107 protein-coding genes, 2 tRNA genes, 1 pseudogene and 1 riboswitch (2 of these 111 only partly in view) are annotated in these 114,408 nt (G+C 57.2%); of the genes and pseudogenes, 66 read left to right on the top strand and 44 right to left on the bottom strand.

What is annotated here, in order from left to right; genetic code table 11:
- The 6 genes from HFP51_RS01635 to HFP51_RS01610 all read left to right on the top strand — a co-directional run.
- Positions 1 to 196 carry the 3' end of a COX15/CtaA family protein gene (locus HFP51_RS01635; RefSeq protein ID WP_176874021.1) on the top strand. The gene continues 851 nt to the left of window position 1, outside the view, so only the last 196 of its 1,047 coding nucleotides appear in the window; the start codon falls outside the window, past its left edge; it ends in the stop codon at positions 194 to 196.
- Positions 193 to 510: a divalent-cation tolerance protein CutA gene (cutA, locus tag HFP51_RS01630; RefSeq protein ID WP_176874020.1), complete on the top strand. Its 318-nt coding sequence runs from the start codon at positions 193 to 195 to the stop codon at positions 508 to 510. The genes HFP51_RS01635 and cutA overlap by 4 nt, the downstream gene beginning before the upstream one ends.
- Before the next feature lie 170 nt (positions 511 to 680).
- Entirely contained in the window at positions 681 to 1,160 is a 480-nt protein-coding gene (gene rplM, locus HFP51_RS01625; RefSeq protein ID WP_176874019.1) for a 50S ribosomal protein L13, read from the top strand.
- Complete coding sequence (gene rpsI / locus HFP51_RS01620) at positions 1,160 to 1,756, top strand: 30S ribosomal protein S9 (protein WP_176874018.1); 597 nt, start codon at positions 1,160 to 1,162, stop codon at positions 1,754 to 1,756. The genes rplM and rpsI overlap by 1 nt, the downstream gene beginning before the upstream one ends.
- Before the next feature lie 104 nt (positions 1,757 to 1,860).
- Complete coding sequence (locus HFP51_RS01615) at positions 1,861 to 2,691, top strand: SDR family oxidoreductase (RefSeq protein ID WP_176874017.1); 831 nt, start codon at positions 1,861 to 1,863, stop codon at positions 2,689 to 2,691.
- Positions 2,681 to 3,892, top strand: a complete 1,212-nt coding sequence (locus HFP51_RS01610; protein ID WP_176876483.1) for a threonine synthase — start codon at positions 2,681 to 2,683, stop codon at positions 3,890 to 3,892. Before HFP51_RS01615 ends, HFP51_RS01610 begins: the two co-directional genes overlap by 11 nt.
- Positions 3,893 to 3,930: 38 nt before the next feature.
- Here the strand turns inward: HFP51_RS01610 and HFP51_RS01605 are convergent, their stop codons facing one another.
- On the bottom strand, positions 3,931 to 4,545 hold the full coding sequence (locus HFP51_RS01605; RefSeq protein WP_255454761.1) for a murein L,D-transpeptidase catalytic domain family protein: 615 nt from the start codon (positions 4,543 to 4,545) through the stop codon (positions 3,931 to 3,933).
- A 98-nt stretch (positions 4,546 to 4,643) separates the two neighbouring features.
- Here HFP51_RS01605 and HFP51_RS01600 point away from each other — a divergent pair, with 98 nt between their 5' ends.
- Positions 4,644 to 5,567 (top strand): L,D-transpeptidase family protein, encoded by a 924-nt coding sequence (locus tag HFP51_RS01600; RefSeq protein WP_176874016.1) that lies wholly within the window; start codon positions 4,644 to 4,646, stop codon positions 5,565 to 5,567.
- Positions 5,568 to 5,626: 59 nt separating this feature from the next.
- Here HFP51_RS01600 and HFP51_RS01595 read toward each other — a convergent pair whose 3' ends face one another.
- Positions 5,627 to 7,633 carry a TonB-dependent siderophore receptor gene (locus HFP51_RS01595; protein WP_176874015.1) on the bottom strand — a complete coding sequence of 669 codons (2,007 nt, stop codon included), beginning with the start codon at positions 7,631 to 7,633 and terminating at the stop codon, positions 5,627 to 5,629.
- A gap of 278 nt (positions 7,634 to 7,911) precedes the next feature.
- On the opposite strand from HFP51_RS01595, the gene HFP51_RS01590 reads away from it, so the two are divergent.
- A complete protein-coding gene (locus HFP51_RS01590) occupies positions 7,912 to 9,558 on the top strand; it encodes a methyl-accepting chemotaxis protein (RefSeq protein WP_176874014.1) in 1,647 nt (548 codons plus the stop codon).
- Between the two features lie 12 nt (positions 9,559 to 9,570).
- Here HFP51_RS01590 and HFP51_RS01585 read toward each other — a convergent pair whose 3' ends face one another.
- The gene (locus HFP51_RS01585; protein ID WP_176874013.1) at positions 9,571 to 10,386 is read right to left on the bottom strand and encodes a DUF1499 domain-containing protein; all 816 of its coding nucleotides are present in this window, start codon (positions 10,384 to 10,386) and stop codon (positions 9,571 to 9,573) included.
- Positions 10,387 to 10,483: 97 nt separating this feature from the next.
- On the opposite strand from HFP51_RS01585, the gene HFP51_RS01580 reads away from it, so the two are divergent.
- Positions 10,484 to 10,557 (top strand) — tRNA-Gly (locus HFP51_RS01580).
- A 181-nt stretch (positions 10,558 to 10,738) separates the two neighbouring features.
- Here HFP51_RS01580 and HFP51_RS01575 read toward each other — a convergent pair.
- A complete protein-coding gene (locus HFP51_RS01575) occupies positions 10,739 to 11,767 on the bottom strand; it encodes a M23 family metallopeptidase (RefSeq protein ID WP_176874012.1) in 1,029 nt (342 codons plus the stop codon).
- Positions 11,768 to 12,040: 273 nt separating this feature from the next.
- Positions 12,041 to 13,060 (bottom strand): AraC family transcriptional regulator, encoded by a 1,020-nt coding sequence (locus HFP51_RS01570; protein ID WP_176874011.1) that lies wholly within the window; start codon positions 13,058 to 13,060, stop codon positions 12,041 to 12,043.
- Positions 13,061 to 13,348: 288 nt separating this feature from the next.
- Between HFP51_RS01570 and HFP51_RS01565 the strand changes: the two genes are divergently transcribed.
- Both HFP51_RS01565 and HFP51_RS01560 read left to right on the top strand, forming a co-directional pair.
- Positions 13,349 to 14,116, top strand: coding sequence for a hypothetical protein (locus tag HFP51_RS01565; protein ID WP_176874010.1), 768 nt, complete (start codon positions 13,349 to 13,351; stop codon positions 14,114 to 14,116).
- A gap of 347 nt (positions 14,117 to 14,463) precedes the next feature.
- Positions 14,464 to 15,579, top strand: a complete 1,116-nt coding sequence (locus HFP51_RS01560) for a DUF3500 domain-containing protein (protein WP_218135317.1) — start codon at positions 14,464 to 14,466, stop codon at positions 15,577 to 15,579.
- A 202-nt stretch (positions 15,580 to 15,781) separates the two neighbouring features.
- On the opposite strand, the gene HFP51_RS01555 is transcribed toward HFP51_RS01560, so the two are convergent.
- A complete protein-coding gene (locus tag HFP51_RS01555; RefSeq protein WP_176874008.1) occupies positions 15,782 to 16,555 on the bottom strand; it encodes a VOC family protein in 774 nt (257 codons plus the stop codon).
- A gap of 200 nt (positions 16,556 to 16,755) precedes the next feature.
- Here HFP51_RS01555 and HFP51_RS01550 point away from each other — a divergent pair, with 200 nt between their 5' ends.
- Entirely contained in the window at positions 16,756 to 17,367 is a 612-nt protein-coding gene (locus HFP51_RS01550; RefSeq protein WP_176874007.1) for a glutathione S-transferase family protein, read from the top strand.
- A gap of 46 nt (positions 17,368 to 17,413) precedes the next feature.
- Positions 17,414 to 18,679 (top strand): TCR/Tet family MFS transporter, encoded by a 1,266-nt coding sequence (locus HFP51_RS01545; RefSeq protein WP_255454759.1) that lies wholly within the window; start codon positions 17,414 to 17,416, stop codon positions 18,677 to 18,679.
- Here HFP51_RS01545 and HFP51_RS01540 read toward each other — a convergent pair.
- A complete protein-coding gene (locus HFP51_RS01540) occupies positions 18,676 to 19,434 on the bottom strand; it encodes a molybdopterin-binding protein (RefSeq protein WP_176874006.1) in 759 nt (252 codons plus the stop codon). The genes HFP51_RS01545 and HFP51_RS01540 overlap by 4 nt on opposite strands.
- A 226-nt stretch (positions 19,435 to 19,660) precedes the next feature.
- On the opposite strand from HFP51_RS01540, the gene HFP51_RS01535 reads away from it, so the two are divergent.
- The 4 genes from HFP51_RS01535 to HFP51_RS01520 all read left to right on the top strand — a co-directional run bounded on the left by HFP51_RS01535 (position 19,661) and on the right by HFP51_RS01520 (position 27,502).
- Positions 19,661 to 23,095: a carboxypeptidase regulatory-like domain-containing protein gene (locus HFP51_RS01535; RefSeq protein WP_176874005.1), complete on the top strand. Its 3,435-nt coding sequence runs from the start codon at positions 19,661 to 19,663 to the stop codon at positions 23,093 to 23,095.
- An 87-nt stretch (positions 23,096 to 23,182) separates the two neighbouring features.
- Complete coding sequence (locus tag HFP51_RS01530) at positions 23,183 to 24,343, top strand: alkaline phosphatase D family protein (RefSeq protein ID WP_176874004.1); 1,161 nt, start codon at positions 23,183 to 23,185, stop codon at positions 24,341 to 24,343.
- A 55-nt stretch (positions 24,344 to 24,398) separates the two neighbouring features.
- Positions 24,399 to 25,226: a type I methionyl aminopeptidase gene (gene map / locus HFP51_RS01525; protein WP_176874003.1), complete on the top strand. Its 828-nt coding sequence runs from the start codon at positions 24,399 to 24,401 to the stop codon at positions 25,224 to 25,226.
- 92 nt (positions 25,227 to 25,318) lie between these two features.
- Entirely contained in the window at positions 25,319 to 27,502 is a 2,184-nt protein-coding gene (locus tag HFP51_RS01520; protein ID WP_176874002.1) for a PQQ-dependent dehydrogenase, methanol/ethanol family, read from the top strand.
- Positions 27,503 to 27,562: 60 nt separating this feature from the next.
- On the opposite strand, the gene HFP51_RS01515 is transcribed toward HFP51_RS01520, so the two are convergent.
- Positions 27,563 to 27,832, bottom strand: a complete 270-nt coding sequence (locus HFP51_RS01515) for a hypothetical protein (RefSeq protein ID WP_176874001.1) — start codon at positions 27,830 to 27,832, stop codon at positions 27,563 to 27,565.
- A gap of 294 nt (positions 27,833 to 28,126) precedes the next feature.
- Here HFP51_RS01515 and HFP51_RS01510 point away from each other — a divergent pair, with 294 nt between their 5' ends.
- The 3 genes from HFP51_RS01510 to HFP51_RS01500 all read left to right on the top strand — a co-directional run bounded on the left by HFP51_RS01510 (position 28,127) and on the right by HFP51_RS01500 (position 31,673).
- Positions 28,127 to 28,465, top strand: coding sequence for a P-II family nitrogen regulator (locus HFP51_RS01510; protein WP_176874000.1), 339 nt, complete (start codon positions 28,127 to 28,129; stop codon positions 28,463 to 28,465).
- 171 nt (positions 28,466 to 28,636) lie between these two features.
- Positions 28,637 to 30,049 carry a type I glutamate--ammonia ligase gene (gene glnA, locus HFP51_RS01505; RefSeq protein ID WP_176873999.1) on the top strand — a complete coding sequence of 471 codons (1,413 nt, stop codon included), beginning with the start codon at positions 28,637 to 28,639 and terminating at the stop codon, positions 30,047 to 30,049.
- 199 nt (positions 30,050 to 30,248) lie between these two features.
- On the top strand, positions 30,249 to 31,673 hold the full coding sequence (locus tag HFP51_RS01500; RefSeq protein ID WP_176873998.1) for an aldehyde dehydrogenase family protein: 1,425 nt from the start codon (positions 30,249 to 30,251) through the stop codon (positions 31,671 to 31,673).
- A gap of 34 nt (positions 31,674 to 31,707) precedes the next feature.
- Here the strand turns inward: HFP51_RS01500 and HFP51_RS01495 are convergent, their stop codons facing one another.
- From HFP51_RS01495 to HFP51_RS01480, 4 genes are all read right to left on the bottom strand, one after another.
- On the bottom strand, positions 31,708 to 32,400 hold the full coding sequence (locus HFP51_RS01495) for a DJ-1/PfpI family protein (protein ID WP_176873997.1): 693 nt from the start codon (positions 32,398 to 32,400) through the stop codon (positions 31,708 to 31,710).
- 19 nt (positions 32,401 to 32,419) lie between these two features.
- Positions 32,420 to 32,501: riboswitch (ZMP/ZTP riboswitch) on the bottom strand.
- Between the two features lie 20 nt (positions 32,502 to 32,521).
- Positions 32,522 to 36,793: a translocation/assembly module TamB domain-containing protein gene (locus tag HFP51_RS01490; protein WP_176873996.1), complete on the bottom strand. Its 4,272-nt coding sequence runs from the start codon at positions 36,791 to 36,793 to the stop codon at positions 32,522 to 32,524.
- Positions 36,793 to 38,820, bottom strand: coding sequence for an autotransporter assembly complex family protein (locus HFP51_RS01485; protein WP_176873995.1), 2,028 nt, complete (start codon positions 38,818 to 38,820; stop codon positions 36,793 to 36,795). The genes HFP51_RS01490 and HFP51_RS01485 overlap by 1 nt, the downstream gene beginning before the upstream one ends.
- Positions 38,821 to 38,903: 83 nt before the next feature.
- Positions 38,904 to 39,116 carry a hypothetical protein gene (locus HFP51_RS01480; RefSeq protein ID WP_176873994.1) on the bottom strand — a complete coding sequence of 71 codons (213 nt, stop codon included), beginning with the start codon at positions 39,114 to 39,116 and terminating at the stop codon, positions 38,904 to 38,906.
- Between the two features lie 158 nt (positions 39,117 to 39,274).
- Between HFP51_RS01480 and HFP51_RS01475 the strand changes: the two genes are divergently transcribed.
- Positions 39,275 to 39,460: a hypothetical protein gene (locus tag HFP51_RS01475; RefSeq protein WP_176873993.1), complete on the top strand. Its 186-nt coding sequence runs from the start codon at positions 39,275 to 39,277 to the stop codon at positions 39,458 to 39,460.
- Here HFP51_RS01475 and HFP51_RS01470 read toward each other — a convergent pair.
- Complete coding sequence (locus HFP51_RS01470; RefSeq protein WP_176873992.1) at positions 39,457 to 40,134, bottom strand: helix-turn-helix transcriptional regulator; 678 nt, start codon at positions 40,132 to 40,134, stop codon at positions 39,457 to 39,459. The genes HFP51_RS01475 and HFP51_RS01470 overlap by 4 nt on opposite strands.
- Positions 40,135 to 40,249: 115 nt before the next feature.
- On the opposite strand from HFP51_RS01470, the gene HFP51_RS01465 reads away from it, so the two are divergent.
- Complete coding sequence (locus HFP51_RS01465; RefSeq protein ID WP_176873991.1) at positions 40,250 to 40,444, top strand: hypothetical protein; 195 nt, start codon at positions 40,250 to 40,252, stop codon at positions 40,442 to 40,444.
- On the top strand, positions 40,437 to 40,760 hold the full coding sequence (locus HFP51_RS01460; RefSeq protein WP_176873990.1) for a hypothetical protein: 324 nt from the start codon (positions 40,437 to 40,439) through the stop codon (positions 40,758 to 40,760). The genes HFP51_RS01465 and HFP51_RS01460 overlap by 8 nt, the downstream gene beginning before the upstream one ends.
- A gap of 5 nt (positions 40,761 to 40,765) precedes the next feature.
- Here the strand turns inward: HFP51_RS01460 and HFP51_RS01455 are convergent, their stop codons facing one another.
- Positions 40,766 to 41,668 carry a hypothetical protein gene (locus HFP51_RS01455; protein WP_176873989.1) on the bottom strand — a complete coding sequence of 301 codons (903 nt, stop codon included), beginning with the start codon at positions 41,666 to 41,668 and terminating at the stop codon, positions 40,766 to 40,768.
- 3 nt (positions 41,669 to 41,671) lie between these two features.
- Positions 41,672 to 42,838, bottom strand: a complete 1,167-nt coding sequence (locus HFP51_RS01450; RefSeq protein ID WP_370462928.1) for a TIGR04063 family PEP-CTERM/XrtA system glycosyltransferase — start codon at positions 42,836 to 42,838, stop codon at positions 41,672 to 41,674.
- Between the two features lie 122 nt (positions 42,839 to 42,960).
- On the opposite strand from HFP51_RS01450, the gene HFP51_RS01445 reads away from it, so the two are divergent.
- Positions 42,961 to 43,890, top strand: coding sequence for a right-handed parallel beta-helix repeat-containing protein (locus HFP51_RS01445; RefSeq protein ID WP_176873987.1), 930 nt, complete (start codon positions 42,961 to 42,963; stop codon positions 43,888 to 43,890).
- Here the strand turns inward: HFP51_RS01445 and HFP51_RS01440 are convergent.
- Positions 43,887 to 45,638 (bottom strand): asparagine synthase-related protein, encoded by a 1,752-nt coding sequence (locus tag HFP51_RS01440; protein ID WP_176873986.1) that lies wholly within the window; start codon positions 45,636 to 45,638, stop codon positions 43,887 to 43,889. The genes HFP51_RS01445 and HFP51_RS01440 overlap by 4 nt on opposite strands.
- Positions 45,639 to 45,747: 109 nt before the next feature.
- On the opposite strand from HFP51_RS01440, the gene HFP51_RS01435 reads away from it, so the two are divergent.
- From HFP51_RS01435 to HFP51_RS01420, 4 genes are read left to right on the top strand one after another with little or no spacing between them, the layout of a single operon-like run.
- Positions 45,748 to 45,888, top strand: coding sequence for a hypothetical protein (locus HFP51_RS01435; protein WP_176873985.1), 141 nt, complete (start codon positions 45,748 to 45,750; stop codon positions 45,886 to 45,888).
- 2 nt (positions 45,889 to 45,890) lie between these two features.
- Positions 45,891 to 47,282, top strand: a complete 1,392-nt coding sequence (locus HFP51_RS01430; RefSeq protein ID WP_176873984.1) for a putative O-glycosylation ligase, exosortase A system-associated — start codon at positions 45,891 to 45,893, stop codon at positions 47,280 to 47,282.
- Positions 47,279 to 48,370, top strand: coding sequence for an acyltransferase (locus HFP51_RS01425; protein WP_176873983.1), 1,092 nt, complete (start codon positions 47,279 to 47,281; stop codon positions 48,368 to 48,370). The genes HFP51_RS01430 and HFP51_RS01425 overlap by 4 nt, the downstream gene beginning before the upstream one ends.
- Positions 48,371 to 48,420: 50 nt before the next feature.
- Positions 48,421 to 49,590, top strand: a complete 1,170-nt coding sequence (locus tag HFP51_RS01420) for a mechanosensitive ion channel family protein (RefSeq protein WP_255454757.1) — start codon at positions 48,421 to 48,423, stop codon at positions 49,588 to 49,590.
- On the opposite strand, the gene HFP51_RS01415 is transcribed toward HFP51_RS01420, so the two are convergent.
- Positions 49,587 to 52,607: an L-glutamate gamma-semialdehyde dehydrogenase gene (locus HFP51_RS01415; RefSeq protein WP_370462927.1), complete on the bottom strand. Its 3,021-nt coding sequence runs from the start codon at positions 52,605 to 52,607 to the stop codon at positions 49,587 to 49,589. The genes HFP51_RS01420 and HFP51_RS01415 overlap by 4 nt on opposite strands.
- A gap of 100 nt (positions 52,608 to 52,707) precedes the next feature.
- Here HFP51_RS01415 and HFP51_RS01410 point away from each other — a divergent pair, with 100 nt between their 5' ends.
- Genes HFP51_RS01410 through HFP51_RS01395 form a run of 4 tightly spaced genes read left to right on the top strand, consistent with a single transcriptional unit; the run spans position 52,708 to position 55,537 of the window.
- Positions 52,708 to 53,166 (top strand): MaoC family dehydratase, encoded by a 459-nt coding sequence (locus tag HFP51_RS01410; RefSeq protein WP_176873982.1) that lies wholly within the window; start codon positions 52,708 to 52,710, stop codon positions 53,164 to 53,166.
- Entirely contained in the window at positions 53,163 to 53,705 is a 543-nt protein-coding gene (locus HFP51_RS01405; protein ID WP_176873981.1) for a carboxymuconolactone decarboxylase family protein, read from the top strand. The genes HFP51_RS01410 and HFP51_RS01405 overlap by 4 nt, the downstream gene beginning before the upstream one ends.
- Before the next feature lie 32 nt (positions 53,706 to 53,737).
- Entirely contained in the window at positions 53,738 to 54,916 is a 1,179-nt protein-coding gene (locus HFP51_RS01400) for an acetyl-CoA C-acyltransferase (protein WP_176873980.1), read from the top strand.
- An 18-nt stretch (positions 54,917 to 54,934) separates the two neighbouring features.
- On the top strand, positions 54,935 to 55,537 hold the full coding sequence (locus HFP51_RS01395) for a DUF805 domain-containing protein (protein ID WP_176873979.1): 603 nt from the start codon (positions 54,935 to 54,937) through the stop codon (positions 55,535 to 55,537).
- Between the two features lie 16 nt (positions 55,538 to 55,553).
- Here HFP51_RS01395 and HFP51_RS01390 read toward each other — a convergent pair whose 3' ends face one another.
- Entirely contained in the window at positions 55,554 to 56,771 is a 1,218-nt protein-coding gene (locus tag HFP51_RS01390; RefSeq protein ID WP_176873978.1) for a polyhydroxyalkanoate depolymerase, read from the bottom strand.
- 132 nt (positions 56,772 to 56,903) lie between these two features.
- On the opposite strand from HFP51_RS01390, the gene HFP51_RS01385 reads away from it, so the two are divergent.
- Positions 56,904 to 58,682, top strand: coding sequence for an ABC transporter transmembrane domain-containing protein (locus HFP51_RS01385; RefSeq protein WP_176873977.1), 1,779 nt, complete (start codon positions 56,904 to 56,906; stop codon positions 58,680 to 58,682).
- Positions 58,683 to 58,891: 209 nt separating this feature from the next.
- Here the strand turns inward: HFP51_RS01385 and HFP51_RS01380 are convergent, their stop codons facing one another.
- From HFP51_RS01380 to HFP51_RS01365, 4 genes are all read right to left on the bottom strand, one after another.
- Positions 58,892 to 59,326 (bottom strand): biopolymer transporter ExbD, encoded by a 435-nt coding sequence (locus tag HFP51_RS01380; RefSeq protein WP_176873976.1) that lies wholly within the window; start codon positions 59,324 to 59,326, stop codon positions 58,892 to 58,894.
- Between the two features lie 27 nt (positions 59,327 to 59,353).
- Positions 59,354 to 59,845, bottom strand: coding sequence for a biopolymer transporter ExbD (locus tag HFP51_RS01375; RefSeq protein ID WP_176873975.1), 492 nt, complete (start codon positions 59,843 to 59,845; stop codon positions 59,354 to 59,356).
- A 105-nt stretch (positions 59,846 to 59,950) separates the two neighbouring features.
- Positions 59,951 to 60,697, bottom strand: a complete 747-nt coding sequence (locus HFP51_RS01370; protein WP_176873974.1) for a MotA/TolQ/ExbB proton channel family protein — start codon at positions 60,695 to 60,697, stop codon at positions 59,951 to 59,953.
- A 71-nt stretch (positions 60,698 to 60,768) separates the two neighbouring features.
- On the bottom strand, positions 60,769 to 61,407 hold the full coding sequence (locus HFP51_RS01365; protein WP_176873973.1) for a TonB family protein: 639 nt from the start codon (positions 61,405 to 61,407) through the stop codon (positions 60,769 to 60,771).
- Positions 61,408 to 61,614: 207 nt separating this feature from the next.
- On the opposite strand from HFP51_RS01365, the gene HFP51_RS01360 reads away from it, so the two are divergent.
- Positions 61,615 to 62,448, top strand: coding sequence for a hypothetical protein (locus HFP51_RS01360; RefSeq protein ID WP_176873972.1), 834 nt, complete (start codon positions 61,615 to 61,617; stop codon positions 62,446 to 62,448).
- Here HFP51_RS01360 and HFP51_RS01355 read toward each other — a convergent pair.
- Together HFP51_RS01355 and HFP51_RS01350 are read right to left on the bottom strand one after the other, a co-directional pair.
- Positions 62,445 to 63,203: an SDR family oxidoreductase gene (locus HFP51_RS01355; protein ID WP_176873971.1), complete on the bottom strand. Its 759-nt coding sequence runs from the start codon at positions 63,201 to 63,203 to the stop codon at positions 62,445 to 62,447. The genes HFP51_RS01360 and HFP51_RS01355 overlap by 4 nt on opposite strands.
- Positions 63,200 to 63,595 (bottom strand): dihydroneopterin aldolase, encoded by a 396-nt coding sequence (locus HFP51_RS01350; protein ID WP_176873970.1) that lies wholly within the window; start codon positions 63,593 to 63,595, stop codon positions 63,200 to 63,202. Before HFP51_RS01350 ends, HFP51_RS01355 begins: the two co-directional genes overlap by 4 nt.
- A gap of 76 nt (positions 63,596 to 63,671) precedes the next feature.
- Here HFP51_RS01350 and HFP51_RS01345 point away from each other — a divergent pair, with 76 nt between their 5' ends.
- From HFP51_RS01345 to HFP51_RS01320, 6 genes are all read left to right on the top strand, one after another.
- Positions 63,672 to 64,184, top strand: coding sequence for a GNAT family N-acetyltransferase (locus HFP51_RS01345; RefSeq protein ID WP_255454755.1), 513 nt, complete (start codon positions 63,672 to 63,674; stop codon positions 64,182 to 64,184).
- Between the two features lie 17 nt (positions 64,185 to 64,201).
- Complete coding sequence (locus HFP51_RS01340; protein ID WP_176873968.1) at positions 64,202 to 64,783, top strand: DUF1285 domain-containing protein; 582 nt, start codon at positions 64,202 to 64,204, stop codon at positions 64,781 to 64,783.
- Positions 64,780 to 65,385: a CoA pyrophosphatase gene (locus tag HFP51_RS01335; RefSeq protein WP_176873967.1), complete on the top strand. Its 606-nt coding sequence runs from the start codon at positions 64,780 to 64,782 to the stop codon at positions 65,383 to 65,385. Before HFP51_RS01340 ends, HFP51_RS01335 begins: the two co-directional genes overlap by 4 nt.
- Positions 65,382 to 66,581, top strand: coding sequence for a CCA tRNA nucleotidyltransferase (locus HFP51_RS01330; RefSeq protein WP_176876478.1), 1,200 nt, complete (start codon positions 65,382 to 65,384; stop codon positions 66,579 to 66,581). Before HFP51_RS01335 ends, HFP51_RS01330 begins: the two co-directional genes overlap by 4 nt.
- Before the next feature lie 67 nt (positions 66,582 to 66,648).
- Entirely contained in the window at positions 66,649 to 67,185 is a 537-nt protein-coding gene (locus HFP51_RS01325) for an RNA polymerase sigma factor (RefSeq protein ID WP_176873966.1), read from the top strand.
- On the top strand, positions 67,185 to 67,556 hold the full coding sequence (locus HFP51_RS01320; RefSeq protein WP_176873965.1) for a DUF6768 family protein: 372 nt from the start codon (positions 67,185 to 67,187) through the stop codon (positions 67,554 to 67,556). The genes HFP51_RS01325 and HFP51_RS01320 overlap by 1 nt, the downstream gene beginning before the upstream one ends.
- 25 nt (positions 67,557 to 67,581) lie before the next feature.
- On the opposite strand, the gene parC is transcribed toward HFP51_RS01320, so the two are convergent.
- Positions 67,582 to 69,846 carry a DNA topoisomerase IV subunit A gene (parC, locus tag HFP51_RS01315; RefSeq protein WP_370462926.1) on the bottom strand — a complete coding sequence of 755 codons (2,265 nt, stop codon included), beginning with the start codon at positions 69,844 to 69,846 and terminating at the stop codon, positions 67,582 to 67,584.
- 108 nt (positions 69,847 to 69,954) lie between these two features.
- On the opposite strand from parC, the gene HFP51_RS01310 reads away from it, so the two are divergent.
- Entirely contained in the window at positions 69,955 to 70,584 is a 630-nt protein-coding gene (locus HFP51_RS01310; protein ID WP_176873964.1) for a chromophore lyase CpcT/CpeT, read from the top strand.
- A gap of 201 nt (positions 70,585 to 70,785) precedes the next feature.
- Here the strand turns inward: HFP51_RS01310 and purU are convergent, their stop codons facing one another.
- Positions 70,786 to 71,643, bottom strand: coding sequence for a formyltetrahydrofolate deformylase (gene purU / locus HFP51_RS01305; RefSeq protein ID WP_176873963.1), 858 nt, complete (start codon positions 71,641 to 71,643; stop codon positions 70,786 to 70,788).
- A gap of 397 nt (positions 71,644 to 72,040) precedes the next feature.
- Between purU and HFP51_RS01300 the strand changes: the two genes are divergently transcribed.
- The 3 genes from HFP51_RS01300 (at position 72,041) to HFP51_RS01290 (ending at position 74,921) form a co-directional block, all read left to right on the top strand.
- On the top strand, positions 72,041 to 73,066 hold the full coding sequence (locus tag HFP51_RS01300; protein WP_176873962.1) for a hypothetical protein: 1,026 nt from the start codon (positions 72,041 to 72,043) through the stop codon (positions 73,064 to 73,066).
- 293 nt (positions 73,067 to 73,359) lie between these two features.
- Positions 73,360 to 74,064, top strand: coding sequence for a hypothetical protein (locus tag HFP51_RS01295; RefSeq protein ID WP_176873961.1), 705 nt, complete (start codon positions 73,360 to 73,362; stop codon positions 74,062 to 74,064).
- 275 nt (positions 74,065 to 74,339) lie between these two features.
- Positions 74,340 to 74,921, top strand: coding sequence for a toll/interleukin-1 receptor domain-containing protein (locus HFP51_RS01290; RefSeq protein ID WP_370462925.1), 582 nt, complete (start codon positions 74,340 to 74,342; stop codon positions 74,919 to 74,921).
- A gap of 147 nt (positions 74,922 to 75,068) precedes the next feature.
- Here the strand turns inward: HFP51_RS01290 and HFP51_RS01285 are convergent, their stop codons facing one another.
- Both HFP51_RS01285 and HFP51_RS01280 read right to left on the bottom strand, forming a co-directional pair.
- The gene (locus HFP51_RS01285) at positions 75,069 to 75,515 is read right to left on the bottom strand and encodes a hypothetical protein (RefSeq protein WP_176873959.1); all 447 of its coding nucleotides are present in this window, start codon (positions 75,513 to 75,515) and stop codon (positions 75,069 to 75,071) included.
- Between the two features lie 27 nt (positions 75,516 to 75,542).
- A complete protein-coding gene (locus tag HFP51_RS01280; protein ID WP_176873958.1) occupies positions 75,543 to 76,481 on the bottom strand; it encodes a LysR substrate-binding domain-containing protein in 939 nt (312 codons plus the stop codon).
- A 110-nt stretch (positions 76,482 to 76,591) separates the two neighbouring features.
- On the opposite strand from HFP51_RS01280, the gene HFP51_RS01275 reads away from it, so the two are divergent.
- Together HFP51_RS01275 and purC are read left to right on the top strand one after the other, a co-directional pair.
- Positions 76,592 to 76,816 (top strand): hypothetical protein, encoded by a 225-nt coding sequence (locus tag HFP51_RS01275; protein ID WP_176873957.1) that lies wholly within the window; start codon positions 76,592 to 76,594, stop codon positions 76,814 to 76,816.
- Between the two features lie 150 nt (positions 76,817 to 76,966).
- Positions 76,967 to 77,746, top strand: a complete 780-nt coding sequence (gene purC / locus HFP51_RS01270; protein ID WP_176873956.1) for a phosphoribosylaminoimidazolesuccinocarboxamide synthase — start codon at positions 76,967 to 76,969, stop codon at positions 77,744 to 77,746.
- A gap of 3 nt (positions 77,747 to 77,749) precedes the next feature.
- On the opposite strand, the gene HFP51_RS14690 is transcribed toward purC, so the two are convergent.
- Positions 77,750 to 77,878 carry a hypothetical protein gene (locus HFP51_RS14690; protein WP_255454754.1) on the bottom strand — a complete coding sequence of 43 codons (129 nt, stop codon included), beginning with the start codon at positions 77,876 to 77,878 and terminating at the stop codon, positions 77,750 to 77,752.
- A 286-nt stretch (positions 77,879 to 78,164) separates the two neighbouring features.
- Here HFP51_RS14690 and purS point away from each other — a divergent pair, with 286 nt between their 5' ends.
- Together purS and purQ are read left to right on the top strand one after the other, a co-directional pair.
- Positions 78,165 to 78,401, top strand: a complete 237-nt coding sequence (gene purS / locus HFP51_RS01265; protein ID WP_176873955.1) for a phosphoribosylformylglycinamidine synthase subunit PurS — start codon at positions 78,165 to 78,167, stop codon at positions 78,399 to 78,401.
- Positions 78,401 to 79,066, top strand: coding sequence for a phosphoribosylformylglycinamidine synthase subunit PurQ (gene purQ / locus HFP51_RS01260; RefSeq protein WP_176873954.1), 666 nt, complete (start codon positions 78,401 to 78,403; stop codon positions 79,064 to 79,066). The genes purS and purQ overlap by 1 nt, the downstream gene beginning before the upstream one ends.
- Here purQ and HFP51_RS01255 read toward each other — a convergent pair.
- From HFP51_RS01255 to HFP51_RS01245, 3 genes are all read right to left on the bottom strand, one after another.
- Positions 79,063 to 79,377, bottom strand: coding sequence for a hypothetical protein (locus tag HFP51_RS01255; protein WP_176873953.1), 315 nt, complete (start codon positions 79,375 to 79,377; stop codon positions 79,063 to 79,065). The genes purQ and HFP51_RS01255 overlap by 4 nt on opposite strands.
- Complete coding sequence (locus tag HFP51_RS01250) at positions 79,377 to 80,126, bottom strand: queuosine precursor transporter (protein ID WP_176873952.1); 750 nt, start codon at positions 80,124 to 80,126, stop codon at positions 79,377 to 79,379. The genes HFP51_RS01255 and HFP51_RS01250 overlap by 1 nt, the downstream gene beginning before the upstream one ends.
- Positions 80,127 to 80,187: 61 nt before the next feature.
- Positions 80,188 to 80,502: a hypothetical protein gene (locus HFP51_RS01245; RefSeq protein ID WP_176873951.1), complete on the bottom strand. Its 315-nt coding sequence runs from the start codon at positions 80,500 to 80,502 to the stop codon at positions 80,188 to 80,190.
- A gap of 208 nt (positions 80,503 to 80,710) precedes the next feature.
- On the opposite strand from HFP51_RS01245, the gene HFP51_RS01240 reads away from it, so the two are divergent.
- From HFP51_RS01240 to HFP51_RS01215, 6 genes are all read left to right on the top strand, one after another.
- A complete protein-coding gene (locus tag HFP51_RS01240; RefSeq protein ID WP_176873950.1) occupies positions 80,711 to 81,034 on the top strand; it encodes a helix-turn-helix transcriptional regulator in 324 nt (107 codons plus the stop codon).
- A complete protein-coding gene (locus HFP51_RS01235) occupies positions 81,031 to 81,897 on the top strand; it encodes an MBL fold metallo-hydrolase (RefSeq protein WP_176873949.1) in 867 nt (288 codons plus the stop codon). The genes HFP51_RS01240 and HFP51_RS01235 overlap by 4 nt, the downstream gene beginning before the upstream one ends.
- Before the next feature lie 23 nt (positions 81,898 to 81,920).
- Complete coding sequence (locus tag HFP51_RS01230; RefSeq protein WP_176873948.1) at positions 81,921 to 82,340, top strand: YeeE/YedE family protein; 420 nt, start codon at positions 81,921 to 81,923, stop codon at positions 82,338 to 82,340.
- A complete protein-coding gene (locus HFP51_RS01225; protein ID WP_176873947.1) occupies positions 82,340 to 82,765 on the top strand; it encodes a DUF6691 family protein in 426 nt (141 codons plus the stop codon). Before HFP51_RS01230 ends, HFP51_RS01225 begins: the two co-directional genes overlap by 1 nt.
- 22 nt (positions 82,766 to 82,787) lie before the next feature.
- Positions 82,788 to 84,578, top strand: coding sequence for a SulP family inorganic anion transporter (locus HFP51_RS01220; RefSeq protein ID WP_176873946.1), 1,791 nt, complete (start codon positions 82,788 to 82,790; stop codon positions 84,576 to 84,578).
- Between the two features lie 156 nt (positions 84,579 to 84,734).
- Positions 84,735 to 85,625: a phytanoyl-CoA dioxygenase family protein gene (locus HFP51_RS01215; RefSeq protein ID WP_176873945.1), complete on the top strand. Its 891-nt coding sequence runs from the start codon at positions 84,735 to 84,737 to the stop codon at positions 85,623 to 85,625.
- 10 nt (positions 85,626 to 85,635) lie between these two features.
- On the opposite strand, the gene HFP51_RS01210 is transcribed toward HFP51_RS01215, so the two are convergent.
- Positions 85,636 to 87,153, bottom strand: a complete 1,518-nt coding sequence (locus HFP51_RS01210) for an MFS transporter (RefSeq protein ID WP_255454753.1) — start codon at positions 87,151 to 87,153, stop codon at positions 85,636 to 85,638.
- Positions 87,154 to 87,322: 169 nt separating this feature from the next.
- Between HFP51_RS01210 and HFP51_RS01205 the strand changes: the two genes are divergently transcribed.
- From HFP51_RS01205 to HFP51_RS01195, 3 genes are all read left to right on the top strand, one after another.
- A tRNA-Arg gene (locus tag HFP51_RS01205) sits at positions 87,323 to 87,399 on the top strand.
- 270 nt (positions 87,400 to 87,669) lie between these two features.
- Entirely contained in the window at positions 87,670 to 88,827 is a 1,158-nt protein-coding gene (locus HFP51_RS01200) for an NAD-dependent epimerase/dehydratase family protein (protein ID WP_176873943.1), read from the top strand.
- A gap of 15 nt (positions 88,828 to 88,842) precedes the next feature.
- Positions 88,843 to 89,583 carry a phosphoadenylyl-sulfate reductase gene (locus HFP51_RS01195; RefSeq protein WP_176873942.1) on the top strand — a complete coding sequence of 247 codons (741 nt, stop codon included), beginning with the start codon at positions 88,843 to 88,845 and terminating at the stop codon, positions 89,581 to 89,583.
- A gap of 26 nt (positions 89,584 to 89,609) precedes the next feature.
- Here the strand turns inward: HFP51_RS01195 and HFP51_RS01190 are convergent, their stop codons facing one another.
- The 5 genes and pseudogenes from HFP51_RS01190 to HFP51_RS14775 form a co-directional block, all read right to left on the bottom strand.
- Positions 89,610 to 90,917, bottom strand: a complete 1,308-nt coding sequence (locus HFP51_RS01190) for a hypothetical protein (RefSeq protein WP_176873941.1) — start codon at positions 90,915 to 90,917, stop codon at positions 89,610 to 89,612.
- A gap of 395 nt (positions 90,918 to 91,312) precedes the next feature.
- Positions 91,313 to 92,182 carry a hypothetical protein gene (locus HFP51_RS01185; RefSeq protein WP_176873940.1) on the bottom strand — a complete coding sequence of 290 codons (870 nt, stop codon included), beginning with the start codon at positions 92,180 to 92,182 and terminating at the stop codon, positions 91,313 to 91,315.
- A gap of 96 nt (positions 92,183 to 92,278) precedes the next feature.
- Positions 92,279 to 93,400 carry a GDP-mannose 4,6-dehydratase gene (gene gmd / locus HFP51_RS01180; RefSeq protein ID WP_176873939.1) on the bottom strand — a complete coding sequence of 374 codons (1,122 nt, stop codon included), beginning with the start codon at positions 93,398 to 93,400 and terminating at the stop codon, positions 92,279 to 92,281.
- Positions 93,401 to 93,662: 262 nt separating this feature from the next.
- Complete coding sequence (locus HFP51_RS01175; RefSeq protein WP_255454752.1) at positions 93,663 to 97,277, bottom strand: glycosyltransferase; 3,615 nt, start codon at positions 97,275 to 97,277, stop codon at positions 93,663 to 93,665.
- Between the two features lie 228 nt (positions 97,278 to 97,505).
- Positions 97,506 to 97,778, bottom strand: a pseudogene (locus HFP51_RS14775) (glycosyltransferase); the annotation flags it as partial.
- Between HFP51_RS14775 and HFP51_RS14685 the strand changes: the two are divergent.
- The 5 genes from HFP51_RS14685 (at position 97,683) to wecC (ending at position 104,111) form a co-directional block, all read left to right on the top strand.
- Entirely contained in the window at positions 97,683 to 98,330 is a 648-nt protein-coding gene (locus HFP51_RS14685; protein ID WP_255454751.1) for a hypothetical protein, read from the top strand. The pseudogene HFP51_RS14775 and the gene HFP51_RS14685 overlap by 96 nt on opposite strands.
- 39 nt (positions 98,331 to 98,369) lie before the next feature.
- Positions 98,370 to 99,332, top strand: a complete 963-nt coding sequence (locus HFP51_RS01170) for a GDP-L-fucose synthase (RefSeq protein ID WP_176873937.1) — start codon at positions 98,370 to 98,372, stop codon at positions 99,330 to 99,332.
- A gap of 514 nt (positions 99,333 to 99,846) precedes the next feature.
- Positions 99,847 to 101,487, top strand: a complete 1,641-nt coding sequence (locus tag HFP51_RS01165; RefSeq protein ID WP_176873936.1) for a glycosyltransferase — start codon at positions 99,847 to 99,849, stop codon at positions 101,485 to 101,487.
- A 259-nt stretch (positions 101,488 to 101,746) separates the two neighbouring features.
- Complete coding sequence (wecB, locus tag HFP51_RS01160; protein WP_176873935.1) at positions 101,747 to 102,868, top strand: non-hydrolyzing UDP-N-acetylglucosamine 2-epimerase; 1,122 nt, start codon at positions 101,747 to 101,749, stop codon at positions 102,866 to 102,868.
- Positions 102,858 to 104,111: a UDP-N-acetyl-D-mannosamine dehydrogenase gene (gene wecC / locus HFP51_RS01155; RefSeq protein WP_176873934.1), complete on the top strand. Its 1,254-nt coding sequence runs from the start codon at positions 102,858 to 102,860 to the stop codon at positions 104,109 to 104,111. The genes wecB and wecC overlap by 11 nt, the downstream gene beginning before the upstream one ends.
- 47 nt (positions 104,112 to 104,158) lie before the next feature.
- On the opposite strand, the gene HFP51_RS01150 is transcribed toward wecC, so the two are convergent.
- Entirely contained in the window at positions 104,159 to 105,814 is a 1,656-nt protein-coding gene (locus HFP51_RS01150; RefSeq protein WP_176873933.1) for a GSCFA domain-containing protein, read from the bottom strand.
- A gap of 136 nt (positions 105,815 to 105,950) precedes the next feature.
- Here HFP51_RS01150 and HFP51_RS01145 point away from each other — a divergent pair, with 136 nt between their 5' ends.
- Both HFP51_RS01145 and HFP51_RS01140 read left to right on the top strand, forming a co-directional pair.
- Entirely contained in the window at positions 105,951 to 106,424 is a 474-nt protein-coding gene (locus HFP51_RS01145) for a PaaI family thioesterase (RefSeq protein WP_255454750.1), read from the top strand.
- Positions 106,421 to 106,813 (top strand): PaaI family thioesterase, encoded by a 393-nt coding sequence (locus HFP51_RS01140; protein ID WP_176873932.1) that lies wholly within the window; start codon positions 106,421 to 106,423, stop codon positions 106,811 to 106,813. The genes HFP51_RS01145 and HFP51_RS01140 overlap by 4 nt, the downstream gene beginning before the upstream one ends.
- A gap of 16 nt (positions 106,814 to 106,829) precedes the next feature.
- Here HFP51_RS01140 and HFP51_RS01135 read toward each other — a convergent pair whose 3' ends face one another.
- The 5 genes from HFP51_RS01135 to HFP51_RS01115 form a co-directional block, all read right to left on the bottom strand.
- Positions 106,830 to 108,089, bottom strand: a complete 1,260-nt coding sequence (locus HFP51_RS01135) for a nucleotide sugar dehydrogenase (protein WP_176873931.1) — start codon at positions 108,087 to 108,089, stop codon at positions 106,830 to 106,832.
- A gap of 187 nt (positions 108,090 to 108,276) precedes the next feature.
- Positions 108,277 to 109,068, bottom strand: coding sequence for an SDR family oxidoreductase (locus HFP51_RS01130; protein WP_176873930.1), 792 nt, complete (start codon positions 109,066 to 109,068; stop codon positions 108,277 to 108,279).
- A 25-nt stretch (positions 109,069 to 109,093) separates the two neighbouring features.
- Positions 109,094 to 110,239 carry an acyl-CoA dehydrogenase family protein gene (locus HFP51_RS01125; protein WP_176873929.1) on the bottom strand — a complete coding sequence of 382 codons (1,146 nt, stop codon included), beginning with the start codon at positions 110,237 to 110,239 and terminating at the stop codon, positions 109,094 to 109,096.
- Positions 110,240 to 110,346: 107 nt separating this feature from the next.
- Positions 110,347 to 111,483 (bottom strand): acyl-CoA dehydrogenase family protein, encoded by a 1,137-nt coding sequence (locus HFP51_RS01120; protein WP_176873928.1) that lies wholly within the window; start codon positions 111,481 to 111,483, stop codon positions 110,347 to 110,349.
- Positions 111,484 to 111,534: 51 nt separating this feature from the next.
- The gene (locus tag HFP51_RS01115) at positions 111,535 to 112,716 is read right to left on the bottom strand and encodes an acyl-CoA dehydrogenase family protein (protein WP_176873927.1); all 1,182 of its coding nucleotides are present in this window, start codon (positions 112,714 to 112,716) and stop codon (positions 111,535 to 111,537) included.
- Between the two features lie 194 nt (positions 112,717 to 112,910).
- On the opposite strand from HFP51_RS01115, the gene HFP51_RS01110 reads away from it, so the two are divergent.
- A complete protein-coding gene (locus tag HFP51_RS01110; RefSeq protein ID WP_176873926.1) occupies positions 112,911 to 113,756 on the top strand; it encodes an SDR family NAD(P)-dependent oxidoreductase in 846 nt (281 codons plus the stop codon).
- Between the two features lie 7 nt (positions 113,757 to 113,763).
- Positions 113,764 to 114,408, top strand: partial view of an MFS transporter gene (locus tag HFP51_RS01105; protein WP_176873925.1) — the 5' end (the start) only. 825 nt of this gene lie beyond the right edge of the window; the window shows 645 of its 1,470 coding nt (coding positions 1-645); the start codon lies at positions 113,764 to 113,766; its stop codon lies off the right edge, out of view.

The following is a 114,408-nucleotide window of genomic DNA, read 5'->3' as shown; positions in this document are numbered from 1 at the left end:
CAAAGTCCGGCAGGATCACCGCATGGCTTCGGTGGCCATCCATAGCGCCTTTGGCACCCAGTTCCTGCTCGGCATTGCGACCCTACTCACTGGCATGAACATTATCGTCGCCACATCGCATCAGGCAGTCGGTGCGCTGGTCGTGATCACGACGGCCTGGGGCGCGCATATCATCGGACGGCAGCAAAAGGCATGAGCGACATCGCAACCGTCTATGCCGTGTTCGGATCCGAAGACGAAGCGAAGCAGATCGGCGAGGCCATGGTCGAGCAACGCCTCGCCGCGTGCGTCAATATCCTCGGGCCCGCACACTCCATCTACCGCTGGGATGGGAAAATCGAGCGTGCCGAGGAAGTCCCGGCCCTATTTAAGACGACGCGGGATGCGGCCAATCAGCTGATAGCTGCGATTGCCGAAGCCCATAGCTATGACCTGCCTGCAATCTGCCTTTGGCCGATCGACAGGACGCTCGCCCCCTATGCCGAATGGGTGAATGTGCAGATCGATTAGCGTCGCAAAAACTCGCTATGGTATCATGATACCCGTCAGGAAAGCCGCACTCTGCTTGACGTAGCGCAAATTTCCCGCCATCAGGCCGCCCGAAACGCTGCTCCTATGGAGTGGCGTATCTGTTTTTTTACGCAAGCCGGGGCGCAGAGCCCCTTATGGAGGTTGAGGCCATGAAGGCGCTCACGAAATCAACCCGCTCGGCCAATAAGTCCGAAGTGGAGAAAAAATGGGTGTTGATCGACGTCGACGGTCTCGTCGTTGGTCGCGCCGCTGCGGAGGTCGCCAAGATCCTGCGCGGCAAGCACAAGCCGACTTTCACGCGGCACGTCGATTGCGGTGATAATGTCATCATCATCAATGCCGCCAAAGCCCGCTTCACGGGCAACAAGACCACCGACAAGATTTACTACAAGCATACCGGTTATCCGGGTGGCTTGAAGGAAACCACGCCGGAACGGATCCTTGAAGGCAAGAACCCGGAACGCGTGTTCCAAAAAGCCGTTGAGCGGATGATCCCGCGCGGCCCGCTTGGTCGCCAGCAGATGCGCAACCTGCGCGTCTTCGCCGGCGCCGAGCATCCGCACGAGGCTCTGAAGCCCGAGGTAATCGATCTCGGATCCCGCAATCGCAAGAATAAGGTGGGCGCATAATGGCCGACAAGAAATCGCTTTCCGATCTGAAAGAGATCACCGAGGCTGCTGAAGCCGATACCAAGACCGAAGAAACAGCTGCACCTGCTGCTGAAGCTGAAGCAGAGGCCACCGCCGACGCTCCAGCCGAAGAAGCCGCTGCTGAAACGGTTGAAGAAGCCGCTCCCCCGGTCGAAGAAACCCCGCTCCGCGAGCAGGAAATCGACGATCTGGGCCGTGCCTATGCAACTGGCCGTCGAAAAGACGCCGTTGCTCGTGTCTGGTTGAAGCCGGGCAAGGGCACGATCACGGTCAATGGCCGCGATCAGTCCACATATTTCGCACGTCCGTCGCTGCGTCTCGTCATCAACCAGCCGTTCGATATCTCGGATCGCCGGGGTCAGTATGACATCATCGCAACCGTCAAGGGCGGCGGACTGTCCGGCCAGGCCGGTGCGGTCAAGCACGGTATCAGCCAGGCGCTTTCGCGCTATGAGCCGGCGCTGCGCGGCACGATGAAGGCAGCCGGGTTCCTGACCCGCGACAGCCGTGTTGTCGAGCGTAAGAAATATGGTCGGGCCAAGGCGCGTAAGAGCTTCCAGTTCTCGAAACGCTAAATCCCAACAGCCACTATTCTTCGAAAAGGCGGTCGCGCGAGCGGCCGCCTTTTTTCGATCCTGCTTTGCGCCCGGCTCGCAAGGCGGCTATCGCCTAGGGCCTTATGAAATATGCAGATCTCAAAGATAGCTGGGCGCTGGTAACCGGCGCCGCCGATGGCATCGGCCTCGCCCTTGCCGACTCCTTTGCCGCCGCCGGTGCCAATATGGTCCTCGTCGATATCCGAGACGAAGCGCTTGAAAGCGCCACTGCACAGCTCTCCAAACATGGTGTCGAGATACGCGCCGAGATGGCCGATGTCAGCGATCGCGAGGCGATGATCGATCTTGCCGCGCGCTTGGCTGCCGGTGGCATCGTGCCGCGCATGCTTTGGATTAATGCCGGCGTCGGCGCCGCTGCGCGTCTCTCGGACGGCAAGGAGAAAGCCATCCGCTGGGTCTATGATGTCAATCTTTTCGGCACGATCTGGACAGCCCAGGCCTTTATTCCGGCTATGCGCGAACTTGATGCGTCAGCGCATATCGGCGTTACGGCATCCAGTGCGACATTGGTGCCGGTCGATGGCCCCTTCCCGCTCTATGCGGCATCCAAATATGCCACCGCCGCTGTCGGCGAAGGCTTGATGAGCGAGCTGGCTGATAGCGAAATCGGCGTCACCATCCTCTGCCCGGGCCTTCTCAACACCGGCATCTGGAACAGCGGCCGGGCGCGGCCAGATCGTTTTGGCGGTGCGCGGGAACTGGACGACAGCGCAGGCGAATATTGGCATCAGGCGAAAACACCGGACATTCTGGCAGCGCCGGTCAAAGAAACTGTCGAGAGCGGTGGTGGCTGGTGTGTCGTACAGACCGAGCCAGGAACCCGGGACGCATTCGATGGCCGGAACTCTGCCCGAGCGGCTCAATGGACGGATTTATCGAACAATGCTGAGTGAAACTGACATCGAAGCGACCAGCTATTTCACCCATCTCGAATGCACGCGCACAGGCGAACGCGTCGAGGCTGGCCAGCTCCATAATCTCTCTCCAGCCGGCGCGCCGCTCTTCGCCCGCTACGATCTGGAAGCGCTGGCCAAGAACCTGACCCGCAAGACTTTTGCCGAGCGACCGGCAAGCTTCTGGCGCTATCGCGAATTACTGCCGGTGAGAGATGCGGCGCACATCCCGGCGCTGGGCGAGAGCTTCACCCCGCTTGTCCGCCTTAACCGATTTTCGGATGGCAATGTGATCGTCAAAGATGAAGGGCGTTTACCGACCGGCTCCTTCAAGGCGCGCGGGCTCGGCATGGCGATTGCCGTTGCGAGTGAGCTTGGCGTGAAGCGCGTTGCTATGCCGACGAATGGTAATGCGGGTGCGGCGATGAGTGCCTATGCCAGTCGTGCGGGCATGGAGAGCTATATTTTCTGTTCCAATGACACGCCCGATCTCAACATTGCCGAGACGGCACTGCAGGGCGGCAAGGTCTGGCGGACCAATGGGCAAATCGATGAGTGTGGCAAGTTCGTCCACGCAGGCGAAGAACCGATGGGATGGTTCAATATGTCCACCTTGCGCGAGCCCTATCGTGTCGAAGGCAAGAAAACGATGGGCATCGAGTTGTTAGAACAGCTCGATTGGGAAATGCCCGACATCATCTTCTATCCGACCGGCGGCGGCACCGGCCTGATCGGCATGTGGAAGGTCTTTGCCGAACTGGAAGCGACCGGTCTGATCGGTTCGGAGCGACCCCGCATGGTCGCAGTCCAGGCAAGCGGTTGCGCGCCAATTGTGAAAGCCTGGAATGACGGCGCGGAATCGGCCGAGCGCTGGGAGAATGCCAAAACCGGCGCTGCGGGTATCCGGGTTCCTTCCGCATTGGGCGATTTCCTGATCCTGCGCGCGGTGCGAGAATCTGGCGGTTTTGCGATGGCGGTAGAGGAAGAGGAAATATTCGATGCCCGCGCTCAGATTGCGGCGGATGACGGGCTATTGCTCTGTCCCGAAGGCGCAGCCACCGCCGCAGCCTATAGCAAGGCCCGCGCCGCTGGTTTGATCGATGCGACGGACCGCGCAATCCTGTTCAACTGTGGAAATGGTCTCAAATATTCCATGCCCGGAGATGCGCCCTTAATGGACGTGCGCGGCGCGGTCGACTAGGATGAAATTGCCAAGGTGTGACCGGCTAGATCGCAGCCTTACACCTTGTCGACATAGATCATCCGCCCTGCGCCAAGCTGATCGAGGATCGTCTCGATCTCGGTCGGCGCAAAGGCGAAACAGCCTTCGCTGCGTCCGACGCGTCCCTGCTGGCGGACAATATCCTCGCCAACATACCAGGCGGGGTGGATGACGATCGCGCGGGCTTCGGCATTGCTGTTCTGGGGATCGAGACCCTGCAATCGGCGCGAAGCACCATGCGTACCCTCATAGCGCCGTGCAGTCAGATAGGTGCCGGCAGACGAGGCCAGCGATCCCGGACGATTGGAAAAGCGCTGGACATAGCCGCTATGGCTCGGGTCGGACCCGCGCCCATGCGAAACAAGAAATGCTCGGCTGCGCCCAGTGGCACGATCGATAACGAAGAAGCGCGCATCGCCGGAATGCGCGGCATAATCTACCACACCGATCCGATCATCGTGCGTGAATTGAGCGCGATGACGATCAAATGCTGCCCTTGCCCGCTGCATCAACAGTTCGGGGGGACCGGAATTGTCCGGAGAATTATTTGAGCGATTGGCGTGTAACCCGGTGGCGCCGATGGCTGCCACGGCCCCGCCAATCAACAGATTGCGACGCGAAATATGATCCATATCAATTTCAATTTGGGGATTTGCGTCCATATTCGCAAGACTATGGAGAGGCATTTGCACTGGAATTCTGCGCTATTCGCCGCAAAAAACGAAAGCATATGGGTATGAAAGCAGCCTCGCTGATCCGCGCTTTTCTCGCGGTTCTCCTGATTTTCAGCACGTCATCTCTGCACGCCGAATCTGACGGAACGACGCGCTCACCGGCTCAGCCCTTCCTGGACCTCGTGCTCGATTTCCAGCGCCATCCGCATTATTGGGCACTGCACGCTGCCCATGCGGTCGAGGAGGATCCCCTCCGCCGTCGAGCACTGGCCGTGAACATGGCACGCTGGCTGGAGATGCCGAATGACCTCGGTTCCCGCTATCTGCTCGTCAATATTCCGGCATTTGAACTGACCTATTGGGAGAATGGCGAGGTTATCGACCGCCGCCCGGTCATAGTCGGTACGACGCGCACACCAACCCCGCCGCTATCAGCGACCGTCAGTGGCGTCGTCCTCAATCCCTGGTGGGAGATCCCAACCAGCATCGTTCGGGAAAGCGTCGGGGCATTAGTCCGCAATCGACCAGCCGTCGCCAGAGCGCGCGGTTATGTCGTCCAAAATGGCCGCTATCGCCAGCGCCCCGGGCCGGGAAATGCGCTCGGGCAGATGAAGCTGGTAATGCCCAATCCGCAGAGCATCGGCCTGCACGACACGCCGAACCAGGATCTCTTCACCCGGCCTGTCCGCGCCTTTAGCCATGGCTGTATTCGCGTCAGCGACGCCCTCGGCTTCGCCACGCTGGTGCTTGAACGCGATGCGGGATGGGATCGGGACAGGGTCGATCAGGTGATCGCCACCGGACGAACTCAAACCATCGACCTCATCCACCCAATGCCGGTCTACATCATTTATCACACGGTTGATCTGGATGCTGCCGGCGCCATCCGTTTCCATCCTGACACCTATAATCGCGACCAGAGCGCGACGGTCGCCAGGTTAGATGTCGCTGGATCGGAATGTGAATTGGGATTGGGGTAGCGTGATCAGGACCCCGGGATTGTCAGATATCGTGGACTGACCAAAGCGCCGCACTCCGCCTAGAAACTGCCCTCGACGGTCAAGGTGAAGATCGTGCCGAAGTTTCGGAAGCGATTTTGGCGGAAGGCGACATCGTTGGTCAGGCGGTCATTGAAGATTGTGCGGAACGTATCATTGTCGCGGTCCAGGACATTGGAGACGGATGTCCGGACAGTGAGGTCGAAAACATCCTTATGCTCGACAAATATCGACGCGAAGGCAAAACTTTCGCGACCGACGCTGGTTTCGTCAAGCCGCACGTCTGCCGATTCCTCATCATAGAAAAAATCGAAACCGGCGGCCCAGTCAGATCCTGGAAAGTCCTGGCGGAAATCGACATTGAGACTGAAGGTTTCGGTGTCCGAAATCTGACGCGGCGTGCCGAGCAACGGATCAAGCACCTCGGATTCCACCAATGCGATCGCGAGATCCAGCCGTGCACCTGGCCAACCGATAGGATCGGACAGCAAGGTCAGATCAGCCGACACACCGAACCGTTGCGCTGAATCGATATTGCCGGGTGCCTGACCGCCGCCGACAATCGGAATCTGATCGACAATATCTTCAAAATCCTCGGCGGATCCCCGCACAGTGATTGAACCAAAATCACCCAGGGACTGGTTGACTTCGACTTCGAGTAGCCAGCTTTGCGGGGGCACGAGATTGACATTGCTGACATCAACCTGCCCCTCATTGACGTTAATCGACGCCACAAAGTCCGAAAAGCTCAGCTGACCAACCACACGCTCCAACCGAGTCGAGACAGTCAGGTTGTCATTGGCGTCCCAATCGAGCGCGACAAATCCCTTTGGCCGCACAAAACTGCGGGTAAGGCCAACATCGCCGCTTTGCGTAATTCTCGAATATTCCGCGCCCAATGAGGTTTGCAGATGCAGGTCCGAGCCAAGCTCGCGCGCATAACTGAGCGTTAGTTCCCCGCGATCTTCTTCAACCCGTGAAGATGAACCCAGAAAATCGACCGGTTGTAGATCACCATCCGCGTCGCGCTGCTCGAGATCCGCTTCGATATCAAGACTGTTGCGCGCGCCTTCCAACGAAAACTGCCAATTCCCGCCGAGCGCAGCAAAGGCATATTCAGACCGGAGAATTGTCTCGGCCTCATCCGCTTCTTGTGTAAAGACCGAGCCTGCCATCGGTCGGCCATCGGCAAATTCGACATCGACCCGATCGACCGACGGGCTATTTTCAAATCGCCGCAAGCCGATGACCTTGAGCCGGCCGCCGCCAAGGGCAAACTCATAATCGGCGCCAATCTCATAGCTGAACTCATCTTCGGTCTCGCGAAGGAGGCGAAGGCGATCGACGTCAATCGCCCCACTGCGCTCAGAAACTTCGTTTCGGCGGACGAAGAATAGCTGTGCTTCGCCGTTTACATTCAGGACATTCCCGTTTGCAGCGGTACGCGAAAAGGAACCGGAAATAGATGGCCGATCGGTATTCTGGTTATTCTGCTCCTGCCGCGTATCGAGCAGCGCACCAGCGCCATCGAACAGGAATTCCGGTCCAGCATCACCGCGGCGATTTTGGTCATTGGCGAGGCTCAACGTCCATTCGCTATTTTCGCCACCACCCGACACAGTGATTTCCGCTTCACCCCAGCGAAAGGGTGTACCGGATGACCGAAACTGCGGTGAGACCCGAAACTGTCCGCTAATGCCGCCGCTGTTGGCGGTGATGACATTGAGCACCTGGCCAGACAGTCCGCCGATATCAAGGCCGGCGCCATCGACAATCTCCAAGCGCACGACATCCGCAGCGGAGATACGCGACAAGGCTTCGACAGGGCCATTGGACTTACCCGATACCCGCCGCCCATTGATCAGGACATTGGTGTCTGCCTGGCCTAATCCGCGATCATCGCCACCTTCGCGGACGGAAAAGCCTGGGATCTGATTGACCATGTCGAGCGCATTGCGCGGAGCAAATTGCGCAAAATCCGCCGGGACAAATGATCTCCGGGCAGTCGTCTCGGATCCAATATCGGTCTCATCCTGAACAGTCGCCAAACTCGGTTGATGGAGAGCAATTAGGGCGCCGAAACATACGAACCCACTAGGTCGGTAATACATCTGAAAGCCTTGGATTCGCGTTTGGGTCTGTTGGAGGGAGGGTCGGAAGAAATTAGGCAGGCGGATCGCATCGATTTCAACCGACTAGGGCCGAATAAAGGGCGCTACCATGAATTCCGATATGTACCAATGGCCATCCGCCACCCCCATTTGGTTAACGGCATTTTTACCCGTGGCCCGCTAGGGTCGAGCTCTATTGTTACGGGGCACGACTCTTGCGGAACGAAGGCAAACAGACGGCTCAGAATTATTGGTCCGGTGATCCGCGTTTTTACTGGCGCGAACTGGTGCGTGTCAGCGCACGTCCGAACACCTATCGTTTCCGCGCCCTCCAGAACCAGATCCGCTCGGCAACCCGCTCCTATTATGGCCTTTTGCCGGCCGCGCTCGTTTTCGTGCCGCTGCTGATTTATCTCTATTCCGACATTACCCAGCTGACGATGCTTATTGTAGGCGGAGCGCTTGTCGCTGCCAGCTCGATTTTCGGGCTGATGACCATGTCGAAGGGCAAGGTCGAAACCGGGGTCGAAGCGCCTCGCAAGCTCATCCTCACGCTCTGCGTAAACGGCTTTATTGCCGCGATCGGCTGGTGCCTGATGCTCAGCGCACTCTATTTTGGCGGCAATGAGGAAACTCGGGTCTTCGTCCTAACGATGCAGGTCGGGCTGATCTGCACCGGAGCACTGATGTTCATCAGCCTGCCCTCGGCCTTTGCCTGTTTCTCCATTCCGCTTGCGATCAACCTGATCGTCAATGTGGTTCTGCGCGATGCGACGGCACAATGGATCATGTTTCCGCTGCTCACTATCTTGCTCGTCATGCTGATCCGTACGGTAGTCGATCAGTCGAGTCAGCTCGTTGCAAACAGCATGGCGATGGAAAAGCTCACCCGATCAGAGTCCGAACGTCGCTCGCTGCTCGAAGCGGAACGCAGCCGGGCCGAAGAAGAGAAAAAACGCGAAGTCGATAGCGCCCAATCCCTGCTCGCCGAACGCGAACGGATGGCAGAACAGCGCCACAAGGAATTGCTCGAACTGGGTGAACGTTTCAAACAATCAGTCGTCCGTGTGGCGAGCAGCCTTGGCGATGCGATCGCCAAACTCGATACGTCCTCGACTGATCTCGCTCGTCTTTCTGCTGAAACCAGCCAGGATGCAGGCAAGGTGTCCGACCGGGCGTCTGGCGCCAACAGCGCGGTGCAGACTGTCGCCAGCGCCGTGCAGCAACTCGATGCATCGGTCAGCGAGATATCCGAACAGATCGGCAATGGCCTGTCACTCAACACCACCGTGTCGCAAGCTGCTGACGAAAGCGATGCCGCGATGAAGCTGCTCATCGAGCGCACCCAGGGCATCGGCAAAATCGTTGCGCTGATCTCCGAGATTGCCGGGCAGACAAATCTGCTGGCCCTCAACGCGACGATCGAAGCCGCACGCGCCGGTGAAGCCGGTCGCGGATTTAGCGTGGTCGCCCAAGAGGTGAAATCATTGGCGCAGCAGACAACCGAGGCGACTGATAATGTCGATCGCCAGCTGCGCGAAATCGAAGATGCCGTCCAGCAAGCTGTTGGCGCGATGTCCAAGGCGACCGGAGAGATTAGCGGTATTACCGAGATTTCAAACTCGATCGCCGCAGCCGTGATGCAGCAGCGCGAGGCGACCCGGAACATTGGCGACAACAGTATCCAGGCAGCGCAAGACACAGACGATGTGCAGCAGAATATTCAGCGTGTCGCGGGCGCGGCTCGCAACAGCGGTGAATTGAGCGCAGATGTCAGCCGGACGGCGGAAAGCCTCGCCGAACAGGCTGATGCACTGCGCGAGGCAACCACCGCATTTCTGGACGAATTGCGCGCCGCCTGAGGCGCCGTCCGACTATCCCGCCGTTGCTGCTTCCAGGTCCGCAAGGAACGCGCGGATCCGATCACCGTTCACACCAAGATCGCTGATACCCACCCGGCTCACCGAGCGCATATGGACAATGCTGCCCTCGCCATTGGGATTGGGCGTAATGCGCAACACGACATCATCCTTGAAACGATAGATGGATACTGTTTCGGTGGCTTCGACGCGGCCAGTCGCCGGATCGGCAACGGCCAGTTCCCAGCCCCGCTCGGTTACCAGCTGCTCGGCAGCGGCTACCGCGTCTGGCACGGACACCGGCACGATAATCGGCTGAATGTCGGCATAGCCTTCCTCATGCCACATCCGCCACCGCGCCGCATTGTCGAGATCGGACATATCCGCGCGATCGCCATCCGGCACGACTTCGCGATTATCGGATCGCAGGGTCAGTGTATCAAAGGCTGGCGGGTTGGAGAGATCGGTTGTGATGTCATGGATTGGCGGAACCGTCGCCGCTTTGCCGAAGCTGTAGGAGGTATAGCCGACAAAGCCCACCGCCACGAGAATGGCGATGAGCGGCCACAGCATGGCCCGGAAATTCTTGGAGAATAGGGCAATGATCACGGCCACCAGCGAGAGTGCACCTCCGCCCATCGCCGCATAGGTCAGGTTACGCAGCGATCCGAGGCTCGTTACCCAGCCGATGATGCCAGCGCCAGTTGCCAGCGCCATGACAACAGCAAGCACGGGCGCGCCAATACCAAGGATCACGCCGATCCGCCTTATCCATTTCGAAATCGGGCCGAGTTTTGGCTCATCCGCTGCTGCGGCTGTCGTATCCGTCATGACATCACTCCCCTGTTTCGCTGTTCTCTAGCAGCGCCGCGGCGGCACGCAAAGCATGGACAAAGCCCGGCACCTTTGCCACAGACGCGCCCCGGACGCGGGTGTAGCTCAATGGTAGAGCAGCAGCTTCCCAAGCTGACGACGAGGGTTCGATTCCCTTCACCCGCTCCAATTTTTTCAATAGCGTCGGCACGAAACGTCCGCTTCTGGCCGAAAGCGGACATTCATTGGCGCGGCTAGTTGTCCAATCGAGACAGATAGTCCCGTTGTAAGCGATAAGCGATTCTTATTGTCGACGTTTGCAGATTTGATCCAGAAATGCCGGTTCTTGAACCCGGATTGTGACAGGATATCACTCCTGCCGGCGAACAAAGATCCCGGCGTCCTGGCCACCAAAGGTTTCGCGCATATTGCCGAACCTAAGAGGGAGGCTACGGCTGTAGAAGGGATCGGGGCCGTCATTGGCCTGGACATGGAGATGGACAACCGAGCTGTCACCGGTATCGCCGACCGCGCCGATGACATCGCCCTGGTTGACCCGGTCGCCGACCTGCACCGTAACACTGTCGGCGGCGAGGTGGCCGTAGGTGGTATATTCGGTGCGGCCGTCAGGGAGATAATGGCGCAGGGTCACATAATTACCGGCGAAGGCACGGCGGAAGTTGATCTGGATCTCTCGCATACGTGCACTCTGGATTCGCCGCATCGCCTCCTCCCGGGCTTCGTCCTCGCGGACCGTGTGAAAAACGCGATCTTGGATTGCATCCGATACTACTGTGATTACCTCACCGTCGGCTGCCGCGAGCACATCCTCGCCATACCCGAAACTATTGTCGGCGACCGTGTCGTCACCCTCATGTAACGCACCGTCAGCCCCAAGCTTGAAGAAATCGAGCGCAAATTCGTTGCTTGGGATACGGCGATGGTGACTGCGCTGGCCAGGTAGGCCGCGCATATTCCAGACCCCCCTCAGCGGGAAGGCATAGTGTTCGCCCGCTTGAAGAATGACTCTTCCAGTGGCGGCTGCTGAGCGGTCGCCATAGCCAACCGTCACGCTGACGCTGTCGGGCACCGTCGAGGATACGATATAGTTTGACATTGCGAGCAGTATCTCGCCAGGCTCAAGCACGGCATCGGTAGACAATGTTGGCGTAGTCTCGTCGAAGCGGTCGAGGCCTGCTTGGTCAAGCAACTGGAGTGCAAGGAAAAGACCCATACCGTTCGCCGCCATCCCTGCCATCTCGGCGGTGCCGTCCACTGCACCTGTCAGATCCACCCAGTTACTCGACGTAACTACGCCATCGCTCGAGAGGTCGATCCGGATTGAACTAACCTCCGCAGGTTCGTCACCGCGGTTGATGATTGCGATATTCTGAATCATCAGGTCGACTCCGCGCTGCCCGTCAAGCGCGAGGGCGTATACCGGATCTGACGGAACCAATTCGACCCTTAGATCGGCTTCAGCGAGGGCGGGATGAGCGACTGAGGCAAGTACAGCGATGATGGAAGTGCGCGACAAGCAGTTCATTGATTTACCTTTCGATCAAAATCTGACCGGAAAGTATCGGTGTGTTGGATTAGCCGTCGTCCTGATGCGCGTATCAGGACTCAAATCCGTGTCCGGAAACACACATCAGGCCTCCCAAAACTGGAATTACCGACGATACTCTGTTGGCGATGTCCCGGTCTGGCGCTTGAAGGCGGCGTTGAATGCCGATTTCGACCCGAAGCCGGAATCGAGCGCGATACTGAGCACCCGCGCTTGCTTGTCTGCGACCAGCAGTGCTTGTGCGTGTTCGATCCGCTTGCGGTTGACGAACTCGAAGAAATTAACCCCGCCCTGGCCGTTAATCGCTTCCGACAGCTCGCGCGGCAATACGGCGAGCCGGTCAGCGAGTTCCGCCAGCGTTAAGTCTGGATCACGATATAGCGCCTCCTCTGCCATCAGCTCTTTGGCTCGGGCGAAGAGATCGACGCGATCTTCCTCCGACAACGTCGAATCCTTGTAGCGAACCGGGGCCATTGTGGAGCGTTGGCGCAGAAAGTCGGCGAGCGCGAGGACAGCAAGGAAGGTCACGAACAAGAAATGAGCGCCGTTGAGAATTAGGAAGCCGACCGGGCGCAATGCCGCCGGTCCGATGGTCAGGAACAGATGGAGGAGAAACACTGCCGCCCAACCGGCCATCAGATTACCGAGCCACGCGAGATTGCGTCCCTCGATCCTCGAATACCAGTCGCGCAGCGCGATGCCATGGTTCTTCAGCAGCACAAAGACGGCAACTATATAGCCGAGTTGCAGCACATCACCGAGAATCGGGATCACCAGGCGGTTTGCAGGTCTTGCCAACCCGTCGCTCAAAAACACGGCGCGCTCGACGGGGCCGGCCGCGTAGACATTGATCGTAAGATAGAGTGCATAGGCAGCAAAGGGCAGCAAGTGGAACCAATCGCTCCGACGAAGCGCGAAATCAGGCTGGACCCGCGAGCGGACATAGAAGTAAAGCGCCGGTGTCACGAGCACTTGAAAGGGCGCGAGGACAAATGCGAAGTTCGGCAGCATTTCGAGCCCGCCAAGCATTTGGAACAGCTGATCGGCCTTGGTCGCAGCAAGCAGAAGCAAAACAACGGCGAGATAGAGATTCGTGCGATTGGCGCGAAAGCGAGCCGAAAACATTACAGAGCTGAAACATAGTGCCTGCAGCAAGGTCGCCCCAGCCAAAACCAACGCAACAAGGAAGATAGGGGGCGTACCAGCCATCGCTAGATGGATTGCCGAGCAAAGCTCTACATGTCAAAGGCTCGAGACCAGCCCTTTGCTGAAATCGGCCAATGTCCGCTATGGGTGGAAAGCGGACATTGCTGTGTTGGTCGGAATTTCCGGATAGACAGGCAACGGCTTTTCGCGCGCTGTGCTTGCGCAGCCGCGACTTAGCTGCATCATGGGCGAAGGAGGTTGGAGGAGATGAAAACCAATCAGAGGTTCGTTCGGCTGGTCACGCTCATCAGCGCGGTGATCTTAACCGCCTGCGAGCGAGGCAGTTATAGCGCATGTGTCGGTGAGGCTTGTAATGAAGGCACAGCATCTGAAAACACTGCATCGAGTGGACCGGACGAACATCCTGCGACTTCAGCTTACCAGGAAGGTGATCCAACCCTTTCCTATCAAAGTGACCGCAGCAAGATAGAATCAGCAGCAGAACTGGCAGATTTCGTCGACATCAGCTTTGAGTATCCAGCATCTTGGGAAGTCCGGCAGGCTGGCCCCTTAGGCCGTGAGAATATTGTGATCGCTACCACAGCTTCCGACGGGGCTGATGGTCAGGTCGCTAGATTATCGAGTTGGCGGGCATTTTCACCAGCCGGGCAAGAAGTCACGCGAGAGGCGGTTTCCTATTTGGTTGAAAGAGACGCGCAAGGAATTGCACGCGACTTGCGTGAAGAACTCGACAATTTTGAGATTGTTGATGTTGGATTCAAGAACTCTGAAAATCAGACAATCTTCGGCTTTGCCTATCGTGGAGTTCAACGTCAGGAGCAAGGTGAATCTGAGTATCCCGTGCCGATCATCGGTCTGTTGGACATCATCGTACCAAATAACACCGACCACGGCGTGGTAGTGCAAATTGAATCTGTTCCCAGCGTGGCACGCCATGTTTCGTCGCACGAAGAACTGCGCGCAGACCCCGCGTACGGTCTTGTGTGGAGCACGTTACAGATCGGTGGACGCTAAATGAGTTGATCGCGTCAACGGAGAGTAAGAATATAGTGCTTGGCACCCCATCAAATGTCCGCAATGGGCGCAAAGCGGACATTGGTTCGATGTCACTCGAATGTCCTGTTCTGGGCCGATAGCTGACCGCAGCCTTTCAGGCCAGAATCTGTGAATACATGATCTTGGATGGTTCTTTTAATCAGGTGTACGGATTGCTTGCTGCTGAGCGAACACCAAGTTCCGGATCCTACTTGAGATAGGGAGATACTAAGATGCGACGTGCAATCTTGCTGAGGGGAATTGTCGCTGCTGGACTGGTAGCCATCGCCGGCGCTGCGACAAGTCAGGGCTTTCCGCCCGGCCTGATGGATCTAAAGGAAAGATTTCAGACCGCAGAAGACGATGCGGTCGCTGAGCCCTTTGTCGGCGTCCACACATCCGAAGGGATACGGACCGGGTTGTTCCCCCTGCAGGCATCAGGCGTCTCGACCGAGCCGGTGAGAGTGGCCGCAAGCACATTCCTCGCATCCCTCACGCCGACCCAGCTCATGCGCACACAGTTTGCTGCACAAGACCTCGAATGGAGGCGTTGGCTTAACGTCGATAATGGGATCTATTCGCGACGCGGTACTCCACTTGCGGAAATGAATGACGAACAGCGCGATGCAGCAATGGCGCTATTGACCGCTTCGCTTAGCGCGCGTGGAGTCGAACAGAGTTTGGCAATCATGTTGACCGACCAGGCATTGAAGGAACTTAATCCGGAAAATGCGGCGTTCCTCGACCCGGATCTCTATTATTTCACCGTCATGGGCTCGCCGTCCGCAACTCAGCCGTGGGGATGGCAGCTCGACGGGCACCATTTGGTTATCAACTATTTTGTCCTCGGCGACCAAGTGGTAATGACACCGACTTTTTGGGGCGGCGAGCCTGCGATCTCTCGGCAGGGTAGCACCGCGGGAAACGCAGTGCTGCAAAGCCAGCAGGACTTGGGCCTAGTGCTGATGCAGTCCCTTTCGGCGGAGCAAAGATCTATTGCGATACTCGAGCCGGAAAAGACTCATGACAACATGGTCGCAGGCGCATCCCAGGATAATCGAGAACTTGATTATGCGGGGCTGGCTGCAATCGATATGTCCGCCGCTCAGCGAAAGATGTTGATTGATGTGATCGAGAGCTATGTCGGCGCTCTGCGCGAACCACATGCTGCTGTGCGTATGGAAGAGGTCTTTGCGCATCTCGATGAGACATGGTTCTCATGGGTTGGCGCGACCGAAGACAATTCCATCTTCTACTATCGCGTCCACAGCCCGGTCATCTTGATCGAGTTCGACCACCAGATCCCGATCGGCACCAGGATGCTAAACACGCCCGGCCAACCAACACGGGACCACATCCACACAGTAGTGCGCACCCCAAATGGGAATGATTACGGGCGCGACCTGTTGGCGCAACATCTCGCGGCGGCGCATTCCAACTAGTAAGTGACATGGGCTGGCTCCTTTTACCGTTACTAGCGCGTCGGAGTGGCGGTCGACGATATGGTCGTTTTTTGTGTCGGCAACTGCCGTTCGCTTCAATGCCGAACGGAGGACCGTTTTCAGGCGCAAAAAAACCGGGGCTCTTGATGTCGATCTATGTCCGCATTGGGAGCAAAGCGGGCACTTTCTGCTTCGCTGTGTATCAATCCACCAGCCGGAAATGCACGCCGCCGATCGTCACGCTGTCTGCAGTGGTAGCGAGGCCGCGTGCTTTTGCGCGGTCGATGATTCCATCCCGGTCGAAGGCTTGGAGATCGATGCCGCTGAGGCCCGGGCGGCGCCCGTCAGTGTCGGGAACGAAGCGCAGGCGGTTATTCGCCAGTTCGACGATAGGACTGCCATCGGCCTCCCCGACAGAAACGCCGGCAACATCTGCCCAATGCTGTGCCAATGCCTGCGGGTCAGGCCCTTGCAGCTCGATCCCGACAATTGCGCTCACCACATCGGTTGAGATCGTATCTTGCCAACCATCGCCGCCAGCCGGCAACCAGAAGCCTTCAGGATCGAAGCGCTCCTGCCAATCGACTTCGAAAAAGGCCGCCCGCATGTCGCCAGGATGGAGCTGCATGATCTTCCATTCGTCGCCATCCGTCTCCCAGGCAACGCGAACCCCATTGTCCGATGCCCGTGCGCGGCACGCATCCTGCTCCTTTTTGGTTTCGACCTGGCCGATGACCATATATCCGCCGTCACCGTCGCGTCGCTCGAGATACCGGCCGGCGGCCGTATTCTCTTCGATCGGCGCGACGACCTCAATAAAGTCGGTGCCGATGGCGAGCAGCGTATTTTCCAGTCCGAAACTGCGGACGTGCGGATCGACATAGGCGGTCTTCAGCGAGAAGACGGCCTTTAGATCGGCGATGACAGGTTCGAGCGTGTCCGCGACGAGGCACACCTGCCTGAAGTAAATGCTCATATGTCCCTCCGCGCAGTTGAGCCGGGAACAACGGGCCCCGATCTGCTGAATTCTTACGTAACGCCATGCACCCGCCGGAAAATCCTGGCAATGGCGCCAAATTTGCGTCTTCGGTTAGACGGCGGCACAGTTGATATCCCGACTGTATTCTGTCGACCGATCTTTGGCGCTTGCAGGGCCAAAAATGTGAAAGGACGAAAATGCTGAAACTTCACTTTGCTCCAAACTCACGCGCGGGACGGATCGTATGGCTACTGGAAGAATTGGAGCTGCCCTATGAAATCAACAAAATGGCGTTTCATCCCAAGGATCTGAAGTCGGACGAGCATCGCGCGCGCCATCCGCTCGGTCGTATACCGGTGTTGGAGGATGGCGATGTCACCATTTTCGAGTCCGGGGCAATCGTCGATTACATTCTGGAACGCCACAAGAATGGCGGCCTGAAACCCGCAGTCGATGACCCACGCTTTCCCGACTATCTCCAATGGTTCCATTATTGCGAAGGGATGGTCATGCCGCCGGTGAACACCGTTGTCGTGCACACATTATTGCTGCCCGAAGAGCGCCGCGATGCGACCGTTTTGGGCCAGGCGCAGCGGCTGCTGACCAAGGCGCTGGGGCCGGTTGATGAAGCGCTGCAAGGCAAGGACTATTTGATTGGCGATTTTTCCGGTGCAGACATCATGCTCGGCCATGCCTGTTTCATGTCCAACCGGCTTGGGTCGGTCAGCGATGAGATGACAAACCTGAAAGCCTATGTGGACCGGATCGCGGCGCGCCCCGCCTTCCAAACCGCGATCACAATGGCGTAAGGCGGGCTGCACCGCAGTGTAGTTCACATATGGCTGAGCGCCATAGATGGCGTCTGACGCGTCTGCCGCCTATGGATCGCCGATGGAAGAGCGCAAATCCAAGGCGGCGACCCGTTTCGTCCTTGGGACCATCTTCGTCTATGCGATCGGCTTTGGCATCATCATGCCGGTGCTGCCCGATCTTGTAGTCGAGCTGGCCGATGTTTCACTGCCAGAGGCAACGTCGATCGGCGGCTGGCTGATCCTCACCTATGCTCTGTTTCAGTTTACATTCGGACCGCTGGTTGGAAGCATCAGCGATCGGTTTGGCCGCCGGCCGGTGCTGCTCCTCTCCCTGGCCGGGTTCAGCATCGATTATGCAGTTATGGGATTGGCGCCGACCCTTGCCTGGCTGTTCCTGGGACGCGCGCTGGCCGGTACTTTCGGTGCGGCATTCTCAACCGCCTATGCGACGATGGCCGACATCACTGACGAGGAGAACCGCGCGCGCGGTTTCGGCTTGATCGGCGCGGCGTTTGGAACTGGTTTCATCGTTGGCCCAGCAATTGGCGGGGTGATTGGCGAATTCGGCACCCGCCTCCCCTTCTTTGTGGCCGCCGGGCTGGGCGCGGCAAATCTGATCTATGGCTATTTCGCCTTTCCCGAGACACTAGCGCATGAAAACCGGCGGCCATTCAGTCTCATACGTGCCAATCCACTCGGCGCCTTGCTGAAGCTGCGGATGATGCCGGGCGTGTTGCCGGTCGCCCTGGTCTATCTGTTCTGGATGAGCGCCCAGAATATCTATCCCGCGACCTGGGCCTATTTCACGCAGATCCGGTTCGACTGGACGAGCGGTATGGTCGGGATCTCGCTCGCATGGACCGGAGCGATGATGGCCGTTGTTCAGGCGTTCGCGGTTGGCCCTATGGTGAAACGCTATGGCGAACGGCGCAACGCGATACTCGGGATCGCGATCAGCGCGGCCGCCTATATCCTATACGCCATTAGCCCCTATGGCTGGGCTGTGTTCGTGATCATGGCGGTGACAGCGCTCGCGGCCCTGGCAGGCCCGGCAATCAGCTCGATGATGAGCCGACGCGTCCCGGCCCATATGCAAGGAGAGTTGCAAGGCTTTATCGCAAGTTTGACCGCCCTCTCCGCGATTATTGCACCGCTGACTTTCAATCCGACGCTGGCGCATTTCTCAAGTGATGACGCGAGTATCTATTTCCCCGGCGCGGCTTTCGCTATCGCAGCGGCCATGGCCTTAACTGCGATGGTGATCCTGCTGTTCACGCGTCGAAGCCAGCCCAAGCAGGCGGACGGCTAGATACCGCCCGGCGTAACCTCTTGGCCGTTGGCAACCAGCGCCTCAGACAAAGCGTTCATGCACGCCACAAGCTGATCGGCATCGGTCGAGCGCACCACAAAGTTCGCACCGACCCGCCCTTCGCGGAAAAAAGGATAGCTGCCGATCTGGCTGTCAGGGTGCGCATCTTCGACCGCGCCCAATATGTCAGCCACTTCGCTTTCGGCCGTCCAACAGCCGATCGTATCCGACAGCACTGGGTCGCCGCCTTCAAGCTGACCGGTCAGCGCATCCATCATCTGTTCTGCGATATGCGGGATGCCTGCCATGATGAAGATATTGCCATGGCGAATGCCGGGCGCGCCCGACATCCGATTCTCGATCAGCTCGCCGCCATCGGGAACCCGTGCCATCCGCAGACGTGCATCAGTGAGGCCACCTTTGTCCTTATAATAGCCTTCGAGCATCGCCCGAGCGCGCGGATGCACGATCACCTCGACACCGAGCGCCGCCGACACCGCATCGACGGTGATATCATCATGGGTCGGGCCGATGCCGCCGGTGGTGAAGAGATAGTCCGTCTCCGCGCGCACGGCATTTACGGCTTCGGCAATCCGCTCAAGAATATCTGGCACAATTCGTACCTCAACGAGCCGGATTCCTTGCACATTTAGCCATTTCGCAAGTGCAGCAACGTTCTTGTCCTGTGTCCGGCCTGACAAAATCTCATCGCCGATCACAACCAAGCCGGCGGTCCAGGTTCTTTTCTGATTCATGCGGCATGCCTTAGCGCCGGCTTGGCTGGGGCGCAAAGATTAGAAGCGTGTCATGATTCACACAGGTGAGTCAGAACCGTAAGTTACCCCCACCTCCAGACTCCGCAAAACTGCGGATTTGTCACATAAGTGACACGACGACTCGTTAGACGGCGGGTCATCGGACCGGAGGTGCAAAGGGGCACGAGACCGGTCAGGGGTAATCAAAGATCCATCGGGGATAATCATGCGCTATTTCAAGGTTTTTCTGGCTGCTACCGCAGCTTCGGCGTCGGTTGCAGGCGTCATCGCCACTCCTGCTGCGGCGCAGCAAATTACATCAGGTGTTCAGGGCCGAGTCGTTGATGATGCGGGTAACGCCGTCGCCAACGCTTCGGTTGCCGTAACCGATACGCGAACGGGCTCGACCCGACAGCTGGTGACTGGTTCTGACGGTAGCTTCCGCGCAGGCAACCTTGTTACGGGCGGACCATACACGGTCACCGCAACGGCATCGGGCTTCGAAGGCCAGACGGTCGAAAACATCCGGATCAACCTGTCAGGCGATACATCGCTCGCTTTTGAACTGACCCGTAGCGCCGGCGAAGCAACGATCGTTGTTACCGCAGCCCGCGCCAACCTGGTCCAGCTCGCACTTGGCCCGGGCAACTCCTTCAACGAGGAGATCCTCGAAAGCTTCCCGTCTATCTCACGCGACGTTCGCGACCTTATTCGTATCGATCCGCGCGTCAGCCTTGACCGTTCGAATGAAGTTGACCGCATCTCCTGCCTCGGCGGTAATGACCGGTCGAACACCTTCACGGTTGACGGCATTGTGCAAGCCGACGTGTTCGGTCTGAACGGCACCCCGTTTGCTGCACGTAACGCACTGCCGCTTCCGTTCGACGCCATCCGCGAAACCTCGATCGAGTTCGCACCGTTCGACGTCGAGTATTCGGGCTTCACCGGCTGCGCCGTCAACGTGGTGACCCAGGCAGGTACGAACCGTTTCTCGGGTTCGGCCTTCTACACCTTCCGCAACGAAGACCTGCGCGGCGACACTGTCGACGGTCAAGACTTCACGCCGGCTGCATTTGAAGAGAAGCGCTGGGGTGTCACCCTTGGCGGACCGATCATTCCCGATCGACTGTTCTTCTTCGGCGCCTATGAAGAAACCGATCTCGGCGATTCCAATGATACGGGGCCTGCGGGCGGGGGCTTCGCAAACGATGCCGACTTCGTAACCCAGGCCCAGTTCGATCAATTCTCGAACATTGCTCAGAATGTCTATGGCATCGATATTGGCGGCTACCCGCGGTCTCTGCCGGAAGCGAGCATTCGCTATTTTGGTCGTCTCGACTGGTATGTAGATGACGATCACCGCATCGAAGCCACCTATCAGCGTCTTGAAGAAACCAATGTCGAAAGCGACACGGGCGATCAGGAACTGACTGGCCTCAACAGTTTTGAAGATGAAGGCACCGTCTCCGACTATTACTCGCTGCGTGTCTACTCGGACTGGAGCGAGAATTTCTCAACTGAGCTTCGCCTGTCGCGCTCTGACGTTACTGACGTTCAGGGACCGGTTGGCGGCGGTGAGGCGCAGGACGGCAATCCGATCCCGCGCTTGTCGGTTGGTGTTATCGGTCCATCGCAAAATGGTGTGTTGAGCACCGGTCCTGGTATCTTCCGGTCCGCCAACGCGCTGGAAACTCAAACCGATCTTGCCCGCATTACCGCAAACTGGACGATTGGCGATCATGACATCAAGTTTGGCGCAGAGGTCAATGACCTTTCCGTATTCAACCTGTTTGCCATCAACGCAACAGGCACGATCTTCTTCCGTAACCTGACCGATTTCCAGAACGGCGATGTTGCCCCAGGCTTTTTCTCTACCGTCTTTAGTGACACGGCCGACAATATTGCTGCTGGCACACTCGGTGGTGCTACGATCCGTGCAACTCCATCGGGTGACATCAACGAGGCTTCGGCAACGTTCAATCGGCGCATCTACGCAATTTATGCGCAGGATGATTGGCAGGTAACGGACCAGTTGAGCGTGATCGGCGGTGTTCGCGTCGAATGGTTTGATGGCAGCGCGCCGCGCACCAATCCGGCCTTCAATACCCGCTATGGCTTCGGCAACAATTTCGGCTTCAGTCAGCTGGATCCGATCATTCTGCCGCGGCTCGGCTTCACCTACACCTTTGATGACTTCGAAGGCCTGATCCGCAACAGCCGGCTTACCGGCGGTGTTGGCGTGTTCTCAGGCGGTGATCCGATCGTCTACTTCTCGAACGCATTCTCCAACAACGGTTTCTCGACCGGTGAAGGCGATACGTTCGATCCGACCTGTGCGGGCTTCACCAATCCGGATGGCAGCTTCAACGTGCTGGATGCAGGCGGCAACTTCACCGGCTTCCCGGGCTGTGCCACTCAGTTTGCATCCGGTCAGGCAGCAGCCGGCCTAGCTGATACACAGTCAACCGATCCGAATTTCGATGTTCCGACGGTAGTCCGTGCGAATATCGGCTTTTCCACCGAATTTGGCTGGGGCGAAGGCTTTTTCGATAACTGGCAGCTGCAGCTCGACTATATCTACAGCCACTTCCAGGATCCGATTAACTTCGTCGACCTCTCACAGGTCGTCGATCCAACCCAGGGCCTGAATGGCTTCACCGTTGATGGCCGTCCAATTTATGTCGCAATCGATCCGTCCAATGCGGGTTGCGCATTGACGCTGAACGGCACAGGCGGCACGGGCCTCACATATTCGGGAACTTTCTCGAATGCGTGTCGCACGCGGCGCGATGATGAGATTCAGCTGACCAATGGCCGATCCTATGACAGCCACGTCTTCTCGTTCAGCATGTCGAAGAATTTCGATCGCGGCGTGTTCACCGAGAATGGCAGCGTGTTCGTCAACTTTGGCTACGCATTCACAGACTCGAACAACTCCCGGAACAACAACAGCTCGACAGCAACGTCCAGCTTTGATGAATCGGCAGCATTTGACCGGCAGAACCCGGTCAACTCGACGTCAAACTATGAAACGCGGCACCAGTTTACTTTCGCTGTGAACTTCACCGAAGAATTCATCGACGGCTATGACACGCAGCTCGGCATGTTCTTCAGCGCCCGTTCGGGCCGTCCGTACAGCCTGACCTTTGATGGCGGCGGGGTGTTCAACGACAGCTCCTCGGGTAACGACAACGCGCTCATCTACATCCCAACCGGAGTGAATGATCCGAATGTGTCTCCGCTCTCCGTGGCTTCGGAAGTCGCCGAGCTCGTCAACTTCGCTCAGCAGTGGGACTGCGCCAGCGAAGCAGCGGGTACGACGATTCGTCGGAATACCTGCCGGGAAGACTGGACCTATGATATGGATATCCGCATCAGCCAGGAACTTCCGGGACCGGGTAGCTGGTTCGGCATCACTCAGGATCGGTTCGAGCTGTTTGCCGATATCGATAACTTCCTGAACATGCTCGACAGCAGCTGGAACACGTTCAAGACGCGCGGTTCCTTCGGCGATGGTCAAGTGGTTGACCTTGTCGACCTTGATGGTGTCGATGCCCAGGGACGCTACATCATCTCGGGCTTCAATCCGGATATCGACCAGAATATCTCAAGCTCCGCATCGGTATGGCGGATCCAGATCGGCGCGCGTTACGAGTTCTAGGATGACAACGCATAACCGCTAAAAAATGGGGGCCGGAGACGATCATGTCGCCGGCCCCTTTTTTGTGAGGAAGGGACGCACACTGCCATGACACGATCGACAATTGCACTTCTGGCCGGCCTGGGATCATTGGTTCTAAGCAGTTGCGCAAATGTGGCCGCGGCACCGCAAGCTGCGCCTCCGCAAAGTGCCGAAGAAGCGCTGCGGCCCTATTACGCCACGCTCGACACCAATGTCCCTCAGGCCAATGCCGGCGCGCAGCTCGACATCAGCCGCGCGATCAGCCGGATCGCATTTGGCAGTTGCAACCACCAAAACCGTCACCAAACCATCTGGTCGACAATCGCGGCCCACAATCCGGAGCTGTTCCTGATGATTGGCGACAATGTCTATGGTGATTTCGGTTATCGCGGCGAGGCAGATCTCGGCACGTTCGCACATGCCTATCAACTCCAGGCTTCGCATCCCGAGTTCATCGCCTTTCGCAACCAGGTCCCGATGCTGGCGAGCTGGGACGACCATGATTTCGGGCCCAATGATTCCGGCGGAGCCTTTTCCTTTCGCGAGCGATCCGAGCAGCTGTTCGAAAGTTTCTGGCGCTCGAGCGATGCCGTGCGCGCACGACCGGGCATCTATGACAGCGTGATGATTGGGCCCGAGGGCGAGCGGGTACAGCTTATCATTCTCGACACTCGCTTCTTTCGCGATCCGCTGGTCTCCCTGCCCTATTCGGCCGAACGCAGACCGCTCGGCCATTACGGAATCACCGACAGTCCCGACGCGACGATGCTCGGTGCTGCCCAATGGGCGTGGCTGGCTGGCGAGCTGGAAAAGCCCGCTGATCTTCGTATCATCGTTTCATCGATACAGCTGCTAACCGACGCGCATAATTACGAAAAATGGGGAAATATGCCGCTCGAAAGAGAGCGATTCTATCGCGCGCTCGCAGCGCGCAATGGCGGCGGCATGGTCGTCCTGTCGGGCGATCGCCATAGCGGTGCCTTCTATCAGGCCACGCCCGAAGCATTGGGTGAAGAACTGTGGGAGCTCACCGCCTCCTCGCTCAACCTCTCGTTCGGAGAAGGCGATACCGGAGCCCGCGAACCCGACCCGATCCGCCGTTCCGGTTTCTATTCGGATGAGAATTTCGGCATGCTCGAGATTGACTGGGCCGCTGGCGAAGTAGCGCTGAACCTCAGGCGATCGGACGGTGAAAGCCTGCACGCCGAGCGCATCCGTTTCCGCTAGCCGGGTTCCGCGATGATGGTAGCGAAACCATGACGGTGTCGCTATATAGCCGCTCATGAACCAGTATCAGACCATAACCGCAGCCGACCCGGTTGCGCGCGACGGCACAATCAAGCTCCACGACGCAAGTGGGTTTGAGGGCATGCGCGCGGCTGGTCGATTGGCCGCCGAGGTGCTCGATGCGCTGGTTCCGCTGGTCGAGCCTGGCGTTACGACCGAGGAGATTGACGATTTTGCCCTTGAGCGGATGAAAGCCGGTGGCGGCATTCCCGCAACGCTTGGCTATCGGGGCTATACGAAGAGCTGCTGCACCTCGATCAATCATGTGGTGTGTCACGGAATTCCGGGCACCAAGTCCCTCAAAAAAGGCGATATCGTCAATATCGACGTAACGCCAATCCTTGATGGCTGGCATGGCGATACCAGCCGGATGTTCACCGTCGGCAAGATCCCGATCAAGGCGCAGCGGCTTATCGATGTCACCTATGAAGCGATGATGCTGGGTATTGCCGAAGTGAAGCCCGGCGCATTTCTCGGCGATATTTCGCACGCCATCCAAAGCCATGCCGAAGCCCATCGCTATGGCGTCGTTCGTGATTTTTGCGGTCATGGCCTGGGTCGATTGTTCCATGACGCACCCGAAGTGATCCATGCGGGCAATCCCGGCACCGGCCCCGAGCTCAAACCCGGCATGTTCTTCACGATCGAGCCGATGATCAATATCGGCAAGCCGAGCGTAAAAGTGCTCGACGATGGCTGGACGGCCGTGACGCGCGATCGATCGCTCTCGGCCCAGTTCGAGCATTCGGTGGGTGTGACCGAAGATAGCGTTGAAATCTTCACCAAGAGCCCAACCGGCCTGGATAATCCGCCTTACACCTAGTCGGACAAGTTTCGCCGAAGTCATTCTGCATACAAGAATTTGCAACGCTCATCCTGCTGGGCCAATAAGGAGACTCAGGAGGGACGTCTGTTATGCGCAAATGGATCGGATTGGCTTTGGCAATGAGCCTGGCGGCATGTTCGGCAGGTACCGGTGGATCGGAAGGATCTACAAGTTCGGCTGAAGGCACGGCAAAAGTCGATGGTGAGTTTCTAACGACTGGCGGAGACGGCAGCGATTGGGCTGCGGCCAGCTTTAATTATGACGAACAGCGCTTCAGCCCCCTCGATCAGATCACGACGGAAAATGTCGAAAATCTCGGCATCGCCTGGACAGCCGAACTGCCCGATGCGCGCGCGCAGGAAGCCACGCCGATCGTTGTGGACGGCATCATGTATATCACCGGGCCATGGTCCAAGGTATTTGCATTCGATGCCCGCAATGGCGAACCGCTTTGGACCTTCGATCCCGAAGTTCCGCGCTCCGTTCTCCAGAACACCTGTTGTGACGCAGTCAATCGCGGTGTCGCGGTTTGGCGCGGCAAGCTTTATCTCGGCACCCTTGATGGCCGGTTGATCGCGCTCGACGCCGGCACGGGTGCGCAGCTCTGGTCCGAACAGACGACCGACCAGGACCGACCCTATACAATCACCGGCGTTCCGCGCGTCGTGAACAATCGGGTCATTATCGGTAATGGCGGCGCCGAATTCGGTGTGCGTGGATATGTTTCGGCGTACAATGCCAATACCGGCGCGCTCGAGTGGCGCTTCTATACCGTTCCCAATCCCGATGGTGAGCCTGATGGCGCAGCCTCGGACGAAGTGCTGCAAACTGCATCGCGGACCTGGTCCGAAGGTGGTTCATGGCGCGAGTCCGGCGGTGGCGGAACCGTGTGGGATTCAATTGTTTACGATCATGAACTGAATCAGCTTTACATCGGCGTCGGCAACGGCAGTCCGTGGAACCACGGCGTCCGGTCAGACGGACAGGGCGACAATCTGTTCCTGTCTTCGATCGTCGCGCTCAATCCGGATACCGGCGAATATCTCTGGCACTATCAGGAAACCCCGGGCGAGACATGGGACTTCACGGCAACCCAATCGATGATCCTCACGGATCTCGAGATTGATGGCGAAACCCGTCAGGTAATCCTCCATGCGCCAAAGAATGGCTTCTTCTTCGTAGTTGACCGCGAGACGGGTTCGCTGATTTCCGCCGAAGCCTTTGTCGACGGTGTGAACTGGGCGACTGGCTATAATCTGGAAACTGGACGGCCAATCGAAAATCCGGCGGCGCGCTTTTATCGGACGGGCGAGATGTTCATCGCCAATCCCGGACCGATCGGTGCGCATAACTGGCAGCCCATGGCGTTTAATCCCATGACAGGCCTTGCCTATATTCCAGCCAATATTGCGCCGCAGCTCCTGCTGCCCGCGACGGAAGATGCTCATTCCGAGCTCAGTCCGATCGGTTTCAATACCGGGACTAACATTGCGGACACCGCCCTTCCCCGTGACGAAGCGACAATGCGCGCACTGATCGCGACAGTGAGCGGCCAGCTGGTGGCTTGGGATCCAGTTGCGCAAGAAGCGCGCTGGACAGTGGATTACACCACTCCCTGGAATGGCGGAATTCTGACAACCGCCGGCAACCTTGTCTTCCAAGGCACGGCAACCGGCCAGTTCAAGGCCTATACTGCCGACACCGGCGAAGAGCTTTGGTCGATGGACACACAGACGGGCGTATTGGCTGGTGCCTCGACGTTCCTGATCGATGGGGTCCAGCATATCGCTTTCACCACCGGCCGTGGTGGTGCGTTCCAGATCACGGCTGGTGCCGCCGACATAACAGCAGGCCAGGTGCCGAATATTCCACGCCTGATCGTGCTGCGACTGGATGGCAGCGGGGTCCTGCCTGATGCACCAGATATGGAGCAGCAATTGCTCGATCCGCCTGAATCAACCGGTACAGCAGAACAAATTGCACAGGGTGAAGGACTCTTCATGCGCTACTGCATGGTCTGCCATGGCGAGGGAGCAGTCGGCGGCGGCATCAACCCTGACGTTCGCTTCTCCGGCTATCTAACCGATGCCGAAGCCTGGCTGAGTGTCGTCCGCGGTGGTTCACTGGCCGAAAACGGCATGCCTAGCTTCACCAGCGTATTGCCAGCTGAACTCGCTGAAACCATCCGGCTCTATGTCATCGACAAGGCCAATGAGGATATCGCCCGGCTCAGGGCGCGCCGCGAAGATGCGGAAGGCGCTGACGAAGGCTAACGGGATAATCCGCGCACAAAGGATGCGCCGCCAGGCTTCGGCCCGGCGGCGCATTTTTCGCTATTGGGGTTCGTCCGGCTCGCCGTCCCCGTCGCGATCGAAGACGTCGGGACGACCATCGCCATCGGTATCCCAACTGTCGGGACGGCCATCACCACGCTGGTCCCAGGCATCCGGTGCGCCATCACCATCGGTATCGATAGTTGGAACAGGCACCGTCCGGTCTTCCGAAGGTGGTGATGCATTACCATCAGCGTCCTGAGCTAGTGCCGGCATTGCCATAGCCGAGGCTGCAAGAAGGGAGGCGCCGAACAGAATAGGTTTTCGCATGATCTAATCCTTAGTTTACGCCCACCACTCGCCGCCAGCATCGTGACTTTTCGACAACGGAACAGGGAGTTGGCGACGGATAGACCCGAAAACAGGACGGTTTTGCAAAAGTGCACGGACCATCTCTCGGGCGCATCGGCTTGCCGGATGCGTAATGGATTATCTTATGTTGACTGAAGCGCGGCGCAGTAAATGATGTTGCCCCGGCCGCGCAACCGACTTGCGAGTCGGGGCCCTGCCCGCTTATGAGTTCAGGGGAGCATTCCGCATCGCAGCCACAGGAAGGGCGCGCATATGAAAAAGATCGAAGCGATCATCAAACCGTTCAAGCTCGATGAAGTGAAAGAGGCGCTGCATGATGTGGGCGTCACCGGAATGACAGTGACAGAAGCAAAAGGCTTTGGTCGCCAGAAAGGCCATACCGAGCTGTATCGCGGTGCCGAATATGTCGTGGATTTCTTGCCCAAGGTTAAGCTCGAAGCCGTGGTGGATGATGGTCTCGCCGATCGCGTCGTCGAAGCCATCCAGAATGCGGCTCAGACCGGACGGATTGGCGATGGCAAGATCTTCGTCTCAACGGTTGATCGTGCGGTTCGGATCCGTACCGGCGAACAGAATTCCGACGCGGTCTGATGCACCGACCGATCAGCAGCTTGTAATATCAGGGAGTTGCGAGACCTGACCCGCGGCAAGGCCGTGATAGCCAAAATCATTCATGCTGCAGTGCAAAAATAAATTGTGCGTGTGCGAATTATTGGGTAACAAAAGGTCTGGGTGATTCCTTAAAGAGGAAGGTAATATTTCATGACGACTACCGCCAAAGACATAATCAAACGTATCGAGGAAGATGAGATCGAATGGGTCGACCTTCGCTTCACCGATCCCAAGGGCAAATGGCAGCACCTTCAGATGTGCTCAGGCGTCATGGATGAGGACGCTCTTGAAGATGGCCTGATGTTCGACGGGTCTTCGATCGCCGGTTGGAAAGCGATCAATGAATCCGACATGATCCTGCGGCCGGACCTCGACGCCGTCTATGAAGACCCCTTCTCTGCCACGCCGATGCTCGCTGTTTGCTGCGACATTGTCGAACCGGGCACGGGCGAACTATATGGCCGCGATCCGCGCTCGACTGCGAAACGCGCCGAAGCCTTTGTGAAGGCATCGGGTGTTGGTGACACCGTCTATGTCGGACCGGAAGCTGAATTCTTCATGTTCGACGATGTGCGCTTCGAAGACGGATATGATCGCAGCTATTTCAAGATTGACGATATCGAGCTGCCGACCAATTCAGGCCGCGAATATGAGATGGGCAATATGGCTCATCGCCCACGCGCCAAGGGTGGTTATTTCCCGGTTGCTCCAGTCGACAGCGCCATGGATATCCGCGCCGAAATGGTTTCGACGATGCTCGAGATGGGCTTGCCGATGGACAAGCATCACCATGAAGTGGGCGCCGCCCAGCATGAGCTTGGCCTCACCTTCGGTTCGCTGGTTGAAACGGCCGACCGGATGCAGGTCTATAAATATGTCGTGCACATGGTGGCCCAGGCCTATGGCAAGACGGCCACCTTCATGCCGAAGCCGATCAAGGAAGATAATGGCTCGGGCATGCACACCCATATGTCGATCTGGAACGAAGGCAAACCGCTCTTCGCTGGCGACGGCTATGCGGGCCTAAGCGATACCTGCCTCTATTATATCGGCGGCGTTATCAAACATGCGCGCGCCCTGAACGCATTCACCAACCCGACGACGAACAGCTATAAGCGCCTCGTACCGGGTTACGAAGCGCCTGTTTTGCTGGCCTATTCGAGCCGTAACCGCTCTGCGTCCTGCCGTATTCCATATGGTACTGGTGACAAAGCCAAGCGCGTCGAATTCCGATTCCCTGATGCGATGGCCAATCCATATCTTTGCTATTCGGCCCTGCTGATGGCGGGTCTGGACGGCATCGAGAACCGGATCCATCCGGGCGATGCGATGGACAAGAACCTGTACGACCTGCCGCCGGCAGAGCTTGAGGGCGTCCCGACAGTATGTGGTTCGCTCCGCGAAGCACTCGAAGCGCTCGAAGATGATTTCGACTTCCTGACCAAGGGCGATGTATTCTCCCAGGATCAGATTGAAGCTTATGCCGAGCTTAAATGGGAAGAAAATGACCGCTGGGAAACGACCCCCGGCCCGGTCGAATTCGACATGTATTATTCGGCCTAATCGCTGGACGATTGAAGAAACCCCCGTCGCCGCAACCCGGCTGCGGGGGTTTTCTTATGCGCCAACAAGGGACGCACAGATACACGGCTGATAGCGCCCAAACCCCAAAGCAACGACAGTCGATTGAACCATCGGCCTGCATCCCCTATCTTGGTTTCAAATCAGAACCTAAATCCCCGAATCACAGGAGCGGAATGTCATGCACAGCTATTTGAAGCACTATATCAACGGCCAATGGGTCGATAGCGATGGCGGCTCACGCCATGAGGTCATCAACCCGGCGACCGAAGAGCCGTGCACGGAAATCATGCTTGGTAGCCAGGCTGACACCGACAATGCCGTTGCGGCTGCCAAAGAAGCGTTCAAGAGCTTCTCGCAGACCAGCGTCGAAGAGCGGATCGAGATGCTCGATCGGATCGCTGAAGAATATAAGAAGCGCATGCCCGATATCGCCAATGTGATGGCCGATGAAATGGGCTGCCCGGTTGCAATTGGTAATGCCGCCCAAGGCCCAGCCGGCCTCGGCCACATCCTCAAAGCCTCTGAAGTGCTTAAGGAATTTGAATTTGAAGAGCAGCTTGGCCCGGCACGCGTCGTGCATGAGCCGATCGGTGTGGTCGCCATGATTACCCCATGGAACTGGCCGCTTAATCAGATCACTGCAAAAGTCGCGCCTGCGCTGGCTGCCGGGAACACTATGGTTCTCAAACCGTCGGAAGAAACGCCGGGTTCAGCCGCGATCTTCGCTGAAATCATGGATGCTGCTGGTGTTCCGGCTGGTGTGTTCAATCTCGTCCAGGGCGATGGCCCGGGCGTTGGCACGATGCTGACCAAGCATGACGATGTCGACATGGTGAGTTTCACCGGTTCGACCCGCGCTGGCATCATCATCGCCAAGAATGCTGCGGACACCGTCAAGCGCGTGCATCAGGAACTGGGCGGCAAGACGCCGAACATCGTTCTTGAAGGCGCTGATCTCAGCGAAGCTGTGCCAAACGGCCTGCAGGGCGTGATCATCAATTCAGGCCAGAGCTGCATCGCACCGACCCGCATGCTCGTCCATGAATCGCAATATGACGAAGCCGTCCAGATCGCCAAAGGCGTGATGGAGAGCGTGCCCGTCGGCGATCCAACCGAAATGGGTCAGCATATCGGTCCGGTCGTGAACTCGGCGCAATATGAGAAGATCCAGGGACTGATCCAGACGGGCATCGACGAAGGCGGCAAGGTGGAAACCGGCGGCACGGGTCGTCCAGATGGGGTGAACCAGGGTTTCTACGTGAAGCCGACGGTTTTTTCCGACATCACCAGCGACATGACGATTGCGCGCGAAGAGATTTTCGGTCCGGTCGTTACGCTCATCAAATATGAAAATGATGATGAAGCGCTCGAGATCGCCAATGACACGGATTACGGCCTTTCCGCCTGCGTCTACGGCCCAGCTGAAGAAGCTGCGAAATTTACCGGCAAGCTGCGTGCTGGCTTGGTCGGCGTGAACAATTGGGGCCCGATCCCCGACGCGCCGTTCGGTGGCTATAAACAGTCCGGAAATGGCCGCGAAATGGGCAAATATGGCCTGCGCGAGTTTATGGAAGTGAAGACGATCCTCGGCGAACCTGCCTAGTTTCTCCCTTCCAATGCAACGCTAGGAAAGGCGGTCAGCTTGCTGGCCGCCTTTCTTTTAACCGAGCCGCCGCCTTTTCGGCGACCTCCCAGCGCGCTTCCTCGATCGTCGACAGTCGCGCAGAAAGCATGGCGACAATCTCTTCGGATTCGCGGCTTGGATGTCCGCCATCAAAGGGCGGGCTCGGGTCATATTCGATGCCCAGTTGTATCGTCCGGGCCATGGCCTCGCCGTAGAGCTCGGCCACCAGTGACAGCGCCATATCGATCCCGGCCGAAACCCCTGCCCCTGTGATACGATTGCGATCAATGACGACGCGCTCACTCACTGGCTCTGCGCCAAACAGCTTAAGCTGATCAATCCAATACCAATGGCTTGTGGCCTGATACCCTTCGAGCAAGCCAGCCGCAGCAAGGATCAGCGATCCCGTACAGACCGACGTGACGTATTTCGCGCCGTCTGCCTGGCTTTGCAGCCAGTCCAGCACCTCATCATCTTCTATCAGTGCGGCCTGACCAAAGCCGCCTGGCACAAACAGAAGATCGGCCTGTGGCGCATCGGCCAGGCTGGCACTGGGTACGATTGTCAGGCCGTTGATGTCCGAAACCGGCTCGGTGCTCTTCCACACAAGATCAATTTTGGCGTCGGGAATCGCGGCAAAGACTTCGAACGGCCCGGTGAAATCGAGCTGGGTCATATTCGGGTAGAGGAGGATTACAATCTGCATAAGGCGTCTCCTGTTGGTTGCGGGATGCCCAGGCGCACGGCAGATGACGCCCGCACTCCCCGATGGTCCACCATCTCGAATCGCCAGTTATGCAGGCGCGACACCAGTAGCAGCAACGCGGCTAATAATCCCGGCTGATCTGTAGGTTCGCGTCGACACGGCCGAGCGTCGATATGCTCGAGAGCAAGGAAAGCCAGCGCGTGACGCGGAATTCTGTCTCAGTAGCCGAATAGCCTTGCCCGTCCGTAATCACCTCAACGAACAGGTTCCGCGATACATAAAAGCCAGCCGCGACCGCCGTACCGCGACCAACGGCTGGATCCGCTGGCAGGATACGGAGCCGATCAAGGCCAATGGCATCACGGACTGCATTGATTGGGTTGAGACCATTGCCGCCAGCTTGCAACGATGCGAGCGCCGCACCGAGCTGGATCGCTTCAGGTGCAGAAAGATCGGTGATTGATGTACCGAACAAAAGCCGGCTCAACAGCTCGCTCTGTTCAAGTGCCGGAACGCTCGTAAAACTGATCTCTGGGCTGTTGCCGCTACCACCGATATTGATTGTCGCATCCAGCCCTTCGACGTCGGCTTCCGCAACAATATCAAGGCCCGGATCAACAGGCTGATTGCCGTAAAACTCAATCCGACCGCGATCGAGCTCGAACTGCCGTCCGGCAAATTGATAATCGCCGCGAACCAGGTTCATCTCGCCCAGTATCTGAAATGCGTCCAGCGGACCGCGCACCTGGAGATCAGCACCCCATTCGCTGTTCAGGCCAAGACCGCGAACCATGAAGCGGTTGCGCGCGGTTACATCGACATCAAGCGTCCAGTTAACGGGCGCAACAGGCGGACCACGATCGTCAATTCGCCTGTTGATCTCCGTCACGTTGAGCTGGGGAACGACAAGCTCTGGAGCCGCCTGGCCCAGCATGAATTCACCCCGTGCCATAGTGAAATCGCCAGCAATGGTCCCGACAGGCCGAGCGTCAGCGGAGCCGGCCACGCTGCCTTCGGGAGTCCGCAACCTGATTGAGAGGGGTCCGCTGACCTGAGCAGAGATATCGTCGCGACGGATCAGCCAGGCCCGCTCGGCCAGCAACTCGATCTCCATACCGAGCCCGGTCGCCAAATCGAGATCAAATTCAGCGCGGCCCGATACTGAGCCGCCACCAGGTGTCGTGCCAGCTAGCTCCGAGAATTCCAGACGGGATTGGCGCACAATGCCGCTCGTGGTCGTGCGCTCATTGATCAGGAAGATCCCGTCCGTCGAAACGCCTTCGATCACCGTACCGGTCAACGCGCTTTCGAGACGGCCATCGCGAACCTGCAGGACGCCGTCTACATCCGCGTGGTCGAGTGTTCCGCCAATATCGAGATCAGCATAGAGCGGGCCTGATAGGCTCAAAACTTCATTGCCCGTCAGCTGCCAGAGAGTTTCTGCAGGGCCGCGATATTGCAGCTCAGCGAACAATGGCGCGCGGGCAAGAATATCTCCGAAATTCCCGCTACCCGCCATATCGTCGAAGCGCGACTGGAACCGCATGATTTGCTCGCCGTCGCTCTCCATGACGGCACGCGTATCGAAGCGACCATTGGCGAGACGCGAGTTAATACCAAGATTTACAGGACGCGGACGCAGCGCAAAGCCCTCACGGGTCAGGTCGCGCAGGCGCAATTCCGCGTCGATAGTTGGAATCGTTTCTCCGGCAAATTGCAGATAGCCCAGTGAACCGGTGGCCGTGCCAGCAAGACCCGTATCGGGATAGAATATGTCGACCACCGCCAGAGGCACACTGGACAGGGAGGCATCAACCGACGTGCTCGTGTTCATGAAGCGACCGGCGATATTCGCTTGCCCTCCCCGATAGCTGATCGTGCTTTCTTCCAGGACCCAACCCTCTTCCTCCTTGCGAAGCAGGAGCGGCGTCACTTCAATGGGCTCTCCCCGGAATTGTCCCTCGCCTTCGACCGAAATGGAGACTGGACTGATCTCGGCGCGAGCTTCGAAATCGAAATTGCGACTGCGGCCGCCGTCAACCGTTGTGTCGGCTGCGCCAACTCCGTCGACCAGCGCCAGATCGCCACCAAAACGGGGTAGCGACAGGCCGCGACGTTCAAATCCATTCAATTCAAGACTGGCCTGCAAGGTTGGTGCTTCGGCAAGCGGGCGCCAACGCAGATCGAACAGGGCTTGGCGCATCGTCGCATCAATCTCTCCGCCCAATTGCCCGTTCTCGGCATCAATATCCACCACCACCAGCTGCTCGCCGCCATCCATGCTCAGCTCGATATCGCCGGACACCCCATCGCCTTCGAGGTCCAGAGCGCCGACCATTCCGCCATCCCGAAATGCGAACCGACCCTCTGTCACGGTATCAGCGACGCGAAACTCTCCCACACTAACGGCGGCCGGCGCATCATCTGGCAATTGCAGCTGTCCTACAGATGTGAAAGGTCCGGCCATCGACTGGCCGCTGGCCAAATAGCTAAAGCCGGCTTCATTGGGATCCAGCAGAGCCTCTACATTAACGACACCCGCATTTGGGACCGGACTGGCGAGCGCCAATTCTACCCGCGGACGCGATGGCTCGCCCTGTGCCGTGAGCGTGACCGGACCATATTGCGCTTGCTCGCCCGAACCAGCCACAAACAGGTTGCCCTCGCTATCGAGATAGCCGTCGCCAGCAAAATTGAGCGCCGGAGCACTCACCTCAAAATCGGAAAAGATGAAACGCCCATCGGGGCCATAAGAGATGCCGGCATTGGCTGTGGTCTGCCCAGCGGCGAGCGACTGGAAAAACTCATTATCGAGTTGCGGTGTGACCGCACGCGCGCGGCCAGCAATCTGAAAACCGCCGTTAGGCGCAGGCACGATCTCAATCTGCGAGTTGATAGCGAACACGCCAAGGCCCGGCAGTTCGAAGCGATCAACATCGCCATCGAGGCCGACTGCATAATTGCCGGTAGCAAAATCATAGAGCACGGCGAGATCGCCAGTCAGGCGATCGGAGCGCAATGCCAGATTATCGCCAACCAATTGATCGCTGGTAATCAGCAAATCGCCGTCGAGCGCCACATTGCTCAATATTTGATCGATCGTGCCGTTGATCCCGGTTATTCGATTTGCGGTTGCCGAGACCGGCAGGGCGAACGGCGTGTCGCCCCATTGCCCGCGGCCCGCGATGCGCAGAGCATCGAAGCTCGCGCCGCTGATCACCGCACTTGGCGCGGTCAGCTCATACCGGAAATCGGCATTCGAAAATGGACCGTCCAATGCAATCCGCATGCGAACATTCTGCCCGCGCATATCGCTCAGCAAGGCCGAGGGGTCGAGCAAACGGATATCGCTGGTGAAATCTTCGAAGCCGCTTGCGGCAAGATCGAAAACACCGCGCCCTTCAATGATCGCAGCCGGAGATCGGATATCGAAATCGCCGGCAAGGCGCCGATCCTCGAAAACCGCGCGCGCACTCAGCGTCATTTCCGGAGCAGTCAGGCGTCGCGCTACACCTGGGTCAAGCAAGTCCGTGGACCGGACCACACCGCCGAGAACGAAATTCCCGTCGGCAGCTTCCAGATTGAGATCAATCACCCGCGCATCGCCGCTATCCACCTGCGCCCGTCCGTCCCAGGACTGCCAGGTACCACTGCCTGCAATATCGATGACCAGCGAGCGCTCAATCCCCGTAAACCCCGCCAGGATTCCATCATTCGGAGCAATAAGTTCGACATCGAGATCGAAGACATCGCCATCCGGTTCGGCATCAAGCAACAGCGCCAGTCGCTCGCCGCTGTCCAGCCCTTGGGCATTAAGCTCGATCTGCGCGCGTCCGGTATGGATCTCCACAGTCCCGCCAATCGCCGCATGTTGGCGTTCCCCTGCAATCGCCTCTTCAAATCGGAACCGTTCAAAGTCGATCCGGTCAATCGAGATATCAAAACTCGGAAGGATCGGCTGATCTTCCTCTTCGGATGGAAGGAGTGACGGCACGCGATGCAGGATCACGAGATCGGAGGTTAGACTGCCAATCTCCAGCTGATTGTCGAACACGTACATGAGCGGCTGCCAGTCAAGGTTCAGCTCAGGGGCTTCGAAGAACAGACCGTCTGGATCATAGAGCCTCAGATCTGAGATCGTCATTGCGCCATAAATCGAACCATCAATACGACCGATACGAATGCGCAGTCCGTTGGCAGGCTCCAAACCCTCAATCCGATCGATCAGGAAGCGGCGACCGGGCGGCGTATCCAACGCAAATAGTGTGACGAAGAGCAGTGCGAGCAATCCGACAAAGCCAAACAGGGTGTAGCGGGTTAGACGCCGTCGCCGCGACGTAGCGGAGACAAAATCGACATCTACCGCCTCCGGATTGGTTGCTGTTGCGGCCATCAGAAGGCCTGTCCGAGCGAAACATAGATCGCGATGACAGGGTCACCGGGTTGCGGATTGATTGGCGTCCCGACATCGAGCCGGATCGGCCCGAAGCTGCTATAGTAGCGGACGCCCAACCCCGCTCCGAAGCGCAAATTGGTGAAATCGGGATAGAGATCGGTGTAGATCGCACCTGCATCGATAAAGGGCACCACGCCAAAATCGCCAAAACGATATCGGGCTTCGAGGGCAAATTCGACAAGACTGCGACCGCCTACCGGATCATTATTTGCATCGCGCGGACCGATCGACTGATAGCTGTAACCGCGCACAGAGCCACCGCCGCCTGCATAGAAACGCCGGGACGGCGCAATATTATTGGTCGACGCGCCGGGGATCGCACCAAGCCGAACGCGCCCAGCCAGGGTCAGAGCGTCCAACAATGCGTAATAAGCGCTGCCATCAATCTGAACTCGTGCATAGCCGAATGTACCATCCTGGAAGGAGAGTTCAGGTGAGATAAACGCCGAAAGGCGCGCGCCCTCATTCGGGTTCAGGAGATCGCCCGTACCGTCATAGGCAATGCTGAGCGGCAATGCTCCAATCAAGAAGGTTTCGCGAGCTCGCAATCCGGTCGCTCCGACTACGTCACGCTCATCTGACGCCAGCAGCTCCACTCCGACAGACCAGATCCATTGTTTCTGCCACAATTGGTTTGAAATTCGCTCGAAGCTCGCGGTGACGCCTGCAGTGCGTGCGTCAAATGCGTCCCGGTTCGTATTCCCGGCAAAAAGCTGGGCAGTGAGCAATTGGTCGCGGTTCAGGAAGTTGCTGCGCCTGATGCTGACGCTGGCAAATTGATCATCCGTTCCGATAATGCCGCGCAGCGCCAGCGCGCCTTCGGGCCGGAAAAAGTTGCGATGTTCCCAACCCACTTCGACACGCGCGCCCTCACCCGTGCTGTAGCCAATCTCCCCGGAGATAGTTCGCGGCGGTGCGGGTTCCATTTCCACTGCGAGGTCGACCAGCCCCGGATCGTTCGATTCAACTGGGGTCAGCTGCACGCGCGACACAAGACCTGTCTGAACCAGCGCACGGCGCAGATCATCGACCATAGCTGTCGAATACAGATCGCCGGGTTCAAAACGGGCAATTTCGGCAACATGATCGGCGCCAAATATCTCGTTTTCACCCTGTAAAACGCGAATCGAACCGAAATCACGCTCACCGCCTGTGTCCACCGGTACTGTGAGTGTCGCCGTTCGGTCGGAATGATCGATGACCACTTCTTCTTCGCCGACGACGGCAAATGGATAGCCGCGATTGCCGAGTTCGGCCGTTAAGTTGGCTTCCGCCGTGTTTACGTCCGCCGCATCGACAGGATCATCGGCTTCCACCGGATACTCCGCACGCAGTTCGTCGGTCCGTTCACCGGCGCCCGCGAGCCCGGGCAAGCGCACACTATCGAAACGATAGAGAGGCCCAGCATCGATCTCGAATACGACTTCGATCTCGTCGCTTCCCGTTTCACCGGACAAAACCGACGCGACCTCAGCGTCATAATAGCCTTGCGACCGCAAAAGCTCATCCAGCAGATCGCGATCGAGATCAGCACGCCGATTGATCTGCGCCACCACAGCGCGATCATCTTCATTTTCGCGCAGGACAGACAAAGCATTAAACTGTGATCGAATCTCGGCCTGCTCTTCTAGACCATCGAGGCCGCGCAAAGAGACCGAATAGCGTTGTTGCGTACTGATCGAACCAGAATCGACGCCACCTGTTACCGCATCGGATCCATCGACCATGTCAGGCCAAGCAACGCTAAAGTCCGAGATCTCGGTCATCGGCGCCGATTCATCAAAACCATTTGCCGTGCTCACCGCACTGCGATCCCGAATCTCGAGCAAATCCACGCCGGTTGCGCTCTCATCGGTTGCCCGTTCGGGAACCAGCTGCGCGTGCGCCACAAATGGCACAGTCGCTATGCTCAAAATAAACAGGGAACCGACAAATGCCCGGCCCGGTAGTATCGCGGCGGTCATGTGCGGCTGGTAGCGTGAAACCGCCGCCACCGCCAATCAATTTACCGTGATTTGAGACCTGCTGTCCCTAAGCCGGACAGCCCTCAGTGAACAGTCCGTTCGGCCTCAGCGTCTTCCATCCATTCGACCAGCCGCACAATCTGCCGCCAACGACAGAAATGGATGATGTTCCCCTTGTCGCGACTGCGATTGGCACGCGCGGAGGCTTCCGCGGCTGCCATCACGCCATATTCGGCCATCAGTTCGGCCGCGTCGTTTACCGCGTCTGGGTCATCAAGATAGAAAGGGGTGCGCATAAAGGAGTATCACCTGCCAGAGTTCTGCTGATCATCGACGATCAAGTTCAGTGGGTAATACAGACAAAGCGTTTCAGTTCTCCCGGCGAACTTGGTGAAAAAAATGTTAGCCATTGAGCCGGGTGACAGAAGCGATCACCGCTGCCATAGCGGCCTTCATGGCTGAGACTTCACGAGACAATGGAATAGGTGGCGGCGTCTTCATCGCCTTTGGTCCGTTCATCGGACTGGCTTTGGGGTGGATCCTTGGTCAGCCCACTATTGGCCTGCTGGTCGGCCTTGCTGTTGGCATTTTTCTGGCAATTGCCATCTGGCTGGCAACGCGATCAAGGCATAACGACTAGGCTAGTCGACGGCCGGCCCAAACTACCCGGCCCACGATCTCCAATGAAGCCAGGTCACAGTCGAGCCAGTCGGGATACCCCTCATTGTCGCTCTTGATTGTAAAGCGCCGGTTTGCCGGATTCATCGCGACCCGTTTCACGATCAGCGCATTATCGACCCGCAAGACATATATCCCGTCGCGCAATTGATCAGCACCGTCATCTGCGCTGACAAGGATCTCATCGCCGTCCGAGAGGGTCGGCTCCATGGAATCGCCAGATACCGTGATTATCGACAACCGAGCCGGATCACCTCCGGACAAGCGCCTCAACCAGCGTTCTGGAAACGCGATATGTGACAATTCTCCCTCGTCGGCTGTCAACGCCCCCGGCCCGGCTGACGCCTGAACCGAATATTGGCTGATCGCGATCATATCCTTGCCAATTGATTGTAGCTGATGAGGATTTTTCCTAGTCACCCGAGGTGCCGGCGCGCCGAGAAGTGATTCGTCGATGCCGAAATATTCCGCTAGTGTGTGACGATCCTCTTCGGAAAGACGTTTTGGAGTACCGCGCCTTATAAACTGTTGAATATAGGCTGCATTTCTTCCAATCAGTCGCGAAAGCGCCGAAAAATCGTCGCCTCGCTCCCGCGCTAGGCGCTGCAAAACCATGCGGGGATCACCGTCATCCATAGCCAGGAATCTAGCGCTAGGAATATTCCTAGACAAGTAGGAAATTACCTTTGAGATAGGAAAACGCCTAGCGACGATGATTCGCTTGTCAGGCAGTAGCTTGAAGGAGAATGGAATGAGCCTGCTGATCGAGATTGACCGTTATTTGCGACATACAGACACGGCGCCGACCCGTTTTGGCCGAGATGCCGCCAACGATCCCCGTTTCGTTTTTGATTTGAGGCGTGGCCGGGAGTGCGGGCCGAAGCTGCGCGCACGGGTGGAGGCCTATATGGCAAGGGCTGATAGTCGACCTACGCGCAATGGCTAATACTGCCTTCCCCTGGGTCGCATTTGAGAGATTGGTGGGCGCACTAGCGTGTCGCATCGGCAGTCAGCCGACGGTTGAACGTATCCGCATGACGCCTTGGTCTAGCATGTCTTTTAGCGGTCACCGCATTTGCTTTGCACTTTGGCTTGATGGGGCGCAGGGCCGCGATCGAGCAACTGCCCTGACCGACGATCTGGACTATACGGAATTCGATCTGGGAGATCGCATCCTTGCGGATATTCTCGTGATGAACCAATCCATCAATCGGGCCGGGGCAAGGATCGAAATCGAAGCCCTCCTGCTCGCCAATGAATGACGATTCTAGCTGGCCTTGCCGCTCACTTGCTGAAGCGCATCTAGTGCTTCTTTCAGCGCTTCATCCTGCGCTTCTGCTGGGCGCGCTTGCGGATGTGTCGCTACATTCTCCGGAATATCCTGAACTAGCGTCCGTTTTGCGCGCTTGCGCTTGAGCCCAGCTTCCAACCGTCCAACCAGTTCTGCAAGATCGCCACGGATTTCCGGTTCTGCCGCGGTCGGCGACGGCTGGACGACCGCTTCATCACGGCGCGGGAGCGGAACCTCGAATATCGTCTCGCTCGATGCGTCATCAGCAATTGGCGCGCTGTCCATATCGACTGTCTCTGCGACGAATCCAGCTTCTTCCGTCGCACCTTCGGCTTCGGCCTCCGGCGCGTCGCCTAAGATCTCAGCCACCGCACCAAGGTCCAGTGCATCGCCATCGGCTTCCTCGTCCATAGCAGCCTCGACATCCACATCATCGAGTGCCGTACCAAGATCATCCGTGGCCATAATCGGACGGCGATAAGGCGCATCGGGATGCGCGTCGCCGCGGCGCAATGCGCGGGCGCGGACATCCGGATCAAATTCTGTATTTTCGGCTTCGCGTCGTGCTTCGGCTCTCTGGCGCATCTTGCGTCCAACAGTCGCCGAGAGCGCGCCCCATGCAATGAGCGTCACCATCAGTGCAGCAGCGAGCGCGAAAACAATGCGGGCCCGCGCGCCCAATGGAGGTTCAGCGGCACTGATCAGTCCTGGCAGGCCAGATTCCGTGACAAATGCCTCGAACCAGCTATTCGGTGTCATTAGGATGAGCGCAGCCACAATCAGGCCCGAAACGGCCGATGCGACCGGAATTTTCGGTAGATTTCCAAGAAGATCGGGCACGGTCGCACCGTCTCTGATGGCTTCCAGTGAGAATTTCATAGCCTAGACCGCCTTGCCGGTAAGTTTTTGGTAAACAGGGGCATAACGCGAAATGTTTGACGACCAGTTACGATCGCGTTCGACAAATGTACGGGCCGCGCGGCGCCGTTCTTCCCAAACACCGCGATTTGCAAACATATCTGCGAGTGCAGCGGCCAAGGCGTCTGGATCATCTGGCGGGAATAAAGTGCCGGTCACCCCGTCTTCGATCAACTCGCGGTGACCACCCACATCGGACGCGGCAACCAATCGCTTCTGCGCCATCGCTTCCAATGGCTTGAGTGGTGTTACCAGATCCGTGAGACGCATTTTCTTGCGCGGATAGGCCAGAATATCGATCAGGCCGTAATAGCGTTCCACCTCATCATGCGGGACACGGCCAGTGAAATGGATATGGTCGGCAACATCCGATGCTTCGGCCTGGGCGCGCAACTCAGCGTCCATTGGACCGCCGCCGACAAGCAGCAGATGTGAATCCGGACGCGCCATGATGAGCCGCGGCATCGCCGCGATCAGATCGTCCAAGCCCTCATAATCATAGAAGCTGCCGACAAAGCCAGTTACCTCTTTGCCTTTGAGACCCAGCGACTGCGCAAGACCAGGATCAACCGGCGGTGGATTGCCGAAAAGCCCCATGTCCACGCCATTAGGCGACACCATGATCTTGTCGCCATCCACGCCGCGGCGGATAAGGTCCTGTCTTAATCCCTCGCAAATTACGGCTACCGCATCAGCTTGATGCGCCGCGTGTGTCTCAAACATGCGCGTGAGCCAGTAGCGTGCCGAGTTTCTCGTACCGGTGCCATTTCCAACAGCCGCATCTTCCCAAAAAGCCCGGATTTCATAAATCAACGGCAATTCGCGGCGGCGGGCAACGCGCAAGGCAGCCAGCGCATTGAGCACTGGGGAATGGACATGCAACTGATCAGGCTTCCACTCGGCGACCACATCGTCGATCCGATCCGCCAGCAATGCAATTTCGCGCCATTCCCGGATCGGTGTCGTCATCGTTTCCGGGGCCCGGGTGCGGTAGAATGTGAGCCCATCGACCGTTTCTACATCCGGCCCTTCCGCAGTGTGGCGTGCACCGGTAACCCCGGCAACGTCCCATCCGCGAGCGATTTGAGCCTTCAATATGGCACGCGTGCGGAAGCTATAACCGCTGTGCATCGGCATGGAATGGTCAAGGATGTGCAGTATCCGCATGCTCTGCGATTGCCACAAACTGCTTAACGCGGCGTCAACTGCTCCTGTTCTAATGCAAAAAACCATTTTCTGGTGGAGTGCGAAAAATGAAGCGAATTGCCCTGTTAACGGCCTGTGTCGCACTGGCAGCAACTGCGGGTGCTCAGCGCCCCGCCCCTTTTGTGATTGCCGAGACCGGCGAAGCGTTCGGCGATCTTGACGATGCGGTCCGCGCGATTGGGAACCGCCAAGGTACAATTCGGATAGCACCAGGCCGGTATGGCGACTGCGCGGTTCAGGAAGCCGGCATTATCGCTTTTGTCGCCGATCAGCCTGGAACGGCTATTTTTGACGGTGGCACATGCGAGGGTAAAGCGACCTTGGTGCTGCGCGGTCGCGCCGCGTCTGTTGAGGGCCTCACCTTTACCAATATCAGTGTCTCTGACGGCAATGGCGCTGGTATCCGTATTGAAGAAGGCGATCTCGACGTTGTCGATAGCCTGTTTACGGATTCACAGAGTGGCATCCTCTCCGCTGCCGATCCGTCATCGGCGATCCGCATTGATCGTTCGACTTTCCGTCGCCTTGGCAAACGACCGGACGGCAACGGCGCCCACCCGGTCTATATCGGTTATTATGGCAGCCTGACGGTCACCAATTCACGGTTTGAGCAAGGGACCGGCGCCCATTATCTGAAGAGTCGAGCCCCGATAGTTCAGATCCTCAACAACAGCTTTGACGATAGTCGCGGAGAACAGACCAACTATCATATCGATCTCTCGGTCGGAGCAAGCGGCCGGATCGCCGGAAACACATTTGTCCAAGGTACGGATAAAGAGAATTATGCAACCATGATCGCGGTTGCACCCGAAGGGCGTGAGCATAGCAGCAACGGATTGGTGGTTGAGAATAACCGCGCCTGGGTATCGCCCGGATTTCGTTGGAGCACCGTTTTCGTCGGCGATTGGAGTGGAGAAAACCCGGTCGTGCGCAACAATGAATTGGGCGACCAGATCAGCAGTTATGACCGGCGTTAGGCTTTTAGCTTAGAGCCAAGTTTTTCAGCGAAATATTCTAGATTAGCGACCCGCCGCATAATGGCGCTGTCGCCGATATTCTCAACGCGGAAAAAGCGCCGCATGATCGGATATTCAAGATCAATTACCCGGCTGAGATAGTCTTCAGTCGCCAGCCCACCATGCTCGTCCGCGCGGTCCGCGAGACGACGTTGGATCGCATAGCTTTTGTGGCGCAGCGCAATGGGCCGAATTCGGGTGGACCATTCACTAATCCGGTGGCGAAGCCCGGGCTCTCCGAGAAAATCATGTCCGTAACAGGATGGCATCCCGGCCAGCTCGGGATCGATCGTTGCTAGCAATCGAGCCTCAAAGCGGCCGGCATTTTTCTGTTTAATCGGAAGCGATTGCGCCTGGGCAACGACCGCATGATCGAGAAACGGCATCAGATAGGCACCGTATCGTGCCTCGAGGCTAATCTCATGCCCGAACATCGCGCGGCAGCGTGCGGCCGGATAAACCCACTCCAATGCGTTGCGTGGCAGCGGCCCGCGTTCACCGGCCCGTCCGATGGAAGACAAGATCTTGTCTTCAATGCCGCGCAAAAATTCCTGTTCGTCAAATGCATCCGTCACATCGCCAAGGGCGAAACGAGCGAAAAAGGCGCGTGTTACATCCGCTGCGCTATAGGGACGGTCGCTTAGGAAGAAGAAATTTCGGAATATCTCGCCACAACCGCCGGACACCGAGAGGGCACCATCCGCATGCCGTTTTGATCGGGCATATGCCCCAGCTCCATTATCGAAGATCATCCCGAAATTGGGCAGTCCGTCATGATCATGGAAATTGCGTTCCACCTGATCGGGATAATCATCGATCGCGATCTCGCGATAGACTTCCTTGTCCATCACATCGATGGGGATACCGAGTGCCTCGCAAATCTGCCGCGCGACGATGATATCGCACTCATCCTCTTCGCCATAGCTGTACATCGACGGCTGACTGGCTTGATTGCGCAACAGTGCAAAAACCAGCCGGGAATCCAATCCGCCGGATAGCGGGCAGAATATCTGGTTTCCGAACTGATCTACCCAGGGCTGAACCGTCTTACCCAACAGTTCATGCTGCGCTGCCAACTGGGATGCCAGATCGCGTTCGATCCGGCCCTCCGGCATGGGTTTGTCCTGATGATGGCGTTTCGATCCGTCTTCACACAGCTCGATAACGGCGAACGGGCCGAGTTTTTTCAGCTCGCTGAAAACCGTGTCATCGCCGATCGACACGATATTGAATGCGTGTTCGTACACCGCCTGCGAATGGAAATGCAGTTCTGGAAGACAGGAAGTCGCGGCCAATAGCGACGTCGAGAAAAAACTCTGTTCACGATCATGATAGATCTCGAATGCAGCAAACCAGTCGGTGAACAGAAATGACCGCCCCTGCTTGCGGATCACCATCACAAACTGGCCGCTAGTTCGACTCCAATCCGGTGACAACGGGTCAAGCTCTGTCAGCGCAGCATTCAGCGCCGCTCGTCCAACCTTCCCGTCAAAAGCAAAACTCCCCGCAAAGCCAATAAAACTATTGCCTTTTTTTACAAAATTGCTCGGCCCGCCTTCGACATAGGGCGCGTGCAATAGCCGCCAGCCCGGAAAGAGGCACTCTTCCATCTCGCTGAACCCATGACCTGCAAATTCTGCACGGACGGCATCCATCGTATGAGCGGCAAATCGCCCAGGATCGTCTCGAGATAGAAAAAGCGCAGTCATTAGGTGCTCTTAGCCTCGGAAATTTAACAAATCACGCATTAGGCTTAATAGATCCTCAACTCCGTGTCGCTAAGCCGTAACCCGCTAATTTGGAGGGCTTACGCCTGGAATGATCGACAAGTTCGCCCTGTTGGTAACGCACGGGCTCATGCTGCTCACAGCATGGCGCCTTTTGTCACGCCCGGATCTGCACCAGACCGAAGCCGATGAGCCGAGCAATTCAGCCGATCTTGAGCCCAAGGCGCCCTAACGATGACCGATCTCGCCTTTGCCGGATTTGTCGCTGCTCTGCTCATCCTGGGGCTACGTCAGCCATTCTTATGGGTTCTCGCCTATGCCTATGTCGATGTGGTCTCTCCGCACGAGCTTTCCTATCGATTGCTGAGCGATATTCCGCTTTCGATGATTGTTGCGCCGTTGGCGATCGGCGGATGGTTCGTTTTCGACAAGAACAAATCCTTTCAGACCAGCCCCAGCCAATGGCTAATTGCAATGTTCGGACTGTGGTGCGGATTTACGACGCTATACGCTGAGTTCCCGGTCGAGGCGGAATTCAAATGGGACTGGGTCTGGAAGGGAATGCTCTGGGCCTTGTTCGTGCCATTTGCGCTGCGGAACCGGGTACGGATTGAATCCTATATCCTCTTCATGGTGCTGGGCGCAGCAACGATCATGATCGCTGGCGCCATCAAGACGCTTTTGTCAGGCGGCGGCTATGGCACGCTGAACATGATGGTCGATTCCAATAGCGGAATCTACGAGAGCAGCACGGCTTCGACGATAGCGATCACAATCATTCCATTGATCCTCTGGCTTGCCCGTCACGGGACAATCTTTCCCAAAGACTGGCGGGTCACAACATTTGCCACGTGCCTTATCTTTGCATGCCTCCTCATCCCAATCGGCACGGAGGCGCGGACAGGCCTGGTTTGTATTGCGGTGCTCGGTATCTTGATTCTGCGGGACAATCAGCGACGCTTCATGTTCATTGGATTGGCAGGGTTCGGCGCGATCATCTCCCTACCCTTTCTGCCACAAAGCTTTTCAGACCGGATGGGTACAATCTCGACCTACCAGGCAGATTTTTCGGCCATGACCCGGATCGCGGTATGGCGCTGGACGCTCGAATATGTATCGGAAAATCCGGCGGGTGGTGGCTTCGGCATCTACCATGGCAACAACATCTCTTATGAAACCAGCGAGCGGATCGAATCCGCTGGATCGACGTCGATCCAGCGACGCGTCGTTGTAGATCGCGGGCGTGCCTATCACTCGGCCTATTTCGAGGTCCTGGCCGAACAAGGGTGGCTGGGTCTCGGTCTTTGGCTGACAATCCATGGCCTCGGCGTTTTGCGAATGGAAATGCTGCGGCGGCGCTACCGCGGTTCGCGCGCACCACCGGGCTATGAGTGGGTCTCCCCACTGGCAACGGCACTCCAGCATGCACAGCTTATTTATCTTGTCGGCGCATTGTTCATTGCGATCGCGTTCCAATCCTTCATCCTGATGCTGCTTGCCGTGCAGATCAGCCTCGACCTGCATATGTCGCGGGTAAGGAAGCAGAGTCTCGCAAAACCATTGCGCGAAACGCTCAGGGAACCGGGTATCGCGAAACTGTCCCCTGTCCTGCGCAGCGGATCATGAAAGATCGGGTCAATCTCGGCGCGCTCACAGCTTTGCGCGGCATCGCGGCATGGTATGTCGTCCTATACCATGTGCGCCTGTCATCGTCCGACCTGTTTCCTGAGTCCATCGTTGCGATATTCAGCAAGGGCTATCTTGCGGTCGATTTCTTCTTCTTGCTGTCCGGATTTGTGATCTGGCTGAGCTATCGCGACCGGCTTTCGGAAAATGGTGTGGCTGCAATACCCCATTTTCTGGCGCGGCGGTTCGCGCGAATTTACCCGCTCCATTTCGTGATTCTGTGCGGCGCGGTTGTCTTCGCGCTCCTCCATATAGCGGTGGATCGCTCGAGCCCGGAAGCCTTTCCCCTGCATGAGCTTCCGCTGCATTTTCTTCTGGTCCAGAACTGGGGTTTCACGGACGCACTGAGCTGGAATGACCCTGCCTGGTCGATCAGCACGGAGATGGCTGCCTATCTGCTGTTCCCGATTATTGCACTCGGTACAGACTGGCGCGCCGTGTCGACCCCAATCTTACTCGCTCTGATCGCATCGCTCGCATTGGCCCTGCACATCTTTTTCGTCACAATGGACGCGCCGCTTCTCGGCACAAATATTCCGCAAACCGGCCTGATGCGGTGTTTGGTGCAGTTTACGATGGGCACGTTGCTGTGCGCGCTCTGGTTACGCTGGCGGGACAATGCGGGTCGCATGGCGATTGTTGCGATAACCGGGGCAGCGATCGCAGTTGGCCTTGTGCTATCGGGATCGGTCCCAGAAACCTTGGTCGTACCGCTCGCCCTCGCCAGCCTGTTACTGGCGGCAGCGCTGACCGCCGAACGGCGCTACAATCCACTCTCAAGCAGGCCGCTCATCTATTTGGGTGAGATCAGCTATGCGACCTATCTGTGTCACTTCCTGCTGTTTGACGCCTTCAAGATCCCCTTTGTCGATGATAGCGGTCAGATTACAATGATCGCCCTAGGCGGTTTCCTGGCTCTAACGCTGATTGCCTCAATGCTCTTGTACCACCTCGTCGAACGTCCGGCCCAAAGCGCTCTGAACGAGAGATTTGATCAGTTGCTGAAAAGAAAAACGCAGCCCGCATAGCCACCGCGCTCGACAACACGGGGCATCACGCCTTAAGAGCCGATCGCATTATGACACAGCCTAGCGAACAACCCGATATCGTCACCGAAATAGTCGGTGCGACCGTGATGGAGCGTATGCACACGCTTGCCACTGATGCAGTCAGCTGGGTTGAAACCCATACGGCCGAAATCCTCATCAGCCTTGGCGTCGCTTTTGTAATCGTGCTCATCCTCGCCGGTATGCGTCGATATGGCCGGCGTCTGTTCGAGCAGAATACCAGCCTGGAGACCTGGCAGTCCGTAGTCGGTCGGACGATGGCAAAGACGCGCACCTGGTTCATGATAGCGCTGGCGCTCGAGATTGTTTCCATACTGTCGAGCGCGCCAGGCCTGATCCACCGCTCGATCAGCTTCTTGTTCTCGCTGGCAATGGTAATCCAGTCGGCTATCTGGGCGCGGTCGATAATCCTTGGATTTGTCGAGCACCGAACCCGCACCGATGAAAGTTCCAGCGAGGCACTGGGCAGTGCGATGAAGCTGATCCGGGTGCTGGTAACCTTTGGTGTTGTCGCAATCGCCGGGATTGTCGTGCTCGATAACCTCAATGTCGATGTAACCGGCCTAGTTGCCGGTCTCGGCATTGGTGGCATCGCAATCGGCCTCGCCGCCCAGGGTATCTTCTCGGACCTATTCGCAGCCCTTTCGATCATCTTCGACAAGCCATTCAAGGTCGGCGATTCTGTTCATTATGACGGGACCTATGCGACGGTCGAACAGATCGGCCTCAAATCGACGCGTCTCCGGGCGGTTACCGGCGAGGAAGTGATCATCTCAAACACCAATCTCCTCGACAAGGAGATCATGAACCTGACGCGCCTTAACCGCCGCCGGGTAACCTTCGGCATTGGCGTGATCTATCAAACGGACCCAGCCAAAGCCCATCGCATCCCCAACATATTGCGCGATATAATCAATGCAGAAGGCCATCGGTTCGTCCGTTCCGGCTTTGTCGGCTTCGGCGATTCCAGCCTCGACTATCAGCTCCAGTTCGACGTGCAGAGCTCTGACTATGAAGTCGTATTTAACTCGCGCCACGCGGTGGGAATTGCGATCTTCAAACGCTTCTCGGAAGAAGGCCTCGAATTCGCCTATCCGACCCAGACCAGCTTTACGGCCGCGCCGAACGGCGAGATGGTCCTTCCTTATCCGAAAGACGGTTGGGGCTCAGGCCAGGACTAGCGATCGTAAGTCTGCCCAACATCATCGAGTGATAGCAGTGCCGCATTGCCGCCTGCGCTGGTGGTATCGATACTCGTGACTCGCTCCGCGCAGAAGCGGGCGAGATAGTGCGGGCCGCCGGCTTTCGGCCCGGTACCGGACAGCCCTTCCCCACCAAAAGGCTGGGATCCGACAATCGCACCAATCATCGACCGGTTCACATAGAGATTGCCGACCTTCGCTCGCGCCTCAACAAGATCACCGGCCCGGGCGATGCGGCTGTGCAAACCCATCGTCAGTCCGAACCCTTTTGCATTGACCCGCCGGACCATCTCTTCAAGCCCACCGGATTTCCAGGTCGCCACATGGAGCAGCGGTCCAAACCATTCGGTGTTGAGATCATCCACACTGTCCAGTCGGATCAGTGTGGGCGGCACGAAACGTCCTTCTTCGGGAACATCGACCGTCTTTAGCCAGCGATCCCGCATTTTAGCGCGATGTGCCATCAGTTTTTCATAGGCCAGATCATCGATCACCGGACCGACATCTGTCTCCGGATTGGCCGGATCACCAACAATCAGCGCATCCATCGCGCCAGTCAGCATCTCGATCATCGTGTCTGCAACTTCTTCTTGAACCAGCAGCAAGCGCAGCGCCGAACAGCGTTGTCCGGCCGAACCGTATGCGGACAAGAGCACATCGGCTACCACCTGTTCGGGCAAGGCTGTAGAATCGACAATCATGGCATTGACGCCGCCGGTCTCCGCAATAAGCGGCACAATTGGGCGGTCTTCGCCTTCGAGCAGCGCGTGCGCGATTTTCTTCGCTGTCACCGTCGAGCCCGTGAATGCCACACCCGCTATCCGGCTATCCGCGGTCAGCGCAGCGCCGACTTCAGGTCCGCCTGATGCCAAGCGCAGCGCATCTTCCGGCACGCCCGCCTGATGCGCCAATCGCACTGCTTCCGCAGCAATGCGTGGTGTTTGCGGCGCTGGCTTAGCGATTACCGTGTTGCCGGTGACCAAGGCCGCAGCTACTTGCCCGGTGAAGATTGCCAGCGGGAAGTTCCACGGCGCGATACACGTCCACACGCCGCGCCCTTCCATCCGCAACACATTGCTTTCGCCGGTCGGCCCAGGAAGCTCGATCGGCTGGTGTTTCTCAACTGCTTCGGCGGCGTAATAGCGGCAGAAATCGATCGCCTCGCGCACTTCAGCCAGCGCATCGGGAATGGTCTTGTTCGCTTCATGCACGGCAAGCGCCATCAGTTCGCCGCGGCGCTCTTCGAACAAATCGGCCAAGCGGATCAGGCAGCCCGCACGTTCTTCGACCGGCAAGCTAGACCAATTTGGAAAGGCGCTGCTCGCCCGTTCCACCAATGCTCCCACATCCGCTACCGGTTTCGGTTCCCCGCCAATATCGGATCGTTTGGCAATCCCGTCTTTCACGCGCTTCAGGACGCGCCAATCTTCAAGATCGAGGCCTTGGCTGTTGGGTCGCTGCGGCATGAACAGATCTTCAGGCAATGGGATGCTCGGATGGCGAGTTCCACCCACCGCAATGATCTTGTCGACCGGATCGGCAAGGATTTGTTCATCGGTCAGCTGCTCATCGGCAAGTTGATGCACAAAGCTGGAATTGGCGCCATTCTCCAACAGTCGCCGCACGAGATAGGCCAGCAGGTCGCGATGCCCACCTACCGGTGCGTATATCCTGCATCGATACCCCTGATCCCGCACAAGCCGCTCGAACAGACCCTCGCCCATTCCGTGAAGCCGCTGAAATTCGAAACTGCTCTTGTCTGGCGCCCATTCCATGATGGTCGCGGCGGTCAGCGCATTATGAGTGGCAAAGGCCGGCCGAATCGATTCGGCTTCCAACATGTCTTTCGCGCACGCCAGGTAGCAGACGTCGGTCGCCGCCTTGCGTGTGAACAATGGATAGTCAGTGAGTCCCATCTCCTGGCTATGTTTGATCTCGCTGTCCCAATAGGCACCTTTCACGAGACGAACCGGCATGCTTCGTCCAGTGCGGCTGGCCAGCGCTTCGGCCCAGCCGATGGTCCGCTGGGCGCGCTTGCCATAGGCCTGGATCGCCATGCCGAACCCGTTCCAACCTTTCAGCTGTGGAAGTCCAGCGACGGCTTCGATGATATCAAAGCTCATTTCGAGACGCTCAGATTCCTCGGCATCGACGGTGAGCCCGATCTGGGCCTTGGCGGCAGCTTCGGCCAAGCTTTCGAGCCGCTCCGTAAGGCTCGGCACGCAACGCGCCCATTGCGCGACCTCATAGCGTGGATGCAGCGCAGAGAGTTTCACCGAGATGGAATGATTGACCTCGGTCGATCCATCGCCGCGGGCATTTCCGACGGCTTCGATCGCGCGCAAATAGGCATCGAAATAACGATCCGCATCGGGGAAAGTTCGCGCTGCCTCGCCCAGCATGTCAAAGCTTGCCGTGAAGCCCTTGTTTTCAGGCTTCTTCATCCGCTTGATCGCTTCATCGATCGTGCGGCCCATGACGAAGATCTCGCCCATCATGCGCATCGCGGCACCGACTGCCTGACGAACAAAGGGTTCACCGGATCGCGAGATTAATCGCTTCAGCGCATTGGCTTGCTCATGCTGGCCGACCAATGCCCGGCCAATCACCAGGCCCCAGGTTGCCGAATTTACGAGCTGCGAATGCGAGCGACCTGCATGGGATCGCCAGTCGCCATCACCGAGTTTGTCGGAGATTAGACGGTCAGCCGTGTCGGGATCCGGAACCCGCAAGAACGCCTCTGCCAGGCTCAGCAAGGCAATGCCCTCGGAACTGTTCAGACGATACTCCTGGAGGAACTGATTGACCCAACCCGTTCGCTGTCCTTCGCGCAGATCGGCCAACAGCTCGAGCGCCGTCGCTTCAACCCCGGCGCGCTCATTGGCATCGAGTCGCGCACGCTCCAGCAGTGGAGCAAGCACTTCGGGCTCGGGTGCGCGGTGCACCTCTTCCATATGCTGCCACGCGGCTGACGTAGCGGAATCGGGATCGTGCATCTGACTGGGCATGGACAGACCTTGCGGTTCGAGGAATTGGCTTCCACTATGGCGGGGAAGCCATCGCCATTTAGCAGAAAAAACGAAAGAGGAAACGGATATGAGCACCGTCACCATTGACGAAATGATGAATATGGCCGGCCAGAATCTCGGCACGTCCGAGTGGATTACGGTCGACCAGGACATGATCAACAAATTTGCCGATGCGACCGGCGATCACCAGTTCATCCATGTGAACGAAGAAGCGGCCAAGATGACGCCGTTTGGCACGACGATCGCCCATGGTTTCCTGACACTGTCGCTATTCCCTGTGATGATGGCCAAATCCGATTGCCCGCGCCCCGAAGGCGTGAAGATGGGCGTCAATTATGGTGGCAACAAAACCCGTTTCCTGACCCCGGTTAAATCCGGATCCAAGGTACGTGGTCATTTCAAGCTGCTCGATCTGATCGAAAAGCGCCCCAATCAATATCAGCAGACGCTTGAATTCTCCGTCGAAATCGAAGGCGAAGAAAAGCCGGCGCTGATTGCAGAATGGATTAGCCAGTTCTTCACATGACGCGAATAACGCCTCTGTCTCAGCCTTATCCGGACGCCCTGGCGGCAGCGCTCAACGCGCTGACGCCAGATGGCGGCGATGCGCCGATGCTGTTCCGTATCATTGGCACGTCGGAACGGGCGTGGCAGAAGTTCATTGGCGGGTCCCTGCTCGACAAGGGTCCGCTGCCGATTCGCGAGCGCGAGCTGGTCATTTTCCGGACAGCGGCGCGGATCGGCGCAGATTATGAGTGGGGCATGCATGCCACGCTTTTTGCCGAGCGATGTGAGATCGACGAAGCGCAGCTCGATGCGCTGGCAACCAAGGATGCAGAAGATGGCGGCTGGTCTGTTGCAGATACCGCTCTGTTGGCAACGGTTGATATCTTGCTCGATCGCCGCCACCTCAGTGATGAGGAGTTTGCCCGGATTGCTGACCATTTCACGTCTGATCAGATTTTCGAGATCGTCCAGCTGGTCGGTTTCTATCATGGCCTCGCCATGATTATCGGAACATTTGATATTCGACCGGAACCCGGCACACCGTCGATACCGGCCTGATTTCCCCTCAATAGCCACCAAGGAGTTTCACCATGCGTGATGCAGTTATCGTTTCCACCGCCCGCACACCGATCGGCAAAGCCTATCGCGGTGCTTTCAATAACACACAGGGTCCGACGCTGGGCAGCTTTGCCGTAAAAGCCGCTGTTGAGCGCGCCGGCATCGAAGGCGGTGAAGTCGATGACCTCATCATGGGCGCCGCGCTCCAACAGGGCTCAACTGGCGGCAACGTCGCCCGCCAGATTGCGCTGCGCTCCGGCCTGCCGATCACCGTTTCTGGCATGTCGATGGATCGCCAATGCTCGTCCGGCCTGATGTCGATTGCGACGGCCGCCAAGCAGGTAATCGTCGATCGCATGGATTGCGTCGTCGCTGGCGGGCTTGAGTCCATTTCGCTGGTGCAGACCAAAGAGATGCGCGTGCAGCCCGATCCGGAGCTCCTAGCGATGCATAACGATGTCTATATGCCGATGCTACAAACGGCTGAAACCGTCGCAAAACGCTATGATGTCAGCCGCGAAGCGATGGACGAATATTCGCTGGAATCGCAGAGGCGGACAGCAGCTGGCCAGGAAGCCGGCCATTTCGACGACGAGATTGTCGCGACCACCACGACCAAGATTGTCGTGAACAAGGAAACCGGCGAAACCAGCCAGGAAGAAGTCACCCTTTCCAAGGACGAAGGCAATCGCCCGTCGACCACGCTGGAAGGCTTGCAGAGCCTGCAGCCGGTAATGGGGCCGGACATGACGATCACCGCGGGTAACGCATCGCAGCTCTCCGACGGATCGTCGGCCAGCGTCGTCATGGAAGCCTCGGTTGCCGAGAAGAAAGGCCTGACCCCGCTTGGTCGCTATGTCGGCATGGCTGTTGCCGGCACCGAACCCGATGAGATGGGTATCGGCCCGGTCTTTGCCATTCCGAAGCTGCTGGAACGTTTCGACCTGTCGATCGATGATATCGGCCTGTGGGAGTTGAACGAAGCTTTTGCTGTGCAGGTTCTCTACTGCCGCGATCGCCTGGGCATTCCGAACGAGCTGCTCAACGTAAATGGCGGCTCAATCTCGATTGGCCACCCCTATGGCATGACGGGAGCGCGCTGCACCGGCCACGCCTTGATCGAAGGCAAGCGCCGCGGCGCAAAATATGTTGTCGTCACCATGTGTGTCGGCGGCGGCATGGGTGCTGCTGGACTGTTTGAAGTTCTCTAGCTTCACGAAAGACAGAAAATGGAATACCGCGCGCCATCGTTTTTTGAAGCGGTGGTCCGCGGGTTCCGACTATATTTTCGATTTTCTGGCCGCGATACGCGTGCACATTTCTGGCCATTTGTGTTTGTGGCCACCCTGATTCCTGGCATTATCACATTCGCTACCGATCAGGTCCGTGCGCGACAGGTAGCAGCGGCCTATCCAGATTTTCCTCAGGACCTAATGGCAGGAGTCATCAACGAACGGGCGCTAGATGCGATGCGGGAGTCTCCTGCGCATGATCCTTTTCCTCTCGCCTGGTTCACTATCGCGACCATATTAATTCTGATCATACCCTATTCGTCAGCAGTGGTCCGCCGACTGCACGATATCGGGCTCCGAGGCTGGTGGCTGTTTCCGCAAATTTTGATGGGCACAGCCGTTGGATATGTTCAACTCAGCGTAATTGGAAATCCAATTCAGAACGCGTCAGAATTCATCGAGTTTTTTCGGATAGCGCTCTTGCTAAATCTTATGCTTTTGCTGTGGACTCTAATGCTGGTCTACTTCGTCGTTCAGGATGGCGACTATGGAGCAAATCGTTTTGGTCTCGATCCAAAACACAGGGAGTTCGCCAAATAGCCTGATACCTTAGGGATTAATCGTGCTTGGCGATCCAATCCTCGACTACCGGAGCGATACGTTCGCGCCATTTGCGGCCATGGAAAATACCATAGTGGCCCACTTCCTCGGCCATATGATATTTCTTCAATTTCTTGGGTAAACCCTTGGAAAGTTTGAGTGCTGCCTTGGTCTGACCGAGGCCGGAAATATCATCGCGTTCGCCTTCGATGGCGAGCATCGCGATATCCTTGATTGCCCCTGGATCGATCAACTTGCCCCGATGCCGGAACTCGCCGCGTGGCAATGCATGGGTCTGGAACACAACGTCGATGGTCTGGAGATAGAATTCCGCCGTCATGTCGCAGGTTGAACGGTACTCATCGTAGAAATCCTTGGTTGCATCGGCGCTGTCACCATCCCCTTCGACAAGATGTTTGAACATCTCCCAATGGGTGATCATGTGATTGCCGAGATTCATCGACATGAAGCCGGCCAACTGCAGGAAGCCGGGATATACCTGTCGACCAGCCCCTGGATAATACATCGGAACGGTTGCGATCACATTCTGTTCGAACCAGCTGTGGGGGCGCTGTGTTGCCAGCGTGTTGACTGAAGTCGGTGCTTCGCGCGTGTCGACTGGTCCGCCCATCATCGTCAGCGTCCGCGGCCGGGCCGGATGATCGTCCGCTGACATCAAAGCGGCGGTGGCATAACAGGGCACCGATGGCTGACAGACCGCGAGCATATGTGCGCCCGGTCCGATATGCTCGAGAAAGCTGACGAGGTAATCGATATAATCGTCAAGATCGAAACTGCCGTTGGAAAGCGGGACCGTCTTCGCATCGCGCCAGTCGGTGACCCAAACGTCATGGCTCGGCAGCATCCGTTCAACGGTGCCACGCAATAGAGTGGCAAAATGGCCGGACATCGGTGCGACGATCAATAGCTTGGGTTGGCCCTCAATGCCTTCTTTCTGAAAATGCTTGAGCTGTCCGAACGGGTGACGCGCCTCGATATCAACCGACACCGGCACCGACTCGCCATCCACCTCAACATATTCGATGCCGAAGACCGGTTTTCCGCGCGGTGCCGAAGCGTGCGAGAATACATCCAGCGCTGATGCGACGATCGGCCCCATAGCCGAATAGGCAAAGGGATTTGCCGGGTTTTGCAGCATCTCTGCGCTCCAGCCAGCCATGGCACTTGCACCAGCCAGCATCGAACGCTGCATTTCATACATGTTGTAAAGCATCAAAATTCCCGCCTGCGCGGTCGTCGAACCGCTCTTGAGCGCCCTTCTAGGCCTGTTTTGGCCTACGTTGCAATGCAGCAATATACAGTCTGTCATGTTGAGCCGATGGAGCCGCACTGCTAGGCGCTCTCTATGGCAGACAGCGACGCAGATACCCCCAAATCCCGCAAACTCGGCAATCTCCGCCTAATCTGGAGTTTCGCCATCCGCTATCCGATGCGGATCGTGGGGGCTGGCATCGCGCTGCTGCTCGCAGCAGCCGCAACCTTGGCAATTCCGGATGGATTCCGGCGCGTTATTGACGATGGTTTCAGTGGCGCAGGCGGTGGCGATATCTCGCAATATTTCTTCTATCTGCTGCTGATTGTTGTCGTGCTCGCACTGGCAACGGCCATGCGCTTCTATTTTGTGTCCTGGCTCGGTGAGCGGGTGGTTGCGGACCTCCGCGTCGCGGTGCAGCGCAATCTGCTGGCTCTCGACCCCAAATATTTCGAAGAGAATCGGCCCTCGGAAATTGCCTCGCGCATGACATCTGACACTTCGGTGATCGAGATGATTGTCGGGACAACCATTTCCGTTGCTTTGCGAAATATCGTTATGGGCATTGGCGGGATCATCTATCTGCTGACCCTCTCACCGAAGCTCGCGCTGATGATGCTGCTTGGTATTCCATTGGCGATTGGGCCGATCGTGATCCTGGGTCGTATGCTCCGCAACGTATCGCGCCACAGCCAGGATCGGATCGCCGATGTGGGCGCAATGGTTGCCGAAACTCTGGGCGCCATGAAGATAGTCCAGGCCTTCGGACAGGAACGCCGAGAAGGTGATCGCTTCGACAAGGCCGTGCAAAGTGCCTTCGCGACCGCGCGCCGCCGCATTGCGATCCGCTCCGTCATGACAGCGATTGTCATCACGCTCATATTCGGCGCGATTACCATGGTCTTGTGGCAGGCAGCCTCGGACGTCATCTCGGGCCAGATCACAGGCGGAGCCGTCGCAGCGTTTGTACTGACCGGCATGATCGTTGCAGGTGCATTTGGCGCGCTTACCGAAGTCTATGGCGAGTTGATGCGCGGCGCCGGAGCGGCTGGCCGCCTGAGCGAGCTGTTGCAAGAAGTTCCGGAGATTCGGGCACCCACCCGTCCGCAACCCCTGCCCGAGCCCGCGCGCGGCGAGCTCAAATTTGATGATGTGACATTCCGATATCCTACGCGTTTGGAAACGCCCGCGCTTGAGGATTTCAGCCTGGCGATCAATCCTGGCGATCTTGTTGCTGTGGTAGGGCCATCAGGAGCCGGTAAATCAACACTCTTCCAGCTGGCCCAGCGTTTCTACGACCCTCAACAGGGCAAGGTTACTTTGGACGGTGTGGACCTCAGGGACGCCGACCCAGGCGATGTCCGCAGGCGGATCGCGATGGTGCCTCAAGATACCGTGATCTTTGCTGCGTCAGCGCGGGACAATCTCCGCTATGGCCATTGGGGCGCCAGCGACGACGCCTTGTGGCAAGCCGCTGAGGCCGCCAATGCCGCCGAATTCATCCGCGACCTTCCCGAAGGGCTTGATACGTATTTGGGCGAGAGTGGCGCGCGCCTGTCCGGCGGACAGCGTCAGCGACTTGCCATTGCGCGCGCACTGCTCCGCGATGCGCCCCTGCTATTGCTTGACGAAGCGACCTCAGCACTGGATGCGGAATCGGAACGGCTGGTGCAGCAAGCACTGGAGCGGCTGATGGAAAACCGCACGACCATCGTTATCGCCCATCGGTTGGCCACGGTTCGATCGGCCGATCGTATCATCGTGATGGACAAAGGCCGGATCGTCGAACAGGGCGATCATGCAGCACTGACCGGCCAAGGCGGCCTCTATGCCCGCCTGGCGCAGCTACAGTTCGAAAGCAGTGGTGCATAACGATCTGCCTGGAGCGTCCCAGCAGCGACGCTCCTGCCCGCCCACCGGATACCATGTAGCACGCAGTTTGGATCGCGGTAGCGTCCCATGCGCGGACTGCGGCGCGCGCAACCTATAGCCGTGCTCAGATGAGCTACAGTCCCGGCTCCACCAAAAGAAAAAGGCGAGCCCGAAAGGCCCGCCTCATTCCTTATTTGAGAGATGTCAGCTTAGAACTGGCGATATTGGTCGTTGCCGATAAAGCCCATGTTCGTAACCTGAGCACGGCGTGTAATCGCCAGCACTTCGTCCACCGTGTTGTAGCGCGCCTGCGCGTCCGGGAACATGTGCAGCTCGGGCACTGGGTTCATCGTTACCGTGATATCCAGATACTGACGAAGCGTCTGGCGCGTCACCGGCTCACCGTTCCAAAGGATCTGATCGGTCGGCGAGATATACACCTCGTTCTTGATCGGATCGACAATTTCATCAGGCGGCGGATCATCATTGGCAACCGGCAAGTCGATCTTAACGGCATGCGTCTGGATCGGGATCGTAATGATGAACATGATGAGGAGCACCAACAGGACGTCGATCAACGGCGTCGTGTTGATGTCGATCATCGGATCGTCATCAGCGGCGGCGGGGCCTACTTTTCCACCCATCTTATTCTACTCCTAAAACCATCCGACTTAGAGCCGTTGAATGCCGACACCCGGTGCAGGCTCTGAAATAAAGCCAACCCGCGTAAACCCGGCTTGCTGCATGTTGAAGATCGGCCCACCAATGCAGCGCCATGGCGTGTTTACATCGCCACGAATATGCACTTCGGGAAGATCGTCCTCGGTCATGTTTTCTGCACCACCGAAGCGCTCGATTTCGTCTTCGATATGCTGAATGGCACGGGTCAGCATTTCATTCGAATTGACCCGGGTCATTCCCCAGAACACTTCGCATGTGCCGTTGTCCGCCGCACGGATCGAGAGCGAGACATTTTCCGGCTTCGTAGTCGTCGGAAGCAATCGTACCGAAGGCAGGTTGACTTCAACTGTCTGGATCACGACCGGAACCGCGATCAAGAAGATGATGAGCAACACCAACATGACGTCCGTCAGCGGGACGACATTGATCTCTGAGATCGCAGATTCGTCTTCACCTTCGCCGGGTCCAACACTCATTCCCATGGAATCAATCCTATCCTAAACTCTAGTCCAACCGCAGCCTGTTGGCATCACGGCTAGCGTCGACCGGGAGCGGAGGTGCTATTCGCACCCCGCTCCCGTATCGCATTACGACTTGGTCGCAGGCTTGGCAGCAGGCGCTTTGCCTGCAGCAGCAGCCGGGGCTGCCGGCTTAACCTTGCCGTCCGACACGATGTAACCGTGAATCTGGTTGGAGAAGTGCTGCAGCTCTTCAGACACCGTCTTATTGCGGCGAACCATCCAGTTATAGGCCATAACAGCCGGCACAGCCACGATCAGACCAAGTGCGGTCATAATCAGGGCCTCACCAACCGGGCCAGCAACCGTATCGATCGATGCCTGACCGGCTGCGCCGATCTTCACGAGAGCACGGTAAATACCAACCACCGTACCGAACAGGCCGATAAACGGAGCCGTCGAACCGACAGTAGCGAGAATTGCCAGGCCTTCAGTCAGCTTGGAGTTGATCGTACCAACCGAACGCTGAAGAGCGTTGACGGTCCATTCATGCGCTTCGACCGGATCGGTCAGCTGGTCATGATGTTCGCGTGCTTCGATGCCGTCTTCGACGATCTGACGATATGCGCTATTCTTTTCAAGCTTGGCAGCGCCTTCACGAAGGCTGTTTGCCCGCCAGAAATTTTCGCGGGCGCGCCTGCCCTGCTTCAGGATCTTCTGCTGTTCGAACCATTTGGTGAACAGGATGTACCAGGAAGCCGCCGACATCAGCACCAGAATACCAAAGGTAGACTGGGCCACAATGCCGCCTTCTTCCAGCGCCGCACGAAGACCATATGGGTTTTCTGCGGGGGCTTCAGCTGCTTCAGTAGACATGATTTACATTCCTCTCAAATAAACTTGGTGCAATCATAGCAAACCCGAGGTTCGCGATAAAAAATCAGTTGTTAGTTCGGGATTTCCCAGCGGATCTGGCTCGAATAACTGCCAGTCGTTGGATTGCCCGCATCATCCAGTGCCGCTCTAAATCGCGCTCGACGCCTTAGCTGACGGCAGGTTTCATTATCCAATCGGGAAAAGCCCGTAGACGCTGTAATCGTGCAGTCCGTCACACGACCATTGGTACCGATCGTCAGGCGGAAGCTGGCCGTACCAGTTTCCTCGTTCCGCAAGGATGCCGAAGGATAATCATTCGGCGTGACCCAGCGGCCCGGGTTACCGCGCGGCTGTGCAGCCTGCGCCAAGCTCGGTGGCGGTGGCGGCGGCGCCGGGGGCGGCGGAGCTGGGGGCGGTGGTGCCGGTGGACGCGGCGCCACGGTCGGCCGGTCAAAAACGACTGGCGGCGGCGGCGTTACGACAACAGGCGGCGGTGGCACCGGTACTTCCGGTGGCGGCGGCGGCAATTCTTCTTCCGGTGGCGGCGGTTCATCTTCAACGTCAAAGACGGTGAGATCTTCCTGCACCTGCCTGGCGACCTTGACGGCCAGACCCGAAATCAGCGCGTAGGCGAGAGCGATGTGCAGGACTGCAACGGCGATAATCGCCGACAGCCTGCGCGAGCTCATCTTCTGATCAGCATAGGCCATTAATTTTAGAAACTCCCTCCAAAGCCCGGTGTCCATAAAGCGCCAGTTAATCTGGCTACTCAAAGAACAGCAACCCAACGTGAAGCGATAGCTGCCCGATGGAAAGCGATTCCCTACCTTCGAGAATCACGTTACGCAACAGTTACCCGATTGGCCAGATACGATACAAGGCGTTTGTCCGGTCCAATATGTGCCAAGGATTGTTTGATGCAAAAATTTGTCACCCTTTTGCTCGGTGCATTACTAGCGTTTGCACCGGTTGATCGCTCGGAATCTCAAGCCTTTGCCGAGGGTAATGCCCTAACCTTTGCCGACCTGGCTGACCTGTCTCTTGGAGCGTCGATTGTCGCCTTGGCAGAGGTCGATCGGGTGCGGCAGGTTGACGAAGAACGTGCCGTCGGCCTCGCACCCAATCATGTTCGCTACTATGTCGAAGCGGAACTTGAGACCCTGATTCGCAGTGCGAATCCCATCCCGGGCCGTGTGAGATATCTTGTCGACCTACCCCGCGACGCCGATGGTGACCGGCCGCGGATCAATGGCAACCGGGTCATTTTGTTCGCAGCCCCGGTGGCAGGACGGCGCGAGGAATTGCAGCTGATCGCGCCCGATGCGCAGCTCAACTGGACAGAAACAAACGAACAGATGATTCGCGCAATCTTGTCCGAAGCGGCATCGGATGACGCACCGGGTTCGGTTACAGGTGTAGCAAATGCGTTCAGTGTTGCCGGAACTTTACCAGGCGAAAGCGAGACGCAAATCTTCCTCGCGACAAGCGACGGACGCCCGGTTTCTCTGAGCATCTTGCGCCGCCCAAATCAGTCACCGCGATGGTCAGTGGCACTTGGAGAAATCATTGAACGCACGTCACCGCCGCCGGCGCCAAACACTTTGCTGTGGTATCGTCTGGCCTGTTTCCTTCCGGACAGTCTGCCGGAAACCAGCGCGGAAAACCTCGATCGCGACAGCTTTCTGAATGCGCGCGCGGACTATCGATTGGTAATGCAAGACCTTGGGCCCTGTGCACGTCGGAGAAACTAGCTGCCGACCGGCAGGTTCAGAAAATCCGCGGAAAAGGATTTGAGATGGGCACCGCCATCGACGAATATTGTCTGGCCCGTGACTGCCTCCGCCTGAGCCAGCCAGGAAACCGCGTCGGCAATCTGCGCTGGCGCAGGAAACGCCTCTAGCGGCATAGCTGCCTCGGCGCGCTCGAGCACTTCGGTAGTGTAATCCACCGTCGGGATTGTCAGGCCGGGGGCTACCGCATTCACGCGAATATCTGGTGCGAGTTCGCGCGCAAGTATGTCGGTCATCCCGGACAGTGCTTGCTTGGACAAGGTGTAGCTGAACTGATCGCCATGCGGATGCGCAATCCGCTGATCGAGGATATTCACGATCGAGCCACTGGCTTTGCGTTTTTGGGCGGCAAAGGATTTGGAGAGAATGGCTGGCGCTGCGCAATTGACCGAATAGTGGGAAAGGAGCGCGTCCATCGTGACACTCTCTGGCCGATCATCGTTGAATTGCGCGGCGTTGTTGACGAGCAGGCTGGGCGGGCCATCGAACAAATCGGCGACGGCCGGGATCAGATTTTCTACCTGTACCGGATCTGCAAGATCGGCCGCAATTCCCTGCCATTGCACGCCAGCCGCTTCGATCGCCTCCAGCAACTCGTCATCGGGCTCGGGATAGGCAGAGGCGTGCAAGGCCAGCGAATAGCCCTCGGTAGCCAGGCGAGCCGCTATTGCCGCGCCCAGGCGCCTACACCCCCCCGTTACGATTGCGAGCTTCACCGTTTATTCCGCACCATTGTTATGCCGATCTCCTCGCCATTTTCGGATATTGCCAGTTTCACGATATCAATCGTCACGCGCAATATCCGCTCATCCTGGAAGAATACCGTATCGGCGATATGGTCTGCAACGGCCTCAATCAGGGTGAAATGCCGATCCTTGGGCAAAGCATCCGTCATCGCATGTTTGAGGTCCATATAGTTTTTCGAACGCGACAATGGCGTATCGGGCTCAAACTTGTCGGGGGCAGTCATATCTGCGGCCACCGAGATACGCAGCGGTTGAGGCAGCTTTGTTTCCTCGGAGTAAATCCCGGTGAGGATCATGACCTCAACATCGCGCACTTCAAGCCTCAGCAGGTCGGTTCCGGGCTCGGTCAAAGGAATGGGCATAAGTGATTCGTGCTTTCTTTTTGCCCGCGAACCGCTAATCGCCACGGCCCTTAAGGTAAATGGCCAGCAACAGACCGTGACAACACTCCACCCCCTCTCTCAAGTGACGCCGGCGGCGATCGAAGCACTACTCGATGCCGCGTTCGGCGCAGATCGCCATGGGCGAACGGCCTATGCAGTGCGCGCTGGGACTGAAGCTGTTGCGGACCTCTCCTATGTGTGCCTCGACAATCAGAAGCTCGTGGGATCCCTCCAAAGCTGGCCGGTGGTGCTGACAACGCCTGATCACCGCCGCATGCCACTGATCATGGTCGGCCCGGTGGCGGTTACACCGGAGCATCAAAGCCAGGGGATTGGTAACCAAATGACGCGTGTTGTTGCGCAGCGCCTCGATCTTGCTGGTGTTTCGGCCATGATGATCGGCGATCCAGAATATTATGAAGCCTTCGGATTTCGATCGGGCCCGGCCAGTGACTGGTCCCTACCCGGCCCGGTTGAGCCGGAACGTATCCTGCTTCGCGCTGCTTCAGGGAGCCAATGGCCCACCGAGGGTGAATTGGGAGCAGACCTTTTGCGCTCTGAGGATTGATTGCCTAACTAGGCCTCATGCCTGCACCCGTTCCGCCCGAAAACCTGGCCTCACTTTCGCTCGATGCTATTGCCGCGCTAGCCGAGGATCGAAGCCTACCGCCGGTTGATCGCTGGAATCCGGAACGCGAAGGCGTGATCGATATTCGTATCGCGAAGGACGGAACCTGGTATCATGAAGGCGATCCGATCAATCGATCGGCGCTGGTGCGACTATTTTCCACGATATTACGCCGCGAAGCCGATGGCAGCCATGTGCTCGTCACGCCAGCTGAAAAGCTGATGATCCAGGTGGAGGATGCGGCGTTCCTGGCGGTCGAAATGAAACTGGGAACCGATGAATCCGGCACGCAGCGGATCATGTTCCGACTGAATACGGGCGACCTTGTCGTCGTGGGACCAGACCATGCGCTTAAATTGCGCGGAGACGTTGAGGACGCCCTCCCCTATCTGCATGTACGCGGAGACCTATGGGCCTTGCTCAGCAGACCGGTCTATTATGCCCTGATGGAGCACGCACTCGAAAATGGCAGTGACCCAATCGGCGTTTCCAGCGATGGCGCCTTCTTTCCGTTGGCGCCAGAAGGTGTAGCGCGATGAGCCTTGCCGTTTCCCTGCGCGACACGCTCGAAAAATCCCATGCACTGGAGATCCCCGTTTTCGAGTCCGACATCCGCGGTGAGCGGCTGGCTGCAAATGGCGATACCGTCGACGCGGCTGTCCTGATCCCGGTCGTCGAGCGCGATACGCCAACGGTCATCCTCACCCGGCGGACAGATGCTTTGCCCAGCCATCCCGGACAGGTCGCCTTTCCCGGTGGCAAGGTGGATCCGATTGACGATGGCCCGGTGAGCGCCGCTCTGCGCGAAGCCGAAGAGGAGATCTCTCTTCCGAGGCATCAGGTCGACCTGGTCGGGACAACCGACCTCTATTTGACCGGCACAGGTTTTCACATCACGCCCGTGATCGGTGTTGTCCCTCCGGGCATCGAGCTTGTCCCGGAAGCGGGTGAAGTGGCTGCCATATTCGAAGTCCCATTCGACACGCTGTTCGATCCCGCAAACTATGCTGAGCGGGAGATTGAGTGGCAGGGGCGGATGCGGCGCTATCACGAAATGTATTGGGACGATCATCGCATCTGGGGTGTCACAGCATCGATAATAATGAATCTGTCACGCCGGCTGAGCGCGGTGAAGGCATGACGCTGCCTGATGCTCCCTGGCGCAGCTGGCCCGGTATGGATCAACTGCTGAAGGCACTCGATGCTGAAGGCGGCAATGTCCGGTTCGTTGGCGGCGCTGTTCGCGATACGCTGCTTGGTCTCGAAGTTCAGGATATCGACTGCGCGACTGTGTTTCGGCCCGAAGATGCGATGGAGCGGCTCGAAGCTGCCGGGATAAAGACCGTTCCGACCGGCCTCAAACATGGCACCGTCACCGCCATCATCGAAAGACGCCCGATCGAAGTCACAACCCTGCGCCGCGATGTTTCAACAGATGGTCGCCATGCCGAGGTCGCCTATAGCGAGAATTGGCAGGAGGATGCGGCGCGCCGGGATTTCACGATCAACGCCCTCTCCGCCGACCCCATCACTGGCGAGATTTTCGATTATTTTAATGGCCGGGCCGACTTGGACGCCCGCCTCGTACGCTTCATTGGCGATCCAGCCGAGCGCATCGCCGAAGATCATCTCCGGATTTTGCGCTTTTTTCGCTTTCATGCGCGGTTCGGGAGCGGCGCTCCCGATGCCGAGGGGCTGGCGGCGGCCGCGAAGTTCGCCAACAGCCTGATGGCATTATCTCGCGAGCGGATCGCTGACGAGCTACTCAAGACATTGGCACTGCCCGATCCATCGGAGACCATCGCGCTGATGATCGAGCATCGCATCTTCACACCTGTTCTGCCCGAGATCGTCAGCGCGGAAGAACTGATCCGGCTGACTGGCCGCGAGACAGTATTTGATCAAGCCGGCGATCCGATCCGACGGCTGGCCGCCCTGCTGCCACCCGAACCCGATACCGCGGTCTCGGTTGCAACGCGCCTCAAAATGTCTCGGGCGCAGCGCAAAAGGCTGGCGACGGCTACCGCCCGTATTCCGGGCGACACGGCCGAGCCCCGTGCCCTTGCCTATCGCCATGGCATAGACGGCGCGATTGATCGCCTGCTGCTCTGCCCGACCAATGACGCCGTTACGGGCGATGCCATCGCACTATTGATCGAAAACCCGCCTCCCGAGCGCTTCCCCCTCAAGGGCGGAGAGCTTATCGCAATGGGTATGGAGGCCGGGCCAGACGTCGCCGTAAAACTGCGTGAAATCGAAAATATCTGGATCGCGGAAGATTTCCCCGGCGAAGCGCGCGTGTGGGAAATCGCGCAGGAAATGCTGTCGTCCGAATAATCGGTCCACCGATCGAACCTTTTCGGCCGCCCCACCGACTATATACCCGTAACGGGAGGTATTTTGGATGGATCAGAGCGGGCGGGTTTTTGATGAGCTGCTCGTGCTCCATGTCCAAAATGGTGACCGGCGGGCTCTGGAGCGACTTGCGTCGCGCTGGCATCCGCGGCTGCTGCGCTCGGCGCGGCGCTTTACCGGTGATGACGAGCTGGCGCGCGAAGCGGTTCAGGAATGCTGGCTCGGCATCACCAGCGGGCTGAAAAAGCTCAACGACCCGGCGCGGTTTCCGGCTTGGGCCTTTACGATCCTGCGTCGCCGCTGCGCGGACCGGATCAAGGCGCATGCCGCCCATCGCCCACGGTCCGATGAGCTGACAGAGGCCAATGCGCCGGTCATCTCGCCACGTGGCGAAGATCAGGCCGCGCTGCGCCAGGCATTTGCCAGCCTGCCCGAAGACCAGCGGATCGCCGCGACGCTCTATTTCGTTGAGCGGCTCAAACTGGACGAGATTTCAGCCGCGACGGGTGTGCCGCTTGGCACCGTGAAGTCGCGCATCTTTACCGCTCGCAAGACGCTAAAATCCCTATTGGAAGGAGAAGAGTAATGACCGAATTTGATGACAAGCTCCGCGCTGCATTGGACGCCGATGACGAAGCGTTCCTGCAGGAGCTCGACGAGGGGCGCGGCATGTTCGCGCAGATCGGCGATACATTTGCCGGGCCACTGGGCGGCTGGGCGAAGCTGATCTTCTTCGTCGCCTTGGTGCTCGGCATCGGGCTGCTCTATGCAGTGTGGCAGCTCTTTACCGCCGATACCGATCGCGAGCTCTTCATCTGGGTAACCGCAACGCTCGCCCTGCTAATGGCCCAGGGCTTTGTGAAACAATGGTTCTTCGAACGGATGAACCTGATGACGATCCTGCGCGAGCTAAAGCGGATCGAACTGCGCGTCGCGCGGATTGAAGAGCGGGGTTAGTTCCGTCTCCGGTTATCGCTTGCCCCTAAAACCGATTATCCTGCGGAAAGCCGCGGGGCGGCATCCTTCCGGCTGTCCCGCGATTGCCGATCCAGTCGCCAAGTTCGGTCTCTGTTCGCGTGCGGCCCGTGTCACCGCCCATTGCCCAGCTTAGCCCTTCGTCCAATGTAAAGGCCGTCGCATCGGACAGGCCGCCATCCTTATATTTTTGGAGCATGATGCCCTGGCCGCGCGCCATTTCAGGCAGCGCCTCGAGTTCAAAGATCAGCATCTTGCGGTTCTCGCCAATCGCCGCGACATGATCGGCGCCTTCGGGGATCGGGCGAACAACGCGCAGCTTCGCGCCAGCTTTGACATTGGCCACCACCTTGCCCTTGCGGGTCGTGCTCACAATCTCTTCGGCGCTGGCGACAAAACCCTTGCCGGCCGAGCTGGCGAGCAACAGCTTGCCCCCCTCCTCAACCTTCACCAGTCCGACAATTTCGGCGCCATCTTCCACATCAACCATCGATCGCACGGGCTCGCCAAAGCCCCGCGCACCGGGCAGCTTGTCTCCGCCCAGCGTGTAGATGCGGCCATTATCGGCGGCGAGCAGCAGCTTGTCAGTCGTCTGGGCGTGGAAATCATAAGCCGGCCCATCGCCTTCCTTATATTTGAGCTTGGCGAGGCCCGCTGCATCGACATGGCCCTTCATCGCGCGGATCCAGCCGCGTTCGGACATGACCACAGTGATCGGTTCCTTCTCGATCATCGCTTCAAGCGGGATTTCCTTGGGCGGTGCCGCTTCTTCCAGGCTGGTGCGTCGGCGGCCGAGTTCGGTATCCGCGCCATAGGTTTTGAGAAGACCGGCCAGATCCTTCTTCATCCGCGTTTTCTGGCGCGCCTTGGAGTTGATCAGCTTGTCGAGCTCTTCGCGTTCCTCGAGCAGATCTTCGCGTTCCTGCCGCAGCTCCATTTCCTCCAGCTTGCGCAAGTTACGCAGCCGCATGTTGAGAATCGCTTCGGCCTGGCGGTCGTTCAATCTGAACTCGGCCATCATCACCTTTTTCGGTTCATCCTCATAGCGGATGATCTCGATGATCCGATCAAGGTTGAGGAAGGCGATGATATAGCCGTCGAGCAGCTCGACCCGATCGTCGATCTTGCCGAGCCGGAACTCCGAACGCCGGACCAGCACGATGAACTGATGCGTCAGCCATTCCTTGAGCACTTCCTTGAGGCTCATCACCCGCGGCGTGCGATTGGCGTCGAGTACGTTGAGGTTCAAGCTCACGCGCGTCTCAAGCTCGGTCAGGCGGAACAGCGAGTCCATCAGCACATCGGGCTCGACCGTGCGGCTCTTGGGCTCGAGCACGATGCGGATCTGCTCATCGCTCTCATCCCGGACATCGGCGAGGATCGGCAATTTCTTATCGGCGATCAGCGCAGCGATCTGCTCGATCAGCTTGCCCTTTTGCACCTGGAACGGAATTTCGGTGATCACCGCTTCCCAGGTTCCACGACCTAAGTCTTCCTGATGCCAGCGCGCGCGCACCCGGAAGGCACCGCGTCCGGTACGATAGGCTTCGGAGATGATTTCCTTGCTATCGACGAGCAGCCCGCCGGTCGGCAGGTCCGGACCCTGGACGAAATCCATGAGCTCGGCCTCTTCGGCCTTGGGATTATCGATCAAATGCGTCGCGGCGTCGATCAACTCGGCGGCATTATGCGGCGGGATCGAAGTCGCCATGCCAACCGCAATGCCGGTCGCGCCATTGGCGAGCAGGTTCGGGAACAGGCCGGGGAAAACCTCCGGCTCTTCTTCTTCGCCATTATAGGTGGGGCGGAAATCAACCGTGCCTTCGTTGAGGCCGTCCATCAGGTCGATTGCTGCCTGAGTCAGCCGCGCTTCTGTGTAGCGCATGGCCGCAGCGTTATCGCCATCGATATTGCCGAAATTACCCTGCCCGTCGACCAGCGGATACCGCATCGAAAATGGCTGGGCGAGCCGGACCATCGCATCGTAAACGCTCTGATCGCCATGTGGGTGATATTTGCCGATGACATCGCCGACGACGCGGGCGCATTTCTTGTAACCCGATGACGGTTCAAGCTTCAGCAAACGCATCGCCCATAACAGCCTTCGATGCACCGGCTTCAGGCCATCGCGCAGGTCGGGTAACGAGCGCGCCGTAATCGTCGACAATGCATAGACGAGATAGCGTTCGGAGATCGCCTCATCGAACGGAGCATCCTTGATCCGGTCGAGCGGATCGTCGGGCTCTGGCATGTCAACGGTATCGGTCGTCATGGGTCGCGGAGTAGCAGTGGGACGCAGCAGCGGCGAGGGCGATTTCCACAGTAAATCACATCTGCAGCCTGACTTGACCGCAGCCAAGGCGCGCGGGAGAAGGTCCGGATGAAAGTCGCTACCACCCTGTTTGCTGTTGGAATTCTCCTATCGACGCCGAGCGCCGCGGAAAACGGGGATTCTCGCGCCGTAGAGCTGGCCGCGGCGATGACCGGTACCTTTGCCACACGCGCCGATGCGCCGGGTACAGCCTTTGCCGATTTTCGCACCGCGATACCGCCGCTCGGCGATGGCGAGTGGATATACTTCCAGCGCAACCAGGGCGCAGAGATGCAGGTCTATCGCCAGCGCGTGCTGCAGCTTGTTGACCGGCCGGACGGTTCCGTCGCGCAGATCACCTACACAATCGCCGAACCCGAACGCTTCGCCAGCGCCCCCGACGACGCGACCGCCCTCAACGCGCTCAGCGCAGCGGACGTAACCGCACTCCTCAATCAAGGCTGCGAACAGCATTGGCGGTTCGATGCAGAGCGCGACGGCGGCAGCTGGGTCGGCCGCGTCGATCCTAACAGCTGCACTATCTATTCGCAGCGCCGCCAGACCGAGATCCGCATCGGTTCGGAAACCCGGCTCACCGGCGATGCGCTCTACGAAGCCGAACGCGGTTTCGATCTGGAAGGCAATCAGCTCTGGGGCACGCCAGCGGGCGAATTCAGCACCATCTACCGCGTGCAATAGCCAGCAATTCCAACCCCTAAACGGAAACCTCTCCACATCGCCGAGTGGCGAGCGAGGAGGCTGGGCGGGTAGCTTTGGCTCCCGTCAATTCGCCCGGGCATTTATCCCCGAGTGGTGCGACTCGCATAGCATGTTTTTGCGCGCATTGCATCACGAACCCAGCACGCACTAGCGTCAACCTGGCCCTCCCTCGCGACAGGATTAGCGGAACACCACGGTCCGCATGCCGTTGAGCAACAGCCGCCGCTCACCGATCCACTTCACCGACCGCGCCAACACCTGGGCCTCGATATCGCGGCCGATCCGGATCATGTCCTCAACACTGGCACGATGATCGACCCGTTCGACCGCCTGTTCGATGATCGGCCCCTCGTCGAGATCGGCGGTCACGAAATGCGCGGTCGCCCCGATCAGCTTCACACCGCGCTCAAATGCCCGGTGATAGGGCCGCGCGCCTCTAAAGCCGGGCAGGAAGCTGTGATGGATATTGACGCAGCAGCCGGCCAGCTGACCGACCATGTCGGCCGAGAGAATTTGCATATAGCGGGCGAGCACCAGCGTCTCGGCCCCCGCTGCATCCATGATCGATCGTATCTGCGCCTCCTGCGCAGCCCGGTTATCGTCCGACACCGGCAGATAATGAAACGGCACATCATGCCATTCGGTCAGCGATCGGCATGTTTCATGGTTGGAGACGACCGCCGCAATATTCACCGGCAGCGTTCCGGTATGCCAGCGATGCAGCAAATCGTTGAGGCAATGGCTCGCCCTGGACACGGCAATGACAATCGATGGCGGTGCGTTCCCGGCATTGAGCTGCCAGTCGAGATGATGGACGCTCGCAACATTCGCAAAAGCCGTTTTGAGAGCATCAAGCGATCCGGGAAATTTCACTCCCGCCGCCTGGAACTCGACCCGCATGAAGAACCGCCCGGTTTCCAGATCGGCATATTGCTGGCTGTCGAGAATGAAGCCGTCATGATCGGCGAGGAATCCGGTCACCGCAGCCACCAGCCCCACACGATCCTCTGCCGTCAATGTCAGAATGAAACTCGCCATTCCTCACCCTCGCCTGTCGCGCCCCAAGTAACGCCCAGCTGATTGAATAGCCGAAAAATACAAAGATTCGGTGCAAATTTGCGAATATCCCGACCACCACCCGTCGTCATTCCGGCGCAGCCTGATATCGCTAGCCGCCAGCGCAGGGACCAGCGGCACGGGCTTTACCGACCCAAACAATAGCCATCCAATTGCCCGCATGTCCGTTTCTGGCCGAAAGCGGACGTTTCCAGTGACCGTGGCGAACCAGCTGAAATCATTTCTGGTGTTCCTGGCCCAGCCCTGCTGTAGATGCGCTTTACATGGGGGCAGCATGACATTTCTGACGATAAACCGCGGGCGCGATCGCAGGCCGCAATGGGGAGTGCTGCTAGCGGCCATGTTGGGCGCTTGGACAATGCCCGCGAACGCACAGTCTCCTGTCGATATGCTCACACAGGCGCGCATTGATATGGACGCGCTCCAAACAGTGAATTTCGAAGGCGGACAATTGCGTCGTAGCCTTTATGGTCGATGGATTAGGCGAGACGATGATGGGCAGTGCTCGACCTATCGATATTGGGGCGAGGATGGATCCCATTTATCGATATGGAACGAAGAGGATGACAGTGTCCTGACAATCGATGTCAACGCTCTGTCTATGCGCGCCGGGCTGCTGAACGCCGGCGAGAGATCGCTGATCCGTTTCCATACCCTGACAGACGCATCGGCAGAGCGGGATTTGGATCCAATGCGCGATTGCAACGATCCGCCCGACCCGGTTTCCGTACCGGTTTCGGGAGGTGTATCTGGTGATTTTCCCCTGGAGACCATTCATACTCGCAACGGAATATTCTCTCGGATATCGGCTACCCAATGGCGCTACTTACCCGGCCACGGAGATGGATTCGCCAGCAATGCGGTGCCTGCCTATGACGTCGTCGGCAGCAGCGAAAACCATCTGCTCGCCTTTAATGAAGCAAATCAAGTCTACGCTCTGGTTGAGCTTGATAATCGATCCTTTTTGATCTTCAGCCTGAACGGCGTTGTCGACCAATTTTATCCAATCATCACAACCACGCCTGAATTCGCATGGGAAACGGCATCGCAAAGACGCGATATGACCGCGACCGAGATGACGACCATTGACTATGAAGGTGGTCAGTTTCGAAGGCTCACCAGCGCGACATGGGTCGATGTATCCGATGAAAATGGCTGCTCTTACTATCAGGAGTGGAACCGCGATTTCGGCAATCTGACCATGCTTGCCCGCAGGCGCGGCCCTTCTCCTTCACCAAGCATCTCCATCAATGTCTTCAGCATGACCGCAACCGTGCACAGTGGTTATTCGTACAACGCGCCGGTGGCCGAAACACGCCAGCTGATTGCTATTGGCAATGAAGATCTTGGCGAGGACCCGTCGGCTATTTGTCGGCCTGGCTAAAATTCTTGTTGATGAATGCAGGCAGTCGGGTCGTTTTCACCTACCAGATCGCGCGCGCGGGCATTGATGATCCTCGCGATGATGAGTCACGTCTCAACTGGCTTCCGGCAAGATTGCCGATAGCGCTGAGCATAAGGCCGGTGTGTCATGTCCACTTTGGGTGGAATGCGGACATTCGTTGGTAAAGAAGATGGCCGCCTCCGAACTCACCGGCCAGTGCAGCAGGCTCGCCCTTGCTATCACCGCGCAGTTACGCTCAACTCCCTCAGCCAATAGGGTAATCAGGGGGTTTTATGACAAAGACATTGATATTGCTCGGCGCTGCGATGGCGCTCTGTGCGTGTGGTAGCGAGGCACAGGACGAAGCGGCGCAGACCGACGCGCCCGAAGCGATAGAAGAGGAGGCGCCCGAATATAGTTTCTTGCCGCATGGCGCGCCGCTGTTTCCCGATGCGGACGAAAGCACAGCCGAAGAGCATGCGGTCTTCCGCGACAGCTACGAATATCAGTCGAACGCATCCAAGCTGGAAATCGCGCAATTCTATGGCGACTATATTACCCAAAGCGGCAGCATGCGGGTGATCTCAGCCGGCATCCGCACCGCGAGCGGCCAACGGATCGGGATCAACGGCAATATCGTGAACGCCTATCGCGCGGATGATGAGAGCTTCAATGCCAATCTGACCAGCGGTATCACTGCCACGATTCCCATTCATCCCGAGGCGCGGACCGATACGCTCAACGCAAATGACGAGGGCAACACGCCCTATGTCAGCTATCAGGTGGATGATGCCATATCATCGATGGATCTGTTGGCATTCTACGAAGACGCATTTCGCGGGCAGGATATGGGAATCAGCGAAATGAGGATTACGGGACAGGGTGAGAGTTACCGCCCGAACCTGGCGGTTACGATCAGGGACGCAATGGGTGGCGGACATTCAGTAGTCGTCAAGGCGACCGGCTTCACGCCCGACGGACAGCCAGCCGGCGAGTAACGCGCCGCACAATGGTGTGGTAATGTCTGCAGTGGGCGCAGAGCGGTCGTTCCCCGCTTGGCTGAAAGCGAAAGGTATTGGCAGACATTAGTGGGCGTGAGACATACTAAACAGGTAAATGTTGCATATCTTCCTGCTGATCGTACAATCATGATCATACTTCTGTGGGATAAACAGCAATGAACGGGAAACACGATGATACCGCCATTGTGCGCCCCAAGGCATTTATCAGCCATCATAGCTCGCAGGTTGAAACGGCGCGCCAACTAAAGCGGATGCTCGACACCAACGGTATCAGCGGCTGGATGGCTCCCGACGACATCGACCCGGGCCGCCCCTTTGACAAAGCCATCATCGAACAGGTCCGCAAATCCGACCTGATCATCCTTTTATTTTGTGCTCAGTCCGATCAATCGCGCCATGTGAAGCGTGAGCTAATGATGGCGGAAAATGAGGACAAATTTATCTATCCGGTCCGGCTCGAAGAGGCCGATGCTGATGGCCTCGCTTATTGGCTGAACGACTATCAATGGGTTGATTGGTTTGACGGCAAAGACCAGACCATCCAGCGGATGATCAATAAGATCAAGGGGCAGTTCAAAGTGTCCGAACGCGACGAGGCAGCCGCACCTGCACCGTCCCATTCCTCCCCAGCTAAGCGTGAGATTTCGGACCGAGCACACGCAGAACCCCCGTCGCCAGTTCAACCTCCGTCAGCTCGGCATGAGCAGTCAAGGGAAGGATCCCAAACCGATTTGAGCCAAGATGCAGGGCAATCGCAGAACCCGCTATTCAGCAAAAGCGTAATAATCGTGGCCATCATAGCTGCCGCAGTCGTGCTGCTCGAGATTTTTTGACGATGATTATGGTGATAAATTTTGGCAACTCTTCCTTGAAATCGTGCAATTTTAACATTCGATTTCAGAACTAGATGAACGTCAGCTTTGGGCGCAAAGCGGACAGTCACAGGCCCGCCAAATTTCTCGCACTAGGCGGACACTCCCCTAATCCGCATACCAATCAGCATCCGGCAGGCTCACACCCTCGCGTTCATTGTCCCAGATGATGTGCATGATCCACCATCGCGTGCCGTCCCAGAACAAATGGATCATGTTCATGCCCTTGAACAACAGCGTTCCGCCTTCTGCAGCATCGCGCGCTTCATATTCGCTGAATGCCTGGGCGATATTGCCGAAGCGGTAGAGTTTTCGGCGGGTTTCGATCTCGTAGAAATGCTGGTCGGCCAGCATCGGCGCGGTCGCCTCGACAAAGCTATCGACATCGAAGGAGAATAAGAGCGGGCTGCCATCCTCGGCGACGCGCGTGCGAACCAGCCGGGCGTCTGCATGATAAAGCTGCTTCTCCAGCTCCCAATCCTGCCCACCGGGCGGACCGGATATGGCCGTGTAGAGCGCCTTGATCACGGTATCGATATCGCTGAAGTCCATCATCCTCTCCCTTGGTGCGATCATGCCAGCCTAATCGGGCAGTGCAACTTCGCGTCTTGGGTCGCCGGGATCGAGCCGGATGATCGATCGCAAGGGATGCGCTTTCGCTTCGGCAATCAGCCAATCACGAAACAGTTTGATCTTGGACTGGTTGCGTAGATGATCCGGGCACACGACCCAGACGCTGGAATTGCCATATATCGCCGGACCCAGTCGCACGAGACGCCCATCGGTCAGCTCATTATTCCACAGGGCGAGGTCGAGCATCGCTATCCCCTGCCCGGCGAGCGCCGCGCTGCCCTCGATCATCTGGGAATCGAGCCGGATGGCTGGCGATGGCGGCGTATCGGGAATGCCGAAATGGCGCGACCAGTTGATCCACCAGCGATCGTCCGGGCTGAGGATGCGGGACGCCATGATGCTTTCCGGGCCATCGAACGGGCCGAATTGTTTGACGAAACCCGGGCTCGCCATCGGCGCATATTGGACGCGCATCAGGAAGCGACTGTAGAGGCCCGGCCAATCGCCGCGGCCGATCCGGATCGCCACATCGGCATCGTCGCGTGCGAAATCGACAAGCCCGTCATTGACGTCCAGCCGCACTGCAAGATCCGATTGGTCCAGCTGAAACTGACCGAGCCGCGGTGCCAGCCAGCGATTGGAAAAGGTACCATAGCTGCTGATCGTCAGCATGGACTCATCCTCTTCCCGGATCCGCGCCACCGCTTCATTGAGGAGATCAAATGCCGCGCTCGTTTGTGTCGCCAGAGGCACCGCATCTTCGCTCAGCATCACCCGGCCCCGCTCCCGCCGGAACAGTGGCAGGCCGAGCCAGGCTTCGAGCGATTTGATCTGATAACTGACCGCCGCCTGGCTCATCCCCAGCTCTTCGGCTGCGGTTGTGAAATTTTCATGCCGGGCAGCGGCTTCGAACACCCGGATGGCAGCAAGAGGCGGCAGATCGCGCATAAGCTACCCATAAGCTCAGCTTATAGTTGATGTCGAGAGATTAGTTGGGGTTTATTCAATAACAGGCCTAAATCCTCCTTGAACGATAACCGCTCATAAGGAGATTTGAGATGCGAGACGAACTGGATTGCCGGGTTTGGAATGCCCATCATGACTCCGCAGGCGACACGCTGACGCGGATTACGGAAGATTGCGCCAAGGGCATCGAAACCGCCCGACAGGCCTTGCTGCACAAAGTGCGTGATGCGGGTTTCCGCAGCGCCATCATGGTCGCAGCACTGATGGTCAGCGGGACATCGATCCTGCTTACCGTGACACCTGTGGGCGCTGCCTGACCCTGTCGGCACGGGGCGCACCCCTACGCCCCGTGCCATCCCCACACAGATTGCGCAGACTTGCGACATTCGCTATAGTCTTTGCCTCGCCTCGGACCGCGTGCTCTTTCGCCGCTTCCGGGGCGCGTTTATTTTTTGGGAGTCACGCCAATGACCCGCCGTCGCCAAATCTATGAAGGCAAGGCCAAGATCCTGTATGAAGGCCCGGAGCCCGGGACGATCATCCAATATTTCAAGGATGACGCGACCGCGTTCAACAATCAGAAAAAGGGCACGATCAACGGCAAGGGCGTGCTCAACAATCGGATTTCCGAGCATATCTTTACGCGCCTCGGTCATATCGGGGTTCCCCATCATTTCATCCGTCGCCTCAACATGCGCGAGCAACTGGTTCGCCAGGTGGAGATCGTTCCGATCGAAGTGATCGTCCGCAATGTGGCGGCCGGATCGCTGACCAAGCGGCTGGGCGTTGAAGAGGGCACCCCCCTGCCCCGCACGCTGATCGAATATTGCTACAAGGATGATGCGCTGGGCGATCCGCTGATCGCCGAAGAGCATATCGCCTGTTTCGGCTGGGCGAGCCCGGATGAGATGAACGAGATTGCCGAGATGGCGATCCGCGTAAATGATTTCATGTGCGGTATGTTTGCCGGCATCAATATCCGATTGGTCGATTTCAAACTGGAATTCGGACGGATCTGGGATGGCGACTATTCGCGGCTATTGCTGGCCGACGAAATCAGTCCCGATGGGTGCCGCCTCTGGGATTTCGATTCTGATGAGAAGCTGGACAAGGATCGGTTCCGCCGCGATCTGGGCGGTGAAGTCGAAGCCTATCAGGAAGTCGCTCGCCGTCTGGGCCTGTTGCCGGAAGACGCAGAAAATGAGGTGCTCGATCTCGAGCAGCATCGGAAAAAGCGCGGTAAATAGGGCTTAGCGGCCGATTTTATTGCCGCAAATGATACCGAATATGAAGGTAGCGGTGAGCGCCAGCTGCACCATCCCGTTGGGATCGCGATAGCCGAGCATCTCGCTGCCAAAAGCAAACAACCCGATAAACATAGCCAAAGACACTAAAACCATAATGGTTCTTCTCCAGGGCAAAAAACGCACACACGCCGCAGCTAAAGCTCGACGGGTTGATGGGTAGCCGCAAAGGTTTTGAAATTGGGTTAACGCGCTGTCAGGAATTTGGCAGGGATTTGGCAGGGATTTGGCAGGGATTGGCGGACACCTGTGCGATACGGCAAGAGCGGCGCCGTTAACATTTCCGGGCTCCGTGCCTCTTGCAACCACCCGCAGATCGCAGCATAGAGCGCGCGACTCTCGCCCGTCAGGAGATCGGCCCGTGAAAACCCGTATCCATGTGACGCTGAAAAACGGCGTTCTCGACCCTCAAGGCAAGGCCATTCACCATGCGCTTGAAACCCTCGGGTTCGATGGCGTCAATGATGTCCGCCAAGGCAAGCTGATCGAGCTCGATCTCGATGACACTGTATCCGATGCCGATATCGAGGCGATGTGTCGCAAGCTGCTCGCCAATATGGTGATCGAGAATTTCGAGATTGAGCGGGACGCGGCCTGATGCAAAGCGCGGTCATCGTCTTCCCCGGATCCAATTGCGATCGCGATATGGCGGTCGCGCTCGAAGATGCGACCGGCGCCAAGCCCCATATGGTCTGGCACCGCGAAACCGAATTGCCTGACGGGCTTGGCCTGATCGCCTTGCCCGGTGGTTTTTCCTATGGCGACTATCTGCGCTCAGGCGCGATTGGCGCAAACTCGCCGATCATGCGCGAAGTCAAGGCAGCCGCCGATCGCGGCGTCGCCGTACTCGGCGTGTGCAACGGTTTCCAGCTGCTCACCGAGGCAGGCCTTTTGCCCGGCGCTCTGCTCCGTAATGCAGGTATCGATTTTGTCTGCCGCGATGTCGCGCTCACCGTTTCCTCAAGCCAGACAGCGTTTACGAGCCACTATCAGGCGGACGAAGCGATCACCATTCCGGTCGCCCATCATGATGGCAATTATTTCGCCGATGATGCAACGCTCGATCGGCTCGAAGGCGATGGCCGGGTCGCCTTTCGCTATGGCGAAACCGTCAACGGATCAGCGCGTGATATCGCCGGCATCGTCAATGAAGCCGGCAATGTCCTCGGCATGATGCCGCACCCCGAACGCATGATCGAAGCTGCCCATGGCGGCAGCGACGGCAAGCGGATGTTTGACGGCCTCGTCGAGGCGCTGGGTTAGCGCTTCACAATTCCCGTAAAGCGGGCCAGCAGCATGATCGCCGTCGGCCAGAACATCGTATTCCAGATATCGTGCCAGTTGCCCGCATAGACTTGCTGCGCACCGATCGCTTCGGTGTCATAGATATCCCATAACTCGCCCGCGCATGCCGCCAGCAAGACGGCGAGTACGGGGCGAAAATCGCGCAGCGGCAGGCGGAATATCAGCGCCGTCCCAAAAAAGATGACCAGCCCGACATAAACATGGAGCGCATCTTTCGAGAGCCCGAATGTATCAAGCAACAGGATTTTGAAATCCTGGAAGATGCTCATCAGATACTCGTCTTGAATGGGGTGAAGCCGGTGTGTGCGTCATACACATCCAAACCCTCGCGTCGCTTGAGCCAGCCGACCACCACATAGGTAACCGGTGTCAGCAGCGCTTCCCAGGCCACCTTCAAGAGCCAGTTGGTGATCATTACCGTGATCACCAGCTCGTTGGTCCAGACGCCCCAGAACGCGAGCGGGTAGAAGATCAGGCTGTCGACACCCTGGCCGAACACTGTCGAACCGATTGTCCGTGACCAGAGATGCTTGCCCTGGGTCCAGACCTTCATCCGCGCCATCACATAGCTGTTCACAAACTCGCCCGCCCAGAAGGCGATGATCGAGGCAAAGACGATGCGCGGTACCTGGCCGAATACTTGCTCGTACGCCGCCTGGCCGGTCCAGCTCTCATCGGGCGGCATGGCAACGACGATCGTTGCCATCAGCGCCATGAACAGCATCGCGACAAAGCCAGCCCAGATGCAGCGCCGCGCCCGGGCATAGCCATAAACCTCGGTCAGCACATCGCCGATCACATAGGAGAGCGGGAAGAAGAGGATACCAGCGCCGAACGCATAGGCACCGATCAGCGGCAGATCGACATTGGCGACCTTCCCCGCACCGATCACATTGGAGAGCAGGAGGATGACGACAAAGGCCACCATCACAAAATCAAAATAGCGCATCCGCCGACCACCAAGGTCCGATGCGTCAATCCTCTCGATACCCGATGGGGCAGTCACAGCGTCGCTCATTCCCTTCCCCTGCCCCATATCGATCCCGCATTCCAGCCGGTTTTTACGGGAAACAGACCTGTCAGTCTGTCAGGTGCAGCATGCGGCGCGTATCTTCGTCCAGCTCGTCCGCATCGGCTATGCACACAGTCCTGTCGGGGAAATGGTCAACGATCCTGACCTGCAGATCCTCAAAATGCTCGACGATCTTGATCGATTCGGTCGGCGAGGACGAACATTCGCCCACCACCTGCCAGCTTTCATCTTCGAAATGCTCGACGATCCTGATTGTCCGGTCCTCAAAATGCTCGACAATCTCAACAGAAAGCTCAGACATTTGCGCAAGCGCCGCGCCCGGCGCGGTGACAAGCGCTGCCGCCAAAACCAGATATCTCATATCCGTCATCCCCAACTCGCGACCCGGTCATCGGTCTACACGTCCAAGGCTCGACCAGACATGAACAGCTTTGCTGGCCGAGCACAGCGCGCGTCCGCTTTACGCAAATTGCGGACCTTCTATGGGCATATCTTCCGCTGGGGCACACCATTTGGCACTTGACCTTATCCTGTATTTGCATTATTCATGAAATATGCAAATACAGGATATGAAACAGACTGCCGTGCGCGTCAGCGGGGTTCTGAAGATGTTGTCCCATCGCGAAAGACTGATGGCTTTGTGCCATCTGATTGAGGGGGAAATGTCGGCAGGCGAGCTCGGCGAGGCATTGGACATGAAGGCGCCGGCTATGTCACAGCAACTTTCAATTCTACGGCGCGAAGGCGCGGTAACCACCCGGCGCGAAGGACAAGCCATAAAATATTCTATCGCGGATGACGGTGTCAGGAAGATCATGCACTTCCTCTACGAAACATTTTGCCAGCCCGAAGGAAGTGAGTCAGCGGCATCAGAGGCGGGAGCCGGACTATGACACACGCTGAGATCACCGCCTTTTTTGACGAAGCTACCAATAATGCCAGCTATGTGGTTGCCGATCCCGCAACGGGCAAATGCGCGATCATCGACTCCTTGCTCGAATATGATGCAGCGTCTGGGCACACAGCAACTGTTTCGGCCAACAAATTGGCGGCCCATGTTCGCGCCACCGGCCTCGACGTAGAGTGGATCATCGACACCCATGTCCATGCCGACCATCTGTCCGCCGCGCATTACCTGAAATCCGAACTGGGGGGTAAAACCGCTATCGGTGAGCATATCACCCAAGTTCAGGAAATCTTCGGGAAGCTCTTCAATGTCGAAGCTGATTTCCGCACCGATGGCAGCCAGTTCGATCACCTTTTCTCCGATGGCGAAACCTATTCTGTCGGGTCGATCGATGCGCGGGCGATGCATACGCCCGGCCATACTCCGGCGTGCATGACGCACCTGATCGGCGATGCCGCATTTGTCGGAGATACATTATTCATGCCTGATTATGGTACGGCACGGTGCGACTTTCCGGGGGGCGATGCTCACCTGCTCTTTCAATCGATCCAGAGGATTTTTGAACTGCCGGACGAGACCCGGGTTTTCCTGAACCATGACTATCTGCCGGATGGGCGGAGCGACTATCGCTGGGAATCCACGATTGGCGAGCAAAAGCGTGCCAACATCCATGTGCATGCCGATGTCAGCGAGAGTGATTTCGTGGCCATGCGAAATGCGCGTGATGCCACTTTGGCGGTTCCCAGCCTCATTATTCCGTCGGTACAGGTCAATATGCGCGGCGGCGAATTCCCGCCTCCCGAAGACAATGGTGTCCGCTACATAAAAGTACCGGTCAACGCGCTGTGACGCTGCCAGGCTTTCCTCACGCAATGCCCCTGGAAGGGTTGTTAGGCGGCGTGATGATCGGGCTTGGCGCAGCCGTGATGCTGCTGGCAGCTGGCCGGATTGCCGGTGTCAGCGGGATGGCAGCAAGAGCAATGATGCTGGCGCGCGGCGGCGCTCCGATATCGATTGCATGGCTATTTGTTGTTGGCATCATTCTCGGTGCGCTGACCTTTCAGGCGATCACGGGCTCAATCGAGGCGCGCTTCCCCTCGTCACCGCTGGTGCTGATACTGGGCGGTCTGTTGGTCGGTTTTGGCACGCGTCTGGGAAGCGGTTGTACCAGCGGCCATGGCGTCTGCGGCATGTCGCGCTTGTCCCGCCGCTCGTTGATCGCGACCGCAACTTTCATTGCATCGGGCATGGTGACGGTAGCGCTCGCTAATCAGCTGGGCTGGGGCTGGTAATGGCTATTCGTCTCACGGCGCTCTTTTCGGGATTGCTCTTTGGCATCGGACTGGCCTTGTCGGGCATGATGGATCCGGCGCGAGTGCGCGGGTTTCTCGACATATTCGGCACCTGGGATCCAACTCTGGCCTTTGTGATGGGCGGCGCTGTCATTATGATGGCCGGTGCATGGATAGTCCGCTCCCGGATGGCAGCACCGCTGGCGTCTGGCGAATTTCATCTGCCCGGCACCCGTCTTATTGACGGCAAGCTGATAGGTGGGGCCGCGCTGTTTGGCATGGGTTGGGGCTTGGCCGGCCTGTGTCCTGGACCGGCGATAGGCGCATTGGTCGTCGCGCCGGCATCGGCAGGGCTCTTTATAGCAAGCATGATCCTTGGGATGGTGCTGTACCGGTTGGTCGATCGACCAATTTCCGCTGCCTAGTCGAAGGGAGCGCAAGACGCCGATGGCTGAAAAACGATTCCAGGCAGCAAGCCGCTTTCTTCCGATCCTGAGCTGGGCGCGCGATTATAACAGCACCGTGCTGACAAACGACCTGATGGCCGCGGCTATCGTCACCATCATGCTCATCCCGCAGTCATTAGCCTATGCCATGCTCGCCGGGCTTCCGCCGATAGTCGGTCTATACGCCTCAATCTTGCCGCTTCTTGCCTATGCATTATTCGGAACGAGCCGGACTTTGGCTGTCGGGCCGGTCGCTGTGGTGTCGCTGATGACGGCTGCGGCCGCCGGGAATATCGCAGCAGCCGGATCCGCGGAATATCTCGGCGCAGCTATAGCCCTTGCGGTGTTATCCGGCGGCATTTTGCTGGTTATGGGACTGTTCCGGCTCGGTTTTCTTGCCAATCTGCTCTCGCATCCTGTGATCTCGGGCTTCATCACCGCAAGCGGCATAATCATTGCCGCAAGCCAGCTGAAGCACATCATGGGCATTGAGGGTGGAGGAGATAACCTGCTCGAGATTGTGACGAGCCTCGCCGCCAACTTGGGCGCGCTTCATTGGCCAACACTAGCCATCGGTGCATCAGCGACGGCATTTCTGTTCTGGGCGAAACTGGGCTTGAAACCCCTGTTAATGCGGTTCGGTTTGGCGGACCGCCCCGCAGATCTGATCGCAAAGGCCGGGCCTGTTTTCGCGGTCCTGGCCACAACCGTAGCTGTGGCGGTTTTCGGTCTCGGCGATCGGGGTGTGGCGACGGTGGGCGTCATCCCGTCGGGGCTGCCGCCCGTTGCAATACCAACCCTCAACCCAGACCTGTGGTCGCAACTATTCGTTGGAGCGCTGTTGATTTCCATCATCGGCTTTGTGGAATCTGTATCGGTGGCCCAGACCCTTGCCGCGAAACGCAGGCAGCGGATTGACCCAGACCAGGAGCTGATCGGCCTTGGCAGCGCGAACATCGCATCAGCTGTGTCAGGCGGCTATCCGGTCACCGGCGGGTTCGCACGATCAGTTGTCAATTTCGATGCGGGTGCGGAAACACCTGCTGCCGGCGCGTACACGGCAATCGGCATTGCGCTTGCCACTGTTTTCCTGACGCCGCTGCTGTTCCACCTTCCAATCGCGACCTTGTCGGCCACTATCATCGTCGCGGTTCTCGGGCTGGTCGATTTGCGCAAGCCTGCAGAGCTATGGCGCTACTCAAAGAGCGATTTCGCGGCGATTATCGGCACGATCGCCCTAACGCTGTTCGCCGGGATCGAAACGGGCGTGATCGTGGGCGTTGCGCTGAGCCTGATCCTCCACCTGTGGCGGTCGTCACGGCCGCATGCTGCAATTGTCGGGCGGGTCCCATCGACCGAGCATTTCCGGAACATAGACCGGCACGATGTGATCACCTCGCCCTATATATTGACCGTTCGGATCGATGAATCTCTGAGCTTCTTGAATGCGCGCTGGCTCGAAGAGTTCGTGCTTGAGCAAGTCGCCGCAAACAGCGAAGTGCGTCACGTGATTTTGATGTGTTCGGCGGTAAACGCCATTGATGCCTCCGGGCTGGAGGCGTTGGAGGCTATCAATCATCGACTGGCAGATGCCGGCCTTGCGCTGCACCTGTCGGAAGTGAAGGGGCCGGTGACGGACAGGCTCGAGCATTCCAATCTCCTGAGCGAGCTGACCGGTCGTATCTTCCTGTCACAAAATGATGCCTTTGAACGGTTGATCAGCGAGAGCGAGCATGGCGATGCGGCCTCGATTCAGTCCAAAGACCCATGGTATGCACGGGGGCTAATCTAGACGTGATATTGGTCGGCGATCTGCTGATATAACGTCCGCTTTCGGCCAGAAGCTGACATTGCCCAAAAGGCGTCAACCTCCCCCTTTCCCATCTCGATCTTGCATTTTCCCCGAATTTGGCGTGAAAGCGCGGCCATGTATTCGATTTTCACATCGATGAAGGTGTTTAGCGATCCATGGGTTGGCCATCCCGGGCTCAACCGGATGGGATTGCACCGCAAACGCCTCAAAACCGCGCAGGCGATATCGCGGTTTCGCCGCGCGCAGACGGTGCGGGTGCGCGATGCAGATGAGCAGCATCTGCTGGATCATGGCTTTGTCGCGATTGAGAATTTCCTGCCGACGGACGAATTCGCAGCGATGGAGGCTGAATGCCATGGCGCGGCTGAAGCGGCCGCTCAAGCGACAGCTATTCCCGAAAAGCCGGAGGTCTGGGGTTTTGGCGATAGCGATCGCCATGACTGGGGTTTCGACCGGTTCGACGGCAGCACACTCAACCGCTTCATCAAGCCCGGCCCGCTGGCCAAGGCCTTTCCGCGCAATCCGCGCTTCAAACGGCTGGCCCGGTTGGTGACCGGCAAGACCATGTCGCCACGCCGCAACTGGCTGTACCAGACCGTGAATGGTGATGAAGCCGAAATTCCCGATCAGCAGCGAGAATTTCACCGCGATACCTTTTTCAATTGCATGAAATATTGGTATTTTATCGATCCGGTTACCGAAGATGACGGGCCATTTGTCTACGTTCCCGGGAGCCACAAGCTGACCCTCGAGCGTCTCGACTGGGAAGAAAAGAAAGCGCAATCGGCCGTTGAAGCGCGGATCGCCAAAAACCGCCGCGAGATGACCGGCTCTTTCCGTATCGAAGAAAGCGAGATGGAAGCGATGGGCCTTCCGCCAGCGCAATCCTATCCAGTTCCCGGCAATACGCTGGTCGTTGCCAATGTGTTTGGCTTCCATCGGCGCGGGGATGCAGTGCCCGGAACCCGGCGGTTAGCCCTCTACGGCAACCATCGCCCCCAACCCTTCATCCCCTTCGGCAGCTAGATACCGCTCCCTATCGCGCCGGCGCACCGATCGATGCGTCGCGCAGCTCAGTGTCGCGCGCCTCGGCTTCGCGTGCACGCAACATCTCCACATTGCGTTCATGGCGTTCCCGGGTGATCGGATAGAAAATCAGGAACAGCGCACCGATCGTCCACAAGCCCAGCGAAAAGGGAATGTATGAGATGATGAGGCCGTCGACAGCGGTTTCCGGAATCGTTTCCGGGTCCGCCTGTTCGGGAAATTGCGCCAGATAGAGAACCTGCCCAGCGACAAAGATACCGAGCGCATTGGAACATTGCTGCATAAAGCTCGACGCAGAAAAGAAGGTACCGGATGTGTGACGCCCGGTCTCAACCGCACTGTCATCGACGACATCGGCCAACATCGATGATGTGTTGATCAGCGAGATGGCCACCATCGCTCCATAGACAGCGCCAATCAAGAACAGCGTTGGCACCAACAGCGCATCGCCCGGCACGAAGAACAGGTCAAAATAACTGAGCAGCAGCGGCATTATGCCGATCGATACGCCAACGATGGCGAACAGCATCGAGCTCAGCCGTTTGCCGATCCACCGCGAGAATAGCGGCGCGAGCGGCACGGCCAAGGTGGCCGCGACAAAGCTGTCGATTGTCAGGATCGCCAGCTCTGTGGTGTTCAGCTTGAACAGATAGGTGCCGAAATAGAGATTTGTCGCGCTGTACAATCCGATAGCTGTGTATTTGCAGACACCAAATCCGAATATCGAAAGAAAGCCGCGGTTTTTGAAGGCCGCAAACATCTCGGCCAGATGCTGTTTAACAGGGATATGGCCTTCGGGTGCATCGGTCTGGCGCAGATAGGGGATGCGATTATGGGTGCCCCAGCTGCAAATGAGGATCGCGAGGAAGATCAGGGCCGCACCAAGCGCCGCAAAATTGACATAGCTTTCGGGGTTAAGCTGACCACGCGGATATTCTTCATTTTCGACAAAGATGAAAATCAGGCTGAACGCAGTGAACCCGTAAACCCCCGCATATCCGAACCAATAGCGCAGCGAAAACAGCTTGGTTCGCTGGGCATAGACGGACGTCAGCTCCGGAGCCATGGCCGATGCATTGATCTCAAAGGCGCTGATACAAGCCCGCGTCATCGCGGCCATGCCGAAGACCCAGAAGCCAAGCTGCATATGGCTCATCCCGTCAGGCGGGAACCAGGTCGCGTAGAAGAACAGCGCGGTCGGAAAGGCGGCGGCATACATGAAGGGATGGCGGCGACCCCAGCGTGAGCGGGTAACGTCTGCCCAGCGCCCGAGAAACGGATCGACAATGGCATCGACCAGCAGCGTACAGGCGAGCGCAGTTCCAACTATCGATGCGGGTACACCGATCACCTGGTTGAAGAACAGCATCAGATAGGCGCTGAATGCAGCCCCTTTGATGCCATTGGCCATCGCGCCGGAGCCGTATGCGAGGCGGGTTCCAAGATTGAGCGGCGGGATCGGCGGCGCAGATGGTGTTTCGGCGCTGTCCGCCGCTGTGCTGGCCAATATTGCTCTCCCACGACGATGAGCATGCCTGTGCCGACAGCTCTTTCGAAACGCCATAGTGGGCGACTTCGACTCTTAAATGCAACCGAATGCGCAAAAGTGACCGCTCAACAGCAAATCCGACATTTCCATTTTCTGGCAAACCCTGTAACCCGCCGCTCACTAGCGCGCGCCCGTAGCTCAGCTGGATAGAGCGCGAGACTTCTAATCTTGAGGTCGCAGGTTCGACTCCTGCCGGGCGCGCCAATTTTTCATAGCAAGATCGCAGAGCAATCAGTTAATCGCACTGTTCCATTTGCAATTCCCTTCTGATAGATGCCGCCGTCGAGAATTCAGTCGCAGTTTGCGGCTGATTTTTGTATTGGAAATCCAACTACTTTGATGAATAAGTCCCGATGATCACACAATTGCAGGGCACCATAGTGAGAGCAATTCTGTGATCTGAGGCGTTACACCAATTCCCTATTATCTATGACAACTGGGCTTCGACCCCATGAAAGCGATTGAGAACGAGCTATGAAGATTTTTGTTTTGGGTGGCGATGGATTCTGTGGATGGCCAACCAGCCTCTACCTCTCCCGGCGTGATTATGACGTTACCATCATCGATAATCTGTCGCGCAGAAAGATTGACGTTGAACTGGGCGTCGATTCCCTCACCCCAATCGCGCCCGTCGATCAACGCCTCGCAGCCTGGGAAGAAGTGACGGGCAAGAAGATCGCGTTTCACGATTTCGACATTTCGGAAAACTATCACCGGTTGTTAAGCCTGATCGAACAGGAAGAACCCGATGTGATCATTCACTTCGCCGAACAGCGCGCGGCGCCATATTCGATGAAGTCGAGCTTTCACAAACGCTATACGGTCGACAATAACCTCAGCGCGACAAACAACCTGTTAGCGGCCGTGGTTGAAGCCAAGAGCAATGCGCATATCGTTCATCTGGGTACCATGGGTGTCTATGGATACGGTACGGCCGGAATGAAGATTCCTGAGGGTTATCTGACCGTTCAGGTGGACACCGATAACGGCATGGTTGAGCAGGAAATCCTGTATCCGGTCAATCCGGGTTCAATCTACCACCTGACCAAGACCCAGGACCAGCTGTTCTTCGCCTATTACAACAAGAATGACGGCATCCGGGTCACCGACCTTCACCAGGGTATCGTCTGGGGTACGCAGACCGAAGAGACCAAGCTCGACGATCGGCTGATCAACCGGTTTGACTATGATGGCGATTATGGAACGGTGCTTAACCGATTTGTGATGCAAGCGGCCCTTGATTATCCGCTGACCGTGCATGGTACCGGCGGCCAAACGCGCGCCTTTATCCATATTCAGGATACGTGCCGGTGCATTGAGCTCGCCATTACCAACCCGCCACAACATGGCGAGCGCGTCCATATTCTGAACCAGATGACTGAGACGCACCGGGTCCGGGATTTGGCTGTGAAAATCGCCGACATGACCGGAGCGAAAATTGAGAATGTCGAAAATCCGCGTAACGAAGCTGCGGAAAACGAACTGCATGTCGCCAATGATCGTTTCCTGGGCCTGGGCCTGGATCCGATCACCCTGGACGATGGACTTCTTGATGAAGTGAAGGAAATCGCAGAAAAATACGCAGATCGCTGCGATCAATCGAAAATTCCGTGCGTCTCCAAGTGGCGGTAATCTGACGAGGATTTTGTGGATTTTGCGACCAATCAGTCTCTGGAGCTTCGGCAGACGGCGGATCAGCTCAACTCTGCCTTTGCTGAGCTTAGTGCGTCGCAGATTTTGGACCGGGTACTCAACGGGGGAGTAGCCGGTCGTCCCGCTGTCATCTCCTCATTTGGTGCCGAGGCGGCGGCGCTGCTGAAGCTAATTGCCGACAAGGACCCGGCCACGCCGGTCGTTTTCCTCGATACGAGAAAACATTTTTCCGATACACTGGATTATGTTGATGACCTGATGGATGTGCTGGGCTTGTCGACGCTTGTGCGTGTGCGGCCCAGCGCACGCCGACTAGCCTTAGAAGACCCAGACGGGAAGCTGCATAGTGTGGATAGCGACCGGTGCTGCTATCTGCGCAAGACTTTGCCGATGATTGGCGTCCTTCGAAACTATGATTGCGTCCTGACGGGTCGCAAACGCTATCAAACCGCTGATCGAGCAGGAATGGACTATGTCGATGTCCAGGAAAGCTGGTTGCGCGTCAATCCGCTGGCAGACTGGAGTCACGACCAAACGCGAGATTTTCTCTCCAGCGAGAATTTACTCGAACATCCTCTCGTCGCGATGGGCTATTCGTCGATTGGATGTGAGCCGTGCACAATACCCAGCGATGATCATCGTGCCGGTCGCTGGGCCGATGAAGACAAGACTGAATGCGGGATCCATATTACCGAGAATGGAGCGGTGGCGCGGATCCCAAAGACTTCCGGTTAGGCCGCAGCCCGCTGCCGGCCAGGTAGCTAATCCTGGCTCGTCGTCTGAAGTTCAGTATCGGGCTGGATGATCGGATATTGCAGCGTTTTGCAAAGCTTCCCATAAGCGGCACTTGCCTCGGCGGCTTGCGCCAATTCTTCTGTGATCGCCCTTGGTTTTCGCGGCGCGATCACATCGCCTGTTCGTCCACTGTCTCCGGACAAGGAGAAGGCGGAGAATGTATCAATGAACTCCGGATTATAATCCAAGCCCAGGATCTTGCAGGCGCGTTGCATTTCTTTTTCCGGATTTTCCAGAAAGTCCTCATATCGCATTTGATCAACGCCCTTATGCGCATCAAGAAATGCGAGATAGCGTTCAGCATAAGTATCGAGCGTAGGCGGTGAGAAATGAAGCCACTCGTTGACTTGGAGCGATGAAAAAGACGCCAATGGATGGCGAACAAACAAGATTGAACGCAGCGCGTAAGTCTTTTCGAGCACGGCTCTCAGGTGCAGGCGCGATTGCAGGCCCGGTCCATCACAGAAGATGCTGTGGGCATGATCTCTCAATATCAGGTGCAAGCCGCGACTTGATGCGTCGCGATAAAGAACGTCCATGCCAGCCAAGAATATTTCAACCGACAGCGCATCATCGGCTGGTCTGCTGCCAAAACGAAGCAGAGAAATCAGATCGGCCGGAACAAACCTATTCGATTGAGTAAGCTGACTTAATGGCTCGACTTCGCTCAGTAACTGGGTGTTGGGCATGGCCCCAAGGCAGCGGTTGAATAATGTCCCACCGACGCAGGCAAGATTATGAACCGTTCGAACGGGCTCGCCAGTCTCCAATGGAGAGGCGGCCGATTTGGCGCCTTTTTGATCCTTATCTGCAGTAGAATCTTGATCGGCTCCCGAAACGGATTGCAGTTGCTGCCGCAGGTGCGAAAACCGGCTCTGCAAGTCCTTGAGATCTGCTTCTCTGACCAACTGTAATCGCAACGCCATGGTCAAATCACGGCGAGCGGTTCGAAAGGCATTAATTCGGTCCGCGACCGCATTCTCCAGTCTCTCCTTTTCGGCATTGTGCTGGCCGACCTGGATAGAAAGCTGCTCCATCTGTTGTCGCTGCGGAAACCGAAAGGCAGCAAAGATTTTGATCTCCGGATCTGTGGCGCCGGCCAAATCGAAAATCCTGTCAAACTGGTTTCGACGCAGCCAAGTTTTGGCTGGCCCTTCGCCAAAATCGTCGCCGATGACCGAGCCGGCCAATGTCCGGACAAAGATGTCCGAAATACGGCTCAACAGGCCCTCGCGTTCCAGATAATCAAGGAGGCTGACATCCTTGCCAAGCATGTCGATGACAAGAATATCGCGCTGGCGATGCGCGTCCGACAATCGTGATTGAACAGCCTCTGCCTTCACGGTGGTGACTGACACTTTCTGTGTTTCGCGCAATCCTGGAAAACGGCGCTTCAATGTCTCTGTAGGTGCAAATCCATCGAGCGCTTGATGATTGTATCGCTTCAAAATTGCTGTCTTCGACCCTGGAAGAACCCCCGCCGAAACAACATTCATATTTTCGTGCCGCCAGAATTTTTGCTGAATTAGAGCCGCCCGTTCCGGATCGGGTTCGAATATCTGTACGCGCCGGGCATTGTTCAGGCGATAATATTGATCGCCCAGCATAGCGCTGCCCAACGAGATTATACTATCTTCCGGCCTGATCGAATCCAGGACAGAGCTGAGCTTCATCGACCACCACCCAAACGCTTGAAGAGACGGCTTCCTGCCCGGATCGGCGCGGTCATGCGCCAGGAAACAGATCCACGATAGAGTGCGATCCGATCTTCAAGTTTTGCTTTAGCGCTCTCCAATTTCTCACTTTTCTTGGCAAGTGCAGCATTAACCCGTTCGAGATCGGCCTCCTTGGCACTGCTGTCGCGCAAACTCTCTTCCAGCTGGCCGATCTGGTCAGCCAGGATGTTCGCCCGTGCGACGGCGTCCTTGGAGCGATCCAGGGCAGCTTGCTCACGCTCGGTCACCTCGTCGTTAGCCAATGTTTCGGCTTTCAGTTGATCGAGTTCATCCTGATGACGGGACAGCAAATCCTGCAGCGCCTGACCGATGTCTGGCATTTCTTCGTAACGTATCGGGCTTCTCGCCTGAATCTCGCCCAGCATGTGCACGACTATCGGTGACTGCAAAACACTCACCCAACCGGCAGCGGCCCAGACTGGCGCAGCATCAGGCAACCGCACATCAATGTTCGGGATATTCTTGCCGGGAAATTTCTCGCTGATCGCGCCGTGCAGACGGGTTGAGGCCTGTTCTGAAGCAGGTGCTTCAGCAATCAATATCTGGCCCCGGAGCAAACGGATCGCGTCAAGCACAGGGCTCGCTTCGGATCGCCAGCGCTCCAATTCCCGCTCGGCGATCCCCGATTCAGCGAGCGCATGCGCCGCAATCCTTTGCGGTGGTGCAAACAGGATCAGACCATGTGATCCTTCCTTGCCGAGCGCGACTTGCAGGCGTTCCGCCGACGGCATGGGCTGAGGCGCGTTGCCACCGTCCGGTAGGTGATAAAGCTCGAAGAATGGGTCAGCAAATTTTTGCGACATTGCGATACTCCAATTCCCCAGCTGGATTGCCATTTTTCGGCAACCGCCCGCCCGCTCTAGCATAATAGCTGATCTGATCGATGATAGCGCCCGCTCTCACCCTTCGAACGATACCGGTACGTCTAGGCCGTGTTCCATTAGAAGGGCATGGCGCTTCGCTGTCTTCAAGTCTTCCGCGACCATTTCGGCGCACATTTCCTGGGCCGTGATTTTCGGTTCCCAGCCGAGTTCCCGTTTTGCCTTGGAAGGATCACCCAATAATGTTTCCACCTCCGCGGGCCGGAAATAGCGTTTGTCGATCCGCATCACGACGTCGCCAGGCTTCAATGCCGGCGCAATATCGCCGTCGATCGCCGTCACTGTGGCAATCTCTTCAATGCCAGTGCCAGAAAATTCCAACCCAATTCCCAGCTCTTCGGCGGACCAGCGAATGAATTCACGAACCGAATATTGTTCCCCGGTGGCAATCACAAAATCCGCCGGTTCGTCCTGCTGGAGCATCATCCACTGCATTCGGACATAATCCTTGGCATGCCCCCAGTCCCGCAGACTATCAATATTGCCCATATACAGGCACGGCTCGATACCCATTGCAATATTCGCCAATCCGCGAGTGATTTTTCGGGTCACAAATGTTTCGCCGCGGCGGGGGCTCTCGTGATTGAACAAAATGCCGTTACAGGCGTAAAGTCCATATGCCTCGCGATAATTTACGCATGTCCAATAGGCGTAGAGCTTCGCCACAGCGTACGGACTGCGGGGATGAAAAGGTGTAGTTTCCGTTTGCGGCGTTTCCTGGACCAGGCCGTATAGTTCAGATGTTGATGCCTGATAGAAACGCGTTTTTTTGGACAGTCCCAGAAACCGGATCGCTTCCAGCAGTCGCAATGTCCCAATGGCATCGACATCCGCTGTATACTCCGGCGCTTCGAAGCTCACGGCCACATGAGATTGAGCGCCCAGATTATACACCTCGTCAGGCTGGACCTCCGACAGAATACGAGTGAGGTTAGAGGTGTCGGTCAGGTCGCCATAGTGCAGCCTGAAATGCACATCGCTCACATGAGGGTCTTCGTAGATATGGTCGATGCGATCCGTATTGAACAGCGATGCCCGGCGCTTGATCCCGTGGACCTCATACCCTTTGTCGAGCAAAAACTCGGCTAGGTAAGAGCCATCCTGACCCGTAACTCCAGTGATGAGGGCTTTTTTCGACATTTCCTATCCCGTCCATTCAGCGCCTTGCTTGCACGCCTCTTCATTGTTTCTATGCCGCAATCCGCAATACGCTCTGCTGCTACCATCACTGACAAAGGAAACACAGCTACACCGTATTGATGCAGCGGTAGCGGTGGACAGGTCCCGAGCGCAGCCCGACCTATCCCAGCCTCGCCACGGCTCGCGTCCATCGCAAAAAAACCGCCATTGCCGCAATGATTTTAGATCGAACTCCTCTGAAAGTCCTGAATTTCCGACTCATTTATTCTGATTGCACTTTATCGCTTATGGTCGCGCAAAACTCGGAATCTGCCAATATGTAGATTGCCCCAATCGGACGCAGGGACAGCTCCTCTGGCGCAGGCCAGGATTCTACGCTCCGCCTGCATCTCGAATAGTCAGGGGAATCCGAAGCGATTGAAATCTCAACAGACACGGCTCCGCGGTACTCGCGATCATCGGGCAGGAGCGTCACATATGACTTGCGACTGTAGTGACAATATTGGTCCCATACCGACACTGAATGCCGCTCCCAGCCGTCACCAGCATTGTCATCGTCTAATGTACGTACATCCAATACTGGCGAATGCGGTCCAATCTCATGCCGCTGGACAATTCGGAAACGAAACGGCTGATCATCCCGCGGTTCAATGCGAATGCAAATGCGTTCGAGATCCTTATGAGACGGCATCGATAATCTTTGTGATTTCAGCGTCGATTGCGGAATATTATAGTTGCGAAATTGACGTTTCAAATCGTCAAAAGGCAAGGCCGACAGGAAATCCGCCAACTGGTCTGCCAGTTTTTCACCGCTTTCTGCCGTGGTATGGACATCGTTGAATTCCGCCCCCGACGCCGCGATCTGCTGTGTATCAGCTATCAAGATAGGTAGACCATGCTGTTCGCATATCTCTACAGCTGCCGTGAAATTGGGTAGTTTTTCTGGCTTCCGGCCGATCGGTAGCGGCACGAGAAATGTCACCGGAAGAATGCCATTATCCAACAGCCTTGAATATATGAGACTCACTTCTTCATGGGTTGCCAGTCGTCCAACAGCCTGATTCTCAACGGCAAGTTCAAGGATGCAGATATCGGGTTTCTCGCTGATAACATGGTCCAGCGCGATCATGCCGCCGTCCGACAATCTGTTCCCGGGATAACAGAAACGCTTAATATTCGCCGAGCGAGAATTCACATTCGCCGCATGTTTTCGTTTCAGAAATTCAACATATCCAAGTGCTTCCCCGCTATCGTGGCGAACACCTTGGCCCGTCAGCGAGGCGCCAAAAACGCCATATCGCTTGCCGCGATCAACGGCTGATCCTGTGATTTTTTCGTAGAGCGCAATATGCCGCGCGACCGCTATCTCAGGATCATTATGCGCGCGCGCATCGATATGGTTTTGGGCACGGCGATCTAAGGTCGTTGCGCTACTACGGCCTGCAAGAGCCCATTCAATTCCAGTAGCGAAATCCTCAATATCTCCCTGCTGAGCGATATAACCGGTGACGCGATGTTCGATCAGCTCAACAACGTTGCCAACCGGAAACCCGACAACCGGCGTACCGGAAAGCATCGATTCCACGACCGTCAACGGGGCATTATCTTCACGTGACGGAAAGGCAAATATATCCGCGGCCGCGTAAATAAGAGACATGGTTTCCTCATCGGAGACCTGGCCCATTTCATGGGCTGGAATCCCGAAATCAGCGCCACCATGCCCAAAGAAAATACCTTCAATCCCATCCAATGCGTTTCGGGATTTCAATATCTGGATAGCCGCGCGCAGAATATCACCACCCTTTCGCGAGTTACCCAAGCTGTCGGCGCCAAATGCAATCAGCTTTCGGTCAAGCGGCAGACCCAATCGCTTCCGCGCAACCAACCGATTAGTTGGTTTGAACCGATCGACGGGGAGTGCATTCGGGATCATGTGGACAGGCCGATCCCCCAACAGCGTGCTGTTCCGAACCCGATCTGCCAGCCATTGGGACGGACAAATGATGTGGAGATTCTTTAGTTTGGCATATGCATCACGCTTGATACGCCAGAATTGATGAGCGAGATCTGATTCACCGCCGAGCAACGGGCAATTCTTACAATCCGTTTGATAGCCCTCACAGCCCTCGGAGTAATGACAGCCACCGGTAAAGGCGCTCATATCGGCTAGGGTCCAGACAATCGGTTTTTCGGCGATGACGTCTACATTTTTATAGTCGAACACCCCCGATACCCAGTGCATGTGCACGATATCGGCTTCTTCAAAAACAGATTTGGCATTGCGAAAGTCGACGATCGATTCCGGCTTTGAAAACAGTTCATTAGCCTTAAGATCGGGAAAATCACTTCTGCGTAAGACCACCTTTTCTTTCCAGTGAGCGCGTGCATCCGGCAGCTGTATTTCTGTGCTTCCCGGCGTTGCTAGGGGCAGCTGGTGCACATAGTCGTGGTCCGTATTGCGCAAGGCGCAATAGATGCGTGCATCCAGCCCGGCCTTGCGGAGATATTCTACCCTGCGTTGGCTACCAATGCCCGCGCCGCCATGATCTTGCGTTGAAAACGTAGCGACCCGGAAACTGGTACCATCATTTGAGGTAGTCGACGCGTTGGCCGGCATTTTGCCATTTCCGATCCGCGCCACCGCTTGGTCGAACCTTTGCCGCAAGACAGGATCCGATGGCGGGTTGTTGCCCGGATATTCGGCATCGCTCAGCGCGCGGCCGAGCCGTTCTTCAAACAGCGCATGATTTTCAGCCGTCAGAATCTTATCGACACTCTCGAAGAATGCGCGGCTCCAATATGCAAACAGCATATGTTCGCCAATTTCAGTCATGCCTGCGTCATTCAAAACATGCCAGGCGCGACGGCGCCATTCCAAGGCGTCGAACAATTTTCGTGCGGTGAAGTGGTTCATCGCGCTTTCGGGGTTCGCTTGATAGTTGTAAACAACGTCCGGAATTAACGAGATCGATCGTGCCCGCGGGACCGCATTGACCATAAACATGCTGTCTTGACCCATTTTCAGATCAGTCGGGTAAGGCGTCTGGCGAGCGAAGGTAGCCGCATAGAGATATGACCAATGCCCTTCGGTTGTACGCAACAAACGGGGCATTTCCTTCAATGTGGTATTGGTCACTATCTGGTCTTCAATGCCGCACGGATATTTTGTAATTGCTTTAGCAGACTCTTGCCGATGCAGGCCCTGGCTTGCTCGATACGCTCCCTTCACCATGTCGCTCTTATGCTCTGTCGCCGTGCTGTAGAGCGCTTCGAGCGCATTGGCGGGCAATGTGTCATCCGGATCAAGGTGGAAAATATATCGGCCATTCGCAACGCGAACACCCGCATTCCGGCTCGCTCCCAGTCCGATGTTGCCGTCATTTCTGAATGACTTAATGCGACGATCGCGCGCCATATGATCGTCAACAATCGCCTGGCTATCATCAACGGCGCAATCATTGATGCAAATGACTTCAAATTCCGACAGGCTTTGCGCAAGCACGGAATCGAGGCACTCACCGATGCTCGTCTCAGCCTCGTAAAATGGCACGATCACGCTGATTTTCGGCCAGGTTTCAAAATCTGTATCGCCCAGCGTATCAAATGCGTCGGATTGCCATCGCTTGCCATTATGCACGCGTCGGTCTTCGAACAATGCGCGACTGGCCTTAACAAATTTTGGATCATCGAGATGCGCGCCAGCGATCTCGAACAGAGTGTCGGCGCACATCGTTTTGTTATCCGTGAGCTGGCGCCGCTGATCTGGAGTTAGACAAGGAAACTCCTTTGCCAACAAGCGATCTTTCTCACTTTCCAGAAGCTCATGATTTGTGTTCGAGATTCCCGATGTGCGGAAGTTCAACAACGGCTCGGGCACTTCATAATAGGTCGCATGAGCATCAAATAGGCGTGCGGTTAGATCTCGATCAGCGATGATCCGATAGTCGACATCATAGGGTCCGACGCAGTCATATAATGCTGCTGGCACCAACATGGTTTCATGTCGCAATGGCATCCGGAAATAGACCGCGTCATCAAACGGCATCGACCGCAGAATATGGGACGTGTTCGACTCCTCGTCGATATAGCGCGCCAAAGCCCCAACGAATTCACGACCGCTATACTGTTTTGCATCGACCAGCCGTTCGATTGCATTTGATTCGAGCCAGTCATCGGAATTCAGGATCAGGATGAGTTCGCCCTGGGCAAGCTCGATCGCCTTGTTCATCGCGTAGTAGAGACCGTCATCGGGTTCTGACACGAAATAGTCGATCAAATCTTCATGGCGCCGCAGGATGTCGACCGTCGCGTCGCTGGACGCACCATCAACAACCACATATTCGATATTGCCATAGCTTTGATCGCGGACCGAACGGATCGTCTGCTCAATTGTCTCGGCAGAATTGAAACTGACTGTGATGATTGTCACGAGTGGCGCATCGGGCGAGCTTTCGCGCGTCAGACCAGCCAGTCGGCGACCGCCTTCGGCACGCCGATCACCGGTCAGATCTGGATAGCGCTCGTATTTCCCAACGAAGCCTTGTGTCATTCGATGTCCTTCATTGAGACCCTATATCGGACATCGCCATTTCCCAAGCCTGGGTCACCAACATATCTCGCGGAGTATTCGAAATCATCTGCACGCTGCCGATGGACAGACATGCTCAATCAATCAATGATGCATATCGCGGTCAGGGTTATCAGCGCATTACCATGCTATCGCCCCGAAACCGCTCATCCGATTGTCATGATTGGCATACCAAATCAACAGCATATCGGTATCAAATCCGGAGCATCATCTCGCTTCCACATGCGGCTGCTCGCGCCGAAAGAGGATTCGCGGCGATCCGGCTGTCGCGGCCACCTAATCTATACGAACACCGATCACGGCCATTCGCTTATTCTGGTAACCAAAGGCCCAACCCTATAGTCCCACGCTCATCGGTACGAATCGGCAGGAGCCTCTTGAATGCGTATTTACGTAGCTGGCCATTCCGGCATGGTCGGGTCGGCAATTCTGCGACAATTGCGAAAACGAGATGACGTTGAGCTGATTACGCGTACCAGTTCAGAAATTGACCTGACCGATCAAGCAGCGGTGCGCCAATTCTTTCAGGATGAACGCCCTGATCAGGTAATATTAGCCGCGGCCAAGGTTGGCGGGATTGCAGCGAACAACAGTTATCCCGCGCAATTTATTTACGAAAACCTGATGATCGAATGCAATGTGATCCATCAAGCTTATGCAGCGGGCGTAGAGAAACTTCTACAGCTTGGCTCGAGCTGCATCTATCCGAAGAATGCCGACCAACCGATGCGCGAGGATGCACTTCTCACCGGTACGCTTGAGCCGACCAACGAGCCCTATGCGATCGCAAAGATTGCCGGAATCAAACTCTGCGAAAGCTATAACCGGCAATATGGCACCGATTATCGATCGGTCATGCCGACCAACCTATATGGGCCGGGTGACAATTTTCATCCGGAGAACAGCCATGTCCTACCAGCATTGTTGCGACGCTTTCACGAAGCTGTGCAAAGCGGCGCGCCGGAAGTTGTAATTTGGGGATCGGGAACGCCACGCCGCGAATTCCTTCACGTGGATGATATGGCAGAGGCGTCCTTGTTCGTGATGGATCTGGAGCATGAAACCTATCTCCGCGAGACACAGCCAATGCTTAGCCATATCAATATCGGCTGTGGCGAGGATGTAACCATAAGGGAGCTGAGTACAATGCTCGCGGATGTCACGGGATTTACGGGCCAACTCGCGTTCGACGCCACCAAGCCTGACGGAACCCAGCGCAAACTCATGGACGTATCTCGTTTGGAGCGATTGGGTTGGAAGGCGTCAATTGCATTGGAGCACGGCATTCATGATACTTATAAATGGTTCCTCAGCCAGCCAGCTGATGGCTTGCGAGATCAATAGACGCTAATAGGCAACGCTCTGGAATTCGAAGCCTGACAGCTATATCGCTATCGTTACTGCGTTTTCTTTGACCGGTCCGTTGGCGCGCTCGGCGCCAATTGCAGAGTGACCAGGCTTGAACCAGGAGTGTCGCAAACCGATGAACCAATCTTCCCAGATGGGTATCAGCAATTCTGACGATGCGCCGGAAGTCGTCATGGTTTCCGACCTCCAGTCGATGTCAGTTGCGTCAACCGAATTTGCCTATCTTCGAACGCTTGTCACGACACTCGGACCCAGGGCCGTTGTTCGCTACATGTCGCGTCTCGATGCGCGCGACGATGCGTTTAGTGTACGGACCCTTTCAAACCTTGGAATTGCGGTGTCCCCGCTCCCGCTCGACGGGAGTTTTCGAGGAGCAAATTCGCCCCATGGGCAACTGGCCGAGGTCCCTGCGCAGATATTGGAATGGACGCGACGGACCAAACCGCAACAGCTTCACTTCGTTGGCGCGCCCCATTCGGCATATTATCTCTTGCAGGCGCGAAAAGTCGGTCTTCTCGACTTCGACTTCGCGGCAACCATCCACTTAGCCACGACTTTCGGTTATCAGATAGCGATTGGCCGCTCGGTGGTAGAGACGCCAGCTGACTTGGCGAAGCTGCAAATCGAGAATGCGGCGCTGTTGATGGCAGATGAAGTCATCACACAAAGCAAGACGATAGCTGACTGGATTATCCGTCACCAAGATGTTCCGGCTGGCCAGATTCGTGCCGCTCCGCCGCTATGGGCCGATGCTCCGGAAGGGACGGGTCCAAAGACCCGGCGAACAGAACCCCATATTTTGTTCGCCGGCACGCTAACGGAAACCAAGGGAATCGTCACCGCGGTGCATGTCCTTCGGCGACTGGAGGATGTTTACGGAATCTCCGCATATCCGATTTTTTCAGGTCATACCGATGCCGATTTCCCGGCCTTCGAATTTCTCGCCTCCGAACTGGGACGCGAGGGTCCAAATTTCGAACTGTTGCGGCCCATGGAACATCAGGACTTCCTCAAGCGTCTTGTCGATACCGATCTCGTTGTGGTTCCGTCACGTCTCGATGAGAATCCAATTGTGGTTCAAGAATGTGAGGCTCTTGGGATACCCGTCATCATGGCGGCTTCAGGGGATTTCTCTGCTGAATCGGCTAACCGCTCGGACACGATCACGGTCGTTGCCCATGACCATATCGCAATCAGCGACAAGGCTTCTGAGATGATACTGGCGGATAGCCAGATACCGGCCACCGACACTATCAACGCTGCCATCGCCGACCGCCGACACGCATGGAACAGCTTTGCAGAATCTTTGTCGATTGACCCCAAAGACAGGTCGCAAGATCATAGTGATGTTAACTCTACAGCCGATGCGCCGTTGGTTTCTGTGTGCGTAGCGCATCATAACCGACCGCAATTCCTGAAGCTGACCCTCGAATCAATCGTCAAACAAACCTATCCGAATATTGAGATCATCGTCGTCGACGATGGCAGCAAGCCGGCAAACGCCAAAGCCGCGGAAGATATTGTTGCCGGGGTGGAAAATGCGACCCTGATCAAAACAGACAATCGATATTCGGGGGCAGCCCGAAACACTGCGGCCGAACAGGCGAACGGCGTGTTTCTGCTGTTCAAGGATGATGACAATTACGGGAAACCGAACGAGGTTGAGATTTTTGTCAAATCCGCCCTGACAACGGGCGCTGATATCCTCAGCTGCTTCAGCGATAATTTTCTCGGCGAAGGTAGGCCAGATGCAGAGGCGCTATGGGGCGTTCGTAGAATGCCCTTCTGCCCTGGGCTTGGTTTCAACCTCTATCGAAACGGTATTGGGGACACCAATTGCCTCGTCAAAATTGAAGCCTGGCAGGAGTTAGGCGGGTTTACTGAGCATTATAGAATCGGGCTCGACGATCATGAATTCTTTCTCCGGGCCTATTTGCAGGGCTTTTCCATCGAGCTGGTGCCGGAAGCCTTGTATTATTATCGCCTTGGCGAGCGGAAAACCAAGCGCATGAACCTATCCAAGCGAGCGGATGAACAGCGCATCATGTCAACCTTGATTGAACATTCCGATCACTCATTATTGGACATAGCCAGTTTCTATCTGGCGCGAAACTTGTCCAACAAGGGGTAGGCTGGAGCCTCCTGAGTCACTGCACCCCATCGCAGAGCTACCATGGCGATAGCCAAAAAATCTCTCTAAATCCTATTAAATCAGTCGCTTGGATGACAATATCGATTTGCCTTTTTGGCTGTCCGGTTCGCCCTGTGTCCGGTTATTGCCCCAGCGAGATCGATTACCATTTGTTTACTCGAAATTAGGTGCTCCTCTTTAAGTTTCATACAGCAAAATTGCGTCGGTAGCTGCATGGAAACAGGGAGTTCAAGAGAAGGTGGCCAGGATTTTTATTGTCTTTGGTACACGGCCCGAGGCCATCAAGATGGCCCCGGTCGTCAAGGCCTTTGTTGCCGACCCGGCGTTCGAGACAATTGTCTGTGTCACCGGACAGCATCGTTCGATGTTGGACCAGGCGCTCGAACTGTTCGACATTAAACCTGATATCGATCTCGATATCATGCAACCGGGCCAAACCCTCGCCAATGTCACAACGGCGACCCTCAACGGCCTCGACACACTGTTTTCCGAAAACAGGCCAGACGCTGTTTTGGTCCATGGCGACACAACGACTGCAATGGCGGCGGCATTGGCCGCCTTCTATCGGCAAATCCCCGTCGGACATGTTGAAGCTGGTCTGAGAACAGGAAATCTCGCTGCTCCCTGGCCCGAAGAAATGAATCGGCGTTTCATCGACATGGTATCTCGCTGGCTGTTCGCACCAACCGAAACGTCGGCAGCGGCGCTCCAGAATGAAGGCGTGGAGGACGAGCGTATAACCGTTACCGGGAATACTGTGATCGATGCCCTGCTGTCTGTTTCTGAGGAACTTCGCCACGATCCAGATCGGACGGCACTCCTCGACAAAAAATTTGCGTTTCTCGACCAACAGAAACGATTGATTGTCGTAACCGGCCACCGGCGGGAGAATTTTGACGGCGGGCTTGAGAGAATGTGCCACGCCCTCGCTCAGCTCGCCACCCGTGGCGATGTAGAGATTGTGTATCCGGTACATCTCAACGAGAATGTCCAGCGTGCCGCAAGCGCCGTGCTCGAAGATACCAGCGGCATTCACCTGATAGACCCGCAGGACTATCTGCCCTTCGTTTATCTGATGGATCGTGCCGATCTCTTGATCTCGGATTCAGGCGGGATCCAGGAAGAGGCGCCCTCCCTTGGCAAGCCCGTACTCGTGACCCGCGATGTTACCGAACGCCCCGAAGCAATTACCGCGGGCACATGCCGCCTTGTCGGAACCTGCACTGAGACGATCGTCGCCGAGGCAGAGAAGTTGCTCGACGACCCAGATGAATATGCGCGCGTAAGTGCAATCACCAATCCTTATGGGGACGGCCATGCCGCCCCGCGAATTGTGGAAGCGATGAAAAATGCAATTTAGTCGAGATCGAGAATTTTCGACCGTCTGCGTCATTGGCCTGGGCTATATCGGATTGCCAACAGCCGCGACGCTTGCCGCTGCAGGTTTCGAAGTAAAGGGAACCGACATATCCGAGCATATCGTTGAGGAACTCAATGAAGGACGAGCGCATTTCTCCGAACCGGATCTCGACATGCTGGTACGCGGCGCAGTGACAAGCGGCAATCTCAAAGCCTATACCGAACCACAATCCGCCGATGCCTTCATCATCACCGTGCCGACGCCAATCCGTGACGACAAATCACCGGATATGTCTTTCGTTGAAGCGGCGACGCGATCAGTTGCGCCGGTGCTTGAGCCTGGCAACATCATCATGCTGGAATCGACCAGTCCGCTGGGCGCGACTGACGATATGGCCGAGATTATCCGCACAGCGCGGCCGGACCTTGTGGACGGCAAGGACCTGTCAGTATCGATCGCCTATTGCCCGGAACGCATATTGCCAGGGCAAATGGTGCGGGAGCTGGTCGAGAATGATCGAATTGTCGGCGGCGTAACAGAACAGGACGCTGTGCGGGCAGGCACATTATATGAGAGCTTTGTTCGCGGCGAAATTCACCTCACCGATGCCAAGACAGCCGAGCTCGTAAAGCTGATCGAGAACGCGTATCGCGACGTCAATATCGCCTTTGCCAACGAGGTTGCCAATATAGCCGAAGCGCATGCGTTAAATCCCTGGGAAGCAATCAGTCTCGCCAATCGCCATCCGCGCGTAAATATACTCAATCCAGGCCCTGGCGTCGGCGGGCATTGCATCGCGGTGGACCCCTGGTTTTTGATTTCAAGGAATGCCGAACTGACTGGGCTCATGTCCGAAGCCCGACGCGTCAACGATGCTCGTCCAGCGGCCGTGATTGCCAAAGTCCAGGAGCGGTGCGAAGCGGAAGGCACCACCAAGGTTGCGTGTCTTGGTCTGGCTTTCAAACCCGATGTTGATGATCTTCGCGAAAGTCCGGCAGTGGAGATCGCGATTACACTGGCCGAGAGCGGCCTCGATATTTGTGCTGTGGAACCACATGTCAGTGTACTGCCCGAGGAACTTTGGCGGCATGACAATATCCGCCTCGCCGGTTTCGATGAGGCGCTCGCTAAGGCGGACATTTTTGTCCTTCTCGTCGGCCACAAAGTGTTTGTGAAACGGGCAGCGGAACTCGAAGGGCGTCCGATTATCGACGGCGTTGGCTTGTGGGGTGGGACGCGCTAGCGGCTGCGCCACTGCAGGCGGCCAAAAATCGGCCACGCACTTTCTGATTAGCCTGGGTGGTTGGACACCTCATTCAACAGCGTCTTGATCTGTGCGACCTGCCATTCGGTTCTCGGAGTAACTGTATCCAACAGCTGCTTTGCCCCCTTCAGATCGCCGGTTGCCAGCAGCGATCGGGCGCACGCAATGAACGCCAAAGGCGGCGTATCTTCGTCGGCTTCGGCAACCGGCCTTAACCGCAGGATCGCTGCCTCATGATGTTTCATCTTACTCAGGGTGTTTCCGATATGGGTCTGCACTACCATGCGTTGCTTCGGCTGTGTTTTGAGCCAGAGTTTCTCGACATCCAAAACGCCTTGCTTTCCCTCTTTGGCCCGTCGCGCTTCGATCATCAGATTCCAGTGAATGACACCCTTTGTTTCCCGATTGCAAAGTGGCCGGACGGCCGCGAGGACGGCATCAAAATTCTGTAGCGCAAGGTGCGCCTGCGCCCGCAATAAGCGGGTATCGCTCTGCTCCAGCCCTTTGAGAACAGCCAATGCCTCCTTTGGGCGCTGTTCCGCCAGAAGAAAGCGGCCATATTCGATCGCAAATGTCTCGGATTCCGCAGCTTGATCGGCATGCTCTTCGAAAAACTGCTTGTCGCCTTTCATTCGCGCATTCCTTGCCTTGTCCGCAAGCAACAAAGCTGCAGCTGATTCTATTGGGAAATCAGCCGCTACAGGCAGCGTTTCATGGCCAGCATTCTCATTGCCGACATAGGCATTGACCATTCTCTTTACGTTGAACTCCACAATTTCACGCGTTGTGTGCACAAGATCTTCGGACCATGCGACGCGCCGGTCGGTCAGGGTTACGGATTCATAGCTCGGGAAATAGACAATGCGCTCGTCGCCCACCACGATCTGTTCAGCAACTGCACGCAGTACGGACTTCGAATAGCAGTTGGCCGTCATCACATCTTCGCGACGATGGGTTGCCATCATCGGGACGGGCGACACGGTCATGATGACGCGGAGATCATCGCGACCATGTTTGAACGCTATGTCCAGCGCTTTTCGCAAATAATCATGGCATTCCTGGTAGCTCAAGACATGAAGTGAGAAGCGCTCGGGACTGGCCTTCATTATGCCTGGCAACGGCGATGTATTGAGATAGGTTTGCGCTTCTTCATCCCACCAAACCTCGGCAAGCCCCAAGGTCATTATCAAAATTCGGCAATCGGCCAATGACCGGGTCGCCTCCATCAATCCGCGACGCCGCGCAAGCACCTCCTCGCGGGGTGCTGGTCGAACGCTGTTGACCATGTGCAAGTCAGCATATTTGTCCGCGCCAACTTTAACAATCGCCTGTGTTTCGTCGAACTCCTGCTCGCCAAAAGCCCAGGCAAATTCATTGTAAATTGATGGCGTCCCGAAATTATTGACGATAGCCGGCGGCAAGTTTTCAAAGGCTTTCGTCGAAAACAGCTCACGCATTGGAATTCGAAAACCCTGATCTCTCAACTCGCCCTCAACATGACGCGCAAAGCAAGATCCGATAGTGAAAATCGACTCTCCAGGAACCAGCGAGAACGGCACGTCAAAGGCCGGTTTTGCAATGGGTTCAACGCGATTGTCCTCGCCGCGGACGCCCCAGGTGGCGAGCGTATTGGCTTTGCGAATGCGCAACGCTGCGGGGCCATTTAGTGAAGCTATTGGCATACAACCATATCTATGCGCTTGGGCGCGGAGCGCAAGCAGTGTGTTTGCAAGCCATTCGGTGTCGAGTCCCGCTTGCTTTGCCGACAAGTGGCAGCTAGCCCGGCCAAATCAAATGTCAGTCGAGGTAACTAATTCGATGGACCATCCGGGGGTAGACATTGTCGCGATCCGCAAGAAGCTGACCTCGGGAGAGATCAACCCGCGTGATTTCTTCAACATGCTCAACCAGGCCAGCCACAACGGGCTGATCGGCGTTCAATATATCGATCACCAGGACAATTGGGTCGAGCTCGCCATCGATTATGATGAGAAGCTGATCGGCGATCCCCGGACCGGCATATTGGCGTCCGGCCCGATCATCAGCCTGTGCGACATGGCTTCGGGCATGTGCATCATGCTGACCACCGGCAAATTCTTCCAGACCGTAACGATTGACTTGCGCGTCGATTATCTGCGCCCGGCAAAAGTCGGCAATCGTGTTACCGGCCATATGGAATGCTATCGCCACACCAAGAATGTCGCCTTTGTCCGCGGCTACGCACATGATGGTGATCCCGACGACATCATCGCCAATGTTACCGGCACCTTCATGTTCCTGGGCCCGCAATGACGCTGCGCCTGCCTCCCTATGCCGATGCGCTGGGCATCGAAGCCGGGCGCGATGACAATGGCCGCGTGCTGCTGAGCATGCCATTCGGCCCGCACGTCCAGGGCCGGCCGAACTTCCTCCATGGCGGCGCGATTGCCGGACTGCTTGAAATTGCTGCCTTTGCTACGCTTTGGGATGCATTGGGCGAAGAGGAAGAGCGGCCTCAGGCTAAACCGATCACGGTGACGACGGATTATATGCGCGGTGGCCGCGAACGGCTGACTTATGCCGCCGCTACTATCTCGCGGCTCGGCCAACGGATGGCCAATATCGAAAGCTTTGCGTGGCAGGAAGATGAGAGCAAGCTGATCGCTGCCGCGCGAATGAACTTCCTGCTGGTGCGCAGCTAGCCGCGACGTAAGGCCGCTAAAGCGTCCAATATCCGGGAAATGTGTCCTGGCGATCCCGCCAGATGCCTTTGATATCGACGACCGTCCCGTCCGGCTCCAGTATCGACGTGATTTGCTGGCTATCAATTCCGGTGATGACATCATGGCCAACCGCTGCAGCGACGATGTCGAACTTTTGCTCGGTCGGCCAATCGGACAGCTCGATTTGATAGTGATCCTTTACATCCTCAGCCTCGGCCACCGGATCAAATACGACAATCTCATGCCCTCGCTCTGCCAGCGACCGGTAAAGATCGACGATTTTTGAGTTACGCACGTCGGATACATTTTCCTTGAACGAAATGCCGAGGATCAGAATTCTCGCAGGATTGCCTTTGGCAAGCGAATGGATCTGATCCGCGAGCCAATGCGCCATTGAATCATTGGTTTCCCGGCCGGCGAGAATGACCTTGGAATCATGGCCGAGTTTCTCCGCGCAGAAGCTGAGATAATAGGGATCCACGCCAATACAGTGTCCGCCAACCAGGCCGGGCTGGAAGTTTAGAAAATTCCATTTGGTCCCAGCGGTTTCAAGTACGTCCCACATCGAAATATCCAAGGAAGAACAGATCTTTGCGACCTCATTCACAAAGGCGATGTTAATGTCGCGCTGGGCATTTTCGATAGCCTTAGCAGCTTCGGCTACCTTGATACTCGCCGCCAGATAGGGCTCTCCGGCGCTGGCTGAGGCATACACCTCGCGCAGGATTTCGGCGACCTCCGCATTGTTTCCGGATACGACCTTTACGACATTTTTTATGCCATGGTTCTTATCGCCAGGATTTATGCGTTCCGGCGAATAACCCAGGTGAAAACCTATGCCCTGCTTCAGACCGGACACCTGCTCGATCAGCGGCCCACAGACATCCTCGGTTACGCCCGGATAGACTGTCGATTCATACACGATGATTGGCTTGTCGCTATCGCCGAGGAGCTCAGCAATGGAGCGCGTCGCCGCCTCGACATGCGATAGATCCGGTCGGTTATCAGCGTCGATCGGCGTTGGCACCGTAACGATGAATATGTCCGCACCGCGCGCGCTATTGGCATCGGTCGACAATTCGAACGTCGCTGCGCTGAGCTGTTCGACTGTTACTTCCCCGGTACTGTCATTCCCGGACCGTAGCGCAGCGATCCGATCGGCATTGCTGTCGACACCAATCACACGGTGACTGGCTGACAAGGCAACGGCAAGCGGTAAGCCGACATATCCCAGCCCGAACACAGCTATCTGCATAGTCTATCTCTCATCTACAGCGCCATGATTGGAGACGCACAAACGCTCCGGGACTGCTCCTGCGGATCGCTGCTGCGGTCCCTAGAATAGGCGTCCGACAATATCCAACAAATAGCGCTTCGCCGCGACGTGTCCGAACGCGCCGCGAGAAGAGAATGATGCATGCAACTAACGCGCTCGTTCGGGACTAGCCCGCAATGCTGGTCCGTGCATCGGCATGGACCAATCCGCCATCTACGGTGATCGTTTCGCCGATCACATAGTCACCGGCCCGGCTCGCCAGATAGATGGCAGCAGCAGCCATATCTTCCGCCTCGCCAATACGCTTGGCCGGGATCGACTGAGCGACTGCATCACCGGCATCGCGCGCGGCCTTGTTCATGTCGGACGCAAATGCTCCCGGCGCGATGGCCGTGGCGATGATATTGTCCTGAATGAGGCGCGCAGCCATCCGCTTGGTCAGCCACAGGATCGCGGCCTTGGAGGCGTGATAGCTATAGGTCTCCCAAGGGTTGAGGCGCATGCCGTCAATTGAACCGATATTGATAACCTTGGCCGGCTGATCCGCACTCGCCGCATTGGACAAGAGCTGGTGCAGCGCCTGGGTTAGGAAGAAAGGCGATTTGACATTGAGGTCCATCGCCCGGTCCCAACCGGCTTCTGGGAATTCGAGATAATCGGTGCCCCAGGCCGCGCCCGCATTGTTTACAAGAATATCAAGCTTGTCTTCATTCTCGGCAATTGCGGCAGCCAGAGACTTGCAGCCTTCGACCGTCGAGATGTCCATCGGAATGCCGACCACCTTCTCGCCAAAATGCTCAACTGCGGCAGCGATCTGATCTTCCTTGCGGGCCGAAATATAGACCTTGCGACACCCAGCGGCGAGCAGACCTTCGACAATCATCTTGCCAATGCCGCGAGACCCACCCGTGACGAGAGCGGTGCGACCTTCGAGGCTGAAAAGCTTTGCGAAATCCATGGTATGTTTCCTTCCTGAAGCGGCGTTATCCGCCATTCTTTATTGTTTCCCGGGCGATAATCAGCTGCTGGATCTGGCTCGTGCCTTCATAAATCCGGAACAGCCGCACATCGCGATAAAAGCGTTCGATTCCATAATCATTGATATAGCCAGCACCGCCGTGGATCTGCACCGCACGATCGGCAACCCGGCCGACCATCTCGCTGGCGAAATATTTGGCAGCCGCGGCTTCGAGCGTAATCCGATCGCCGGTATCTTTCTTGGCCGCAGCTTCAAGCACCAGCGCCTTGGCGGCCATGCATTCGGCCTTGCTGTCGGCAATCATCGCCTGGATCAGCTGAAATTCGGACAGCGCCTGACCAAATTGTTTGCGATCACTGGCATATGCGACACAATCGGCGATCAGCCGCTCGGCAATGCCGACGCACACTGCACTGATATGCAAGCGCCCGCGATCCAGCACCTGCATCGCGACCTTGAACCCCTGCCCTTCTTCGCCCAGCCGATTGGCAACGGGTACCGGCGCATCGTCAAAATTGACGTCGCAGACCTTGGCGCCTTGCTGGCCCATCTTCTTTTCCGGTTCGCCGACCGAAACGCCCGGCAGATCGCGCGGGACAAGAAAGGCAGAGACGCCCCGTCCACCGGCTTCCTCACCGGTCCGCGCCATGACGGTGAAGACTGAGGCCTTGTCGGCATTGGTGATGTAGCGCTTGGTACCCGAGAGGCGATAGACATCGCCGTCGCGCACGGCCTTGGCCTTCACCGCACCGGAATCCGATCCGACATCGGGCTCGGTCAGCGCAAAACTCGCTATCGCTTCGCCGGTCGCCATTTTGGGCAGCCATTCGGCCTTTTGCTCATCGGTGCCGGCGATCGCCACGCCCTGGCTACCTATCCCGACATTGGTGCCAAAGGTTGAGCGGAACGCGGGCGTCGTACCGCCAAGCTCAAAGGCAACCCGCACCTCTTCGGTCATGGTCAGGCCGATCCCGCCATATTCGGGATCGATCGACAGGCCGAACAGGCCCATCGCCTTCATTTCCTCGACAACATCTTCAGGGATCGCATCATTGGCCTCGACCTCACCCTCGAGTGGCCGGAGCCGTTCCTGGACAAAGCGACGGATCGTGTCGAGCAGCTGATCGAAGGTTTCCGGATCTAAAGCCATATTCTTTCCCACTCCGTTTACCCTGAGCTTGTCGAAGGGCTGCCCTGCTTATGCACGCAAGACCAAGGCTTCGACAGGCTCAGCCCGAACGGGCGCCCCAAATGCGCCTAATAGCCGTTCATCTCCGCCACGAGATTGGCGTGATAATTGGCATCGCCCATGAACTCGGCCAGGGCGCGGTCGCGCTTCATATAGAGGCCGATATCATATTCGTCGGTCATGCCGATACCGCCATGCATCTGCACGCCTTCGCGGACCGCAAGATTGACCGCGCGAGCCGTCTTGGCCTTGGCAACCGATACCATGAGCGGCGCGCCCGCATCGTCCTCGTCGAGCAGCTGTTGGGCCTTGAGCACGGTGGAACGCGCAATCTCCATCTCGCTATAGAGGTGCGCGGCGCGATGCTGGAGTGCTTGGAAACTGCCAATCGTGCGACCGAACTGCTTGCGCTCCCGCAGATAATCGACCGTCATGTCCATCGCGCCCGCGCCAACACCAACCAGTTCGGCCGATGCGCCGGCCTGGCCCGCATGGAGCATCCTGGTCATCACGTCAGCGCCCTGATCAACCTCGCCGATCACCGCATCAGCGGTCACTTCGACATTGTCGAATTCGATCTGGGCACCCATTGCACTATCGACGAGCCGCGCAGCTTCTGCGGACAGCCCAGCGGCATCCCTTTCGACGGCGAACAAAGTAATCCCATCGGCCTCGCCAGCGCTGCCGGCGGTACGTGCAGCGACGATCAGCATGTCAGCCGACGCGCCCTGGACGACAAAGTTTTTCCTGCCGTTAAGATTGAAGCCATTGCCGGAACGTTCTGCTTTCATTGCAATATTTGTCGGACGAAATTTCGGCCCCTCATCGATTGCAACGCCGAGCACGGTCTCGCCGGCAATGATGCCAGGCAGCCACTGATCGCGCATATCCTTGCTTGCGTGATTGAGGCCAGTGACGCCGACAACCGATGTCGTCAGAAAGGGCGATGGCGTGAGGTTGCGACCGATTTCCTCGAGCACGATACCGGCTTCGGTATTGCCCATGCCAAGGCCGCCATCCTCTTCGGTGGCCAGCATGCCGGTGAAACCCATCTCGGCAAATTGCTTCCACAACGCATGGCTGAATCCATCCTTGCAATCCTTGTCGCGGAATTCGCGCAGATGCGAGACCGGGGCCTCATTCTTCATGAAATCGCCAGCGCTGTCCTTCAGCATGGCCTGATCGTCAGTGTGATAAAGGGGCATCCTGTTTCTCTTTATTCTATGGTGTTTCTTGAGCGGGTGGAACGGCGCGCCTTACGCGTCCGGCAGTTCCAGGATCCGCTTCGAAATTACGTTGAGCATCACCTCGCTGGTGCCGCCTTCGATACTGTTCGCCTTCGTGCGCAGCCAATCGCGAGCCTTTGCACCGCCGCGCGATTCTTCGCTTTCCCATTCCAGCGCTTCGGATCCGCCCGATGCCATCACCAACTCATGCCGGCGCTTGTTCAGCTCGGTCCCGACATATTTCATCATGTTCGGCGTGGCCGGGTGGTTCTTCTTCGCCTTGAGCTCATCCATGAAGCGTTCGGCCATCGCTTTGAAGGCGAGTGCCTCAACATCCAGCTCTGCCAGCTGCGCACGGAGCAGTGGATCATCCAGCCGGCCCATCGCATCTTCGCCAAGGCTCGGCATCACGGCCTTGCCGAGCGAGCCAATGCCTCCACCGCCGCCCATGCCGGAAATCATTTCGCGCTCATGGCCCAGCAGATATTTGGCCACATCCCAGCCGCGATTAATCTCACCGACAAACTGGTCATTCGGTACTTCGACATCGTCAAAAAATGTTTCGCAGAAAGGCGAGCTGCCAGAGATCAGCAGGATCGGCTTGGTCGACACGCCTTTTGAGGTCATGTCGAACAGCATGAAGGTGATGCCGCGATATTTGTCTTCCTTGTCCGTACGGACGAGGCAAAAAATCCAGTCGGCCTTGTCGGCATAGCTGGTCCAGATCTTCTGGCCATTGACGACCCAATGATCGCCCTTGTCTTCGCCAAAGGTCTGAAGACTAACCAGGTCAGACCCCGAACCCGGCTCGGAATAGCCCTGGCACCAGCGGATCTCACCGCGGGCTATCTGGTTCAGATAATGCAGCTTCTGCTCTTCGGTGCCGAACTGCAGCAGTGCCGGGCCAAGCATCCAGATGCCAAAGCTGGACAGCGGCGGGCGTGCCTTGATGCGCGCCATTTCCTGTTTGAGGATCTTGCTTTCCGCTGGTGCGAGCCCTGCCCCACCATAATCGGTTGGCCATTCGGGAACGGTATAGCCCTTCTCGACACAGGCATCGAACCAGGCCTTTTGCGCGTCGTTCTTGAACGTCGCGTTGCGGCCGCCCCAGAACACATCGTCTTCGTCGCGGACCGGTGCGCGCATTTCTTCCGGGCAGTTTTCTTCCAGCCAGGCGCGGGTCTCGCTTCGGAAAGTTTCAAGGTCGGACATGGCGAATCTCCTGTTCGTGCGTCAGCGCAATCTATCATGTGAGCGAGGCCGGTCGGCAAAAAAGCAAAATCCGGCGTCGAGTCTTGCTTTACGCTTACGTCAATTATCGGCTAAGCGACAAGAAAAAGTTTTCGGACGAAACGGGCTTTCTCGCTTCTGCGCTTTCGCCTAGCGTCCATCATGAGAGGAAAATTATGAGATTCGAAGGCAAGCGCGTTGTCGTGACTGGCGGCGCTTCGGGCATCGGCAAAGCGACGGTTGAAGCGTTTATCGCCGAGGGTGCCCAGGTCATGATGGGTGACCTGAATAGCGAAGCCGGCGATGCCATGGCCGCCGATAGCCGATTCGATAATCGACTCGCCTTCCAGACAACCGACGTGTGCGACGTCGACAATCTCAAAAGCCTGATCGACAATGCCGCAAGCCATTTTGGCGGCATCGACATACTGTTCAACAATGCAGGCGCCGGCGGCGCTTCCGAAACCATCGACGAAATCACAGCCGAAGGCTGGGACACGACGATGAACCTGCTCTTGCGCTCGGTGGCGTTGGGTACGCGCTTTGCCGTGGATCATATGAAAGAAGCCGGTGGTGGGGTGATCATCAACACCTCCTCGATCAACGCCCATGAAGCTGGCTGGGGGCCGGTTGCCTATGCCACGGCCAAGGCGGCAGTGCGGCATCTCTCGAAGATTTCGGCGGCACAGCTAGCCAAGTTCAACATTCGCGTGAACTCGATCAGCCCGGGTTTCATCATGACCAACATCTTCGCCAATAGCTTTGAAGATCCGACCGAGGCGCAGCAAGTGGACACCGCCATCCGCGCGATCTCGCCAATGGCACAGCCCGTATCGCGATCCGGCGCCGCCGACGATATCGCCCAGGCCGTCCTCTATCTGTGTTCGGACCAGGGTGGCTTTGTGAATGGCACGGACCTGACGGTCGATGGCGGGATCACGGTTGGCCATCGCCATAGCTGGGATGAGAATTCACCGGGGCTGCTGGACCTGATCCAGGAAAATGTGGGAGGCAACAGCTAGCCCCGCAATGACAGACGCCACCGCGCCCAAACCCGCCTCAGGCGACATTGCCGTTCCGCTTGAGCGGCGCGTACCGGGACGGGTAAAATTCTTCTTCGGGTTCGGCGCAATCGCCTTTGGCATCAAGGATAATGGCTTCTCGCTGTTACTCCTGATCTATTATAACCAGGTGATCGGCGTGCCTGCCGCTATCGTTGGTACGGCCGTGCTGATCGCGCTGATGATGGACGCTTTTGTCGATCCGATCGTCGGCCATATCTCGGACAATTTGCGGACGAAATGGGGACGGCGTCATCCGTTCCTCTATCTGTCGGCCATTCCGGCAGGGCTGTTCTTCTTGCTGCTCTGGAATCCCCCGGAAACGACCAATACCGGGATGTTCTTCTATATCTGGGGTATCGCTTTCCTGGTTCGCGTGACGATGTCATGCTTTGAAGTCCCCATGGCGGCACTCGGGCCGGAGCTGACTAGTGATTATCATGAGCGCACCCGGATCTTCGGGTTGCGCTTTTTCTTTGGCTGGCTGGGCGGAGCGACAATGCTGCTCTTCACCTTTGCCGTGCTGCTTGCCCCGACGCCGGCCTATCCGGATGGCCAGCTCAACCCGGCCGGCTATCGCGATTATGCGATCATCGCCTCGGTAATCATGTCC

Source organism: Parasphingopyxis sp. CP4 (assembly GCF_013378055.1).
In the GTDB taxonomy this organism is placed as follows: domain Bacteria; phylum Pseudomonadota; class Alphaproteobacteria; order Sphingomonadales; family Sphingomonadaceae; genus Parasphingopyxis.
The sequence above is the reverse complement of the archived record's forward strand: the minus strand, read 5'-3'. Positions and strand labels throughout refer to the sequence as shown.

Excerpts from the sequence above, each read along its gene's own strand:
- HFP51_RS01290 (WP_370462925.1), top strand. The coding sequence starts at position 74,340 with ATGCTCGACACCAACGGTATCAGCGGCTGGATGGCTCCCGACGACATC.
- HFP51_RS01530 (WP_176874004.1), top strand. The coding sequence starts at position 23,183 with ATGACACGATCGACAATTGCACTTCTGGCCGGCCTGGGATCATTGGTT.
- HFP51_RS01400 (WP_176873980.1), top strand. The coding sequence starts at position 53,738 with ATGCGTGATGCAGTTATCGTTTCCACCGCCCGCACACCGATCGGCAAA.
- HFP51_RS01495 (WP_176873997.1), bottom strand. The coding sequence starts at position 32,400 with ATGCAGATTGTAATCCTCCTCTACCCGAATATGACCCAGCTCGATTTC.
- HFP51_RS01375 (WP_176873975.1), bottom strand. The coding sequence starts at position 59,845 with ATGGGAATGAGTGTTGGACCCGGCGAAGGTGAAGACGAATCTGCGATC.
- cutA (WP_176874020.1), top strand. The coding sequence starts at position 193 with ATGAGCGACATCGCAACCGTCTATGCCGTGTTCGGATCCGAAGACGAA.
- HFP51_RS14685 (WP_255454751.1), top strand. The coding sequence starts at position 97,683 with ATGGCGCCGCAGGATGTCGACCGTCGCGTCGCTGGACGCACCATCAAC.
- HFP51_RS01225 (WP_176873947.1), top strand. The coding sequence starts at position 82,340 with ATGGCTATTCGTCTCACGGCGCTCTTTTCGGGATTGCTCTTTGGCATC.
- HFP51_RS01440 (WP_176873986.1), bottom strand. The coding sequence starts at position 45,638 with ATGACTGCGCTTTTTCTATCTCGAGACGATCCTGGGCGATTTGCCGCT.
- HFP51_RS01325 (WP_176873966.1), top strand. The coding sequence starts at position 66,649 with ATGGATCAGAGCGGGCGGGTTTTTGATGAGCTGCTCGTGCTCCATGTC.
- HFP51_RS14690 (WP_255454754.1), bottom strand. The coding sequence starts at position 77,878 with ATGTTTATCGGGTTGTTTGCTTTTGGCAGCGAGATGCTCGGCTATCGC.
- glnA (WP_176873999.1), top strand. The coding sequence starts at position 28,637 with ATGACGACTACCGCCAAAGACATAATCAAACGTATCGAGGAAGATGAG.
- HFP51_RS01200 (WP_176873943.1), top strand. The coding sequence starts at position 87,670 with ATGAAGATTTTTGTTTTGGGTGGCGATGGATTCTGTGGATGGCCAACC.
- HFP51_RS01450 (WP_370462928.1), bottom strand. The coding sequence starts at position 42,838 with ATGCACAGCGGTTATAGCTTCCGCACGCGTGCCATATTGAAGGCTCAA.
- HFP51_RS01605 (WP_255454761.1), bottom strand. The coding sequence starts at position 4,545 with ATGGATCATATTTCGCGTCGCAATCTGTTGATTGGCGGGGCCGTGGCA.
- purU (WP_176873963.1), bottom strand. The coding sequence starts at position 71,643 with ATGGCGAGTTTCATTCTGACATTGACGGCAGAGGATCGTGTGGGGCTG.
- HFP51_RS01245 (WP_176873951.1), bottom strand. The coding sequence starts at position 80,502 with ATGAGATATCTGGTTTTGGCGGCAGCGCTTGTCACCGCGCCGGGCGCG.
- HFP51_RS01460 (WP_176873990.1), top strand. The coding sequence starts at position 40,437 with ATGGCTAATACTGCCTTCCCCTGGGTCGCATTTGAGAGATTGGTGGGC.
- HFP51_RS01455 (WP_176873989.1), bottom strand. The coding sequence starts at position 41,668 with ATGAAATTCTCACTGGAAGCCATCAGAGACGGTGCGACCGTGCCCGAT.
- HFP51_RS01545 (WP_255454759.1), top strand. The coding sequence starts at position 17,414 with ATGGCGTCTGACGCGTCTGCCGCCTATGGATCGCCGATGGAAGAGCGC.
- HFP51_RS01490 (WP_176873996.1), bottom strand. The coding sequence starts at position 36,793 with ATGGCCGCAACAGCAACCAATCCGGAGGCGGTAGATGTCGATTTTGTC.
- HFP51_RS01150 (WP_176873933.1), bottom strand. The coding sequence starts at position 105,814 with ATGCCAATAGCTTCACTAAATGGCCCCGCAGCGTTGCGCATTCGCAAA.
- HFP51_RS01430 (WP_176873984.1), top strand. The coding sequence starts at position 45,891 with ATGACCGATCTCGCCTTTGCCGGATTTGTCGCTGCTCTGCTCATCCTG.
- HFP51_RS01130 (WP_176873930.1), bottom strand. The coding sequence starts at position 109,068 with ATGGATTTCGCAAAGCTTTTCAGCCTCGAAGGTCGCACCGCTCTCGTC.
- HFP51_RS01310 (WP_176873964.1), top strand. The coding sequence starts at position 69,955 with ATGAAAGTCGCTACCACCCTGTTTGCTGTTGGAATTCTCCTATCGACG.
- HFP51_RS01365 (WP_176873973.1), bottom strand. The coding sequence starts at position 61,407 with ATGGCCTATGCTGATCAGAAGATGAGCTCGCGCAGGCTGTCGGCGATT.
- HFP51_RS01145 (WP_255454750.1), top strand. The coding sequence starts at position 105,951 with ATGGACCATCCGGGGGTAGACATTGTCGCGATCCGCAAGAAGCTGACC.
- HFP51_RS01120 (WP_176873928.1), bottom strand. The coding sequence starts at position 111,483 with ATGCCCCTTTATCACACTGACGATCAGGCCATGCTGAAGGACAGCGCT.
- HFP51_RS01230 (WP_176873948.1), top strand. The coding sequence starts at position 81,921 with ATGCCCCTGGAAGGGTTGTTAGGCGGCGTGATGATCGGGCTTGGCGCA.
- gmd (WP_176873939.1), bottom strand. The coding sequence starts at position 93,400 with ATGTCGAAAAAAGCCCTCATCACTGGAGTTACGGGTCAGGATGGCTCT.
- HFP51_RS01405 (WP_176873981.1), top strand. The coding sequence starts at position 53,163 with ATGACGCGAATAACGCCTCTGTCTCAGCCTTATCCGGACGCCCTGGCG.
- HFP51_RS01485 (WP_176873995.1), bottom strand. The coding sequence starts at position 38,820 with ATGACCGCCGCGATACTACCGGGCCGGGCATTTGTCGGTTCCCTGTTT.
- purC (WP_176873956.1), top strand. The coding sequence starts at position 76,967 with ATGACCCGCCGTCGCCAAATCTATGAAGGCAAGGCCAAGATCCTGTAT.
- HFP51_RS01585 (WP_176874013.1), bottom strand. The coding sequence starts at position 10,386 with ATGACGGATACGACAGCCGCAGCAGCGGATGAGCCAAAACTCGGCCCG.
- HFP51_RS01215 (WP_176873945.1), top strand. The coding sequence starts at position 84,735 with ATGAAGGTGTTTAGCGATCCATGGGTTGGCCATCCCGGGCTCAACCGG.
- HFP51_RS01425 (WP_176873983.1), top strand. The coding sequence starts at position 47,279 with ATGAAAGATCGGGTCAATCTCGGCGCGCTCACAGCTTTGCGCGGCATC.
- HFP51_RS01350 (WP_176873970.1), bottom strand. The coding sequence starts at position 63,595 with ATGCCCATTCCTTTGACCGAGCCCGGAACCGACCTGCTGAGGCTTGAA.
- HFP51_RS01615 (WP_176874017.1), top strand. The coding sequence starts at position 1,861 with ATGAAATATGCAGATCTCAAAGATAGCTGGGCGCTGGTAACCGGCGCC.
- wecC (WP_176873934.1), top strand. The coding sequence starts at position 102,858 with ATGCAATTTAGTCGAGATCGAGAATTTTCGACCGTCTGCGTCATTGGC.
- HFP51_RS01280 (WP_176873958.1), bottom strand. The coding sequence starts at position 76,481 with ATGCGCGATCTGCCGCCTCTTGCTGCCATCCGGGTGTTCGAAGCCGCT.
- HFP51_RS01380 (WP_176873976.1), bottom strand. The coding sequence starts at position 59,326 with ATGGGTGGAAAAGTAGGCCCCGCCGCCGCTGATGACGATCCGATGATC.
- HFP51_RS01335 (WP_176873967.1), top strand. The coding sequence starts at position 64,780 with ATGAGCCTTGCCGTTTCCCTGCGCGACACGCTCGAAAAATCCCATGCA.
- HFP51_RS01390 (WP_176873978.1), bottom strand. The coding sequence starts at position 56,771 with ATGCTTTACAACATGTATGAAATGCAGCGTTCGATGCTGGCTGGTGCA.
- HFP51_RS01520 (WP_176874002.1), top strand. The coding sequence starts at position 25,319 with ATGCGCAAATGGATCGGATTGGCTTTGGCAATGAGCCTGGCGGCATGT.
- HFP51_RS01600 (WP_176874016.1), top strand. The coding sequence starts at position 4,644 with ATGGGTATGAAAGCAGCCTCGCTGATCCGCGCTTTTCTCGCGGTTCTC.
- HFP51_RS01555 (WP_176874008.1), bottom strand. The coding sequence starts at position 16,555 with ATGAGCATTTACTTCAGGCAGGTGTGCCTCGTCGCGGACACGCTCGAA.
- HFP51_RS01275 (WP_176873957.1), top strand. The coding sequence starts at position 76,592 with ATGCGAGACGAACTGGATTGCCGGGTTTGGAATGCCCATCATGACTCC.
- HFP51_RS01330 (WP_176876478.1), top strand. The coding sequence starts at position 65,382 with ATGACGCTGCCTGATGCTCCCTGGCGCAGCTGGCCCGGTATGGATCAA.
- HFP51_RS01560 (WP_218135317.1), top strand. The coding sequence starts at position 14,464 with ATGGATCTAAAGGAAAGATTTCAGACCGCAGAAGACGATGCGGTCGCT.
- purQ (WP_176873954.1), top strand. The coding sequence starts at position 78,401 with ATGCAAAGCGCGGTCATCGTCTTCCCCGGATCCAATTGCGATCGCGAT.
- HFP51_RS01565 (WP_176874010.1), top strand. The coding sequence starts at position 13,349 with ATGAAAACCAATCAGAGGTTCGTTCGGCTGGTCACGCTCATCAGCGCG.
- HFP51_RS01515 (WP_176874001.1), bottom strand. The coding sequence starts at position 27,832 with ATGCGAAAACCTATTCTGTTCGGCGCCTCCCTTCTTGCAGCCTCGGCT.
- HFP51_RS01575 (WP_176874012.1), bottom strand. The coding sequence starts at position 11,767 with ATGATTCAGAATATCGCAATCATCAACCGCGGTGACGAACCTGCGGAG.
- HFP51_RS01340 (WP_176873968.1), top strand. The coding sequence starts at position 64,202 with ATGCCTGCACCCGTTCCGCCCGAAAACCTGGCCTCACTTTCGCTCGAT.
- HFP51_RS01115 (WP_176873927.1), bottom strand. The coding sequence starts at position 112,716 with ATGTCCGACCTTGAAACTTTCCGAAGCGAGACCCGCGCCTGGCTGGAA.
- HFP51_RS01475 (WP_176873993.1), top strand. The coding sequence starts at position 39,275 with ATGGCTGAGACTTCACGAGACAATGGAATAGGTGGCGGCGTCTTCATC.
- map (WP_176874003.1), top strand. The coding sequence starts at position 24,399 with ATGAACCAGTATCAGACCATAACCGCAGCCGACCCGGTTGCGCGCGAC.
- HFP51_RS01285 (WP_176873959.1), bottom strand. The coding sequence starts at position 75,515 with ATGATGGACTTCAGCGATATCGATACCGTGATCAAGGCGCTCTACACG.
- HFP51_RS01125 (WP_176873929.1), bottom strand. The coding sequence starts at position 110,239 with ATGGCTTTAGATCCGGAAACCTTCGATCAGCTGCTCGACACGATCCGT.
- HFP51_RS01300 (WP_176873962.1), top strand. The coding sequence starts at position 72,041 with ATGCCCGCGAACGCACAGTCTCCTGTCGATATGCTCACACAGGCGCGC.
- HFP51_RS01320 (WP_176873965.1), top strand. The coding sequence starts at position 67,185 with ATGACCGAATTTGATGACAAGCTCCGCGCTGCATTGGACGCCGATGAC.
- HFP51_RS01240 (WP_176873950.1), top strand. The coding sequence starts at position 80,711 with ATGAAACAGACTGCCGTGCGCGTCAGCGGGGTTCTGAAGATGTTGTCC.
- HFP51_RS01110 (WP_176873926.1), top strand. The coding sequence starts at position 112,911 with ATGAGATTCGAAGGCAAGCGCGTTGTCGTGACTGGCGGCGCTTCGGGC.
- HFP51_RS01360 (WP_176873972.1), top strand. The coding sequence starts at position 61,615 with ATGCAAAAATTTGTCACCCTTTTGCTCGGTGCATTACTAGCGTTTGCA.
- HFP51_RS01500 (WP_176873998.1), top strand. The coding sequence starts at position 30,249 with ATGCACAGCTATTTGAAGCACTATATCAACGGCCAATGGGTCGATAGC.
- HFP51_RS01445 (WP_176873987.1), top strand. The coding sequence starts at position 42,961 with ATGAAGCGAATTGCCCTGTTAACGGCCTGTGTCGCACTGGCAGCAACT.
- HFP51_RS01385 (WP_176873977.1), top strand. The coding sequence starts at position 56,904 with ATGGCAGACAGCGACGCAGATACCCCCAAATCCCGCAAACTCGGCAAT.
- HFP51_RS01235 (WP_176873949.1), top strand. The coding sequence starts at position 81,031 with ATGACACACGCTGAGATCACCGCCTTTTTTGACGAAGCTACCAATAAT.
- HFP51_RS01255 (WP_176873953.1), bottom strand. The coding sequence starts at position 79,377 with ATGAGCATCTTCCAGGATTTCAAAATCCTGTTGCTTGATACATTCGGG.
- HFP51_RS01465 (WP_176873991.1), top strand. The coding sequence starts at position 40,250 with ATGAGCCTGCTGATCGAGATTGACCGTTATTTGCGACATACAGACACG.
- HFP51_RS01140 (WP_176873932.1), top strand. The coding sequence starts at position 106,421 with ATGACGCTGCGCCTGCCTCCCTATGCCGATGCGCTGGGCATCGAAGCC.
- HFP51_RS01250 (WP_176873952.1), bottom strand. The coding sequence starts at position 80,126 with ATGAGCGACGCTGTGACTGCCCCATCGGGTATCGAGAGGATTGACGCA.
- HFP51_RS01435 (WP_176873985.1), top strand. The coding sequence starts at position 45,748 with ATGATCGACAAGTTCGCCCTGTTGGTAACGCACGGGCTCATGCTGCTC.
- HFP51_RS01410 (WP_176873982.1), top strand. The coding sequence starts at position 52,708 with ATGAGCACCGTCACCATTGACGAAATGATGAATATGGCCGGCCAGAAT.
- HFP51_RS01220 (WP_176873946.1), top strand. The coding sequence starts at position 82,788 with ATGGCTGAAAAACGATTCCAGGCAGCAAGCCGCTTTCTTCCGATCCTG.
- HFP51_RS01470 (WP_176873992.1), bottom strand. The coding sequence starts at position 40,134 with ATGGATGACGGTGATCCCCGCATGGTTTTGCAGCGCCTAGCGCGGGAG.
- HFP51_RS01540 (WP_176874006.1), bottom strand. The coding sequence starts at position 19,434 with ATGAATCAGAAAAGAACCTGGACCGCCGGCTTGGTTGTGATCGGCGAT.
- HFP51_RS01295 (WP_176873961.1), top strand. The coding sequence starts at position 73,360 with ATGACAAAGACATTGATATTGCTCGGCGCTGCGATGGCGCTCTGTGCG.
- HFP51_RS01510 (WP_176874000.1), top strand. The coding sequence starts at position 28,127 with ATGAAAAAGATCGAAGCGATCATCAAACCGTTCAAGCTCGATGAAGTG.
- HFP51_RS01185 (WP_176873940.1), bottom strand. The coding sequence starts at position 92,182 with ATGTCGCAAAAATTTGCTGACCCATTCTTCGAGCTTTATCACCTACCG.
- HFP51_RS01535 (WP_176874005.1), top strand. The coding sequence starts at position 19,661 with ATGCGCTATTTCAAGGTTTTTCTGGCTGCTACCGCAGCTTCGGCGTCG.
- HFP51_RS01370 (WP_176873974.1), bottom strand. The coding sequence starts at position 60,697 with ATGTCTACTGAAGCAGCTGAAGCCCCCGCAGAAAACCCATATGGTCTT.
- HFP51_RS01170 (WP_176873937.1), top strand. The coding sequence starts at position 98,370 with ATGCGTATTTACGTAGCTGGCCATTCCGGCATGGTCGGGTCGGCAATT.
- HFP51_RS01610 (WP_176876483.1), top strand. The coding sequence starts at position 2,681 with ATGCTGAGTGAAACTGACATCGAAGCGACCAGCTATTTCACCCATCTC.
- HFP51_RS01550 (WP_176874007.1), top strand. The coding sequence starts at position 16,756 with ATGCTGAAACTTCACTTTGCTCCAAACTCACGCGCGGGACGGATCGTA.
- HFP51_RS01420 (WP_255454757.1), top strand. The coding sequence starts at position 48,421 with ATGACACAGCCTAGCGAACAACCCGATATCGTCACCGAAATAGTCGGT.
- parC (WP_370462926.1), bottom strand. The coding sequence starts at position 69,846 with ATGACGACCGATACCGTTGACATGCCAGAGCCCGACGATCCGCTCGAC.
- HFP51_RS01190 (WP_176873941.1), bottom strand. The coding sequence starts at position 90,917 with ATGCTTGGCAAGGATGTCAGCCTCCTTGATTATCTGGAACGCGAGGGC.
- HFP51_RS01570 (WP_176874011.1), bottom strand. The coding sequence starts at position 13,060 with ATGTTTTCGGCTCGCTTTCGCGCCAATCGCACGAATCTCTATCTCGCC.
- HFP51_RS01480 (WP_176873994.1), bottom strand. The coding sequence starts at position 39,116 with ATGCGCACCCCTTTCTATCTTGATGACCCAGACGCGGTAAACGACGCG.
- HFP51_RS01415 (WP_370462927.1), bottom strand. The coding sequence starts at position 52,607 with ATGCACGATCCCGATTCCGCTACGTCAGCCGCGTGGCAGCATATGGAA.
- rplM (WP_176874019.1), top strand. The coding sequence starts at position 681 with ATGAAGGCGCTCACGAAATCAACCCGCTCGGCCAATAAGTCCGAAGTG.
- HFP51_RS01135 (WP_176873931.1), bottom strand. The coding sequence starts at position 108,089 with ATGCAGATAGCTGTGTTCGGGCTGGGATATGTCGGCTTACCGCTTGCC.
- HFP51_RS01395 (WP_176873979.1), top strand. The coding sequence starts at position 54,935 with ATGGAATACCGCGCGCCATCGTTTTTTGAAGCGGTGGTCCGCGGGTTC.
- rpsI (WP_176874018.1), top strand. The coding sequence starts at position 1,160 with ATGGCCGACAAGAAATCGCTTTCCGATCTGAAAGAGATCACCGAGGCT.